Genomic DNA, 109,938 nt, shown 5'->3' with positions numbered 1-109,938 from the left:
GTTCGGATGCGCCTCGGACTTGTCCATGTCCTTGACCGTCATGAGGCCGACGCAGCGGCCCTGGTCATCCACCACCAGCAGCTTCTCGAGCCGGCGCTTGTGCAGCAGCGAGCGGGCCTGTTCGGCCGTCACGTTCTGCGGCGCGACGAGGAGGTTCTCCCGCGTCATCAGCTCGTAGACGCGCTGGTTCGGGTCGGTCGCGAAGCGCATGTCGCGGTTGGTGATGATGCCGACGAGGCGGCCCGAGCCGGGCTCGACCACCGGGAAGCCGCTGATGCGGTGCTGGGCCTTCAGCTCCTGGATCTCGGAGAGGGTCTGGTCCGGGTTCACCATGACCGGGTTGACCACCATGCCGCTCTCGAAGCGCTTCACCTGGCGGATCTGGTCGGCCTGCTCGGCCGCGGTCATGTTCTTGTGAATGACGCCGATGCCGCCGCGCTGGGCCATGGCGATGGCCATGGGCGCCTCGGTCACCGTGTCCATCGCCGCGGCGATGAGCGGAATGTGGAGCGAGATTTCCTTGGTCAGCCGCGTGCGCGTGTCGGTCTGGCCGGGCAGGACTGTGGAATAGGCGGGCAGGAGCAGAACGTCGTCGAAAGCATAGGCTTCGGCGATGCGAATGGGTTCCGCGAAATCGAGAGCTGCCATGGTGGGGACCTTTCTGGGTCGAGCGACCTTGGCGAGCGTCCATAACCTTGCGGACGCGTGGCGTCCAGCAAGACTATTCGCGTGGCGCGCATGCGCGGCGCGGAGGGCTTAGCCCTTGAAACCCGTTCCCACCACATAGAGCTCGCTGCTCTCCTTGCGGCTGGCGGGCGGCTTGGCGTGGCGGACCTGCGCGAAGTTCTTGCGGAGGCGGTCCAGCATCTCCTTCTCGCTGCCGCCCTGGAAGACCTTGGCCACGAATCCGCCGCCCGGCGACAGCACCTTCACCGCGAAGTCGAGCGCCAGCGCCGCGAGGTCCATGATCCGCAGGTGGTCCGTCGCGCCATGGCCCGTCGTGTTGGGCGCCATGTCGGAGAGCACGAGGTCCGCGGGGCCGCCCAGCGCATCGAGCACCGCCTGCTCGGTCGCGTCGTCCTGGAAGTCGCCCTGCAGGATCTTGGCGCCCGCGATGGTGTCCATGGGCAGGAGGTCGAGCGCCACGACCTCGCCGCGCTCGCCCAGCGTGCGCAGCGCCACCTGGGTCCAGCCGCCGGGGGCGGCGCCCAGGTCCACCACGCGCATGCCGGGCTTGAGCAGCTTGAAGCGGTCATCCAGCTCGATGAGCTTGAAGGCGGCGCGGCTGCGCCAGCCGGCGGCCTGCGCGGCCTTCACATAGGGGTCGTTGATCTGGCGCGCGAGCCAGCGCTGGCTCGCATTGCTGCGGCCCTTCGCCGTCTTGAGATTGGCGTGGGTGAGGCGGATGTTGCCCTTGCCGGGCTTGCTGGGCGGCTTGGCCATAAGGCGGGGCTTACCCCCGCCAGGGCGCCCGGTCACCCCGCATGAGGCGCATGAGCATGCCCTCGCGCAGGCCACGGTCGGCCACCGTCAGCTCGGCGACGGGCCAGAGCCGGCGGATGGCGGCATAGACGGCGCAGCCGGGCAGCACGAAATCCGCGCGTTCGGGCCCGATGCACGGATGCGCGGCCAGGCCGGAGCGGCCCATGGCGAAGAGGCGCTCCATCGCGTCGTCCGCCGCTTCCGCGTTGAGACGCGTGCCGTCCACGAGCTGGCGGCGGTATTTGGGAAGCGCCATGACCACGCCCGCCAGGGTGGTGACGGTGCCCGAGGTGCCGATGAGGCGCACGCCGCCCGAGCGGATCTCCTGCCCGATGCAGTGGAGGCGGTCGAAGCTCTTGATGCGGGCGTAGATCTCCTCGACCACATCGGCGAAGCCGTCGGCGCTAAAGCAATCCTCGCCCTCGCGCTCGGCGAGCGTCACGACCCCGTAGGGGATGGAGAGGTAGCCGATCAACTCCGGCCGGGGGCCGGTGCGAATCCAGGCGACCTCGGTGCTGCCGCCGCCGATGTCGAAGAGGATGGCGCGCCGGTCCTCGGGGCCGAGAAGGGGGGCGCAGCTCTCCATCGCGAGCTCGGCCTCCTCGCGCGGGGTGATGATGCGGGGGCGGAGGCCCGTTTCCTGGGCTGCGCGGGCGAGGAAGGCGGAGCCGTTGGCGGCGCGGCGGCAGGCCTCGGTCGCGACGGCGGCCAGGCGCCGCACCGGGCGGCGGTGCAGACGCTCGGCGCAGGCCGAGAGCGCGGAGATCGTGCGGTCCATGGCCGCATCGGACAGCGCGCCCGAGCCGGCTAGCCCTTCGCCGAGGCGGACAATGCGCGAGAAGCTGTCCACCACGCGGAAGCCCTCGCGCGTGGGGGCGCCGATCAGCAGCCGGCAATTGTTGGTGCCGAGGTCGAGCGCCGCGAACAGGGCGGCGGGCGGCGGGACCCCATAGGGCACGCGGGCGGGGACGGCAGGGTTCAGAGCGGTCATCGGGGGGCTGACTCGTTCCAAAAGCGAAGCTGTCATGATCGTGAAGCAAAGCTGATATCGCAAGCGGAAACCGCCCTTGGCAACCTCGATGGGCGGTGTTATCAGCCCGCCCACACCGAGCGGTGGCGCTTGGGGGATAGTTTAACGGTAGAACTTCCGACTCTGACTCGGACAGTCTTGGTTCGAATCCAGGTCCCCCAGCCACGGTCTCACGCACTTGATGTTGCTGACCTTTCCGATGCGCCAAGCATCGAAGAGGCAGCCTCGCGGCGGATCCCTTCCAGTCCTCATCAGCGCGCATCTGCGGCTGCGCCACGGTGTCCCGGCCCCGTGTGAAGAGGTCGGGTCAAGTCTCCGGACAAGGCTCGCCCTGGTAGGGGCTCAAGCCGGCTCCCAGCCCGCCGTCCGCATGCAATTCAAGATGTGCTGCACGCGTCCCTGGGCGATCGCCGCTTCCATGCGCGGCGCCCAGCCGGACATGTAGGCCTGCTGGGTGAGGGTGCGGGCGGCGCGATCGTCGGCCCAGCGATTACCTTCCAGGATGCAGCCGTCGCGCGCCTGCGCCATCTGGGCCTCGTCGCGGCGCGTGCCCGTGAAGTCGCGCCAGAGCGCGGGCTCCAGGGGCGGCGGTGCGATGACGGGTTCGGGCATCGGCGTGCAAGCTGCCAGGGCCGCAGCTGCCAATATTCCCCATGCGATCCGCATGATCCATCCTCCCGGTCCGTGACGGCGGCAGCCTGCCCCAGGCGGGCCCGCGTCGCCAGGGTCACGGAAAAAGGCAATCTTCAATACCTTTACAACGAAGGTAAACGAATCTTATGCTGGGGCCGCGCAAGGACTTAGGGAATGCGACCGCATGAGCCAGACGAAGCCCCGGATCAAGCTCGGCCTGTCCATGGCGGGTTACGGCTACCACCACAGCGCCTGGTTGCATCCCGAGGTGCCGGCCGATGGGGTGAACACCTTCGATTTCTATCTGGAGCAGGCCCGCATCGCCGAACGCGGCCTCTTCGACATGGCCTTCCTCGCCGATTTCGTGACCTTCTCCATGATCGATGTGCCCAAGGGCGCGAGCGGCCGCAGCCTGCGCGGGGGCGGGTTCGAGCCGTTGACCCTGCTCGCCGCCCTGGCGCCGCAGACGCGCAACATCGGCCTCGTCGCCACGGCCTCCACCACCTTCGGCGTTCCCTTCCACGTGGCGCGCGCCTTCGCCTCCATCGACCAGCTCAGCCATGGGCGCGCGGGCTGGAACGTCGTCACCTCCTTCCAGGACGAGGAGGCGGTGAATTTCGGCTCGCGCGCCATCCTCGACAAATCCTCGCGCTACGATCGCGCGGAGGAGTTCGTCGATGTCGTCACTGGCCTCTGGGACAGCATGGCCCCGGACACCTTCCTTTATGACCGGGAGAGCGGCCGGCTCTTCGATCCCGCCAAGGTCCGCGCGCTGAACCACGAGGGAAAGCACTTCAGCGTGCGCGGCCCGCTCGGCACGCCGCGCTCTGTGCAGGGACGGCCGATCATCGTGCAGGCCGGCGCGTCGGAGGAGGGACAGGAGCTCGCCGCCCGCACGGCCGATGTCGTCTATTCCGTGCAGACCAGCATCGCGGGCGCGGCCAGGTTCTATGAGGGGCTGAAGTCGCGCATGGCGAAGCACGGCCGCGCGCGGGACCAGATGAAGATCATGCCCGGCATCCTCCCCGTCGTCGGCGGCACGGAGGAGGAGGCGCAGCGCAAGTTCCGCGCGATGCAGGAGATGATCGACCCGCTGGTGGGGCTGCGCTACCTGAGCGCGCTCTTCGGCGACCTTTCCGACCATCCGCTCGACGGGCCCGTGCCGGATCTCCGCAAGGACAAGGAGCTCGCGACCCGCGCGCAGCTCATCCTCGATCTGGCGCGCAAGAACGACTGGTCCATCCGCCAGCTCTACCAGCGCACCGCCATCGGCAATACGCACAATGTCGTGGTCGGCACGCCCGAGCAGATTGCCGACGAGATGCAGGCCTGGATGGAGAACAAGGCCGCGGACGGCTTCAACTTCCTGCCCGCCCTCTCGCCCCTCAGCCTGCGCGAGTTCGTGGACGAGGTGATCCCGGTGCTCCAGAAGCGCGGCCTCTACCGGACGGAATACGAGGGCACCACGCTGCGCGAGAATCTCGGGCTGGAGATGCCGCCCACGGCCCACTGAGCCGGGACGGCAGTTTTCACGCTACAGCGCCGCGAGCCACTCGCGCGCCAAGTTCACGTCCATCTGCGAGAGTCCGTGCCCGAGCGGGAGCTCGCGTGCCGTGACCGCCGCGCCGGCCTCGCCCAACCCTTGCGCGAGGCGGCGGCTGTTCGCCAGCGGGATGATCGGGTCCATCGTCCCCGAGAGCATCAGCACGGGCGTGCCTGCGAGACTGCCTTCCGGCGCCTCGGGCAGCGGCACCATGGCGCGCAGCAGCGCGGCCCCGGCGAGCAGGCCGGGATGGCGGAACAGGAGCGCGGCCGCGATGTTGGCGCCGTTGGAAAAGCCGAGCGCGACCGGCGCCGCGATGCCGTGGCGCGCCTGCGCGTCGCGCACGAATTCCGCGAGCTCGTCGGCGCGGCGGCGGACGTCCTCATGGTCGAAGACGCCTTCCTCCAGCCGGCGAAAGAAGCGCGGCGCGCCATGCTCCAGCACCTGCCCGCGCGGCGAGAGCAGCGCCGAGCCCGGCGCGACCATGCGGCCGAGGGGGACCAGGTCGTTCTCGTCGCCGCCCGTGCCGTGCAGCAGGAGCAGCGGCGGGCGCCCGGCATCCCCGGGCTCGAAGCGGTGGATGAAGGCGGGGAGGGTGGTGCTCATGTGAACCTCCGGCGCCGCCCGTGGGGATGGGCGGCGCGCAACTTGGGTGACAGGAGGCCGCGAATGCGGCCCCCCGGAAGTCCGGCGAAGGCCTCAAACCAGTTCAGGCAGGTGCGCCTCGATCGCGGCGCGATGCGGCTCCAGGAACTGCGGCAGCTTCAGCGCCTCGCCCAGGGTCTGGGCGGGCTCGTCCACGTCGAAGCCCGGGATGTCGGTCGCGATCTCGAACAGCACGTGGCCCGGCTCGCGGAAGTAGACGGAGCGGAAGTAGTTCCGGTCCTTCTGCTCGGTCGTGTGCAGGCCATGGTTGGCGGCGAGCTTGCGTACCATCTCAGCCTCCGCCGCGTCATCCGCGGCGCGGAAGGCGAGGTGGTGCACCGAGCCGCGGCCCAGCCGCGCCGGCAGGAAGCCGCCGACCGCGCGCAGGTCCACGATGCCGCCGATCGCCGTGCCCTCGGCCTGGTAGCGCGTGGTGTCGCCCTCCCGAGCGACCTCGGCGAAGCCGAAGACGTCGGAGAGGATGGCGCCCGTCGCTTCCGTGCGCTCGAGCATCAGGCTCACCCCGTAGAAGCCGCGCAGGGCGTTCTCCAGCGGAATCTCGCCATTGTCCCAGGCGGCCTCGGCCTCGATGCCCGGCAGGCCCACCAGCGCGAGGCGCATGCCATCCGGGTCGCGGAAGGTCAGCACCGTCTCGCCGAAGCGGGTCGTGCGCTCGACGCCGAAGTTGATCAGCCGCTCCGTCCAGTAGCCGATAGCGGAGAGCGGGATGCGGAAGGAGGTCTCCTGCAACTCGCCCGCCCCGGCGCGGCCGGGGGCGGCATTCTCCCAGGGGAAGAAGGTGAGGATCGTGCCAGGGCTGCCGGCAGCGTCGCCGTAATACAGGTGGTAGGCGCCGGGATCGTCGAAATTGACCGTCTTCTTCACCAGGCGCAGCCCGAGGGTGCGGGTGTAGAAATCGACGTTCCGCTGCGCGCTGCCGGCGATGGCGGTGACGTGGTGGATGCCGTTCCGGGTCATGGTGGTGATCTCCTGAGGGAGCGCGTCCGGCGCTCCGATGCCGTGAGGAGATAGTGCAATCCCGGGCGGAATGTGAGAGAAATGCGATTGCATGAATGCAATCGTAGTTCGGCAGGATCGCAGCGCTTGAAGGAACCCGCCCGAACCCTCTCCTGGGAGGACATCCGCCTCGTCCACGCGGTGGCCGAGGCCCGCAACCTGCCCGCCGCCGCTGCCCTGCTGGGTGTGGACCATTCCACCGTCTTCCGGCGGCTGCGCCAGGCCGAGGCGCGGCTGGGCAGGCCGCTCTTCGAGCGCCATCGCGCGGGATATGCTTTGACGCCGGCGGGCGAGGAGGTGGCGGCGCTGGCGGCGCGCATGGATGCGGACGTCACCGCCGTCACGCGCCGGCTGGCGGGGCAGGAGCTCAAGCCCTCCGGCGAGGTGCGCGTGGCCACCAGCGACAGCCTGCTGGCGGACCTGCTCATGCCCATCTTCGCCCGCTTCCGCGCGGCCTGCCCCGAGGTGCGGCTGGATGTCGTGACGGGCAACGCGGCGCTGAACCTTTCGCGGCGCGACGCCGATGTCGCCATCCGCGCGACGGATGCGCCGCCCGAGACGCTGGTCGGGCGCCGCGCCGCTCGCATCGCCTGGGCGCTCTATGGCGCCGTGGGCGCCGCGCCCGCCGAGGATCCCGACTGGGTCGCGCTGGGCGACAACCTCGCCGCCATGAAGGTCGTGCGCCATGCGCGCGAGGCCGTGGCGCCAGGGCGCCTGGTGGCGCGCTTCGACACGGTGCTGGGCCTCGCGCATGCGGTATCGGAGGGGATCGGCATCGGGCATCTGCCGTGCTTCGTGGGCGATGCCTGGCCGAGCCTGAAGCGCCTCTCGCCGCCCGAGCCGGACTTCGCCTCCGACCTCTGGCTGCTGACCCATCCAGACCTGCGGAGCACGCCGCGAGTGCGCGCCCTGCTGGACTTCGTCGCGGCGCAACTGGCGACCCTGCGTCCCCTGGTCGAGGGCGACCGCTAGGCGACGGCCAGCCCGCCGCGCATCATGCCAAACCTGGAAAGGATTCCCGCATGACCGACCTGCCCATCCCCTATGCCGACGCGGCCGCCAAGGCCGAGATCATCGATTGGCTGGAGCGCTTCTTCGTGTGCGTGCGCGAGGTGGATTTCAAATCCGCCTACCCGTTCTGGCACGATGAGATCGTGATCTTCGGGACCTTCCAGGAGCTCGTGCGCTCGCGGCAGGCCTGGACGGACACGCAGTGGTCCAACGTCTGGCCGCGCACCAAGGACTTCACGCTGGACGCGAAGAACACCGAGGTCCTGCTCTCGGGCGACGGCTCCATGGCGGTCGCGATCCTGCCCTGGACCAGCACGGGCTGGCACGAGGACGGCACGGAGTTCGACCGGCCCGGCCGCGCGACCGTCGTGCTGCACAAGCAGCCGGATGGCCGCTGGCTCGGCGTGCACAGCCACATGTCGCTCGGCCGCGGCGTGCCGCAGGACAGCCACGGCAAGAGGCCGATCAAGGCTCGCTGATAGATCGTCGGTCCGATGGCCTGGGGGCGGTCGCGCATTCGCGCTCCTGGCCCGGGGCAGGGCCTCGGGCCGAGGGGTCATCCGGCGCTCAGGTAATCCTCGATGATGGCATCCAGACCGGTATCGGCCTGGATGCCCAGCCGTTCCGCCGTCGCCGAGCGGAAGCCGCGCGGCCAGCTGTCGACCACCGCCTGCAAGGCGGGGTCCGGCCGCCAGGAGACGTGGTCCATCGCGTGATGCGCGTCGAGCGCGGCCACCATTTCTGCCACGCTCACCGTCAGCGCGGGCTGGTTGATGGCTCGCGTGTCGGGCAAGGCCTCGCCAGGGACTTCCGCCATCAGCCGCAGCGAGCGCGCGACGCGGCCCACGGAGGCCAGCGGCAGCCGCGTTTCCGGGCGCAGCCCGCAGACGACGTCGCGGCCGTTCAGCGGCTCGCGCAGGATGGCGGCCACCTGATCCGAGACGGCCGGGCTTGGCGCGCCCGGGCGGATCACGACGATGGGCAGGCGCAGCGCCCGCGCGTCGATGACGCCCTGCCGCGCATGATCGGCCAGCAGCAATTCCGCGATGGCCTTCTGCGTCCCGTAGGAGGTGCGCGGCAGGCGCGGCGTGTCGTCGCCCACCACATCGGGCAGCACGCCGCCGAAGGCCGCGATGGAGCTCGCGAAGACCAGGCGCGCGGGCGGGTGCTGCGCGCGAAGGTGTCCCAGCAGGCGCAGCATCCCCTCGATGTTCACGGCCAGCCCATGCGCCATGTCGCGTTCCGCCTCCTGCGTCAGCGAGGCGGCGAGGTGAAAGACCACGTCGTAGCCGGGGCCGGCGAAGAGGCCTTGCAGGAAATCCGCATCGCCGATGCTGCCGGTGGCGATGGTGCAGCCTTCCGCGTCCGGCGGCGGCACGATGTCGACCAGCACGAGCTCGCCCAGCGGGCGGCCGCAAAGCCTTCCCTGGACGCGAAGCTCGCGCGTCAGGCGGCGGCCGATGAAGCCGGCGGCGCCGGTGATCAGGATGCGCAAGACTTGTCTCCTCAGCCCGGCAGGACCGCGTTCAGCACGCGCCGGAAATTGCCGCCCAGCAGCTTCTCCATCCCGTCCGGGTCGAAGCCGCAGGATTGCAGCGCCTCGGTGAGCGCGGGGAGCTGGCTGTAGCTCTCGAAGGCCGCGGGGCCGAGCAGCCCCTGCATGTCGCTGCCGATGCCCACATGGTCGATGCCGATCGCATCCACCATGCGCGCCACGCTCTCGGCGTAGAGCCGCTTGGTGGGCGACGGGCCGACCAGCGGCCAGACGCCGACGACGCCGCCGGTCTCGGCGATGACGCGGCCGTGCTCCTGGGAAATGCTGCGGCTGCGCGGCCCCGGCTGGCGCGAGAGCGAAGTGTGCGACAGCACCAGCGGATGGCGGCTCACCGCCGCCGCGCGCTGCACCATCGGCAAGGTCGCATGCGCGACATCGACCACGATGCCGAGGCGGTTGCAGGTGCGCACCACCTCCTCCCCGAAGCGCGTCAGCCCCTCATGCACGGGCGTCGCGGTCTGGATGTCGCCGAGCTCGTTCACGCGGTAGTGCGTGAGCTGGAGATGGCGCAGCCGCTGCTCGCGGAAGGCCCATTCGAGCCGGTCGAGCTGGCCTTCGAGGAAATCCGCGCCTTCGGCGGCGACAAGGATGGCGGGCACGGCGGCAGGCAGGGTCGCCTGCTGCAGCGACGACCGGTCCGTCACGATGCGCAGCCCGTCCTGCGCGACCAGCCGCCGCAGCCGCGCGAAGGCGGCCTGCGCATGCGCCCACAGCTCGCCGGGCGCCGGGTCGCGAAAGGATTCGATGCGCTGGCCGGCGATGCGCGTGACCGGCGAGTCCGGCACGATGGCGAGCGAGACGAGATGCATCCCGCCTTCGCGCATCGGCAGGGCCAGCGGTTCGAAGGGCCGGTCGGGCTGCGTGCGCCAATGGATGACGCGCCCGGCATGGCTGTGCAGGTCCATCGCGGCGATGTGGCCGAGCGGCTGCGCGCGCACCGCGCGCGGCGCGGCGCAGATCAGCGGCGCGGCCAGCACCGCGCGCCGCCGCAGCCAGGGGCCACCCAGCGCGATCGCGCGCGCGTCGCGCATCTGCCAGCGCCAGCCCGCGCGATCGGAGGCCGGCAGGCGGCGCCAGGTGCCCTCGACGCGGATGCGCCCGCGCGGCCGTGGCGCGCCGGGCCGCAGCAGCACTTCCACCGCGCTTTCAGGGTCGGGACGACAGCCGGCGCAGCAGGCAGCCTCGGGCATCAGGAGAAGCCATCCGGGCGGCGCGGCGGCAGGGGAGGGGAAGGCCGCGCCCTCCATCGCCGCCGCGCTGCCATCCTCCGGCACGCGACCGGCCAGGAGCGCGCTCCATGCGAGCGTGGCGGTCATGCGGGCCGGAATCTGCGCGGGTCGCGCGCGCCGCGCAACCTCAGGCGAGGCCGAGCTCCTGCGCCTTGATCCGCAGCGCGAGCACCTTCGAGTAGATGCGGCTCTGCGCGAGGCTGCCGGCCGTGAACCACAGCCCCTTCTGCGGCGTGGCCCGCCACATGTTCCGCAGCTCGCCATCCGCGCCGAAGCCCCAGACGGGGCCAATGCGCTCGGCGATCGCATCGCCCAGGAAGTGGCGCACCTGCTCCTGCTGGTTGAGATAGCCGGTGGCCAGCACCAGCAGCTCGACGGGCATCACCGTGCCGTCCTTGAGGCGGACGCCCTCGGCCACGAAGCGGTCGATGCGGTCGTGCTGCAGCAGGGCGATGCGGCCGTCGATGATCATGTCCGAGGCGCCGACGTTGAAGTAGTAGCCGCCGCCGCGCTCCAGGTACTTCATCTGGAAGCCGGTATCCTCCGGCCCGTAGTCGAGCTTGAAGCCACGTGCCTCCAGCGCGTCGAGCAGCGGCTTGTCGGCCTTGCGCGAATGCGCGGTGGAAAGCTGGTAGCCGTGCTTGAGCACGGGATAAGGCGCGGCCATGGCGAGCAGGTCGCCATCCTCGTAGGGAATGCCCTCGGCGTAGATGGAATAGACGCGCTGGGCCTCGCGGATGCCGACGACATAGGTGGGGCTGCGCTGCACCAGGGTCGTGACCGCGCCGCTGGCCGCGAGGTCCTGCGCGACATCGTGGCCGCTATTGCCGCTGCCCATCACCATGGCCGGGCGGCCTTTCCATTCCGCGCCCTCCGTATAGGCGCCGGAGTGCAGCACCTGGCCGCGGAAATCCTCCAGCCCCGGCAGGCGCGGCTTCACCGGAATGCTGCTGACGCCGGTGGCGAAGACGATATGGCGCGGCTTCAGCTCGCGCTCCGAACCATCCGCGCGCCCGACCTTCACGCGGTAGTGCTGCCCGGCCTCGTCCCAGTCGCCGCCGAGGAATTCGGTGCTCGTCCAGACGTTGAGCTCCATGGCCTCGGCATAGGCCTCGAACCAGTTCGCCAGCCGGTCCTTCGGGATGAAGACGGGCCACGTCGGCGGGAAGGGCATGTAGGGCAGGTGGTTGACGTGCACCTCGTTGTGCAGCGTCAGCGCGTGGTAGCGCTTGCGCCAGTTGTCGCCGACGCGCGCGTGCCGGTCCACGACCAGCGTGTCCACGCCGAGCTGCCCGAGGCGCGCGGCGATGCCGAGCCCCGACTGCCCCGCCCCGATGACGAGCACCGTGGGCTCGCGGTCCTCGTAGCGCTGCGCGCGCAGGCGCTTGTCGAGCCAGTTCTCCCCGCCGAAATCGCGCTGGTAGTCGGCCTCCGCGGCCCCGGCCAGGTTCAGCGATTCCTCATGCCCCGCGATTTGGTCGAGCGTGGTGAGCACCACCCAGGCGCGCGGCTCGCCATCCTCGCCGCTCACCAGGCGCAGCACGCCTTCGCAGGGGCCGGTCGCGGTGTCGAAGGCGAACATGGCCTCGATGCAGTCCCGCCCGGCGCGGCGCACGCGGCGCGGCGGCGTGCGGGCGGGGGCGAGGCGAAAGGCGCGCGGTGCCGTCCGGCCAAGCGTCTCGCCGAGCATGGCCGCGATGGCCTCGGCGCCGTTCGCCGTGCGGATATCCCATTGGAAGGCCAGTACGTCGCGCCAATGCCCGCCGGGCAGGAAGCAGGCGGTGGCGGCGGCGATGTCGCGGGCGGCGAGCGCGCGGGAGAATTCATCCAGCCATGAGGTGGCCGCGGCGGCGGCCGAGCGGTCGAGAAGCGACCTGGTCATGACGTTCATGGCTGATTTCCCCGTCTCTGCTTGAGTGCAAGGCGAGCGGGGAATGGCCGCCCCTGTCAACCAGGGGCGGCCATCTCGTCAACCGACCTCGAAGAGCTCGACGTCGAAGAGCAGCGTGGCGTTGGGCGGAATCACGCCACCGGCGCCGCGCGCGCCGTAGCCCTTCTCCGGCGGGATCACGAGGAGCCGCTGGCCGCCCACCCTCATGCCCTGCACGCCCTCGTCCCAGCCCTGGATCACATGGCCGGCGCCCAGCAGGAAGCGGAACAGGTCGCCGCGGTCGCGGGAGCTGTCGAACTTGCGGCCCTTGTTCTCCGGCGCCGCCTCGTCATAGAGCCAGCCGGTGTAGTGCACGGCGACGGGCTTGCCGGCTACGGCCGTGTCGCCCGTGCCGATTTTGACGTCGGTCATTGCGTTTATTCCTCAATCGCCGGCCCGGGGCGGGCCGGCAGCCCGCTCAACGTGGCGGGATTTCCGAGATACGCAACTGCGTCGGCACGCCGGCCCCGCGATTGTAGTGGCCGACCCAGATGTCGTACTGGCCCGACATCGGGTTGTTCATAACCACGCCCGGGTCCGTGCCCTTGAAGTCGTCATTGCAGATCCACCGCCCATTCGGAAGGTTGATGACCAGCGTGACATCCGCATTCGAGGTCGCGGAAATGAAGAGCGGATAGCCGCCCGCGCGATAATTCAGCCGCACATCCGGCGGATCGGCGATGGAGCCCACGCAGCCCGGGCCACCGATGCGCTCGGCCGGGATGTTGCCGCCCGCCGTGACGTTCACCGCATAGGGATCGGGCGCGAAATTCGCGCTGAGATTCACCGTGCCGAAGGTCGGCCGCCGGTTGTAGTTCTGCGCCACCACGCTGCCGGCGGTGACCGCGACGACCGCGGCCGAAAGGGCGAGAATTCGCGTGAACACTTGTTCCTCCTGGGCTGATCCGCGGAGGCTCCTATGCGAAATGTCCGGGCGCAATGGCAAATTTGCATCGTTTGTCGCGCGTTACGAGATTCAGCGCGCTTCCGATCTCCACGCCAGGATCGCCACACCCAGCAGCAACGGCAGCATCAGCCAGGCCGGCAGCAGCGGCAGGGCGGCGATACCCGTGACCGTGTGGTCGTCGCGCTTGCGCAAGCCGAGCCAGCCCGCGCCCTGCGCGTCGCGCCCCGCCGCGACGCTGCGGATCTCGGGGACGGTCTGCCCGTCGCCGAGGAAGCGCGCCGCGCCGCCCGTGGCCTGGACCAGCGGCTGCAGCCGCGCGGGGTCGGAGCGCAGGTCGGCGAATTCGGGCGGGTTGGCGGGCATGGCGGCGGCGAAGGCCTGCCGGCGCCCATCGCTCACCTGCCACAGCCCTGGCGCTTCCGCCGCGACCTGCGCGGAGGCGCGGCCGCCGCCATCGGCGCGCAGCGGCTCGCGGCGGGTGGAATTGTCGGGCGCGGTGATCGTGACCTCCGGCGGCGGGCCCGAATCCAGGCTCCGGCGGCCGATGAAGAGGCGCCCGGCCTCGATCCGCGCCGTCAGGTCCTCCTCCTCCAGCTCGGGCTCGCGCATCAGCCAGTGGGCCGTGCGGCGGAGCAGTTCCTGCTGCGGCCCGCCGCCGTCATGGCCGCGCGACCAGAGCCAGAGATGGTCCGAGAGCATGAGCGCCACGCGCCCCTGGCCCACGCGGTCCAGCACCAGCAGCGGCGAGGCGTCGGGCCCTTCCATGATGGTGGTGCCGGCGCGCGCGTCGGTGCGGATGGTGCGGTACCAGCGGCCCCAGCTCGCCTCCGTGCTCTCGGTATTGGCGCCGGGCAGCCCCTCGGTGACGGGGTGGCGCGAGCCGGCGGGCGAGATGCGCGGGCGATAGGCCTGGTCCAGGATCGCCTGCTGCGGTGAAAGCGGGCGCGCCGGCAGCACGGAGCCGAGCGGCGTCGCGGCCAGGCTCGTCCCGCCCACGAATTCCGGGCCCACCGAGGCCAGCAGCGCGCCGCCCGCCCGGACATATTCCGCGATGTTGCGCATGTAGCTCGGCGGCAGGATGCCGCGATTGGCGAAGCGGTCGAAGACGATGAGGTCGAAGTCGCGCAGCTTCACCTGGAAGAGCTCGCGCACCGGAAAGGCGATCAGCGCCAGCTCGTTCAGCGGCGTCAGGTCGTCCTTCTCGGGCGGGCGAAGGATGGTGAAGTGGACGAGGTCCACGCCCGGATCCGCCTTGAGCAGCCGCCGCCAGGTGCGCTCGCCCGCATGCGGCTCACCGGAGACGAGCAGCACGCGCAGGCGGTCGCGCACGCCGTTCAGGGCGACGACGACGCGATTGTTCACGTCCGAGACCTCGCCCGGCCGCGTCTCGGCCACGAGGTCAATGACCGAGGGGCCCGCGCGCTCGATGGGCAGCGAGATCCGATGCTCGCGCCCGATGGGCACGCTCTCGGTGATGGGGGCCTGGCCGTCGCGCCGCAGCGTGAGGCGGGCCTGACCTTCGGCGCGCGGCACGCCCAGGTCCTCCACGATCAGGCGCAGCTCCACGCTGCGGCCGACGATGCCGAAGCCCGGCGCCTCGATCAGCCGGATGCGGCGGTCCACCTCGCCGGCGCGGCCGGGCATGAGCAGGTGCAGCGGCACGCCCTCGCCGGGACTCCAGCTGCCCGACGGCGGGATGTCGTGCACCTGCCCATCCGAGAGCAGCAGCACGCCCGCGAGGCGCGCTGCGGGAATCTCGGAGAGCGCGGCCTCCAGCGCGGCGAAGGCGCGGGTGCCCTGGTTGCCGCCCTCGGGCACGTCCACGACGCGCAGCTCCACGTCGCGCAGGCGGCCGATGCGGGATTCGAGCTGGCGGCGCGCGGCTTCGATGGCGGCCGCATGGCCCTCGGCCGAGCGCGTGCTGTCGGTGCGGTCCACCAGCAGCAGCGCGATGTCGGGCCGCGTCTCGCGCGTCTGCTCGACGAGGCGTGGCTGCGAGAGCGCGCCCAGCAGCAGCGCGAAGGCCAGGCCCCGCCACCATACGCCGCGGGCGCGGCGCAGGAAGGCGGGAAGCAGCGCCAGCAGGCAGACGGCGCCCAGCGCGGCGATGAGCCAGAGCGGGAGGATGGGCGCGAAGTCGATGCCGAAGGAGGTCTGCATCAATTGCCCAGCCTTTCCAGGATGGCCGGGACGTGCACCTGGTCGCCCTTGTAGTTGCCGGTCAGCGCGTACATCACGAGGTTGGCGCCGAACCTGTAGGCCAGCGTCCGCTGCCGCGTGCCGCCGGGCACCGCGGCATGGACGTTCTGGCCGCGCGCATCCACCGCCCACGCGCCAGCCCAGTCATGGCCGCCGATCACGACCGGGCTCACGCTGTCATTGGCGCGGTCCTGCTCGCGGCTGACCCAGACATTGCCGCCCGCGAAGCGGCCCGGCATCTCGGCCAGCAGATAGAAGGCTCGGCGGAGCACATGCTCCTCCGGAACGGGCATGAGCGGCGGGATGGCGAGGCCCTGCGTGACGCGCCGCAGCGCCGCGCGGGCGCCGGGTGCGAAGCCCTCGCCCGAGCCCTCGTCGCGCGTGTCGAAGAGGATGATGCCGCCATTGCGCATGAAGGTGTTGAGCGCGGCCACGGCCTCCGGCGCCAGGGCCGGCGCGTCGGGACGCACGGTGAAGTAGAGCAGCGGATAAAGGCTGAGGTCGTCGCGCCCGGGCACCACGCCTGCCGGCTGCGCCAGCGCGGCGGCGGTGCGGCGGTTCACGAAATCCGAGAGGCCCGCGAGGCCCTGGCGCATCGTCTCGTCCACCGCCGCATCGCCGGTGACGACATAGCCGAGGCGCGTGACGAGGCCGGGCAGGTTCTCCTCCGCCTGGGCGGGCGCCGTGAGCAGGATGAGGCCGATGCCCGCCGCCCGCGCGAAGCCCAGCAGGCCGCGCAGCCGCAGCGAGACCAGCAGGTCGATGGCCAGCAGCGCCAGCGCCGCCGCGATCAGCCAGGGGCCGAGGTCGCGCTCGGGCGGGATGCCGGCGATGGTGCGCAGGTCGGTCCCCTCCGGTGGCGCGCCGTGCAGTACGGGAGCGGGCAGCGTGTCGCCGAGGTTGAGCGCGCGGCGGAAGCCGTCGCCCCCGGCCGTGCCGTACCAGCCGGGCGGCGTGCGCGCGGAAGGCACGGCCTCGCCCGAGGCCGGGATGGCTTGCGCGCCGGGCGGCGGGGGCGCGAGGCGGCCGAAGCCGTCCAGCGCTTCCAGGGGCGGCAGCGCGCCCTCGCCCTCCAGCCCCGAGACGCCGGTCGAGAGGGCGACCAGCCGCCGCAGCATGGAGACGAAGAGGCCCGAGAGCGGCAGGTCCGACCATTCCGCATTGGCCGTGACGTGGAAGAGCACGATGCGCCCGGCGCCGCGCGTCTCCGCCGTCACCAGCGGCGTGCCGTCGGCGAGGCGCGCCCAGACCTTCTCGGCCAGGCGGGCGGAGGGCTCGGCCAGCACCTGGCGTTCCACGCTGATCTCGGCGGGGACGGGCAGGCCCGCGAAGGGCGAGCCCTCGGGGAAGGGGGCCAGGTGCTGCGGCTGCTCCCAGGAGAGCGAGCCGCCCAGCTGCCGCTCGGCGCGGAGCTGCACCGGCAGCAGCGTGTCGGGCGCCTCGGCGAGGCGCGGGCCGGCAAAGCGGATCAGCATGCCGCCGCGCTCGACGAAGCGCGTCAGCGCCGCGCCCTCGGCGGAGGAGACGGTGCGGTCGGCCAGGATCAGGACCGAGATGGGCCGCGCCAGCAGCCGGTCCACATCGCCGCGCCGCAGCTCCGCATAGGGGGTGAGCGCACGCTCCAGGTAGAAGAGGTCGCCGATCAGCGGCGCGTCGGCGCCCGCTTCCTCGGCCCCGGGCAGCAGGCCCACGGGACGGCGCCGGAAGCGCTCGTCCAGCAGCACGACGCCGCCGGGGCCGGGCTCGTCGGCGATGTCGAGGCGATAGATGCGGTTGCGGATCTCGCTGGGCAGCTCCAGCACGGCCTCGCCGCCGGTGGCGCCGGCGCCGAGCGGGATGACGGCCTGGGCCAGCGCGCGGCCGTCCTGGGCGCGTGCGATGACCTGGGCCTCGCCGGCGGCGGCGACCGGAGACTGGCGCAGGCTGAGGACCATGCGGTCGCCCTCGGCGCGGGGCGGTGACAGCAGGCGCGTGGGGCGCGTGTCGGTGCGGGCCAGGGTGAGCCCGCCGCCGGCGGAAAGGCGCTGCATCAGCGCGTGCGCGGCATCGTCCTGCCCATGGGCGAGCCCGTCGGAGAGGTAGAGGGAGGAGAAGCGCTCGCCGCGGCCCCAGGCCTCCAGCGCGTCCAGCGCAGCCGCGCGGTCGGGCGGCCAGGAGCGGGGGCGGAGGGCGGCGAGGCGCGGGGCCAGGTCCTCGGCCGGCATGGGGCCGATGACGCGGGGCGGGGCCGCGGCATCGCCTGGCGCAGTGGCCAGCAGGGCGACGGGGCGCCCCTCGCGGGACGCGCGGTCAAGCTCGGCCTGCGCGATGGCGACGCGCAGCGGCCAGTCGGGGCCGGCGGCCCAGCTGTTGTCCATCACCAGCAGCAGCGTGCCCTGGCCGCCCGCCGAGGCACCGGGGCCCATCACGGGCCGGGCGAGGCCCACGATCAGCAGCGCGGCAGCCAGCATCCGCATCAGCAGCACCCACCAGGGCGTGCGCACGGGCGTCTCCTCCGCGACGGGAAGGTCGCGCAGCAGGATGGCGGCGGGGAAGTCCATCCGCCGGGGCTGCGGCGGCGTGACGCGCAGCAGCCACCAGAGCAGCGGCAGGGCCGGCAGCGCGAGGAGCAGCCATGGCGCGGCGAAGCTGATCATGACGGCGCCAGCGCCTGCCAGAGGGCCAGCAGCGCCATTTGCGGAGGCTGATCCGTCCGGTGGGTGGAGAAGCCCCAGCCCGCCGACTGGGCGATGCCCGAGAGCGCCTCGCGGTGCGCCGCGAGCCGTTCGGCATAGAGGCCGCGCACCGTCTCGACGCGCGGGACGAGCAGCGAGGCCTCGCCCTCCATGCCGTCGAAACGGATGCGGCCGGAATAGGGGAGGGTTTCCTCGGCGGGGTCCATGATCTGGAGCATATGGCCCCGCAGCGGCACGGCGGCGAAGCGGGAGACGAGGGCCTGCACCTCCTCGGGCGGCTGCAGGAAGTCGCCCAGCAGCACGATGCGGGCATGGCGGGGCAGGCCGCGCGCGGGCCCGCCCGAGGCGGATTGCTGCTCCATCGCATGGGCGAGGCCGGGCAGGGCCGAGCGTCCCATGAACGCGCGCCCGTCCCCCGGCAGCAGCCGCACGCGCTCCCCGCCCCGCAGCAGCAGCGAGGAGAGCGCCAGCAGCAGCAGATCCGCGCGATCCGCCTTCTCGGGCAGGTCGCGGCTGGAGCGCCAGCGCATGGAGGGCGAGAGGTCACGCCAGAGGATCACGGTCTGCGCCGCTTCCCACTCGGTCTCGCGCACGAAGAGGCGGTCGGCCTTGGCGCTCTGCCGCCAGTCGACGCTGGAGGCTGCGTCGCCCGGCATATAGGCGCGGAACTGCCAGAAGGCGTCGCCATGGCCCGAGCGGCGGCGGCCGTGGACGCCCTGCATCACCGTCGCGGCGACGCGTTCTGCCTCCACGACCAGTGGCGGCAGGGCGGCGGCGGCGGCCTCGGCGCGGAGATGGGCCGGCGCGGGCGCGGGTTCAGCCAAGGCTGGACTTCAGCTCGGCGATGACGTCGGCGAGCTTCACGCCGTCCGCGCGCGCCGCGAAGGAGAGGGCCATGCGGTGGCGCAGCACGGGCTCCGCCAGGGCGAGCACGTCGTCGAGGCTGGGCGAGAGCCGGCCGTCCAGCACGGCCCGCGCACGGGTGGCCAGCATCAGCGCCTGGGCGGCGCGGGGGCCGGGGCCCCAGGCGAGGTTGCTGCGCACGGCGGGCAGGCCGCTCTCGCCGGGGCGCGCGCCGCGCACGAGGCGCAGGATGGCGTCCACCACCTGCTCGCCCACCGGGATGCTGCGGATGAGGTGCTGAGCGGCGATCAACTCGCGCCCCGTCATGGCGGGGGTGGCCCGCGCCTCGTTGGCGCCGGTGGTGGCCAGCAGCATGGCGCGCTCGGCGGCTTCATCGGGGTAGTCCACCTCGATTTCCAGCAGGAACCGGTCGAGCTGGGCCTCGGGCAGGGGGTAGGTGCCCTCCTGCTCGATGGGATTCTGGGTGGCGAGCACATGGAACGGCTCGGGCAGGGGCATGATCTGCCCGCCGATCGCCACCTTCTTTTCCTGCATGGCCTGCAGCAGGGCGGATTGGGTCCGCGGCGAGGCGCGGTTGATCTCGTCGGCCATCAGCAGCTGGCAGAAGACGGGCCCCTGCAGGAAGCGGAAGGCCCGCTTGCCGTCCGCGCCCTCCTCCAGCACCTCGGAGCCCAGGATGTCGGCGGGCATGAGATCCGGCGTGAACTGCACCCGGCGGGCGTCGAGGCCCATGACGGTGCCGAGCGTGTCCACGAGCTTGGTCTTGCCGAGCCCGGGAACGCCCACCAGCAGCACATGGCCGCCGGAGAGCAGGGTGATCAGCACCTGCTCGATCACCTGCTCCTGGCCGAAGATCACGCGCCCGATGGACTGCCGCGCCTTCTGGAGCTTGCCGCCGAGAAGTTCTATTTCGGCGATCAGGGATTCTGCGTCGGCCACTTCACCCATCTGGTTCCGATTCCCATATTGACGAGGTGCGGAGGCAATGCTGCGTTGGGTTGCACTGCCGGTTCCGCACGGTGGTTTGCCAGGGAAGCCTATGCCTCCGGATCACGGGATCAAAGCGCCGTTTGGGGACAGCCCCGGATGTGGTGGCAAGGTTGGCCAATTCCTGGGCAAGGTTCTGTCCTCGGTGACCCCTTCTTGCAAGGGGGAGGGGCGCCCGAAGCACGATTGCGGCCAGATCGACATCCGCATCGCCCGCGACGGCACCTGGTACTACAAGGGCAGCCCGATCAACCGGAAGGAGCTGGTCTGCCTCTTTTCCTCCGTCCTGAAGCGCGAGGAAGACGGGGGATATCTCCTTGAAACCCCGGTCGAACGCGGCCGGATCACGGTGGACGACGCGCCCTTCGTGGCCGTCGAGATGGCTTGGCGGGACTGCGATTGCGGCGATGGCGGACCCATCCGCCAATGCCTCAGCTTCCGGACGAATTGTGACGAGGTGGTCCGATGCAACGCCGAGCATCCGATCCGGGTTCAGCACGATCCCAAGACCGGCGAGCCGCGCCCCTACATCATGGTCCGGCCGGGGCTCGAGGCCCGCATCAACCGCGCCGTCTTCTATGAGATGGTGGCGCTGGCCGTGACGGAGCGCGTGGGCGACAAGCCCATGATGGGCGTCTGGAGCGAGGGCGTGTTCTTCCCCTTGGACGAGTCGCCCGCCTTCGACGTGGCGGCGGAGTGACCGCGGAAGAGCTTTCCGCCCGGCTGTCCCGGCCTGGATTGTTCGCCGGCCTGCCGGCGATCCCCCGCGACGACCTGGCCCTGCCGCCCGGGGCGGTGATCAAGCCTGCCGCGGTGCTGGTGGCCCTCGTGCTGCGCGAGGAAGAGCCGGGCGTGCTGCTGACCCAGCGGGCTTCCCACCTCAGCAACCATGCGGGCCAGGTGAGCTTCCCCGGCGGCCGGATCGAACTGGGCGAGACCCCGGAGCAGGCGGCGGTGCGGGAGGCCCACGAGGAAGTGGCGCTGGACCCCAGCCTGCCGCGGATCCTGGGCCGCATGCCGAAGTACCTGACGGGCACGGGCTTCGAGATCACGCCGGTCATCGCCTCGCTGCGGCCCGGTTTCCACCTGGCGCCCGATCCCTCCGAGGTCGCGTCGGCCTTCGAGTTGCCGCTCTCCACCCTGCTGGATCCCCTGGCACCCCGGCGCGAGCGCGCGGAATTCCGCGGCCGCATGCGGGAGTTCTGGGTCTGGCCGCATGGCGAGCACTATATCTGGGGCGCGACGGCGGCCATCCTGGTCAACCTCGCGAATGCCTTGCGGGGCGGCTGATGGGCCTCCTGATCGAGCTGTTCTTCTTCGCCCTGCCTTTCCTCGCCTACCTCACTTGGTGGCGGCTGTCGGGGAGCAAGCCTGGGCATGAGCCGTCGCGCTGGATGATCGGTCTCGCGGCGGTGGGCGTGCTCTGCGGGCTGGCGGCGGCGATCTATTACGGTCTTTCGCGCAGCCTGGGGGAGGGCGAGGCCTATGTGCCCGCCCGCATCGAGAGTGGTGGCATCCGCCGATGAGCCTGCCCGCCTATCTGCAGGCCGAGGGGCCGCGACAGGTTTTCGCGGCGCTGCCGGATTCCAGGGCCGTGGGCGGCTGCGTTCGCGATTCCCTGGCCGGGCTGCCGGTGCATGACATCGACATGGCCGCGCCCTTTCCGCCGGAAGAGCTGGCGCGGCGGCTAAAGGGGGCCGGCTTCAAGGTCTTCGAGACCGGCCTCGCGCACGGGACGGTGACGGCGGTGCTGGGCGGCGTGCCCATCGAGGTGACGTCGCTGCGCCGGGACGTGACCACTGACGGCCGCCACGCCGAGGTCGAATGGACCACCGATTGGCATGAGGACGCCCAGCGGCGCGATTTCACCATCAATGCCATGTCGATGGGCGCGGACGGCGTGCTGCACGACGATTTCGGCGGGCAGGCGGACCTCGCGGCCCGGCGGGTGCGCTTCGTGGGCGACGCCGCCCAGCGCCTGCGCGAGGACTATCTCCGTGCCCTCCGCTTCTTCCGCTTCCACGCGCGCTATGGGGGCCCTGAGCCTGACGAGGTGGCCGTCGCTGCCATCCGCGAGGCCGTGCCCGGCCTCGCCCGGCTTTCGGCCGAGCGGGTCTGGAGCGAGCTGAAGCGGCTCCTCGAAGCCCCCGACCCCCGCGCGGCGCTCCGCCTGATGACCGAAACGGGGGTGCTGCCCGCCGTGTTGCCGGAGGCGGGCGACCCGTCTCGGCTGGATCTCGCCCAGGCGCGCGGCGAGCGGGAGCCGCTGCTCCGCCTCGCCCTGCTGCTGCCGGTGGGCGTGGACATCAACCGGCTCGCCTCCCGGCTCCGGCTCTCTGGCGAGGAGGCCAAGCGGCTGCGGGCGCTGCATGCCGTTTCCGGAGCGCCCGGCCCGGAGGAGCGTGAGGCGGCGGTGCTGCGCCGCTTCCGTGCCGCCGCCCGGCTGCGGGGCGAGGCGGCCCTGCCGGCCGAGATCCTGCTGGTGGCGGCCGCTGCGAACCCCACCGCCGATTACGGTCCGCTGCTGGACCATCTGGAGCCCGGGCCGGGCCCGGAATTCCCCCTCCAGGGCCGCGACGCCCTGGCGATGGGCGTGCCGCCGGGCCCGCAGGTGGGCGCGCTACTGACGCGGGTCAGGGACTGGTGGCTGGATGGCGGCGCCTCGGCCGACCATGCCGCCTGCCTCCAGAGGCTCCGTGAACTGGCCGAGCGGGACGCTTCCTGATACCCCCGCGCGCATGTCCGCGCCCGAGACCGCTTCCTACCCCCTGATCCGCCGCTTCTGGGACGAGCACCTGCACCTCCAGCGCGGGCGGCTGATGCTCGCCGTGCTGCTGACCCTCCTGCTCGCGGGCATCACGGCGCTCTACCCGGTCATCATCCAGCAGGCCTTCGACAGCTTCGGCCGGGGCGACGCGAATGTGGTCTGGGTGCTGCCGCCCATCATCATCGTCGTCACCGCGGCGCGCGGCGCGGCGATGTACTTCCAGCAGACGACCATGCAGGGCGCGGTGCTCGGCAGCATCGAGCATCTGCAGAATGGCCTCTTCTCCGCGCTCACGCGCGCCGACTACGCGGTGGTGAGCGCCGAGGCGCCGGCCAAGCACGTCACCCGCTTCACGCTGGACGCCACCCAGATCCGCGAGGCGCTGACCCGCAGCATCAACGGCATGGGCGACCTGCTGACCATCATCGGCCTCGTCGCCTCGATGATCTGGCTGGACTGGCAGCTCGCGCTCATGGCGGCGCTGCTCTACCCCATCGCGGCCTGGCCCATCCTCACCATCGGCAAGCGCATCCGCCGGGCCTCGCGCGGCATGCAGGACCGCGCGGGCGAGACCAGCGCGCTGCTCAACGAGAGCTTTGCGGGCGCCCGCGTCGTCCGCACCTACCGGCTGGAGGAACAGGAGGAGGCCCGCGCCCGCGCCGCCTTCGCCGATCTGCGGCAGAGCCTGCAGCGCATCGTGCGCGTGCGCGCCCGCGTCGATCCCATCCTGGAGGCGCTGGGCGGGCTCACCGTGGGCGTGGTGCTGGGCGTGGTCGGCTGGCGGGTGACGACGGGGCAGGGGACGATCGGCGAGTTCACGGGCTTCGTGGCTGCCGTGCTGATCGCGGCCCGGCCGGTGCGCGCGCTCGGCTCGCTGAACGCGGCGCTGCAGGAGGGTCTGGCCGGCCTCAACCGCGTCTTCGGCGTGATCGACATGAAGCGCGAGATCTCCGATGCGGCCGACGCGAAGCCCCTGCCGCCTGGCCATGGCGCGGTGTCCTTCGAGCGCGTGGCCTTCCGCTACCCGGGCAGCGAGGCCTCGGCGATCGAGGAGCTGAGCTTCCAGGCCGCGCCGGGCCAGACCGTGGCCCTGGTCGGCCCCTCGGGCGCCGGCAAGTCGACGGCCATCGCCCTGCTGCCCCGCCTCTACGACGCCACGGGCGGGCGGATCACGCTGGACGGCGCCGACATCCGCCACGCGACGATCGCGAGCCTGCGCGACGCCATCGCCTATGTGGGGCAGGAGGCGGTGATCTTCGACGACACCGCCTTCGCCAACATCGCCTGCGGCCGCCCCGGCGCGACGCGCGAGGAGGTGGAGGAGGCCGCGCGCGCCGCGCAGGCGCATAGCTTCCTGGCGGCGCTCCCCCAGGGCTACGAGACGCCGCTCGGTCCCGGCGGCGGGCGGCTTTCGGGCGGCCAGCGCCAGCGCGTGAGCCTCGCCCGCGCCCTGCTGCGCGACCCGCGAGTTCTGCTGCTGGACGAGGCGACGAGCGCGCTGGACGCCGAGAACGAGGCGGCCGTCCAGGCCGCGCTCGCCCGGCTGCGCTCGGGGCGGACGACGCTCGTCATCGCGCACCGCCTCGCGACCGTGAAGGATGCCGACCGCATCGTGGTGATGGAGGAAGGGCGAGCCGTCGAGCAGGGCACGCATGCCGAGCTCATGGCGCTGGGCGGGCTCTATGCCCGCCTCGTCCGGACGCAGGCCTTCGCCGAGGCCTGAAATCCCAGGAATAGTTCCTGTGTTTCCGCCGCAGGAACGACTCCCGGACGGCCCGGCGCCTATGCTATGGGCGCCAGGATGTCATCTTCGCGCCGAACCGGCAGTTCAGGGCTTTTCCGCGGGGCTGTAGCGCCATACGCTCGCCGGCGGGAAATTCGCCATCGTGAAGGCCAGGCGCCGTCCCTCCATGCGGAGCTTGCCGTATGGCAAGGGCGAGGTGGCGCAGTAGGTGTACAGGAGAAAGCCTTTGCCCGGCGCCACGGCCTCCACCGCGTCGCGAAACGCTTCCTGCCGCTCCAGCGGCAGCAGGACCAGAGGAATGCCGCAGATGGCGGTGCCGATCCGGCCATGAGAGCTGGCTGGCAGCGCAGTCCGCAGGTCGAAGGCATCGCCCTGGACGACATGCACCCCGGGCAGGCTTTCCCGCAGGAAGTCCGCCATCTCGGCCACGATCTCCACGACGATGATGCGGTTCGCGGGGATACCGGCCGCCAGCAGGGCGCGGGTGATCACGCCGGTCCCGGCGCCGAGCTCGAGTACGTATTCGTCGGGCCCGCGCGTGACCGCGGCGGCGATTCGCCGGCACAGCGCTGGCGAGGATGGAATGATCGAGCCCATCTGCAGCGGGTTACGAAACCAGCGACGCAGGAAGAGGCTTTTATTGGCAGCCCCCTCCGGTTTCTCGAGGGTCATTTCCGACACGCGAAACTCCTGTTGACGTCTGCGCCGGCCCTGAGAGGAACACTCGTCCGATGACTGCCCGCATTCTCGCGGTTGATGACATCGCAGCCAATCTGCGCCTGCTCGAAGCCAAGCTTCAGGCCGAGTATTATGAAGTTCTGCTGTCTTCCAGCGGCCCGGAGGCCTTGACGACGGCTTTCACGCAAATGCCAGACGTCATTCTCCTGGACGTCATGATGCCCGGGATGGATGGCTACGAAGTGTGCAGGACGCTCAAGGCCGACGCACGCACCCAGCACATCCCGGTGGTCATGGTGACGGCGCTTACCGACAGCACGGAGCGAGTCCGGGGGCTGGAGGCCGGGGCTGACGACTTCCTCTCGAAGCCGGTGGACGACGCCACGCTCTTCGCGCGGCTGCGCGCCATCCTTCGGGTCAAGCAGGTGCAGGATGCCTGGCGCCTGAGATCGGAAACCGCACGGGACCTCGGCATCGACGCGGCATCCGAGCCGACGATCTCGATCGCCGATTCCCGCGCGCTCGTCATGGGAACCGACCCGGACGAGGTGCAGCGGGTGCGCGAGGCGCTGGAGGCCGACGGCATCGAGATCGCGACCGCCAGCACCATCGACGAGGCCCAGCGCCTGCTGACCAGCGGCGATTTCGACCTGGCGCTCCTGGCCCTGCCGGAGGATGCCATGGAGGTGCTGCGCCTCGCCTCTCGCCTGCGCGCGCAGAACTCGACACGTGACCTGCCGCTGCTGCTTCTGGCCGATCCGGCGCAGAAGATGCAGGTGCTGCGCGGCTTCGACCTGGGTGCGAACGACCACGCCTTCCGCCCGCTCGACCCCAATGAGCTGCGGGCCCGTGCGCGGAACCAGATCCGCCGGCGCCGCTATCAGGAGCGGCTGCGCCACGATCTGGACCGGTCGCTCGAAATGGCGGTCACGGACCAGCTCACCGGCCTGCGCAACCGCCGCTATGTGCGCCGGCACCTGGATGGGCTGCTGCGCACGGAGGAGGCCGCGGTCCTGATCGTGGACATCGACAAGTTCAAGTCGATCAACGACACGCATGGCCACAATGTCGGCGACGTGGCGCTCCGCGACGTGGCCGACCGTCTGCGGGTGCAGCTTCGCGCGGCCGATGTGGTGGCGCGCTATGGGGGCGAGGAGTTCCTGGCGGTGCTGACGGGCGCCCCCAGCGGCTATGCGCTGGCCGTCGCGGACCGGCTGCGCGAGGCTATCGCGGCCGAGCCGGTGAAGGCGGGCCCGATCACCCTGCCCATCACCGTCAGCATCGGCGTGGCCGTGGGCGGCCCGGGCATCACGTCGGAGCGGCTGATCGGTTCGGCCGACGAAGCGCTGTACCGCGCCAAGCGCGACGGGCGGAACCGCGCCTATCTGGCCGATCCGGCCCTCGACAAGTCGGCGGTCTAGGCGGCCTAAGGGCGCCAAACGCAAAAACCGGCGCGGGCGAGCCCGGCCGGCTTTTCGGGGATCCTCAGCGCCCGGATGGGCGCCCGGAAGTCCTTACTTGATCTTGCCTTCGCGGTAGACGACGTGCTTGCGGGCGCGCGGGTCGTACTTCTTCAGCTCGAGCTTGCCCGTCGCAGTGCGCGTGTTCTTCTTCGTCACGTAGAAGTGGCCGGTGTCGGCCGTGCTGATCAGCTTGATGAGGATGGTGTTGGCCTTGGCCATGGTCGTCTTCGCTTTGCTCTACGCACGCGAGGCGTGCCGGTGCCGAAATCAGGAAGGCGCTTTCTAGCGCCCGAGGCTCAGAGGTCAAGCTCTGAGTCATGCAGGCAGGGCAAAGCTCTATCGTTTCTTGCGCTTCTGGCCCCGAATCCGGGCCGGGGCGCCCCCCATCATGAGCTCGAAGACCAGGCTGCCCGTCTGGGCATTGGCCTCCCGGAGGCGGGCCTCGACCTCGTCGCCCAGGCGCAGCACCTGGCGGGAATGGCGCCCGGCGACGCTGCGCTTGTCCTCGGAGACGATCCAGTGATCGTTGGGCAGGGCCTTCATGGGCACGAAGCCCGAGGCGCCCGTCTCGCTGAGCGTCACGAAGACGCCGAAGGGATGGATGCCCGAGATGCGGGCCGCGAAGGTCGCCCCCACGCGGTCCGCCAGATAGGCGGCGAGGTAGCGGTCCACCGCGTCGCGCTCGGCCATGGCGGCGCGGCGCTCGGTGGCGGTGATGTGCTCGGCCGTCTCTGGGAATCGGGCGAGCTCGGCCTCGGTGATGCCATCCGGGCCGAGGCGCAGGCCCCGGATCAGGGCGCGGTGCACCAGCAGGTCGGCATAGCGGCGGATGGGCGAGGTGAAATGGGCGTAGCGCGAGAGCGCCAGGCCAAAATGCCCGATATTGTCCGGGTCGTAGGCCGCCTGGGACTGGCTGCGCAGCACGGTCTCGTTGACCATGCGGGCCTCTGGCATCTCCCTTACCTTCTCCAGCAGGTTCGCGAAGTCGCGCGGCTGGATCTGGCCGGCCGGGTTGATGGAGAGCCCCAGCGTGCCCAGGAACTCCCTGAGCGAGAGCATTTTCTCTTCCGAGGGCGGGGCGTGCACCCGGTACATGCAGGGCTGGCCCAGCCGCTCCAGCTCCTCGGCCGCGCAGACATTGGCGGCCACCATGAACTCCTCGATGAGGCGGTGGCTGTCCAGGCGCGGGCGGGGGATGACGGCGGCGACCTTGCCGGCCTTGTCCAGCACCACCTTGCGCTCCGGCAGGTCGAGGTCGAGCGTGCCGCGCCGCTCGCGGGCCGAGAGCAGGGCGCGGAAGGCGCCGTAGAGGCGCGCCACGTGGCCCTCGGGCAGGCCGGCCGGGTCCTCCCCGGCATCGGCCGCCGACTGGACCTCCTCATAGGTGAGGCGGGCCGCGCTGCGCATGAGGCCGCGGCCGAACTTGTGGCTCTTCTTGGTGCCCGACTTGTCGAAATGCATCTCGACGAAGAGGCAGCCCCGGTCCTCGCGCGGCTTGAGGCTGCACCAGCCGTTGGAGAGCGCCTCCGGCAGCATGGGCACCACGCGATCCGGGAAGTAGACCGAGTTGCCGCGCGTCCAGGCCTCGCGGTCCAGGGCGGAATTGGGCGTGACGTAGTGGGCGACGTCGGCGATGGCGACCGTCACCTTCCAGCCGGTGCCCTCGGGCTCCGCGAAGACGGCGTCGTCGAAGTCGCGCGCATCCTCGCCATCGATGGTGACGAGGGGGATGTCGCGCAGGTCCGTCCGGTCCCCGAGCGGCGTGCCCTTGGCCTTCTCGGCCTGGCGCAGCGCCTCGGCGGGGAAGATGTCGGGGATGCCGTGGGTGTGGATGCAGATGAGCGAGACCGAGCGCGGCTCTCCCATCAGGCCCAGCCGCTCGACGATCCTGGCGGGGCGCAGGCCGAACCCGGTGGAGGGCAGGGCCTCCGCCAGGACGATCTCGCCGGGCTTGGCCCCGCCGGTCTCGCCCGGCGGCACGGCCCATTCCGCCTTCTGGCGCCGGTCGGTCGGGATGATCCGGCCGTCCTGGAAGACGCCGAGGATGCGCTTGCGCTCCTCCGCCGCGTGCAGGCGCTTGAGGGTGCGGCCCTCGTACTTGTCGCCCGTGATGTGGCGCAGCCGCGCCAGCACGCGCTCGCCGGCGGCCAGGGCTGTCTGCCCGCGCCGCTCCGGGTGCATGTAGACGATGGGCTTGCCCTCGCCCTCCCAGGTCACGGGGCGGGCGATGGCGTCGCCATCGGGGTCGGTCCCGAAGACCTCCAGAACCGCCGTCTCGGGCAGGCGGTCGGGCTTGGCGCCGCGTGTCCTGGGGCGCTCGTACTCCTCGCCTGCGGGCGTCACAGGCTGGCCGCGCCGGGGGGGCGCGCTGTGGCCGCGCGTGACCGAGACGTCGGGCGCCGGCCGGCCCTCGAAGGTGCGCTTGCCGACGGGCTTCGCGGTGCCGTCCAGCCGCATCTCGGAGAGCATCTGCCGCAGCGCGGGCCGCAACTCGGTCGCCAGGCCGAAATGGCGCGCGATCTCGCTCTTGCCCACGCGGCCCTCGGCGGTGGCGAGGAAGGCGCGCACCTCCTCGCGGCTCGGCAGGGCCTGGCCCTTGGGGGCGGTCTTGACCTTCGCGCGTGGGGCGGCACGGGGCGCGCCCTTCACCCGCTTGGGCTGGGCCGCGACCTCGCCCTCGCGCCGCTTCGCGTTGGACTTGCGGGCCTTGGCCTTGTGCCCCTTGGCCGGAGGTCCGCTGCGCGGCATCTCAGCCGGCCGCCTTGCGGGTGGCGGGCTTCGCAGGAGCTTTCTTGGCGGCAGGCTTGGCCGCCGGCTTTTTGGCGGGAGCGGCCGCCTTCTTCGCCGGCGCGGCCTTCTTCGCGGGGGCCTTCTTGGCCGGAGCCTTCTTCGCGGCGGGCTTGTCGGCCTCCGGCATGGAGGTCACGACCTTGCCGGTGCCGGTCTTCTTCGCCGGGGCCTTCTTGCCGCCCTTGCCACGGGGCGGCAGCTCCTTGCCCTTCTCGGCCAGCAGCGTCACCGCCTCGTCCAGCGTCACCGCCTCCATCTCGACACCGCGCGGCAGGTTAGCCACGCGGGTCCCGTGCATGAGGAAGGGACCGAACCGCCCGCGGCGCACCTCGACCGGCCCGCCCTTCGGGTGGTCGCCGAGGGTGATGCCGCGCGGTTTCGCGCCCGCCATCAGCGCCACGGCGCGGTTGAGGCCGATGGTCAGCGGGTCGTCGTCGCGGTCCAGCGACTTGGAAAGCGCGCCCATCTTCAGATAGGGCCCGAAACGGCCGAGGTTGGAGGTGATCTCCTCGCCCGTCTCCGGATGCAGGCCGACCACGCGCGGCATGGAGAGCAGCACCAGGGCCGTCTCCAACGTCATGACCTCGGGGTCCATGTTGCGCGTCAGGCTGGCGCGCTTGGGCTTGGTGGGCTTGCCCTTCTCGTCCGTCCCGGCCTCGCCGAGCTGGGCGTAGATGCCATAGGGGCCGCGCCGCAGCGAGACCTCCAGCCCCGAGACCGGATCGGTGCCCAGGATGCGCACGCCATCGGCCAGCGCGCCGCCGCCCTCGCCCTCGGCGCCGGGGACGGCAAGCGGGCGGGTGTAGCGGCAGTCGGGATAGTTCGAGCAGCCGATGAAGGCGCCCGTCCGCCCCAGCCGCAGGCCCAGCCGGCCTTTGTGGCAATTGGGGCAGAGGCGCGGGTCGGAGCCGTCATCCGCCTTGGGGAAGAAGTGCGGCCCCAGCTCCTCGTCGAGACGGTCGATGACGTCGGAGATCTTCAGGTCCTTGGTCGCGTCCACCGCGTCCCGGAAGTCCCGCCAGAACTGCCGCATCACCTCGCGCCAGTCGGCGCGGCCGCCGGAGATGTCATCGAGCTGCTCCTCGAGGCCGGCCGTGAAGCCCGTGTCCACATAGCGCTCGAAGAAGGACATGAGGAAGGCCGTGACCAGCCGTCCCCGGTCTTCCGGGATGAAGCGGCGCTTGTCGAGCTTCACGTATTCGCGGTCCTGCAGCACCTGCAGGATGGAGGCGTAGGTTGAGGGCCGCCCGATGCCGAGCTCCTCCATCTTCTTCACCAGCGAGGCTTCGGAATAGCGCGGGGGCGGCTGGGTGAAGTGCTGCAGCGCCTCGACCGACTGGCGCTTCACCGGATCCTTCTCGCGCATCGGCGGCAGGATGCGGCTGTCCTCGTCGGCATCGTCGGCGACGTCGTCCTGGTCCTCGCGGTAGAGCTTGAGGAAGCCGTCGAAGGCGATGACGCTGCCGGTGGCGCGCAGCTTGGTCTTGCCGCTCGGCTCCACCAGCTCGACGCTCGTCTGGTCCAGCTCGGCCGACTGCATCTGGCTCGCGACCGCGCGCTTCCAGATCAGCTCGTAGAGCTTGCGCTGCTGCTCGCTGAGGTAGCGGGCCACCTTCTCCGGCGTGCGGGAGACGTCGGTGGGGCGGATCGCCTCGTGCGCCTCCTGGGCGTTCTTGGCGCGGCTGGAATATTCGCGCGGGGCGCCGGGGATGTAGTCCTCGCCGAACTCGGACTTGATGTGGTTCCGCAGCTCCGCGACCGCCTCGCGCGCCATCTGCACGCCGTCGGTTCGCATATAGGTGATGAGGCCGACGGTTTCGCCGCCGATCGCGACACCTTCATAGAGGCTCTGGGCCGTGCGCATCGTGGCCTGCGCCCCGAAGCCGAGCTTGCGGCTGGCCTCCTGCTGCAGGGTGCTGGTCTGGAAGGGAGGCGGCGGGTTCCGCTTGACGCGCTTCTTCTCGACCGAGCCGACGCTGAAGGACGCGCCCTCGACGGCGCGCTTGGCCGCCATGGCCGTGGCCTCGTCCGGCAGGTCGAACTGCTCGAGCTTCTTGCCCAGGTGGTGCGTCAGCCGCGCCGTGAACGGCGCGCCGGCGGGTGTGGTGAAGCGGCCGGCGACGGTCCAGTACTCGCGGGCGACGAAGGCCTCGATCTCGGCCTCGCGCTCGCAGATGAGCCGCAGGGCCACCGACTGCACGCGGCCCGCGCTCTTGCTGCCCGGCAGCTTGCGCCAGAGGACCGGAGAGAGGGTGAAGCCCACCAGGTAGTCGAGCGCGCGGCGGGCCAGGTAGGCCTCGATCAGCGGCATGTCGAGCTCGCGCGGGTGATCGATGGCGTATTGCACCGCGCGCTTGGTGATCTCGTTGAAGGTGATGCGCTGGACGTCCACGCCCTTCAGCGCGCCGGAGCGCGCCAGCATGTCCTTCACGTGCCAGGAGATGGCCTCACCCTCGCGATCCGGGTCGGTGGCGAGATAGAGGTGCCGAGCGCCGCGCAGCGCCTGGGCGATGGCCTTGACCTGCTTCTGACCGCGGTCGTCGGCCTCCCAGTCCATGGCGAAGTCCTCGTCCGGGCGGACGGAGCCGTCCTTGGCCGGAAGGTCGCGGACATGGCCGAACGAGGCGAGGACCTTGTAGTCGCCGCCCAGGTACTTCTCGATGGTCTTTGCCTTGGCGGGGCTCTCGACGACGACGATATTCGTCACTGCAGGGTCCTTATGGGCCCTCTGGTATCCTCCGCCCGGTCAGTTCCGCGAAAGACAGCCCAGAGGAATTGAAATCCAAGCACGCAACACTCACCCGCGGGCGGTTTGGCCGGTCAACTCAGGCCAGGGCCACCCGGTTTCCGGGCAGGGTCTCGATGCGCCCGGACAGTTCCAGTTCGAGGAGTATTTCCGAGAGCTTCGGCGGGGATAGCTGGCAGCGCCGACCCAACTCGTCAACCGGTATCGGAACGGAACCCATCATTTCAAGCACTTGGGCGCCCTGGTCGGAGGGAGGCGGCGTCTGCCGGACCGGTTCGGCCGGCAAATCCGCCAGGAGAGGCAGGCGCAGCGCCGGCCTTTCCACGATGTCCTCGGGCAGGTTCTGGAGGATGTCCTCGACCGTCTCGGTGAGGTGCGCGCCCCGGCGGATCAGGTCGTTCGCGCCGCGTGAGCGGGGGTCGACCGGGCTGCCCGGGACGGCGAAGAGCTCCCGCCCCGCCTCGGCGGCCAGCCGGGCGGTAATGAGCGTGCCGGATTGCAGCGCCGCCTCCAGCACGACGACGCCATGGGACAGCCCGGCCACGATGCGGTTGCGGCGGGGGAAATGGCGGGCGAGGGGGGCGGTGCCCAGGGGGGCCTCGCTCAGCACCAGCCCGCCCTCGGCCGCGATGCGCTTCTGCAGGCCGGCATTCTCGCGCGGGTAGGGCTGGTCGAGCCCGCCCGCGATGGCGGCGATGGTGGTGCCGGAGCGCAGCGCGCCCTCATGCGCCGCCGTATCGATGCCGCGCGCGAGGCCGGAAATCACGCAGATCCCGCGCACGGCCAGCGCGTCGGCCAGTTCCTCGGCGAAGCGGCGGCCGGTGGCGCTGGCGTTGCGGGCGCCGACCAGGGCGACGCCGCGCGGCTCCAGCGCGTCCAGGCTGCCCTGGGCCGCCAGGACCAGGGGCGCGTCCTCGATCAGCGCGAGCAGGGCCGGGTAGCCGGAGTGGCCGTGGAACAGGAGGCGGGCGCCCATGCGCTCCAGCGCTTCCATCTCCCGCAGGGCGGCATCGCGGGCCCAGGCGCGGGGACCGAGGGCCTCCAGGGCGGCTTCTGGCCCGCCATGGCGCTGGATCAGGCGGCGATGATGGACCGGCCCGATGCCTTCGCTGCGCGCCAGGCGCAGCAAAGCCAGGGCCTGCTCCATCCGCATGAAGGAGCTACTTCCCCTGGCCGATGCGCGGCTCGGTCCCGGCCAGCAGGCGCTGGATATTGCCCTTGTGCCGCCACGCGACATAGAGCGCGACGACCAGCAGGGCCAGCGCGGCATGGTTCCCCGCGAAGGCGAGCGCCACGACGGGCGCCACCGCCACCGAGGCCAGCGAGCTCAGCGAGGAGGTGCGCGTAACGGCCGCGACCAGCAGCCAGGTCAGCCCCGCCACCACGAAGATCATCCCGTGCAGCCCGAGCATGACGCCGAGCGCCGTCGCCACGGCCTTGCCGCCCTTGAAGCCCAGCCAGGGCGGGTGGCAGTGGCCGAGCACGGCGGCGATGGCGGCCAGCGGCGCCCAGGGCCAGCCGGCCATGGCGGCCACGAGCCAGACGGCGACCGTACCCTTCAGGAAGTCCAGCAGCAGCGTCGCCGCCGCGATGCCCTTGTGGCCCGTCCGCAGCACGTTCGTCGCGCCGATATTGCCCGAGCCGATCGAGCGGATGTCGCCGAGCCCGGCGGCCCGCGTCAGCAGCAGCCCGAAGGGGATGGAACCCAGCAGGAATGCCAGCAGAAGCGCCAGCACCACCTGCGTCGCGATGAGGCCGTCCGGGCTCACGCGCGGAACACCCGGCGCCCGTCCTTGAAGGTGGCCATGACCTTGCCCTCCAGCGCCCGCCCGTCGAAGGGCGAGTTCTGCGCCTTTCCGGGAAGGGCGCCCGCCTTCACCTGCCAGCCGCGGTCCAGCTGGAACAGGCAGAGATCCGCCGGCGCACCCTCGGCGAGGCGCCCGGCCTCCAGCCGCAGCAGCTGGGCGGGGCGATGGGTCAGCAGCCCCAGCGCGTCGAGCAGGGACAGATCCCCGCCATGCACGCGGGCCAACGTGATGCCGAGGAGCGTGGCCAGCCCCACGCCGCCGGCCTCGGCCTGGTGGAAGGGCAGGCGCTTGTCGTCCGCGTCGCGCGGCTGGTGGTCGGAGGCGATCGCGTCGATCGTGCCGTCGGCCAGGGCCGCGACGACGGCGAGACGATCCTCGTCCGGACGGAGCGGCGGCGTCAGCTTGGCATAGGTCCGGTAGTCGCCGATCGCGGTCTCGTTGAGGTCGAAATAGGGGGGCGCGGTGTCGCAGGTGACGGCCAGCCCCTCCGCCTTGGCGGCGCGGATGAGGTCCAGCGCGGCGCCCGTGCTGACATGGCCGAAATGCACATGCCCGCCCGTCAGCCGGGCCAGGGCGATGTCCCGCGCGACCAGGATGGCCTCGGCAGCCTTGGGGATGCCGGGCAGGCCGAGCCGCGTGGCGAGCTCGCCCTCCGTCGCGGAGCCGCTGCCGGCGAGGCTCGGCTCCTCGGGGTGCTGCACGATCATGGCGCCGAAGGCCCGCGCGTAGGAGAGCGCGAGGCGCATGGTGCGGGCATTGCCGATGGCGCGGCTGCCGTCGCTGAAGCCGGCAGCCCCCGCTTCGCGCAGCAGGCCGAACTCCGACAGCTCCTGGCCCGCGCAGCCCTTGGTGGCGGCGCCATAGGGGTGCAGCGCGATGCTGCCCGTCGCCTCGCCGCGGCGGATGACGAACTCGACGAGCGCCGCGTCGTCCAGCGCCGGATGCGTGTCGGGCAGGACGGCGATATGGGTGATGCCGCCGGCCGAGGCCGCCTGGGCAGCGGAGGCGATGGTCTCGCGGTGCTCGCCGCCCGGCTCGCCGATGCTGGCGCGCATGTCCACGAGGCCGGGGCACAGGCAGGCGCCCTCGGCGTTCAGCACCTCGGCGCCCTCCGCGGGCGCGCCCTTGAGGCTGGCGATGCGGCCGTTCTGGATGAGGAGCGAGCCCGTGGCGTCCAGCCCCGTCGCGGGGTCCAGCAGGCGGGCGTTCTCGATGAGGATGGGCTTCACGGCAGGGGCTTCTCCATGAAGACGCGACGGAAGCCCTGGCCTTCCCCACGATGGGTCTCGGCATAGCCGAGGCGCGTGTAGAGGGCGATGTTCTCGGTCATCTTCTCGTTCGTGTAGAGCCAGACGCGGCGATGGCCGCGCCGGCGCGCCTCGTCCTCGGCGAATTGCATGAGGCGGCGGCCGATGCCCGTGCCGCGCATCTGCTCGGCCACGGCGATGTTGTCGATCAGCAGCCCGTCATCCGTGTCTTCCAGCACCAGCGCGGCGACCAGCGCGCCGTCCTGTTCCTCGACCCAGGCTTGGGAGCTGGCGATGCGTGCCGCGTAGTCGTCCGTCATGGGAAACGGCTCCCGGCCGAGGCGCGGGACGTAATGGGCATAGGCTGCGCGCACGAGGGCGCGTACGGCCTGGTCCTCACCTTGGATCGCCAGCCGCGGCATCAGGCGTTGCGCCGCAGGTCGCGCGAGAGCACGTCCAGCACGGCCATGCGGACAGCAACGCCCATCTCGACCTGCTCGCCGATCACGCTGCGCTCGGGGTCGTCGGCGATGGCGCTGTCGATCTCGACGCCACGGTTCATGGGACCGGGATGCATGACGATGGAGTCCGGCTTGGCGCGGGCCAGCTTGGCAGCGTCCAGCCCGTAGAAGCGGAAGTATTCGCGCGAGGAGGGGACGAGGCCGCCGCTCATGCGCTCCTTCTGCAGGCGCAGCATCATGACGACATCGGCGCCTTCCAGCCCCTCGCGCATGTCGTGGAAGACATCGACGCCGAGGCGGGCACACTCCGCCGGGATCAGCGTCGGCGGGCCGATGACGCGAAGGCGCGCGCCCATGGCCGAGAGCAGATGGATGTTGCTGCGGGCCACGCGGGAATGGGTGACGTCGCCGCAGATAGCGATGACGAGCCCCTCCAGCCTGCCCTTGCGGCGGCGGATGGTCAGCGCGTCGAGCAGCGCCTGGGTCGGGTGCTCATGCGTGCCATCGCCGGCGTTGATGACCGCCGCGTCCACCTTCTGGGCGAGCAGGGCCGGGGCGCCGGACTGCGCGTGGCGGATCACCAGCAGGTCCGTGTGCATGGCGTTCAGCGTGGCGGCGGTGTCGAGCAGCGTCTCGCCCTTATTCACGCTGCTGGTGGAGACGGACATGTTCACGATGTCCGCGCCCAGCCGCTTGCCCGCCAGCTCGAAGCTGGTGCGGGTGCGGGTGCTGTCCTCGAAGAAGAGGTTGATGAGCGTCCGGCCCTTCAGCAGGTCCCGCTGGGTCTTTCCTTGGCGATTCAGGAGGGCATAGCTCTCGGCGAGGTCCAGCAGGGCCGAGATATGGGGCGGCTCCAGCCCCTCGATGGCCAGGAGATGGCCGCTGGGGAGGATGGGGTAGGAGAAGCCGCTCATGTCTGCGGGACCATCGCGCCGGTGCCTTCGTTGCCGTTGCGGTGAATAGCGCGATCATCCCTGCCGCGCCAATCCGGGTGTCACCGGGCCGTCGCATCCAGCGCCGATTGCAGCGTATAGGCCGCCGCCGCCGAATCCACTGCCGCGGCACGCTTTTTCCGGGTCAGGTCCGCCTCCTGGATCATGGCCCGGTTGACCGCGGCGCTGGAGAGGCGCTCATCCCACATGGCGCAGGGCAGCCCAGCGGCCTCTGACAGTGCGAGCGCCCAGTCGGTGGCCGCCTGGGCCGCCGGGCCGCGCGAGCCGTCCATGGACAGGGGCAGGCCGACCACCAGCCCTCCCGCGCCTTCCTTGGCGCAGATCGCTGCCACCTCGGCCGCGTTTACCTTCAGTTTCCCCCGTTTCAGGCTGCCATAGGGACTCGCCAGCATCAGGGTCACGTCGCTCAGCGCGACGCCGATGATCTTCGAACCGGGGTCCAGCCCGAGCAGCCGTGCGTGGCGGGGGAGGGCGGCCCGCAGCTCCGCCATGTTGAAGAGAGGCATGGGGGGGCTTATGGTCCGCCCCCTTCAAGAACGGAAGTGGATCGTAATGTCGCTCGATGCCGCGACGGTGCGTCGCGTCGCCAATCTGGCCCGCCTGCGCCTGGATGAGACCGAGGTGGAGAAGCTCCAGTCGGAGCTCAATGGAATCCTGGGCTGGATCGAGCAATTGCAGGCCGTCGACACCGAAGGCGTCGAGCCCATGGCCGGCGGCTCGCCGGTGCCCGTGGCGCTGCCCTGGCGCCAGGATGCCGTGACCGACGGCGGCCAGGCCGATGCCGTCCTCCGCAACGCGCCCGATCGCGAGGGCGAATATTTCGGCGTGCCGAAGGTGGTCGAGTGATGCGTCCGACTGATTTCACCATCGCGGAGGGCCTGCGCGCCCTCGACAAGCGCGAGATCAGCTCCGTCGAGCTGACAGAGGCCTATGTGAAGGCGATCGAGGCGCTGAACCCGCGCCTCAACGCCTATATCACCGTCACCGCCGAGCAGGCGCTGGCCGAGGCCCGCGCCTCCGACGCGCGGCGCGCGGAAGGCAAGGCGGGCGCGCTGGAGGGCATTCCCCTCGGCATCAAGGACCTCTTCTGCACGTCCGGGACCCGGACCACGGCGGCGAGCAGGATCCTCGGCGAGTTCGTGCCGCCCTATGAGAGCACCGTCAGCGGCAACCTGAAGCGCGACGGCGCCGTCTTCCTGGGCAAGCTGAACCTGGACGAGTTCGCCATGGGCTCCTCCAACACCACCAGCGCCTTCGGGCCGGTGGAGAATCCCTGGTCGCGCGCCAACGATCCTTCCAAGCGGCTGGTCCCGGGCGGCTCCTCGGGCGGCTCGGCGGCGGCGGTGGCGGCGCGGATGGCCATGGGCGCCACCGCGACCGATACGGGCGGGTCCATCCGCCAGCCGGCGGCCTTCTGCGGCATCGCCGGCATCAAGCCGACCTACGGGCGCTGCTCGCGCTGGGGCATCGTGGCCTTCGCGAGCTCGCTCGATCAGGCGGGCCCCGTGGCGCGGAATGTCGAGGATTGCGCGATCCTGCTGAAGAGCATGGCAGGCTACGACCCGAAGGACAGCACCAGTGCCAACCTGCCGGTGCCCGACTTCGCGGCGGCCTGCGCGCGCGGCGTGAAGGGCCTGCGCATCGGCGTGCCGGCCGAATACACCATGCCGGGCCTGGCGCCCGAGATCGAGGCGCTGTGGCAGCAGGGGCTCGCCTGGCTGAAGGATGCGGGCGCCGAGATCGTGCCCATCAGCCTGCCCCACACGAAGTACGCGCTGCCGACCTACTATGTGGTGGCGCCGGCAGAGGCTTCCTCCAACCTCGCGCGCTATGACGGCGTGCGCTTCGGCGCGCGCACGGCTGAGCGCGACTCCGACCTGCGCGACCTCTACGAGCGCACGCGCGCGGCGGGCTTCGGCGGCGAGGTGCGGCGGCGCATCATGATCGGCACCTATGTGCTGAGCGCCGGCTACTACGACGCCTACTACCTCAAGGCGCAGAAAGTCCGGGCCCTGATCGCGCGCGACTTCGAGCAGGCCTGGGCGAAGGTGGACGCCATCGTGACGCCCGCCACGCCCTCCGCGGCCTTCCCGATGGACGAGCGCCAGGACGACCCGGTGACGATGTACCTCAACGACGTCTTCACCGTGACGGCCAACCTCGCGGGGCTCCCGGGCCTCGCGGTGCCGGCCGGGCTGGACGCGCAGGGGCTGCCGCTGGCGCTGCAGGTCATCGGCAAGCCCTTCGACGAGGAGACGGTCTTCGCCGTCGGCGGCGCGCTGGAGCGTGCCGCGAATTTCACCGCCAAGCCGCAGGTGATGGCATGAGCTACACCATCGATGGGGACACCGGTCCCTGGGAAGTCGTCGTGGGCCTCGAGGTCCACGCGCAGGTGCTGTCGCAGTCCAAGCTTTTCTCGGGCGCGGCCACGGCCTTCGGCGCGGAGCCGAACAGCCAGGTCAGCTTCGTGGATGCGGGTTTCCCCGGCATGCTGCCCGTCATCAACGGTGAGTGCGTGGCGCAGGCCGTGCGCACCGGCCTTGGACTGAACGCGAAGATCAACCTCTGGTCCCGCTTCGACCGGAAAAACTACTTCTACGCGGATCTCCCGCAGGGCTATCAGATCAGCCAGTACAAGGATCCCATCGTCGGCGAGGGCGTGATCGAGATCACGCTGGCCGATGGCACGACCAAGAACATCGGCATCACGCGCCTGCATCTGGAGCAGGATGCCGGCAAGTCGCTGCACGACCAGCATGCGAGCAAGTCCTTCATCGACCTGAACCGCAGCGGCGTGGCGCTCATGGAGATCGTGAGCGAGCCGGACATGCGCAGCCCGGAGGAGGCCGGCGCCTATCTCGCCAAGCTGCGGCAGATCGTGCGCTACCTCGGCACCTGTGACGGCAACATGGACGAGGGCTCCATGCGCGCCGACGTGAACGTTTCCGTCCGCAAGCCCGGCGAGGATTTCCGCACGCGCTGCGAGATCAAGAACGTGAACTCGGTGCGCTTCGTCATGCAGGCGGTCGAGGCCGAGGCGCGGCGCCAGATCGAGGTCTGGGAATCCGGCGGCACGGTGGACCAGGAGACGCGGCTCTTCGACACCGCGCGCGGCACCACGCGCTCGATGCGGTCGAAGGAGGATGCGCACGACTACCGCTACTTCCCCGATCCCGACCTGCCCCCGCTGGTGCTGGAGCAGGCTTGGGTGGACGAGCTCAAGGCCAGCCTGCCGGAGCTGCCGGACGCGCGGCGCGCGCGCTATGTGGCGCTGGGCCTCTCGCCCTATGACGCCCATGTGCTGACCATCGAGAAGGAGACCGCTTCCTTCTTCGAGATCGTGGCCAAGGGGCGCGACGCGAAGGTCGCGGCGAACTGGGTGACGGGCGACTACTTCGCCGCGCTCAACCGCCTGAAGCGCGACGTGACCGACAGCCCGGTCAGCGCCGAGAACCTGGGCGCGCTGCTGGACCTCATCGCGGACGGCACCCTCTCAGGCAAGCTCGCGAAGGAGGTCTTCGAGGCGATGCTGGAGGCCGACGAGGCCCCGGCGGCCATCGTCGAGAAGCGCGGCCTGCGCCAGGTGACCGATACGGGCGCCATCGAGGCCGCGGTGGACGGCGTTCTGGCGGCCAATGCCGACAAGATCGCGCAGTACAAGGGCGGCAAGACGGGCCTCTTCGGCTTCTTTGTCGGCCAGACCATGAAGGCGATGGGCGGGAAGGGGAATCCCGCCATCGTGAACGACCTGCTGAAGCAGAAGCTGGACGGCTGAAACGGAGAGGGGGCGGCCAAGGCGGCCTCCCCCCCACCGAAAGCGTCAGGCCTGGGCGGGCTCGTCCTCGTCTTCCTCTTCGTTCAGCTCCTCGTCATCCTCATCGTCGATATCGAGGATGTCGGCATCGCGAACCACGGCGAGGCAGGCGGCATAGGTTTCCAGGAACCAGCCCCGGTCGCCATCCTCGTTCTTGCCCTCCGCGCTGGCGATCATGCGCAGCAGCGCGAGCGCCACGGCGGCGTCGCTGTCGCCTTCGATCTCGATCTTCACGTCCGACATGGCATCGCCTCTTCACGGGGTGGAGAGGCGATGAAAGCGCGGTCCGCGCGGCGTCAGCCACCGCGGATCGGTGACAATTTCAGCGGGCGATGCGGTCGATCAGGCGGTGGTTGTAGTCCTCCGCCATGCCGGGGATGAGCAGCGCGTCCAGCAGCCACCAGAGCGTGATGAAGCCGAGCCCGACATAGCCGATCAGCACGATGGTCAGCGCCAGCGACAGGCCGAAGATCGCGAGCATGACGAAGCCCGAGACCCAGCGGCCGAGATACATGCGATGCAGCCCGCCATATCCCAGGAAGAACCAGATGACGTAGGCCGCGACCGTCGAGCGGCTGGCGGCGTCGTAGCGCATGCGCGCGACCATGTCGTCGGAAGGGCGGGCGGGCGTGGACATCGTGGCTCCTGTCAGGCCCGGTTCCGCCGGGCGCGATCCGGCCATAAGGTGGTGTGGCATTCCGTCCAAGAAAAGGCACATGCATGGCGATCGAGCTGCACACCTGGAACACGCCCAATGGCCGCAAGATCAGCGTGGCGCTGGAGGAAATGGGGCTGCCCTACACGGTTACGACCGTGAACATCGGCAAGGACGAACAGTTCAAGCCGAGCTTCCTGGAATTCTCGCCCAACAACCGCATCCCGGCGATCCGCGACCCGGAGGGGCCGGACGGCAAGATGATCACCGTCTTCGAGAGCGGCGCGATCCTCTACTACCTCGCCGAGAAGACCGGGAAGTTCATGCCGAAGGACCTGCGAGGCCGGGTCGAGGTGATGGAGTGGGTGATGTGGCAGATGGGCGGCTTCGGCCCCATGCCCGGCCAGGTACATCATTTCCTGATGCAGCCCGAGGGGCCGGCGCGCGACTACGGCTTCAACCGCTACCACAAGGAGACGAAGAGGCTCTACGGGGTGCTGGACCGCCGCCTGAAGGGCCGCGACTTCGTGGCGACCGCGGCCGAGCCGAGCATCGCCGACTTTGCCATCCTGGGGTGGGCCTGGCGGCATGAGCGGCACCAGGTCTCCTTCGACGAGTTTCCGGAAGTGGGCGCGTGGTACGCCCGGATGATGGCGCGGCCGGCGACGGCGAGGGGCTTTGAGGTGGCGCTGAGCTAAGACTCGGCACGCCCGGTTTGACGGCGGGGCGGACCGCCTGTATCAACCGCCCCGCATACGCCGTGTGACTTTCCACTCCTGCGGAGGGGTGGCCGAGTGGCCGAAGGCGGCGGTTTGCTAAACCGTTATAGGGGGATAACCCCTATCGTGGGTTCGAATCCCATCCCCTCCGCCATTCATTTATCGTTTGTTTCAGTGCCTTATGCCCGCAGGCGGAGAGAGCTGCGCCTCGCGCGCGCTCGGGCAGCTCTCTCCCAAGATCAGCGACCGATCGGGCGGTCCGGCGTCTCCACGTACCCGGTCCAGCCCGAGGCACGATAATCCGCCTCCCGCGCGGCCAGATCGACATAGCTGTAGCGATCCAGGATGGTTCGCGCCTCCAGCTCGCGCGAATCATCGATCTTGACCGTCACGAGGCTGCCGCCGCGGCGGATGCCCTCGGCATAGACGTGGGCCTCGCTCTCGCTGATGCCGAGCCCGGTCAGGCTCCCGATGATGCCGCCGGCCGCGGCGCCGGCGCCGGCGCCGGTCAGCGTCGCCGCCAGGACACCCGCGGCCACGATGGGGCCGAAGCCAGGGATGGCGAGGGCGCCCAGCGCGGCAGCGAGCCCCGCGCCGCCACCCACGAGGGTGCCGACCGTGGCGCCGACCCCGGCTCCCGACTTGGCTTCCTCCTTGTCGGCGACGGACGTGTAGCGGTTGTCCTCATTCGCGGCGGCGATGCCGATGTCGGCGGCGGAGAAGCCCGCGGCTTCCAGGTCGCGCACGGCGGCCAGAGCGTCGTCGTGATTGTCGAAGAGGCGGCTGATGGTCTTGGTGGCCATTGTTCTCGTTCCTTTCGAAGGGTTCAACGCGCTCAGCGATTCACGGCCGGGGCGGTGCCCTCGGTCACGTTGCCCTGGAAATCCAGGGCGACCGCGGTGGGCGTTCCGTTGCGCATCGCGCGGCCGCGCCAGACGCCGTTGTCGTCCTTCCGCAGATCCGTGACGTTGGTGAAGCCGGCCGCCTCGATGCGGCTGCGGGCCTGGCCCTCGGTGAAGCTGTTGGCGCCGGCGGCGGGGGCGCCCGCCGTGGGCTGCGAGGGAGTGGTGGTCTGGGTCTGCGCCAGCGCCAGGGGCGAAGCCATCAGGGCAGCGACCAGAGCGATCGCCGAAATGGTGGGCCGCATGGGGAATACCTCCTGAGATTGTTGGAGCACGGGCTGCGCTCTCTCCGTCTAAACGACGGTCGCGTCGTCCCGGTTGGGCCCGGTGCCAGCGGCCACGCAAAATGTCGGGGTGGTGAGAGTGCATGCCGCCGACTGGGCTGATGGCGCGTTTGGCCGGATGTGCCCCCCTCCCGCGGAGATCCCCGATGAAGATCGCTCAGATTGCACCGCTTGCCGAAGCTTGTCCTCCGAAGCTCTATGGCGGAACTGAGCGGATCGTTTCGTATCTCACCGAAGAGCTGGTCCGGCAGGGCCATGATGTGTCGCTCTTCGCCAGCGGGGATTCCGTGACCGCTGCAACCCTCATCCCGTGCTCGGACGTGGCGCTGCGCCTGAACCCGGCCGTCAAGGATTTCGTGCCGCATCATGTCCTGATGCTGGAAGAGGTGAGGCGGCGCTTCGATGACTTCGACGTCCTGCACTTTCACACGGACATCTTTCACTACCCGATGATCCGCGACTTCGCCGACCGCACCGTCACGACTCTCCACGGCCGGCTGGACCTTCCCGACCTGCAGCCGTTCTACCGGACGTTCTCCGAGGTGCCGCTGGTGTCAATCTCCGACGCGCAGCGCCTGCCCATGCCGCCGGTGAACTGGGCGGGCACCGTCCATCATGGCTTGCCGGCCGATTTGCTGCCCTACAGCAGCCATCCCGGGGAGGGTTACCTGGCGTTTCTCGGGCGCATTTCGCCCGAGAAACGGCCCGATCGCGCCATCGAAATCGCAGCTCGCACGGGTGCTGAACTTCGGATCGCGGCCAAGGTCGACCGAGTGGACCAGGCCTACTGGGAAGAGAAGATCGCGCCTGTCGTCGCGGCTCACGACAACATCCGCTACATCGGCGAGATCAATGAGGGCCAGAAGGCCGAGTTTCTCGGCAACGCCAAGGCGTTGCTCTTCCCGATCGACTGGCCCGAGCCCTTCGGGCTGGTGATGATCGAGGCGATGTCGTGCGGCACGCCCATCATTGCCTTCAACTGCGGCTCGGTTCCGGAAGTCATTGCCCCGGGCATTTCCGGCTTCATCGTGAATTCTGTCGACGAAGCGGTCCAGGCCGTTGGTCGCCTCGACAGTTTGAAGCGTTCACAGGTGCGGGCCGCCTTCGAGGAGCGGTTCACGGCCGAGCGTATGGCAAAGGACTACGTGGCGATTTATCATGAGCTTTCCGGCGCCCGGCGCGACGCCGCCCGGCTGCGGCGCCAGCGTGGCGATGATATCGGATTGCAGGTGGTGGCCTGACCGGGAGGCCGACCCATGGATGATTCCAAGAGCGCCGAGGAAGTCGCCCAGACGACGGTTCCCGCCAACTCCACGCCGCTTGCCCAGTTCTTCATCCCAGCGGCGGCGTCGTTGCAGGAACGACGCCCCAGGACGTTGAAGCACGGCGATACCTTCGCTCTCTTCGACCATAACGGCGATGCCCATTCGGGTCCGGGCAGTCCGGAAGGTGTCTTTCACCGCGATACGCGGCATCTGTCCCAGCTCTACCTGACGGTGGACGGCACCCGGCCGATGCTGCTGAGCTCAACCCTGCGCGAAGACAATGCGATCCTCACCTGCGATCTGACGAACCCCGATCTCTATGATGGCGACGGCCAGATGATCCTCGGGCACGACCTGATGCATCTCCGTCGTTCGCGCTTCCTGTACAACGCCACCAGTTTCGAGCGCCTGGTGCTGCGGAATTTCGACGACCGTCCCCGCAAGGTCTCGGTGGAGCTCGCCTTTCGCGCCGATTTCGCCGATCTCTTCGAGGTCAGGGGCTCGGTCCGCTCGCGCCGCGGCGTGCTTCATGCGCCGGAGGTCGGCGACCGTACCGTCACCTTGAGCTATACCGGGCTCGATGAGGTCAGGCGCACGACGACCCTGGCGTTCGATCCGCCTCCCTCCCGCCTCTCCGGCGACCTGGCCGTGTTCGAGCTGGAGCTGGCGCCACGTGCGACGCATTCCCTTTTCCTTGAGGTCAATTGCGGCAACGAGGGGCTGAAGAATCATCCCCCGCGAAGGGCCTTCTTCACGGCGCTTCGGGATTCGCGGCGCGCGCTGCGGAGCGCGGCGTCGCGCGCGGCTTCCATCGCCACGTCGAACGAGATCTTCAACGAAGCGGCCAGGCGTTCCGTCGCCGATCTCTACATGCTGATCACGGATACCGACGAAGGTCCGTATCCTTACGCGGGCATCCCCTGGTTCAGCACCGTCTTCGGCCGCGATGCCCTGATCACGGCTCTCGAAACCCTCTGGATGGACCCCTCCATCGCGCGGGGCGTCCTGGCGCATCTGGCGGCCAACCAGGCCACCGAGGTCGACGCCGCGGCCGATGCGGAACCGGGCAAGATCCTGCACGAGGTCCGGCACGGCGAGATGGCCGAGCTGGGAGAGGTACCCTTCCGGCGGTACTACGGCAGTGTGGATTCCACTCCGCTCTTCGTCATGCTGGCGGGCGCCTATCTTCGTCGGACCGCGGATCTTGTCACCGTCCGGCGTCTTTGGCCGAACATCCAGGCGGCCTTGAAGTGGATGGACGAATACGGCGATCGCGACCGCGACGGCTTTCTCGAGTATGGGCGCCAGACGGCGGACGGGCTGATCAATCAGGGCTGGAAGGACAGCCACGATTCCATCTTTCACCGGGATGGCGCGCTGGCTAAGGGGCCCATCGCTCTCGCGGAGGTGCAGGCATACGCGTTCGGCGCCTGGCAAGCAGCGGCCGAGATCGCCCGCATGCTGGATCTGGCGCCCTTGGCCGAGGACTACAGGAAGCGGGCCGAGACCCTGCGCGCCGTGTTCGACGAACGGTTCTTCGACGAGGAGCTGGGCACCTACGTGCTGGCGCTCGACGGGGAGAAGAAGCCGTGCCGGGTGAAGAGCTCCAACGCGGGACACGTTCTTTTTACTGGGATTGCGTTAAGCGAACGCGCGGGCTCGGTGGCACGGACGCTGATGTCCCCTTCCTCCTTCTGCGGCTGGGGCGTTCGGACCATCGCGGCCTCGGAGGCGCGCTATAATCCGATGAGCTATCACAACGGCTCCATCTGGCCGCACGACAATGCGCTGATCGCCGCGGGGCTCGCCCGATACGGCTTCAAGAAGGAGGCTGCGCAGATCTTCCAGGGTCTTTTCGCCGCATCCACCTATATCGATCTGCGGCGGCTGCCCGAGCTGTTCTGCGGCTTCGGGCGTCAACGGAACCAGGGGCCGACCTTCTATCCCGTGGCTTGCGCGCCGCAGGCCTGGGCAGCGGCGGCGCCGCTGTTCCTGCTGCCGGTGTGCCTGGGGCTGGGATTCGACCCGGTGCAGTCGCGCATCATCTTCGACGAGCCCGTCCTGCCCGACTTCCTGCATGAGGTGACCCTGCGGAACCTCGCCATGGAGGGCCGTTCCGCAGATGTGACCCTCCGCCGTTCGGGGGCACAGGTCGTGGTCGACGTGCTGGAGAGGCGCGGTGGGGTGCGGGTCACCGCCACCAATTGACGTGCATGCTGCGGCGCGCCGCGGTCAGAACTCGCGCAGGTTGTCGCGGAACTGCTCGTAGCCATAGGCCTTGCGGGCGAGGCCGCGCGCCTGCAGGGCCGGGACCAGCCCGTCCGCGACCTCGGCCACCGCGCGGCGGCTGACATCGTTGGTGGAGATGAGGAAGCCATCGCCGCCGACTTCCTCCATCACCTCGCCCATGCGCGCCGCCACGCTGTCCGGCGTGCCCACCAGCGGGACGGAGCCCGAGGTGCCGCGATAGCTCAGCATCGCCTGCCGCAGCGACTTGCTGCCGACCGACTTCTTGAAATCGTCCAGCGTCGCCTGGTGGCCGTTTGTCTTGAGGTCCAGCGTGTCCACCGGCGCGTCGAGGTCGTAATTCGCGAAGTCGATGTTGGTGATCTTGCCGAAGAAGGCGAGCAGGATGGGCAGCTGAGCCTCGGCGCGCGCGGCCTTCTGCTTCTGGCGCAGCTCCGCCTCCTCCTGCGAGTCGCCGAGGATGGGCGTCACCAGGAACAGCACCTTGATCTCGTCCGGATTGCGGCCCATCGCGGCGGCCCGTGCGCGCACGTCGTCGCGATAGGCCTTCATCGCCGCCGTGCCCTTGATGCTGGCCACGATGGTGTCTGCGTATTGCGAGGCGAATTGCCGGCCGCGCGGGCTGCCGCCGGCCTGGGCGATCACGGGCCTCCCCTGCGGGCAGGGGCCGGAGTTGAGCGGGCCGCGGCAGCTGTACCACTTGCCCTGGAAGTCCACGGTATGGACCTTGGTGTGATCCACCAGCACGCCGGTCTCGGTGTTCGCGACCAGTGCGCCGGGCTCCCAGCTGTCCCACAGGCCGTTCACCACCTGCATGTACTCGTCGGCCATGTCGTAGCGCAGGTCGTGTTCCGGCAGGCCGTCCATGAAGCCGTAGTTCTTCGCCGCGTAGTCGCTGCTGCCCGTCACCATGTTCCAGCCGATGCGGCCGGAGGAGGCCTGGTCCATCGACGCGATCATGCGCGCCAGCAGGTAGGGCGGGTGGGTGAAGGTCGCGAAGGTGGGGACGATGCCGATGCGCTTGGTCGCGGCGGCCATCAGCGTCGCCGTCACGGCCGGGTCCTGGCGCGGCACCGCCAGGCCATGGGTCAGGTAGACCTCGCGCGAGCCGCCATAGCTTTCGCCGACATAGGAGCTGTCCTCAATCAGCACGTAGTCGAAGCAGGCACGCTCCAGTGCGCGGGCCATATCGGTGAAGAGTTCCGGCACCATCCAGTCGCGGCCGATGGCACCGGTCCAGGGCTCGCCCCAGGCCTGAACGGAAGAACCCTGGAGAAACCAACCCAGGTGGAACGGACGTGTCATTCGATGCAGGCCTTTCGGGCGGTCAAGGATTGGCGAGGTTTTCCCGGAGCGTGGCTCCGGCGTATTCGCGGCGGAACAGGCCGCGGCGCTGGAGCTCCGGCACCACATAGGTGCTGAAATCCTCCAGCATGCTCGGGAAGATGGTCGGCCAGACGATGAAGCCGTCGCAGGCGCGGGAGGTGAAGAAGTCCTCCAGGTGGTCGGCGATGCTCCGCGCCGTGCCCACCAGCAGGTCGCGCGGCTTGGCCACGGCGTCCTGGAAGGCGATCTTCTCCTGATCCATGAGCTGCATCACGCGGTCGATCGAGCCGCTGATGCCCTGATTGCCCTTGGCGGCGGCGAAGGATTCCACGTTGCGGTGCTTCGAGAGATCCGCGCCCATCAGCGAGGAGTTCAGCATCCGCTGCGCCTCGGGATCGATGAGCGACTGGAGATAGGCGTACTTCTCCTGCGCGATCTCTTCCGTCTCGCCCACCACGACGGCGAAGCTCGGCAGGACCTTGCAGTCCTCGGGGCGGCGGCCGTAGCGGTCCATCCGTGACTTCACGTCGTCGTAGAAGGCGATGGTGTCGGCCTTGCTGTGCGGCGTGCAGAAGATCATCTCGGCCCAGCGCGCCGCGAACTCGCGCCCGCGATCCGACGCGCCGGCCTGCAGGAAGACGGGCCGGCCCTGAGGCGTGCGCGGGATGGTGAGGGGGCCGTAGTTCCTGAACCACTTCCCCTCATGCACCGGGTAACGGACCTTCGCCGGGTCGATGAAGACACCCGACTCGCGGTCCATCACGAAGGCGTCGGGCTGCCAGCAGTCCCAGAGGTCGTTGCAGGCCTCCAGCACCTCGTCGGCCCGGTCGTAGCGCTGGTCCTTGGAGGGGATCTGCTCCATCCCGAAGTTGCGCGCCTCGAGGTTCGTCGCCGAGGTCACGACGTTCCAGGCCGCACGCCCGCCGGTCAGCATGTCGAGCGAGGCCAGCGTGCGCGCCAGGTGGTAGGGCGGCATCAGCGTGGTCGAGAGCGTCGCGCCGAGGCCGAGATGCTTCGTGACCCGCGCCATGACCGGCAGGATCATCAGCGGGTCGAGATAGGTGATCTGCCCCCCATAGCGGAGATACGCGTCGAAGTTCCCGCCATGGATGTCCGGGAGGCCGAAGGTGTCGGCATAGAAGCAGGCATCGAAGCAGGCGGTCTCGAGCACGCGGGCGATGTGCTCGTATCGCTCGGGCGCGAAAATGTCGCCGAGCGTGGCTTCGGGATGGCGCCAGGCGCCGGGGTGGTTCGCGGTCGGGCCCGTCTTGAGATAGGCGACCAGATGCATCCGGCGCTGGGTCACCGCGCGGCGACCCGGCAACATGCGGGCGGACAGGGACGTGCCATGCAGCCTCCAGGAGGGATGCGGGGACGACCGTGCTGTTTTCGACTGGCGCTTTCCGAAACTATGCGGGAGGGGAGGGCCGCGCGCAATCTGGGGGGGATCGTGGTGGCCCGGATTGCAGGATGCGCGGCGCTATGGTCATGTCGGCGACGGGAAGATCTCACGCCAGCCCTGCGGCGACCACAAAGGTCGCGGCCTGGACGCATGATGCCGCGCGGCAAGGACCGCGGGCGCATCCTCCGGGCTCGTCGAGGAGAGACGATATGCAGAGCTTCCAGCAGGATTGCGTCGAACTGGCGCACGAAAAGTTCCGCCGTGGCGAAATCGACCGGCGCGCGCTGCTGGCCGGGCTGGCTGCCCTCGGCGCCGCGCCCATGATGGCGGGCGAGGCGGGCGCCCAGGCGCCGCGCCAGATGGTGATGGTGAACTGGGGCGGCCTCGCCAACCAGGGCTTCAACGCCAATTACGGCGAGCCCTTCATGGCCGCCAATCCGGGCTGGCGCGTGGTGCAGGACGGTTCCGGCCCTGCCACCGGCCGCATCCGCTCCATGGTGGAGAGCGGCCGCGTCACCTGGGACCTCTGCGACAGTTCCGCCACTGCGGCGGTGCTGCTGGGCGGGCTGAACATGCTGAACCGCATGGACTACAACATCATCAAGCGCGAGGACGTGATCGGTCCGACCTTCGCGATGGAATACGGCGCGGCGCCCTACTCCTTCAGCAGCGTGCTGGTCTACGACAGCAGCAAGTTCCCCAATGGCGGCCCGACCAGCTGGGCGGATTTCTGGGACCTGCAGAAATTCCCCGGCACGCGCCTGCTGCGCCGCGACGCCTCCTGCGTGCTGGAGGCCGCGCTGATGGCCCTCGGCAAGGCGCCGGCGAGCCTCTATCCGCTCGACGTGCGTGCCGCCCTGGCGAAGGTGCGCGAGATCCGGCGCAACCTGGTCTTCTGGAATGGCGGCGCGGAGTCGGAGCAGTTCATCCGCACAGGCGAGGCGGTGATGGGCCAGATCTGGCACACCCGCGCGAGCGTGCTGGAGAAGGAGAGCAACGGCCGCTTCAAGTTCATCTGGAACCAGGGAATCCTGCAGCCTGGCATCATGGTCAGCCCGCGCGGCAATCCCGGCGGCGAGATGGTGCAGCGCCTGCTGGCCTCCATGCTCGCCGGCGCGGAAAGGCAGGTCGACCTGCTGAAGCTGCTGGGCAACGGCCCGACCAATCCGCGCGCCGCCGCCCTGGTCCCGGAGGAATTCAAGCGCTTCAACCCGACCGAGCCCGGGAATGCGAGCCAGCAGGTGCCGATGGATGGCGTGTGGTGGGGCGCCAACTACCAGCGCGTCAATGCCGACTTCATCGACATGGTGACGGGCTGAGGGGATGGTCCTCGTCGTGCAATCCGGCGGCGCCAAGGCGGTGCCGGAATGGCGGAGCTGCTTCGCCGAGCTCGTTCCCGATCTCGAGGTCATCGGTTGGGACGACCCGGCCCTTCGGCCCGAGGCGGTGGACTATGCCCTGGTCTGGGACCCCGATCCCACGCGGCTGGCCTCGCTGACCTCGCTGCAGGCGGTGTTCTGCTCGGGCGCTGGGGTCGAGCATCTCGTCGCCAATCCCGGCCTCAAGCCCGGTATCCCCGTCGTGCGCTGCGTTCCGCCCGAGGCGGGGCAGCGCATGGGCGAATACGTATGCTGGGCGGTGCTGGCGCTCGCCAAGGAGACGCGCCGCGCCGCGCTTCTCCAGGCTGAGCGCCGCTGGGAATATTACGAGCCCTATCTCTCGGCGGCGGACCGGCGCGTCGGCATCATGGGCATGGGCCATATGGGCCAGCGCACGGCCGAGATGCTGCGCGGCCTCGGTATTCAGGTCCACGGCTGGTCGCGCTCGCGCAAGTCCATTCCGGGCGTCCAGAGCTTTGCCGGCGCGGCGGAGTTCGACGCCTTCCTGGCGCAGACGGATGTGCTGGTCTGCCTGCTGCCCTCCACCCCCGAGACGGATGGGCTGATCGCGGCGCCGCTGCTGTCGAAGCTGCCGAAGGGCGCCGGCCTGGTGCAGGCCGGGCGGGGCGCGCAGCAGGTGGTGCCCGACATCCTGGCGGCGCTGGATTCCGGCCAGCTCTCCGGCGCGGTCATCGACGTCTTCGCGCCCGAGCCGGTGCCGCCGGAGGATCCGGTCTGGACCCATCCCGGCGTCATCGTGACGCCGCATCTCGCAAGCATCCCGAACCGTCCGGAACGCGCCCGCTACATCGCCGCCGCCATCCACGCGCTCCGGCGCGGCGAGGCGCCGGCCCATCTCTACGATCATTCGCGAGGCTACTGATGAACGTCATCCTTCCCCCGCCGCCGGTGAAGCCCGATCCGGCCCGCCAGCAGACCGAGCAGGAGATCCGCGAGGATCTGGCCGCCGCCTATCGCCTCATCGCGCATTTCGGCATGACGGACCTGGTCTTCACCCACCTCTCGGCCCGCTTGCCGGGGGAGGGGCATCGCTTCCTGGTGAACCCCTACGGGCTGCTCTTCGAGGAGATCACCGCCTCCAGCCTCGTCGTCGTGGATGCGGATGGCGAGCCGAAGCAGGCGACCAGCTGGCCGGTGAACCCGGCGGGCTTCGTCATCCACTCGGCCGTGCACCGCGCGCGGCACGACGCGATGTGCGTCATGCACACACACACGCTGGCGGGCATGGCGGTGGCGGCGCAGAAGGGCAGCATCCTGCCGCTCAACCAGATGAGCATGGAGATTGTCGGCAATGTCGCCATCCATGGCTATGAGGGCGTGGCGGCGGACGACAACCTCTCGGAGCGCGAGCGGCTCGTGCTCGACCTCGGCGAGAAGCCCTGCATGGTGCTGCGCCATCACGGCCTGCTGACGGTGGGGCAGACGGTCGCCGAGGCCTTCTACTGGATGTACTATCTGGAGCAGGCGTGCCGCATCCAGCTCGCCGCGCAATCCTCTGGCGCCGAACTGGAGATGCCCTCCGACAAAACCGTCGCGCGTACGCGCGCCCAATTCTCTGTCGGGCCGACCAAGGGCTGGCTGCCCTGGCAGGCGCTGCGGCGGAAGCTGGACCGCGAGCAGCCGGATTATCGCCATTGAGCAAGGCCGGGCACGCCCTGGCCATCCAGGGGCTGACCAAGCGCTACGGCAGTTTCACCGCGGTCGACGAGGTCTCGCTGGACGTCGCGCAAGGGCAGTTCCTGACGCTGCTCGGCCCCAGTGGCTCCGGCAAGACGACCATCCTCATGGCGGTGGCGGGCTTCGTGGAGCCGACCTCCGGCGTTCTGCTGCTGGATGGGCGCGACATCACGCCCCTGCCGCCGGAGAAGCGCGAGTTCGGCATGGTCTTCCAAGGCTATGCGCTGTTCCCGCACATGAGCGTGGCCGACAATGTCGGCTTTCCGCTGCGCGTCCGCGGGCAGTCGCGCGCCGACCGCGACGCCAAGGTGCGCGCGGCGCTCGACCTCGTCCAGCTCGGCAAGTTCGCGGACCGGTTGCCGCGCCAGCTTTCCGGTGGGCAGCAGCAGCGCGTGGCGCTGGCCCGCGCGCTGGTCTTCGACCCCATGCTGCTGCTGCTGGACGAGCCGCTTTCCGCGCTCGACAAGAAGCTGCGGGCGGAGCTCCAGGAGGAGCTGAAGGCGCTGCATCGGCGCATCGGCCGCACCTTCATCAACGTGACGCATGACCAGGAGGAGGCGCTCTCTCTCTCCGACCGGATCGCGATCCTGAACCATGGCAAGCTGGTGCAGGTGGGCGATCCGAACACGCTCTACGAGCGGCCGCGCACGCGCTTCGTGGCGGATTTCCTGGGCAAGTCCAACTTCATTGGCGGCATCGCGCGCGGCCCCGACGCGCAGGGCATGCTGCTGGAGGCCGGGCCTCTGGGCGTGCATGTGCGTTTCGCCGGGCCTGTCCCGATCCCGGCAAGGGATGCGCGCGCGCTGCTGTCGCTGCGGCCGGAGAAGATCGCGGTCCTGAGCGAGGGCGAGGGGGCGGAGAACGTGGTGGAGGGCACCATCCGCACCTGGTCCTACCTGGGCGCCGGCTTCTCCCTGGTCGTGGCGACGGAGCATCTCGGCGAGATCCGCGCGATTCTGCCGGCCTGGAAATCCGCCATTGCCCCCGCCGAGGGTTTGCGCATCCGCCTCGGCTGGGCGGCCGATGCCGCCGTTCCCGTCGAGGAGGATATGCCATGACGCGCACCAGTGCCGGCTGGTGGTGGCTGATCCTGCCTGCGGTGCTGCTGCTTCTGGTTTTCTACATCGCCCCCATCGCGCAGGTGCTGGCGATCAGCTTCACCGAGCCCGATCCGGGCCTCGGCAATTACGAGCGCCTCTTCACGTCGGAGAGCATCCAGCGCGTGATCATGACGACGCTGCGCATCTGCCTCATCACCACGGCGATGGCGCTGCTGCTGGGCTATGCCGTCGCCTATGCCATCACCCTGGCAAGCCCGCGCGCGCGGGGCTGGTGGATGCTGGCCGTGCTCGTGCCGCTCTGGATCTCCGTCCTCGTCCGCGCCTTCGCCTGGGTGACGCTGCTGCGGCGCCAGGGGCTGGTGAACGACACGCTGATGGGCTGGGGCCTGATCTCCGAGCCGCTGCCGCTCGTGTGGAACGAGTTCGGCATCCTCGTCGGCATGGTGCACTACATGGTGCCCTTCGCCGTGCTGCCCATGCTCTCCGCGATGCGCGAGATCGACCCGCGCCTGCTGGCCGCCGCGCGCGGCCTTGGTGCAACGCGGGGACAAGTCTTCCGACAAGTATTCCTGCCGCTCTCCATGCCGGGGGTCATCGCGTCCGGCGTGCTGGTCTTCATCTTCTCGCTGGGCTTCTACATCACGCCGGCCATCCTGGGCGGCGGCAAGACGCTGATGGTCGCGGAGTGGATCAGCCTGCAGATCCTCGACCTCATCCGCTGGGGGCTCGGCACCATGATGGCCACGATGCTGATCGTCGCGATCCTCGTGACGCTCGGCGTCTTCTCGCGCGTGGTGGATCTGCGGCGCATGTTCGGGGCGGGCGGCTGATGCACGGAACCTATACAGCCGGCCCGGCCGGCCGAAGCCTGGCCTGGGCGACGGCGATGTATCTGGTGCTGCCGATCCTGATCGTGATCCCGGTGGCGCTGACCGACCAGCGATTCCTGTCGCTTCCGCAGGAGGGGATCAGCTTCCGGCATTTCGCGACGGTGCTGACCTCGGAGGAATGGCTGGGCTCCATCTGGCAGTCCTTCACCATCGCATTGGCCGCGACGGCGCTGGCGGTGACGGCGGGCACGCTCTGCGCCATCGGCTGCTGGCGCATCTCCCGCCGCTCAACCGACCTGATCCGCGTGGTGATGCTGCTGCCGCTGATCATCCCCTCGATCGTCTATGCCATCGGGCTCTACCGGTATTTCGGGCCGCTCGGCCTGCTGGACCGCTTTCTGGGCGTGGTGCTGGCGCACGGCGTCACGGGGATTCCCTATGTGGTCATCACCGTCTCGACGGCGCTGGCCGGCTTCGACCCCCGGCTGGAGCAGGCCGCACGTGGCATGGGCGCCTCGCTCTCGCAGACGCTGCGCTGGGTGATCCTGCCGCGCATCATGCCGGGCATCGTCTCGGGCGCGATCTTCGCCTTCATCCACTCCTGGGACGAGCTGGTGATGGTGCTCTTCATCGCGAGCCGCGAGGTCTTCACCCTGCCACGGCGCATCTGGGACGGCATCAACGAGAACCTGGATCCGGCCATGGCCGCCGTGGCGGTGCTGCTGATCCTCTTCACGCTGCTGCTGCTGCTGGGCGACCGCGCGCTGCGCCGGCGCTCCGAGGCGGGGTGAAGGCGGCCTACTGGCGCCGGAGCCGCATCACCTGCGCGGCGATGGAGCGCGGCGTCAGCCCCAGCGGCGCCAGATTGTCATGGAGGCGCCTGAGCACCCGGAAGGTGGGTGAGGAGATGTGAGCCTGGAGCTCCACATTCGCACGCGTCAGCTCGGCGAGCTGACCGGCGTTCCAGAGCAGGGCCTCATTGCTCTGGCGGAGAGCCTCGGTAGCCAGGCGGAGCTCCTCGGCCAGGACGGTATTCTGCTGCACCAGCTCGGCGCAGACGGCGCTTTGCCGCACGAGTTCCACGTGCCGATCGGCGCTCTCACGCCGCACTTCGGCGAGATGGTCCTGGAGTTGCTGCTGCGTCTGCCTGAGGCCGTCCAACTCGCTCTCCATGTGCGCCAGCTGCCCGGCAAGCCGCGCCTTGTCGCCCTGGAGGCTGGAATTTTCATCGGCCAGACTCGTGCGCGCGGCATGGAGCTGCGCCCGGTCCACGGCCATCGCGCCGGCGATGTGAAGAATGTCCTGGAGCGCTGAGGACCGCTTCATCCCGAGGCGATCGGGCCCGCCGCGATGCCGCAACGGCGCGAAGACCGTCTCCTGCGGAATAGCGTCGCCTTCCCGTGCCGAATAGGCGCGGGAGTGCTTCGGCATCAGCTTCTCGAGCTGATCGATCCCCTCGGAATTCAGGGCCCCATAGGGAGCGATGTAGTGGAAGCCGTACTCGCGGTTCCAACCCGGCATCGCCTCGTACTTCAGATATCCGCGCGCGACCTTCGCGGCATACTGCTCGACGCTGCGGATGGGAAAGTGGCACAGGTGGATGTCCGGGCTCGGGACAGCTTCGATCCATTGGCCGTCCCGCATCACCCCATGATTGCCCGGAGCGATGACGAGGCCGGCATCGACGATCGCGGCGGGGATGAGGACCTTGTTGAAATCGCTCCGCGGCGGCATGCGCGAGGTGAAGCGCCGCACGAGAATGGGCTGGTCTTCGGCCGAAAGCTGTGGCGGCCAGGTGAAATTCTCCCAGGCGAGGGCGAGGGGGACGGGTCCCGCGTCCCGCAGGATGTCCCGCAGGTCCATCGCTTCGGAAGGCTCGATGAATTCATCCGCGTCGAGCGGTGCGACCCAGTCGGCGCCAAACTCATCCACCGCCATGTGGAGAAGCTGCGTCATATAGCGGCTCTGCTCGTAGCCGACGGTCGGCTCACGCAGAACCACCAGGGGAAGCCCCTCGTCGCGCAGCGCGCATAGGGCCTCAAAAGTCCCGTCCGTGCTGCCATCATCGAGTATAATGACAGTATCGAAATAGAATGCGTGATGACGCACGAAGGATTCGATGATGTCGGCTTCGTTATAGACCCGACCAATAGCGATCAGCTTCACGAAAACCTCGCATCCGATGCATTTCGACCGGCGTTCTTCCTAAAGCATGCGAAAGAATGAACATAATGTCAAGGATTGGTTGCTGCCGGGCGGATGAGGCCGCCCGGCGCCGCCGGCGTCCTCAGGCCATCGCGGCCTTGCGGACCTCCTCGCGGATCTCACCCATGAGCTGCGCCTTCAGCGCCGCGAATTCCGGCGTGGTCTTCACCGTCCAGTCGCGCGGATAGACCATCGGTACCGGGACGTCGGCCTTGATCCGGCCCGGCCGCGCGGACATCACGATGACGCGGTTGGCCAGGAAGATCGCCTCGTCGATATCGTGGGTGACGAAGAGCACCGTCTTGCGGTCCGCCTCCCAGATCTCAAGCAGCAACTCCTGCATCAACTCGCGCGTCTGATGGTCGAGCGCGCCGAAGGGTTCGTCGAGCAGCAGGATCTCGGGATCGTTGGACAAGGCGCGGGCGAGGGCGCAGCGCTGCTGCATGCCGCCCGAGAGCTGGCGCGGCCAATGGTTTTCGAAGCCTTTGAGCCCGGTGCGCGCGATGAATCGCTCGGCGATGGCTTGTTGCTCGGCGGGGGGCAGGCCGCGCTCCTGCAGGCCGAAGCGGATGTTCTCGGCCACCGTCAGCCACGGGAAGAGCGTGTAGGACTGGAACACCATGCCGCGATCCGCGCCTGGCCCGGTGACCGGCGCGCCATCCAGCGTGACGCTCCCCGCAGTCGGCCGGTCGAGCCCGGCCACGATCCGCAGCAGCGTCGACTTGCCGCAGCCCGACGGGCCGAGAATGGCCACGAACTCGCCCGGCGCCACGGTAAGGTCGGTCGGCTGCAGGGCCAGCGTGGGCCCCGCCTTGCCGCGCCCGGGGAAGGAGCGCGTGACGCCCGAGATGCGAAGGGTCTTGTCGCTCATCTCAGATCGCCGCCCAGGGGAAGAGCCGGCGGTTCAGCGCCTTGAACAGGAAGTCGGTGACGAGGCCGATCAGACCGATGACCACGATGCCGAAGATCATCTGCCCGGTATCGAGCAGCCTTTGGCTGTCCATGATCATGTGGCCGATGCCGCTGGTCGCGCCGATGAGCTCGGCCACGATGACGTAGGTCCAGGCCCAGCCGAGCACGAGGCGCAGCGTCTCCATCACCTGCGGCGCGGCGGAGGGGATGATCACGCGCTTCACGATCCCGCGCGAGCGCGCGCCGAGCGTGTAGGCGGCCTCCACCAGGCCCATCCGCGTGGCGCCGGCGATGACGGCGACCATGATGACCACCTGGAAGAAGGAGCCGATGAAGATGACCGAGAGCTTCTGCGCCTCACCCACCCCCGCCCAGAGGATCAGCAGGGGGATGAAGGCGGAGGCCGGCAGGTAGCGGGCGAAGGAGACGAAGGGCTCGAAGAAGGCCTCGACGCCCTTGAAGGCGCCCATCATGAGGCCGAGCGGCACGCCGATCACGGCCGCGATCAGGAAGCCGCCGACGACGCGGAAGATGGTGATGGCGATGTCGCCGGCGAAGCCGAATTCCGTCAGCAGCGACCAGCCGGCGAGCAGCGTCTTGCCGGGGCTTGCGAGGAAGAGGGGCGGCACCCAGCCGGAATAGGTCGCGGCCGCCCAACCCGCGATGAACAGCGCGAAGAAACCGGCGCCCAGCAGGATGCGGGCGGCGGCGGAAACGGGAACGAGGGGCTTCATCAGGCGGAGCGTTCCGGCACGGTCATTCCATGTCCTTAACCCGCCGCCATGCCGGATCAAAGCATGATGGTGCGGTGCATCAGGTCAGCGGCGGCTGCGGCTGTAGCCCTGGAGGGGATGCCCCTCCCGCATGTGGGGCTCTGCACCCAGACCGGGCCGCCCTCCGCGTCGATCATGTCGTGGGCGCCATCGCGATGCTGCGCGCCGCCACGGGGATAGTCGTCAATGTGCGTGCGCCTCGTCACGCGGGACCAGTCCACGGGCCAATTCGCGTTGGATGGGCTGTCTTGCCATCGCCTTTCGGGAAGCAAGGTCGGCCGGCCGGCCGTCCCGGCGGCAGGGGTGGCCGGACTGAGCTCTCGACGCACCAGCCCAGGGACAGCATGCAGAACAGTCAGCCGAGAAGCGGGGACACCCAACGCCGCATGAGTTGCCCGACCCCGCTTCCGTCCGGACAGGACGCCAGATGACGGGAAGCGGCTTAAGAAAGCCCTTCCCGCCGCCCGGCGCCGATGTCCTCAGAGGAAGGAGGTGTTCAGCAGCGCGCCGAGGTTCACGTCTTGCCGGACCACGCCCGTCTCGCGCTGCACGGTGTGCGCTTTCTGCATGAACTGCGGCAGGCCCGCGGCCACGTATTCCTTGTTCTTGGCCTGGTCGAGCCACTCGATGAACTGGGCGCTGTTCTTGAACTGCTCGCCCGTCTGGTTCACGCGGCGGCCCATGATCTCGAAGGAGCGGTCGGGCTCGCTCGCGATCATCGCCAGCGCGTCGAACCAGGACTTCACGACGCGGCGCACCGCCTCGGGGTTGGCCTGGATGAAGGCGGGCTGGAAGGCCAGCGTGTCTACCACGCAGGGGTGGTCGAGCGTCGTCGCCAGGATCTTGCCCTTGTCCGCGCCCATGCCGCGCACCTGGGAGAGATAGGGCTCATAGGTCGAGCAGCCGTCGAACTGGCCGGCCACGAAGGCCTGGGCAGCGGGCTGCGGCGCGAGCGTCGCGGTGGTGACGTCGCGGATCGAGAGCCCGTTCTCGCGCATCATGTAGGCCAGCACGAAATAGGGCGTGGTGCCCGCGCCATCGACGGCGATGGTCTTGCCCTTGATGTCGGCCCAGGAGCCGATGGAAGGCCGCACCGCCACACCGTCGCCGCCGCGCGAGCGGTCGAGCACCAGCACCTGCTGCAGCGGCGCCGCGCTGGCCCAGAGGATCATGGTGTCCACGGTCGTCACGACGCAGTTCAGCGCGCCGCCGACCAGCGCCAGGTTGCGCTCGCGCTGCGGGACGAACTTGGTCTCGACCTCGATGCCGTTCGCGCGGAACAGCCCGGCCTGCTCGGCGAGGGTGAGGGGGGCGAAGCCGGTCCAGCCGGACATGCCGATGGTGATCTTGGGCAGCGTCTGGGCGCGCAGCACGGCGGGCGCCGCGAGCGCGCCGGTGGTGGCGGCGGTGAGGAAGAGGCGGCGATCCATCTGTGTCGCTCCGGTGTCGGGGATTTCAGACTATCCGAGCGCATGGCCCGGGCAAGCATCGGGACCGGGCGCACCGGGATCCGGGCGCGGGGAATGCCGCGCCCCTTGGCAGAAGCGGCGCGCCTTGCGCGCGCCGCAAGCACCGGATCAGAGCGCGCTGCTCCAATCCGCCGGCACGAAGCGGTAGCCCTGGCCGTCCTTGGTGAAGTAGCCGTTGGCCGGGAAGGGAAAGTGATAGCCCGTCACCCGGATGCGGTCCGTCGCCGCGCGGTCGAGCACGCGGCGGCGCGTGGCGGCAGCCATGTCGCCATCGAAGTCGAAGACGATCTGCCACTCCGGCCGCGGCGCCATCAGTTCCGGCCGGTTGGTGATGTCGGCCAGGTACATCATCTCCTGCCCGCCATCGGCGATGTGGAAGAGCGTATGGCCCGGCGTGTGGCCATAGGCCGCGACGGCGCGGATGCCCGGCACCGCCTCGGCGCCATCGGCGATCTGCCGGATTCGGCCCTGGTAGGGGGCGAAGCGGGTGCGCGTATTGGCGAAGTTGCCGCGCTGACCCTCGGGGCTGCGGGTCACGTTGCCCTCATCCGTCCACCAGGCCCATTCGGTCGCGGGCACCACGATCTCGGCATTGGGGAAGAGGCGCTGCCCATCGGCCGAGGAGAGGCCGGAAATGTGGTCGCCATGGAAATGGCTGACGATGACCGCGACGACCCGCGCGGGGTCGATGCCGGCGGCCCGCATGTTGGCGGCAGCCTGGCCGTTGGTGGCCGTGCCGGTCTGCGTCGCATTGCCCGCGTCGAAGACCACGATGCCCTGCGGCGTGGTGACGAAGGTCAGGGTGAAGGGGACTGTGAGCGTATCCGCCGGCATGAAGCTCTGGGCCAGGACGGCCTGGACCTCCTCCAGCGGCGCGTTGCGCACGAAGCCCTGGACCGGGCGCCGCGCGAAGCCGTCATGCACGGTGGTGACGGTCAGCCCGCCCACCTTGAAGCGGTAGAAGCCGGGCGCCTGGGCGGCGGAGGAGGGGGGCGCGGCAGGCGCGGCGGCCTGCTGCGCCGCGGCGGGCAGTGCCATGGCGCTGGCGATCGCGGCGGAGCCGGCGAAGAAGTGGCGGCGGTTCGTGGACATGGTGCTTGTCTCCCGTGACCGCCGGAGGGGGACGGTCAGCGCGCGAAGACAACCACAGATTCGAGGTGCGGGGACCAGAGAAATTGGTCCACCGGCGTTGCCGAAACGATTTTGAAGCCGGCGCCCCGAAGCACCCCCGCGTCACGCCCCAGCGCCGCAGGCCCGCAGGAGACATAAACGAGCCGTTCCAGCTTGCTGCGGGCGATTTGCGCCACCTGCTCGGCCGCTCCCGCAAAGGGGGGGTCGAGCACGACGGCGGCGTATTTGTTGAGCTCGGCGGGCATCAGCGGCTGGCGCGCGAGGTCCCGCCGGGTTGCCTGCACGCGGGCCTGGGCGGCATTCGATGCCGCCTTCAGCGCCTCGGCCGCCGCCGGGTCACCCTCGAAGGCCTCGACGAGGGCGTGCTGCGCGAGCGGGAAGGAAAGCGTCCCGATGCCGGCGTAGAGATCCGCGATGCGCGCCCGCGGCGACATCTTGCGCGGCAGCCCGGCCAGCACGGCTTCGATGATCGCCGCCTCGCCTGGCGCGCTGGCCTGGAGGAAGGCGCCCGGCGGCGGCGACACCGCGACACCGGAGAGCATGTGGCGCACGGGCTTGAGCTGCGCCGCGACCTCGGCGCCGCCCTTCTGCTCCCAGGCGATGCGCGGGATGCCGGCCTCGGCGGCGAAGCCCGCCAGCAGCTTGCGATCCGCCATGGTGAGCGGGGCGTCGGTGCGCAGCAGCAGGTCCGGCCCGCTGTCCAGCATGTTGATGACGGCCGAGCCCAGGCGCCGCAGCGCGTTCAGCCCGCGCAGCGCATCGGCGAGGCGAGGCAGCATCTCCACCAGCGCAGGCAGCAGCACATGGCATTCGCGCATGGGCACAAGGCGATGCGCGCCGCGCTCGTGGAAGCCGATCTCGACATGACCGTCCGGCAGCCGCTCCAGGCCGAAATCGGCGCGCTGGCGCACGCTGCGCGGCGTGGCGACCATCGGCGCCACCTGCGCATCGGTGTAGCCGGCGCGGGACAGCGCCTCCGCCAGCCGGCCGCGCTTCCATTCGGCATAGGGCGCCGCGTCCCAGTGCTGAAGCGCGCAGCCGCCGCAGATGGTGAAGTGGCGGCAGGGCGCCTCCACGCGCTCGGCGCTCGCCTCCAGCAGCTCGAGCACCCGCGCCTGGCCCTTGCTCAGGGCCTCCGCCCGGACGCGCTCGCCGGGAAGGGTGAAGGGAATATGCAGAGGGCCGGGAGTGACCCCGTCGCCCCCGGCCCCCATGCGTTCGATGGTGAGTTCCACGTCAGCCGAAGGCGTTCAGCCCGGTGATGGCGCGGCCCAGGATCAGCGCGTGCACGTCATGCGTGCCCTCGTAGGTGTTCACCGTCTCGAGGTTCATGACGTGGCGGATCACGTGGTACTCGTCGACGATGCCGTTGCCGCCGTGCATGTCGCGGCTCATGCGGGCGATGTCGAGCGACTTGCCGCAATTGTTGCGCTTCACGAGGCTGATCATCTCCGGGGCCGCCTTGCCCTCGTCGAAGAGCCGGCCGACGCGCAGCACCGCCTGCAGGCCGAGGGTGATCTCGGTCTCCATGTCGGCGAGCTTCTTCTGGATGAGCTGCGTCTGCGCCAGCGGGCGGCCGAACATCTTGCGGTTCAGCGTGTAATCGCGGGCGGCGTGCATGCAGAACTCCGCCGCGCCCAGCGCGCCCCAGGCGATGCCATAGCGCGCGCGGTTTAGGCAGGAGAAGGGGCCGGCCAGCGAGCGCACGCCCGGCAGGCGGTTCTCATCGGGGACGAAGACCTCGTCCATCATGATCATGCCGGTGATGGAGGCGCGCAGCGAGAACTTGCCCTCGATCTTCGGCGTGGTGAGGCCCTTCATGCCGCGCTCGAGCAGGAACCCGCCCAGCGTGCCCTCGTCGTCCTTCGCCCAGACCAGGCAGACGTCCGAGATCGGCGAGTTGGTGATCCAGGTCTTGGAGCCGGAGACCAGCCAGCCGCCATCCACCTTCTTCGCGCGCGTGCGCATGGAATTGGGGTCGGAGCCTGCGTCGGGCTCGGTCAGGCCGAAGCAGCCCACCCACTCGCCGGTCCGCAGCTTCGGCAGGAATTTCTGCTTCTGCGCCTCGGAGCCATAGGCGTGGATCGGGAACATCACGAGCGAGGACTGTACGGAGAAGGCGGAGCGGTAGCCGCTGTCCACGCGCTCGACCTCGCGGGCCATCAGCCCGTAGGCGACGTAGGAGACGCCGGCGCAGCCGTAGCCCTCGAGGGTCGCGCCCAGGAAGCCCTGTTCGCCGAAGGCGTTCATGATGGATCGGTCGAAGGTCTCGTTCCGGTTCGCCATCAGGACGCCCGGCATCAGCTTGTCCTGGCAGAATTCCCGCGCGGCATCGCGGATCATCCGCTCGTCCTCGGTCAGCTGCTCGTCGAGCAGGAAGGCGTCATCCCACTGGAAGGGCGGGGTCTTGGTCTTGGTGACGGCGTTCATCTTCACGATCCTTCGGGACGGCAAGGCTCCGCCGTCCTATCGGACGCAGGGGCGCGAAGTGCAAGCCCGCCCTGCGCGCGGCCGTCATTCCAGGGGCGGGAGGGAGCGCAGATAGGCCCAGATGTCGGCGATGTCGCGGTCCGTCAGGGCCGCCCAGGCGCGGCCCCGGCCCATGGGCGGCATCAGCGGGCGGCCGTCGCCGCCGATCTCCTCGCGCAGGGCGCGGGCGAACATCGCCTCGTCCCATCGCCCGAGGCCGAGTTCCGGATGCGGCGTCAGGTTGCGCGCCACCACCACGCCCCAGGGCCCCGTGAAGCTGCGCCCCTGGCCGCCCGGCTTCGCCGGGTCGATGCGGCCGTCGGCGGTATGGCTCGAATGGCAGTCCAGGCAATGCCCCAGCGGTCCGACCAGATAGGCGCCGCGGGATACCGGGTCGTCCGCGGGCGGGGGCACGGCGCCGGGCGGGGGCAAGGCTTGCAGCGGGAAGGGATAGCTGGATCGTTCAGCGATCGCGTTCGAGACCGGCGGCACGCTCCGCAGATAGGCGATGATGGCGGCCATGTCGGGGTCCGAAATGCCCCGGTAGAGGGCGATGGGCATGGGTGGCCCGATGAGCGTGCCATCCGGCCGCACCCCCTGCCGCATGGCGCGCTCGATGTCCGCGTCGGTCCAGGCGCCGATCCCGGTTTCGCGGTCTGGCGTGATGTTGGGGATGACGGCGCGCATCGTCCCCTCGACCAGGACCCGCCCTCCGGCCAGCCCGCGTCCGGGAAGGGGGCGGCCATCCGGCCCGCGGCTCGCGTGGCAATTGCCGCAATGGCCGATCACTTCGACGATGTAACGTCCGCGCTCGACGAGGGCGGCATCCTGGGCCGAAGCAGGCATGCTCAGGAAGGCGGCGACGAGCGCCCCCGCTGCGATCCGTCGCCACATCCAGGAGTTCCCCCGCGCCTCTCATTGGGCTGGCGAAAGAATAGGCGGGGCGCGATGCTCGCCACAAGTTGCGACGTGAAGCGCTGTTCCGTGTTGAAGCGGGGTTCTCATGACAAAGGGCAGGAAGATGACGGTGACGACTTCCAGGCGTCTGGCGCTTTCGGCGCCTCTTCTCGGGCTCGCCGCGGGCCGCGCGCTGGCCCAGGGCGTCCCGGTGAACCCGGTGGAGGAGGGGATGGCCCGCTTCGCCGCGCTCTCTGGCAGCACCGGGGCGGAGGTCGTGGTCGATGATCCCGCCGGTGCCTGGCGCGTGGGACAAGACGCCGACAAGCCGCTCTTCGTGGGGAGCGTGATCAAGACCTTTATCCTCGCGGCCTATCTGCTGGAGGTCGAGGCCGGTCGCCTGGAAATGACCGAGCAGCTGCCGGTGAACGACGGCATCCGTTCGATGGTCAGCCCCGTCCTAGGCGAGGTGACCGGCACCATGCCCGCCAAGATGGTGCTGGAGGCGATGATCGCCCACAGCGACAACACCGCGACCGATATCGCGCTGAAGCGCGTGGGCGTGGAGAAGGTGCGCGCCGTGGTCGCGGCGGCGCCGCTGCGGGATGTGGCGGTCGTGACTTCGACGCGGCGCCTGTTCTCCTGGCTCGCAGGCGCGGCACCGGGACAGGATCTCGATTGGGCGGGCATGCAAGGGGTCATGGCGGACCGGCTGCCGGGCACGCCGCGCGCCATCGCCGTGACGGGCGACACCATGGCGGCGCCTGCCTCCTCCATGACGGGCTGGTACCGCCATGTGCTGTCCGGACGCGTGTTCCAGCGCCCGACGGCGCTCTCGGAGTTCAAGCGCATCTCGGCCATGGCGGATGCGCTCTCCTTCATCGTGCCGGCGGATATCGCGGCCTATGGCAAGGGCGGCAGCATCGTCTGGCGCGGCGAGAACGCGCTTTCCGTCGCCGGGCAAATGGTGGTGCGCGGCATTCCGGCCAGCTTCAGCTTCACGCGCAACTGGCCCGGCGAACCGGAGAAGGTGCCGGCCGAGACGCTGGCCACGATCGAGGTGGTGCGCGCGATCCTGGCGGCGGTGGCGCGGCGGATCGGCTGAAACGAAAACGGCCCGGGGCGGAGCCCCGGGCCAGCATGATCTCCGGAAGGCAGGCCGGTATCAGGCTGCGTCTTCGATCGCCTCTTCCGCCACGGCCGCCGCAGGGGCCTCGCGGCGCGGGCGGGGGATGGGGATCAGCATGAAGGCGGGAACGCTGTCGCCGAAGCCGACCACGGAGGGACCGAGATCGTCGCGATCGCGGCTACGGTCGCGCCCACCACGATCTTGACGGTCGTCGCGGCGATAATCGTCGCGGCGCGGTTCGTCGCGGCGGGGGCGGTCGTCACGGTCGCGGCTGCGCGGCTCCTCGGCGCGGCGCGAACGGTCGTCGCGGCCCCGATCGTCCCGGCTGCGCTCCTCGCGGCGGGGACGGTCCTCGCGGGCTTCGGGGGGACGGGCCTCCTCGTCGCGGCGGCCACGGCCGCCACGCTCGCCACGGCCGCCATCGCGGCCACGCCCAGAGGCAGGCAGGGCCCGGCCGTTGCGGCCGCGCTTGCGGGTCGCGGCCTCGGCGATCTCCTCGTCGGTGACGGGGTCGAGGCCCTCGATCTCGATGCGCGGGATGACGGCGCCCGTCAGCTTCTCGATGGCCTGGACCAGCTTGCCGTCATCGGCGGTGGCGATGGAGTAGGCATTCCCCTCGCGCCCCGCGCGGCCCGTGCGGCCGATGCGGTGGACATAGTCCTCGGAGTGGAAGGGGACGTCGAAGTTGAAGACATGGCTGAGGCCGCCGATGTCGAGGCCGCGCGCCGCCACATCCGAGCAGACGAGAATCTGGATCTCGTTGTTCTTGAAGGCGGAGAGCGTCGCGAAGCGGGCGGACTGGTCCATGTCGCCATGCAGCGCGCCGACCGAGAAGCCGTGCTTGCGGAGCGACTTGTAGAGGATGTCCACATCCACCTTGCGGTTACAGAAGATCAGCGCGTTCTGGATCTGCTGCTGGCGGATCAGGCGCCGCAGCGCCTCGCGCTTGTCGCGCTCCTGCACATAAACGATGCCGGTGGTGATCGTCGTGGCGACCGTCGCGGGACGGCTGACCGTGATCTCCTTCGGGTTCTGCAGGAAGGCATCGGCCAGGCGGCGGATTTCCGGCGCCATGGTGGCCGAGAAGAACAGGGTCTGCCGCAGCGCGGGAATGATGCTGCCGATGCGCTCGACATCGGGGATGAAGCCCATGTCCAGCATGCGGTCGGCTTCGTCGATGACCAGCAGCTTGCAGTCGGCCATCAGGATGCGGCCACGGTCGAACAGGTCCAGCAGGCGGCCCGGGGTGGCGATCAGCACGTCCACGCCCTTCTCGAGCACGGCCTTCTGCTCATCCATGCTCTCGCCGCCGATGAGCAGCGCATGGTTGAGGTTGAGGTACTTGCCGTACTTCACGAACTGCTCGGCGACCTGGAGCGCGAGCTCGCGCGTGGGCTCCAGGATCAGGCTGCGCGGCATGCGCGCCTTGGCCCGCGTGCCGGCGAGGATGTCCATCATCGGCAGGGTGAAGCTGGCGGTCTTGCCCGTGCCGGTCTGCGCGCAGCCCAGCACGTCGCGGCCCATCAGCACGATGGGGATCGCCTGCTCCTGGATCGGCGTCGGGTGGACATAGCCGGACTCGGTCACGGCGCGGACCAGCTCGTCCGAGAGGCCGAGGTCCTCGAACGTCGCGCGCGGCGGCTCGGGCTCGGCGGGGGCTTCGTCCTCGGCTTCGTCTTCGGCGACGGCGTCCTCGGCCGCAACTTCCTCGGCCGCTTCCAGCGCGGGGGCCTCGGCGCCGGCCTCTTCGGCGACGGCCGCTTCGGCCTCGGCGGGTTCCGCTTCGGTCGCGGCGATGGTCACGGTGGTTTCGATTTCAGCCGGATTGGTTCCGGCAAGCGCGGTATCCGCGGTGGTCTCGTTCAAGTTTGGCATCCTGGCCTGAGGGCCGGCGCAAGGCGCACGGCCGGTCGGGCGGGTCATGCCGCCCTCTGCGTCAACGAGGGGCATATGCGCCCTGCGAGGGGGAATCGCAACCGGATTTGCACGCATTGCACGCTGATCAGGGGCGATTTATCCACAATGCATGCCTATTCCTCTGCTTCTTCTCCCCGGCCTGCTCTGCGACGGGCGGCTCTGGCGCGATTGCCTTCCGGCCTTGGGAGGGCTGGTCGATCCACGGATCGCGGACCTTTCGCAGGACGATAGCGTGGCCGGGATGGCCAGCCGCGCGCTGGAACTGGTCGCGGGCGAGGCGAGCTTCGCCGTCGCCGGGCTTTCGATGGGCGGCTACGTGGCGCAGGAGGTTTGGCGCCAGGCGCGCGGCCGGATCGAGCGCCTCGCGCTGCTCGACACCTCCGCGCGGCCCGACACGCCGGAGCAGACCAAGCAGCGCAAGGCGCTGATCGAGCTCTCGCATATGGGGCAGTTCAAGGGCGTCACGCCCCGGCTGATGCCGAGCCTCGTCCACGCCTCGCGGCTGGAGACGCCACTGGCGCAGGAAGTCATGGACATGGCGGCGCGCATCGGTCAGGCCGGTTTCATCCGGCAGCAGCAGGCCATCATGACGCGGCCCGACTCCCGTCCGGACCTGCCGGGCATCAACGTCCCGACGCTGATCGCCTGCGGTGCCCAGGACGTGCTGACCCCGCCCGGCCTGCACGAGGAAATGGCGGGGCTGATCCCCGCCGCCCGGCTGGTGCGCTTCGAGGGTGCGGGTCACCTGCCGCCGATGGAGGTCCCCGATGCGACGGCGGCGGCGCTGAAGGACTGGCTCACCCTGCCACGCAGCGCGTGACGCCAGGCTGCGCGATGGCGCTGCTCGCTGTCGTGCCGGGGGGGCAGGGGGCCTGCCCATGCGTGGCGGGGGCGATGCCGCGATCCCAGTTCCGGACCTCCGGGTCCTCCCCCATCAGCCCGATTCCGCTGCCCCGAGGCGCGCATCGGCCCCGGCCCTGAGGCGTGCCGCCATTGGGGCAGAGGTAGCGCCGCGCTGCGGCCAGGGCCGCGCTGCTGGCGTAGGGCGCGCGCACCGAAGCGGCACGCCCCGGGCGGGGCGGCGCTTGGGCGAAGACCGGCTGGGCGGTGAGCACCAGGACGGCCAGGAGGCAGAATGCGCGCATGGGCCAGCAGCAAGGATTGGCGCAACTACCGCCGGATGAACAGCGGCAGATCCGGAAACGTCTAAATAGTGAGTTAATTCCAGACTTGTAGCGTCCTGCGGGCGATGGTAACCGTACTGCAGGTTGGGGTTGCAACGGGACCAGGATGGACCGCCTCTTCGGGCTGCTCACCGCCATGCTCTTCGTCGGGCTGCTCGCGATCCCGGTTGGGACGCGCGCACCCTCTGGCTGCGGCAATGCCTGCGCGGCCGGCGCGCGCAACCTCTCCTCGTCCATTTCCGCCTTGGAGCCGGCGGCCGCAATGCAGCCGCCCCGCTATGGGGCCTTCTACCTCGCGCGCATGCCGAGCATGCGCTACGGCGTTTCAGTGGGCCAGCGGGACCCGCGCGCCGCGCAGGACGCCGCCGAGGCGCAGTGCCGCTCGGCCCCTCGCGGCTGCGCGCCGGTGGCCGAGTTCACCGATGCTTGCATCGCGGTTGCCGAGGGCATCAAGCGCATCGCACTCGTCGTCACCAGCGATCCGCGGACCTATGAGCTGCGGGCCATCGCGCATGGCACCGCGTCCAACCCCGCCGATGCCCAGGCCGCTGCGTTGCGCGAATGCGCAGCGCGGGAGGGCGGCCGGCTGACCTGCCGCATCGCGCACCAGGTCTGCGGGCCGAGGTAGCCGGGCTACCCCGCCAGGATCACATCCGCGATCTTCTCCGCGCTCATGAGCGTGGGGAAGTTCGTGTTCGCGCAGGGCACGACAGGGAAGATGGAGGCGTCCACCACGCGCAGTCCCTCGACGCCGCGCACGCGGCCCTGGTTGTCCACCACCGCGCGCGGATCGTCGTCGGCGCCCATCCGCAGCGAGCAGGAGGCGTGCCAGATGCCGATATTGGCCTTGCGGATGAAGGCCTCCAGCGCCGCGTCGTCGCGCATCACCTCGTCGAAGGTGAAGCCTTCGATCACGAATTTCTCGATGAAGCGGCGGCGGATGAATTCCGGCCCGTCCATGATCTTGCTGATCACCGAGGTCAGGAACCGGTTCTTGTTGTTCACCACGCCCAGCTTGCGTACGCGGTCGCTGTAGCTCGCCGGGAAGTGGTTGGAGGTGAGCGCGCCGAGCTCGCCGCTCATCTGGATGGCGGCCATCATGCGGAAGCCGCTCATCAGCCGGTCCAGGTCGCGCCGGTCGGAGAGGAGGTTGAACTCCACCACCGGCTCCGCCCGCCAATCGGCCGAGGCGAGGCGCACCTGGCCCGTCTCGGAATAGGTCTTGTTCACCCAGATCAGGAAGGAGGCGACCTGCTGCCCCACAGCATGCCAGGCCGACTTGCTGACGGCGGCCGCGAACATGTCGCCGGCTGGGATTCCCTCGAGGCCGGAGGAGTAGCGCAGCCCCACCTGGATGTGCCGGCGCGTCTGGATGTTGTCCATGCGGGCACTGCGCTTGAGGTGCGAGGAGAGCGAGATGGCGGGATGGTCCATCAGCCCCTGGCCGACGCCCGGAAGGTTGTGTCGGACCTCGATGCCCATCTCCCGTAGATGCGCGACCGGCCCGATGCCGGCGCGCAGCAGATGCGCCGGCGAATGGATGGCCCCGGAGGAAAGGATGATCTCGTTCGCGCGGAACTCCTGCTCCTGCCCGCGCACCAGCGCCTTCACGCCGACGCAGCGCAGCCCCTCGAAGAGCAGTCCCGTGACCTGTGTTTCCGTGGAGATGGTGAGGTTCGGGCGCTTGCGGGTCTCGCGGTCGAGATAGCCCATGGCGGCCGAAGCACGCTGTTCGTTCTCGTTGGAAATGGTGATCGAGAAGTAGCCGTCCTCGAACACGCCGTTCTGGTCGGGCAGGTACTTGAAGCCCGCGGCGGCAAAGGCCTTGCAGGCCGCCTTGGCATGGGGCCCAAGCTGGCTCTCCTTCAGGCGCCGGACCGGGATGCGGCCCTCCTTGCCATGCAGCGGGCCGTCGAAGTCGAGGTCGCGCTCCACCTTCTTGAAGTAGGGCAGGACGTCATCCCAGCCCCAGCCCTCGGCGCCGCGTTCCACCCATTCGTCGAAATCGGTGGGCGCGCCGCGATTGGCCATCTGGCCGTTGATCGAAGAGCCGCCGCCCAGGACGCGCGCCTGCTCGTACTTGCGCAGCGGCGGCCGCTCTTCCGGCCGGTTGTGCGGGACGACCTGGGTGTGGACCTTCAGCTCGGTCCAGTGAAAGCGCGGGTCGAAATAGGCGGTGCCGGGGTAGCTGTCCTTGATCTCCGCGGGCTCGTCGCCGGGCGGGGTGTCGGGCCCGGCCTCGCAGACCAGCACCTGGTTGGTACCGCGCGCCGAGAGCCGGTGCGCGAGGACCGAGCCGGCGGAGCCGCCGCCGACGATGATGTAGTCGTAGGTCATGCGGGTTCCTTATCGCGGGTCGCCATCATCTCGCGGAAGGCGGGGCGGGACTGGCAGGCGGCAAGCCACGCCTTCACGCGGGGCGCGGCGTCGAAGAGCTCGGCGGCAGGCTGGGCGTAGCGGAAGACCTCGGCGAGGTTGATGTCCGCCACGGTGAATCGCGCGCCCACCACGAAGCCGTCGCGGGCGAGATGGGCGTCGAGCACGGCGAAGGGGGCCTTCAGCGCCGCGATCGAGCGCGCGAGCAGGGCCGGGTCCCGCTCCGCGGGCGGCTTGCCGACGGTGTTGTAGAGGACCTCGATGGAATGGGGCTCGACCTCGATGGCGGCCCAGAGGCTCCAGCTGGTCATCTCGCCATCCTCGCCGATGTCGCGCGGCCCGAGATTCTTCCCGTACTTCTTCGCGAGGTAGAGGTTGATGCCGAGGGATTCGTTCAGAACCAGCCCCCCATCCTCCACGGCCGGGATATGGCCGTTCGGGTTGATCTTCAGGAAGGCCGGGCTGCGCGTGTGCATGGGCGCGTCCGCCGCACCGGGATCGGGCAGCCGGTAGGCCTGGATCACCGGCTCCAGGCGGAAGGGGATTCCTGCCTCCATCGCGAGCCAGATGTTGCGCGAGGCACGCGAGCGGTAGCAGCCATGGATCGTCAGCATCGGCGGATCCTCAGAACAGTTCCATGAGACGCGAATGCTCGGAGAAGGCCGAGGGCGGGCCCTCCTCGATGATCGCGCCGGACTTCATGACGATCACGCGATCGGAGATGGCGAAGGCCTCGCGCACATTCTGCTCGACCAGCAGGATGGCTATGCCGCGGCTTTCGCGCAGGGCCGCGATGGGCGCCAGCATGTCCTGGAACAGCTTGGGCGCGAGGCCGATGGAGGGCTCGTCCAGCAGCAGCGCGCGGGGCCGCGTCAACAGGGCGCGGGCGATGGACACCATCTGCTGCTGCCCGCCGGACAACGTTCCCGCGCGGCGCGTGCGGAAGTCGCGGATGCGGGGCAGGATGGCCAGAACCTCATCGATGCGCTCGGGCCGCTCGGGCTTGGGCACGCCGGCGGACCAGAGGGCGAGGCCGAAGATCTCGTCCACGGTGAGGTCGGGGAAGACGCCGCGTCCCTCGGGCACCAGCGCCAGGCCGGCGGCGCCGAGGGCGGCGGGGCTGTAGCTCGCGGGCGTCTGCCCGAAGATGCTGATCCTGCCCGCGTCCGGCTTGTGCAGGCCGAACAGCACCCGCATCAGCGTCGACTTGCCGGCGCCGTTATGGCCGACGAGGGTGACGATCTCCCCCTCTCCGAGCTTCAGGGACACGTCCTCGATCACCGCGCGGCCGCCATAGCCGGCGCGGAGGCCGGTGGCCTCGATGGCGAGGGCGCTCACGCTGCTTCTCCCCGGTCGCCGAAATAGATCGCGGCCAGCTTCGGGTCGCGCAGGATGGATTGCGGGTCGCCGTCGGCGAGAACCTTCCCCTGGTCGAGGAAGGCGATGCGGTCGGCGAGCTCCATCACCACGTCGAGGTTGTGCTCGATGAGGCAGATCGCGACACCTTGCCGCCGCGCCTCCTTCAGCAACTCGCCGAAGCGGCGGCGGGAGGCGAGGTCGAGGCCCGAGGCGGGCTCGTCCAGCAGCCAGATGCTGGCGCGTGCCGCCAGGATGCGCGCCATGGAGAGAAACTTCCGTTCCGCATAGGCGAGGTCGATGGCCCGGGAATCCGCCAGCGACGTGAGCTCCGTGCGGGCCAGCGCCTCCTCCGCCGCCGCCAGCCGGTCACGCTTCGCAGCCGCACCGCCGGGCTGCCAGAACCAGGCGGAGGTCTCGGTGGCGGCGAGAACATTGTCGCGCACCGACATGTGGGTGAACAGGCGCAGGTCCTGGAAGCTCCGAGCGACGCCCATCTGCGCGACGCGATGCGGCTTGAGGCCGATGATGGATTGCCCGCGCAGGGAGGCACTTCCCTCATCCGCGCGGAGGTTGCCCGTGATGAGGTTGAAGACCGTCGTCTTGCCTGCCCCGTTGGGCCCGACCAGCGCCGTGACCTGCCCCGGATAGAGCGATAGCGAGACCCCCTGCACCGCCTTGAGCCCGCCGAAGGAGCGCGCGAGGCCCTGGCAGGAGAGGATGGGTTCCACGGCCGCGCTCATGCCGAGCTCTTCCCGCGGCTGAGATCCCCCACCAGCCCGGCGGGCCGGAAGATCATGAGGAGCGTCATGGCGAGGCCGTAGATCATCTGCTGTACTGCGCCGACCTCGGTGGCCGGGATGAAGGGCAGGAAGGCGAGGCCGGCCGGCAGCGAGAGCAGGATCACCGCCCCGACCAGTGGCCCGAGCAGCGTACCCGTGCCGCCGATGATGACCATGGCCATGATCAGCACCGACTGGTCGAGCGTGAAGGATTCCACGTTCACGAACTGCATGTGCAGGGCGAAGAGCGCGCCGGCGACACCCGCGCCGGCGCAGGCGAACGCGACGGCCAAGGCCTTGGCGGCCGCGACGTTCTTGCCCAGCGCCTGGGCCGCGCTCTCGGCATCGCGGATGGCCTGGAGTGTGCGGCCGAAGGCGCCGCGCATCAGCGCCGCGGTCGCGAGCAGGATGACGACGAGCGCCCCCAGCGCCAGAGGCAGCGTGCCGACTTCCACGCCGAAGACGTGCGGCCGCGGAATGCCGGTCAGACCGCCGATGCCGCCCGTGACGCTCTTCCACTCGCTGAAGAGCGTCACCGCCATCATCTGCAGGCCGAGCGAGGCGGCGACGAAATACTCGCCCCGCACGCGAAGCGCCGGCAGCGCCAGGCAGAGGGAGAGGCCACCGGAAATGACAGCCGCCACCAGCATGGCGAGCAGCGCGTCCGGCACCAGCAGCAGGGCGACCTGTGCGCCCGAATAGGCGCCGATCCCGAAGAAGACAGCATGGGCGACGGAGAAGATGCCGGCATAGCCGACGGCGACATTCAGCGTCGCGGCCAGGATGCCGAAGATCGCGGCCAGCGAGGCGAGGTTCGTGAGATAAGCGATCATCGCGCTTGGGCAATCCCGAAGATGCCGCTAGGGCGGAAGAGGATGAAGGCGAAGAGCACGAGGAAGGACACGGCCTCGGCCCATTGCGTGTCCACGAAGCTCAGCGCCACCGCCTCGGCCACGCCGAGCATCAGCCCGGCCAGTGCCGCGCCGCGGAGCGAGCCCACGCCGCCCACGATGGTGGCGGCCATGGAGATGAGCATGACGTGATGGCCGATCGCCTCGTTCAGCCCGGATGTCATGGCCGTCAGGATCGCGGCCGGCGCCGCCAGGGCCGAGCCCAGCGCGAAGGCCAGCAACGAGAGTTTCGTCGAGGAGAGGCCATAGGCCCGCAGCAGGTCCGGGTTCTGGTGCAGCGCGCGCAGGGCCACGCCCGCATTGTGCCGCGTCAGGAAGAGGCTCAGCGCGGCGAAGAGCAGGACCGAGATGCCGATGGCCACCCAGAAGACGTCGGCGAGGAAGACATCCGGCAGAACCTCGACCGCGCGGGAGAGCGGCGTGTCCACGCTGGCGAAGCCCCGTCCCGCCGTCATGCCGATGAGGTTCTGCACGACGATGCCGACGCCGAAGGCCGCGACGAAGACGGTGAAGAAGGAACCCTCGTGCCGCTGGATGGGGCGATAGACGAACCAGTAGATGCCGAGCCCGAACAGCGTGGCGACCACCACGCCCGCGAGCCCGCCCAGCCACCAGGGCCAGCCCGCCTGCGTTGCGAAGAGGAAGGTGTAACCCGCCAGCGTGAAGGCCGAGCCATGGGCGAAGTGGAAGATGCGCGTCGCGCCGAAAATGAGCGCAAAGCCGGCCGCGGTCAGCGCGTAGAGCGCGCCGACCTGCAGCCCCTGCAACAGAAGCTGGAGAAACAGCACAGCGTCAGGCGATCTTCTGCAGCCGCCCGCCGCGGATCTCCATGACCTGGAGCGCCGCGCTCATATTCCCCTGGTCGTCGAAGCGGCCCTTGCCGCCCACCAGGTCGAACTCGCGCTGCGCCAGCAGGGCTCGGCGCAGGTTCTCGCCGTTCACCTCGGCGTTCTCGCGCTCCAGCGACTGGGCCAGAAGGCCGAAGAGGCGGACGGCGTTGTAGTAGTTCACCTGGTAGGTGCCGGGGTCGATGTTGTGCCGGGCCTTGAAGTCGGTTGCGAAGCGGCGGGTCAGCGCATCGCCGTTCTCGAAGTCGGTGGACTGGGTGGTGAAGATCAGCCCCTCTGCCTCCGGCGTATTGCGAACGCTGTCGATGTTCATCGCCGAATAGGAGACGAGCGGCTGGGACACGCCATTGTCGCGCAGCTGCTTGATGATCTGGCTCTGCTGCGCGCCGAAGGAGGCGATGTAGACCGCGTCCGGCCGCGTCTGCCGGATGCGCGCCGCGACGGGGGCGAATTGCTGAGCCGTGCGCGGCACGCTGAATTGGCCCACGAGCTGGCCGCCGGTCCGGGGCAGGGAGTCGCGCAGGATCCCCAGGATCGCATCCCCCAGCGGGTCGTCCACATAGACCAGCGCGATGCGCTTGAGGTTCCGGCGCATGAGGAAGGGCAGCAGCTCCTGCGTCTCCAGATGCGCGAGCGGGATGACGTTCCAGAAGTACGGCGAGAGCCCCGCGAGGTCCGGCCCCACGGCGCCGCCATTGACCATGATGCTCTTGGCGCGGTCACCCACCGGCGCCACGGCCTTGGAGACGGCGGTGAAGCCCACCAGCGTGTAGTGCGCGCGGTCCACGTTGATCAGCTTCGTCATGCCGACCACGGCCTGCTGCGGCAGGGCCTGGGTGTCCTCGGCCTGGATGCGGATCGGCCGCTTCAGCAGGTTGTCGGCCGCGATGTGCTGGACGGCGAGCTGCGCGCCCGCCGAGAACACGGTGCCGTATTCCGCGTTCGGCCCACTCATCGGGAAGAGAGTGCCGATCACGTAGGGGTCGCCGCCCTGGGCCGAGGCGCGGCCGATGAAAGGCGTGGCGGCAAGCCCGCCAAGGACAGCGCGGCGCGAGGCCTGAAGCGCATTCATGGCCATTTCTCCCGGGAGATTCTTGTGGCGGCCATGTTCGTGCGCGGCCCTCGGGCATGTCAACGGGGGCCAGGTTGCAACGCAACGCGAAGAGGCCGGAAGCGTTTTGCCCTTCGACGAGGCCGCCGCTGGGGTGGCCCGCATCCAGGGAAAGACACGATGGACAAGGATCGGATCGCCGGCTCGGCCAAGCAGGTGAAGGGTGCCGTCAAGGAAGCCGCGGGCAAGCTGACGGGCGATGCCAAGCTGCGTGCCGAAGGCGCGGCCGACAAGGCCGAGGGCAAGGTGCAGAACGCGGTGGGCAGCGCGAAGGACGCGGTCCGCAAGGCTTCCCACTAAGCCTGGCGGCAAAGGGAACTCCCGCGGGCGATCGCACGCCCGCGGGAGTTCTCGTATCAGGCCGCGCGCAGCTGGCCGAGGAAGGAACCCATCTGGCTCCGGAGTGCTTCGGCCCGGCCCGCCAGCTCGCCGGCCGCGGTACGAACCTGGCTCGCCGCCGAGCCAGTCTGCGTGGCGACTTCGGTCAGGCCGCCCGCATTGTTGCTGACGTCACGCGTGCCGGCAGCGGCCTCGGCCACCGCGCGGCCGATTTCCTGGGTGGCGGCAGCCTGCTGTTCGGCTGCTGATGCGACCCCGGCAGAAATTCCGTTCAGCATCTCGATCGTCCGGCTGATCCCCTTGATGGCTTCGACTGCGCGGCCGGTTTCGGACTGCATCTGCGCGATCTGCTGGCTGATCTCGTCGGTGGCCTTGGCCGTCTGTCCGGCCAGGGCCTTCACCTCGCTTGCCACCACGGCGAAGCCCTTGCCGTGCTCCCCAGCGCGTGCGGCCTCGATGGTGGCGTTGAGCGCCAGGAGGTTGGTCTGGTTGGCGATATCGCCGATCAGGCGCACCACATCGCCGATCCGGCCCGCGGCTTCCGCCAGGGCGCCCACGGCCTTGTCGGTCTCGCGCGCATCCTCGGCCGCGCGGCGGGCCGCCGTCGCGCTTTCGGCAACGCGCCGCGCGACTTCGGAAATCGAGGCCGCCAGCTCCTCGGCCGAGGCCGCCACCGTCTGGACATTGGCGCTCGCCTGCTCCGAGCCGGCAGCGAGCGAGCTGGCGCGCTCGACGCCGCTTTGCGCCGTACCGGCCATCTCGCCCGCGATGGCGTCGAGCTCGGTGGAAGCGGAGGCGACGATGCGGAGGGCGTCGGCGGCCTCGGCCTCGAACTCGCGCACCAGCTGATCGACGCGGGCGGTGCGCGCAGCCTTGGCCTGTGCCTCGGTGGTGGCCGCTTGGTCCGCCGCGCGCTTCGCGATCAGCACGGCCCGGAAGGAACGCAGGGTGACGGCGATGTGGCCGAGCTCGGTGCTTTCGGGAAGCTGCGGCACGTTCCGGTCGAGGTCCCCGCCTTCCATCGCCTGCATCGAGCCCACCAGCGAGGAGATGTTGCGGCCGATATCCCGGATCATGGTCCAGGCCACGATCGTGCCCAGGAGGATGGTGGCAACCAAGAAGGTGATCACGAGGACGACGGACATACGGTAGGTTTCCGCACCCGCATCGCCGGCGGCGGTGCTGCCTGCCACGTTCAGTTCGGTGATCGCGGTGAGCGTGCTGCGCGCTTCCTGGAAGGCCGGGTTCACCTTCTCGTCCAGGAGCTGGCGCGCCTGTGGCTCCGCATTGCGGCGGACAAGGGAGAGCGCCGCCTCCGCCTCGCGATAGTAGCCGGCGAGCTGCTGGTCGAAGCGCTGCGCGAGGCGGCGCTCTTCGGGCGAGCTGATCAGTAGCTCGTAATCCGCACGCAGGGCCGTCACGCGGGCTGCGGCCCGCTGCAGTCCGTCCTGTGCGAGGCGTAGATTCGCCTCGCCAGTATTCAGGACGCTGACCGCGACATAGAACCGATGGTCGGCGACGGCGAGGCTGAGCCTGCCGATCACTCTCACGCTCGGCAGCCAGTTGGTCTGGATGTCGACGGCGATGGCCCGGACCGCGCCCACGCGATTCAAGGCGAAGGCGCCCAGGCCCCCAGCCAGCAGGATCAGCGCGGCGAAGGCCGAGATCAGCTTGGTGCGGATCGAGAGGCGGGCGAGGAAGCCATGTTCGCCGGCAGCCGGCGTGGGGGGCGAGGATGTCATAATGGGACCCTGTCCTGGGAAAGCCGGTCCGTTCTCGTACCGACGCCCTGAAAGCTTCGTAAAAGTGCCTGTTGAATTCTCAGGAGGCGGAACGCTGTCCGAATCCGTGCATTCCGGCATGACGCGGCGGTGCACGGTGTGGCGCGGGAATCCGCCATGCAGTAGGTTAAGAACGAAGGCGCGAGCCGACAGAAGGTCCGGCGAGAATCCAAATCTTGGAGCCCGTATTTGAGTCGCCGAGGAGATTGAGAGAGGTTATGGGCGAAATCTTTGAGAAAGTTGCACCCGTCCGTTCCTTGGCCTGGACCGGTGAGCGCCTGACCTCGGAGACCGGTGGGCAGGTCGAGATCGAGCATCTGCATCGCTACTTCTTCGCCCGGTCGCTGTGCCGTGGATTGGATGTTCTGGACATCGCCTCCGGCGAGGGCTACGGGGCCGCCCTCCTGGCGCAGGTGGCGCGCCAGGTTGTCGGCGTGGAGATATCCGCGGAGGCCGTCGCTCACGCCCAGGCCGCTTATCACCGGCCCAATCTTCGTTACCAGCAGGGCGACGCGCGCCGTATTCCGCTTCCCGACGCCTCTGTCGATGTCGTCGTCTCCTTCGAGACGATCGAACATTTCGACGAGCACGAAATCTTCATGAAGGAAGTGGGCCGCGTCCTTCGTCCCGACGGCTATCTCATCATCTCATCGCCGGAGCGCGATAATTATTCCCCCGCCGGAGCCGCGCCCAATCCCCATCACGTTCGGGAACTGACGAGGAACGAGTTCGACGACATCCTTCGGCGCAGCTTCAAGCACGTCACCCTCTATGCGCAGCGGGCGCTGCTGGGCGCCGCGCTCATCCCCGAGACGGGCACGGCGGAAGCGACGCCGTTCCTGACGTTCGAGCGCCGCAGCGAGGTTCTGTTCGAGGGCTCGTCCGGCCTTCCGCGCGCGCCTTATCTGGTCGCCGTGGCCTCCCATGTCGCGCGCCCGGCCTGTCAGGGCAGCCTCTACGTCGAAACGTCGGGAGTGGAGGGGATCTTCTCCAGCGCCCTCGCCGCCAGGCAGCAGATGGCCGCGTTGAGCGGACGCGTCGCGGAGGGCGAGGAACACGCGCGGCAGATTCAGTCCGCGCTGGATCAGGCCGGCGCGGAGATCGCGCAGCTCCAGTCCCAGCTGCAGCTCGCCCGCTCCCAGGCCGCCGGATACGAGCGCGAGCTGGGCGCTTGCTTTCAGCTCCTTCAGGCCGAGAAAGAGGCCCATTCCCTCGGGATACGGAAGGTTCAGGACGAAGGCGCCCGGCGCGTGCGGCAGCTCGCGGAGGCGATCAGCCGGACCGATGCCGAGATCGCCCAGCTCGCCCGCGTGCTCGATGAGGAGCGGGAGGCTCACGAGCGCACCAGGGCCGCTCTCGCTGAGTCCGATGCGCGGGTCCAGGCGATCTGGGGTTCTGCCAGCTGGCGGATCACGGCGCCGATGCGGTTCGTCCTGCGGCGCGTGCCGGGGCTCCACCGGGCGTTGACCCTGCCGCGCCGTGCCGCGCGGCGCCTGCTGCGCCCGCAGCCTCCGGAAGCGGGGAGGGCTCATCCGTCTGCGGCGGGTGCGGCTGCAAATCCCGCTGCGCCGGCAGGCGACTGGGGCCGGGACAGCGGGGGGCGGCCTGTCGCCTTCCGGCTGGAATACCTTCCCGGTACCCGGGATGTCGCGGACGCGCTGCCGCGGCAGCCGGGGAAGGAGAAGATGATCTGCTTCACGCATGTCGTTCCGTTTCCGCGAACCGCGGGCAACGAATACCGAATTCACAACATGCTGAAGTATCTGGCGGATAGCGGAAGGGATATCCTGCTGGTGCTCTGCCCCCTCGCGGGGGAAGCCATCGATCAGGAAAGCGCGCGCCTCCTGGCCTCCGTATATCCCGGGATGATCATCTGCGGCCGCGACGGCCTGCTTCGCCATAATCTGGAAGACGGCGAGGTGGTCCTGGGTCAGCTCGCCGGGCGGATCGTGAGGGACGCCGAAGCGCTTCTGAGAGGCGCGTCGCAGAGCACGCCGCTGCCGGCGAAGCTGGCCGACCTTCAGCGCAGCTTCTGCCCCGACGTCCTGGTCGAGCTGCTTCTGCACCTCGACGGGGCCATCCGGCCTTCCGTTGTTCTCGCCGAATACATCTTCATGAACCGCGCCCTTCCGCTGCTAGGAACGGATGCCGTGAAGATCGTCGACACCCTCGACGCCTTCTCGAGCAAGTCCGAGCTTGTCGAGCGGTTCGGCGTCTCGGACGGGCTTTCCCTGACCGACGAGGAGGAGGCCTCGCTGCTCAGCCAGGCCGACATCGCCATCGCGATCCAGGAGCGGGAAGCCGACATCTTCCGCAAGATCGGTGCCCGGTGCGACATCGTCACCGTGGGCGTCGACTTCGCTGTGCGTGATACGGTTCCTGCCGTCACCGAGCCCTCGCTGCTGCTGGTCGGGTCGGGTAACGCCATGAACGTTCAGGGCCTGCGGGACTTCCTGCAACTCTGCTGGCCGCTCGTTCGCGACGCCCTGCCGGAAGCCCAGCTTCGGATCGTCGGCTCTGTCGGCGCCCAGGTGGGCTATGCGCCGCCGGGGGTGCAGGTGCTGGGCCGGGTCGATGATCTCGGCGCGGAGTATGACCGGGCGCGCGTGATCATTAATCCCATAGTGGCCGGCACGGGCCTCAAGATCAAAACCGTGGAGGCGCTCAGCCACCTCCGGCCGGTCGTATGTTGGCCGGCTGGCGCCGACGGGCTGGGGGGCGTGGCACTGGAGCAATGCCATGTGGTTGGCGATTGGTCGGCCTTCGCCCGCCAGGTCGTGCAGATTCTGCAGGATGACGGGCTCGCCTCCGCCCCATTGAACGCGCAGGCGGAGCTGAGGGCCTATTTCGACGCGAAGGTGGTCTACGCGCCGCTCCTTGAGGCTCTGGAGCGCCAATCGTGATGGAAGGCGTTCCTCTACACGTCTTCCTCGATCTCTCTCACGTTTCTTCCGTCGAAGCCGCCAGGGCCATCGACGATACGCTCCGGGACGGCGGCTGGGAGCATGTCGCCGCCCGGATCGATGTGGCGCTCTCCGCCCCGCCAGAGGGAAACGTGAGGGCAGGGCTTCACCTGCATGTGGGAGAGCCCCTGCATCAAGGGCTCGTCCGGGCGGTGGAGGCCGCTTCCTCCGAACGGGCGCCCTTGCTGATCCTGCTGTGCGGCGGCGGCGGGGCCAGCAGCGCGATCCTGCCGGAATTGCGGGCGGCCCTGGAGGCGGACCCGCTGATCGCCAGCGCGCAGCCGATGTTCGCTTCTCCGGAAACCGACAGCCTCTGGGCGCCCTGGGATGACGAGTGCGATGCCGTCATCGGCCGTGGCGCGCTGCTCGGGCTTCCGCGCCGCATCAGGACGATGGAGTGTGTCTCGGCCTGCATCCTGGTGCGCCCGGGATTGCTGACGGATGTCGTTCACGCGGACGACATGGCGCGCTGGAGCAGCCTTCCGGGCGCCGTGTGGTTCCTGTTGTCACGCGCCCGGCGGCGGGGCCTGCGGAACGCGTGCTGCACGCGGGCGATCGTCGTGACCCAAGCTTCCAGGCTGGAGCTTTATCCGCAGCCCACAGGCCAGGATATCCAGGCCGTCCTGTCGATCGAGCCGCTGCACGAGCGGTTCAGGAAGGAAGACAGGAACATGCCCTGGGCACGGCTGGCGCCGCTGCTGGGAATGATTCCGGCCGGCGCTGGCGGCAAGCCGTCGCTCCTGCTCGATTGCCGTGGCCTCGCAGCGATGCACAACGGCACCTCCCGCAATATCATGGGGCAGCTCCAGGGCTTCGCCGAACGGGGAGGCGCGTGGGACATCGAGGTCCTCTCCACGGAGGAGGCGTCCGACTTCCACAGGCTGGCCGAGCGCTTCCCCATGTTGAGCCGGATTTCGGAGCTGCCGCAGCGCGGATATACGGGCGCCTTCCTCTTGAGCCAGCCTTGGGATTGGCAGGTCTTCACGGACCTGCATCGCCGCGCCCTGGTGATCGGGTTCAACATGCTGGACACGATCGCCTGGGACATCGGCTACGCCGCGCCTCCGGAGCTCACCGATATCTGGCGTGTGGCCGCCCGCCACGCCGATGTCCTCACCTACATCTCGCACTTCAGCCGGGAGCGGTTTCAGGAGCGGTTCTTCCGACCTGCCCATTTGCCGGATGCGGTGGTGCACCTCAGCCTGGACGGAGCCGAATACATCGAGCCGGAATGGCGGGCCCAGGAGACCGGGGACCACGTCCTGCTCTTTGGCAACCACTACGACCACAAGGGGATCGCGCCTGTTCTCGGATTGCTGAGCCGTGCCTTTCCCAATCAGTCCATCGTGGTGATCGGCGGGGCGCGCATCAGGTCGCGGAACGTCCGCTCCATCCCCAGCGGCAGCCTGACCGATTGCGACATCCATGCGCTCCTCTCCTCGGCCCGCGTGGTGATCTACCCCTCCTTCTACGAAGGTTTCGGACTGCCGGCCGTCGAGGGCCTCAGCTATGGGCGCCCGGTGCTGGTGCGCGAATCGCCGTTGTGGGAGGAGATCGCGGCCCATTCGCGCCTGCCGGGCGACCTGGTGTCGTTTCGCGACGACCGGGAGCTGATCGACAAGCTCGGGCGTCTTCTCGTGGGATTGCATGTGACGCCATTGGCAAAGGCAGGTGCCCTGGCCGGGGGGCCTGCACCGAACTGGGCATCCGGCGCGGAACGGACGCTGGCGGTGTTCGAGCGAGCCATGGACGGAGCGGCCGAGCGCTGGCTTGACCGGGATATTGTCCTGTCGGGACGAAAGTGAGCCATTTCTCGATGCGTGTTCTCGCCATCATCGCCCGATACGGCACCGACAAATACGCCGATGCGCCGGAGCAGCTTCGCGAGTTGTTCGCGCGCCAGATGCCCGGCGTATCCTGCGAGATCATGGTGGCCGACAACGCACAGCCGCCGGAATGGACCGAAACCGGGCCGGACGGCACCATCCTGATCGGCGGCGACAACACCTCCTGGGAGTTTTCGGCGTGGGATCGCGCCCTCCAGCATCTCGGCCGGTCGGTGCGAAACTGGGATCTGATCTGTCTGGTGACATCGGCCTTCCGGCAGGAGCACTCCAATTACCTGGATCGCGTGAGTGAACCGCTTCTCCATTGCATCGCCGGCCGCGCGCGGGCCCTGGGCCACATCGACTATGGCAATGCGCCGGTGACGCTGCGGGGCGTCAGTTCGCAGTGCTGGATTCGGAGCTCCTTCCTCCTGACCCCGCCTCGGGAGCTCGAACTCCTCGGACGCATCGCCGACATCACGGACGGCGCGGAGTTCTTCAGCGGCGATCCGCTTTCGCCCTTCCGGGACGACGCGCCGATCTCCGACCAGTACAAGCGGAACATCGTCTCCTGGCTCTGCGGCCAGGGGCTGGGCCAGGGGACGACGTGGCATTCCCGCTTCGACCTGACCGCCGAAACGATGCCCTTCTTCCAGAACAAGGCGCGCGCCATTCTCAACGAGCAGCGGCTGTCTTCGCGCCTCATGGCTCAGGGTACGCAACTGGTCGATGTGACCTGGCTCTGGAGCCGGCTGGCGGCCGGCGGCGCGCCGGCCTGCATTCCGCCATGGCGCTCGCAGGTGACGGCGCGGAGCGTCGACGCCGCGCCCGTCTCCATCCTCCAGTACTGACGAAGGCCGCGGCGGGGCGCCCCGCTGGGGTTACAGGCCGATGCGCCAGAGAAGGGCCGGTCCCCCGCCATAGACCGCCGGGCGCTCGAAGGTCCCGACCAGGGTGCCGCCATTTGCCTGGATCACGCGGGCGGAGGCCAAGTTCGCGACCTCGCAGGTCAGATCGGCATGGGGAAGGCCGCGGCTCCTCGCTTCGTGCAGCATGAGGGCGAGTGCGCGCTTGCCGATCCCCTCGCCACGCCGCCAGGGAACGACGGCATAGCCAATATGGCCGAGCACGTGGGACGGCAGTTCCGCCGTGCCCTTCTGCCAGCGCAGCCCAATGGAGCCGCAGACCTCGCGGCCATCCCAGATCCACCGGCGGATGGAGGGGATGCGCGGACGCGATGTTCCGTCGGGCATGCCGAGCGGCGGGCCCCGGCCCTCGGGATCGTCGAAGCCGGCCAGGAAAGCGGCCTCGTCGGCGGCCAGGGCCGTGAGCTCGGCGAGCGCGGCTTCGGGCCGCAAATTGTCGGGCGACCAACCCCGCCGGAGCGCCGCCTGGTAGGAGGCGACGTGCTCCGGCGCAGGCCTGACGAGTTCTGTCAGCGGCACATCAGGACGGGCACGTCGCTGTTCTCCAGCACGTGGCGCGTGACGCCGCCGAGGATGAGCTGCCGCAGCCGCGAATGGCTGTAGGCGCCCATGCAGAGCAGGTCCGCCCCGAAGTCCCGGACCGAGCCGAGCAGACCGGCGCCGACATCCTTTGTCATCGGGCGGAACTGCATCGCCTCGGCGCTGATCTCGTGCCAGTGCAGATAGGCGAGGATGCCCTCCACCTTCGGGCCGCGCCGCTGGTACTCGTCGGCATAGAGGATGCGCCGGGCCTCGGCACGGTGCAGCCAGGGCAGCGCGGCGGCGATCGCCGCCGCGCTTTCGGCCGAGCCGTTCCAGGCGCAGCAGACGCGCGTGCCGATCGTGGCCGGGGCGGTGCGGGGCGCGATGAGCACGGGGCGGCCGCTGTCGAACAGCACGGCATGCAGCGCATCCGAGCTCGAGACGTCTTCGTCCGCCTCGGGATGCGGGACCACGGCCATGTCGTAGAGGCGCGACTGCTGCGCGACGATGTCCTCCTCGCGCCCTGCGATGGATTCGAAGGAGAGGGTGGGGCCCTCCGCCTTCATCGCCGTCTCGGCGGAATCGGCGATGACGATGTCGCCGGCGGTTGCCGCGAAGCGCTCGAAGAGCGCGCGGACACGGCCCGCGCGGTCGCCGCTCTCGCGCTCGGTCGCGGCCATCATTTCCTCGATCATGGCGCCGGAGAGGCCCTCGCCGGCCAGCGGCGCGACATCGCGGGCGTCCACGCGCACATGCAGGCAATGCACATGCGCGCCCCATATGCGCGCAACGAGCAGCGCGGTGGCGAGAGCCGCTTCTCCGGCGGCGGTCCCCGTCATGGGCAGGAGCAGGCGTCGGTAGGCCATGTGGGTATCCCCCAAAACCGGATTTGTTCCGTGGAGGTTATGGCGAAGAGGAAGCCAGCAAGTCCAGCATCTTGCGCGCCACTACCTCTGGAGGCGATGTGGCGTCGAGCTGATGCCACGCCAAGGGGCCGGGATCGCGGGCCGCGGCGGCTTCGAGCACTGCGGCATCCGCGTCCGAGGCGTCGCCGCGGCGCGCGGCCACGCGCGCGCGCAGAACCGCGAGCGGCGCCTGCAGCCAGATCCCCGTGAAGCGGGGCCAGAGCTCCTCCAGCGCCTGACGCTCGCCCGCGCGCTGGAACACGGCATCGGCGATCACGTCCTGGCCTCCTTGGAGCGCCGCGAGGGCCAAGCGGTTGAGCTCGGCGAAGACGGCCGCGCTGGCTTCCGGCGCATAGGCCTCGGCCGGCAGCCGCGTCTCGGGCGAGGTCCCGGCGCGGCGTTTGCGGATCTCGTCGCTGCGGAGGATCAGGGCGCCTGGCGCCGCGCCCAGTCCGGGCGCGATGGCGCGGGCGAGGACAGACTTCCCCGTGCCCTGAAGGCCCCCGATGGCGATGAGGCGGGGCGGCCCGGCGGGCTCCAGATAGGACAGGGCCGCCTGCAGCAGCTCCACATGGGGCTTCTTCTGCTTGCCCGCGACATGCGCGCGGATGAAGGCGCGCAGCGAGAGCCAGAGCGGCAGCCCGCGCGCCAGCGCCGCATCCCCCGTAAGGGCGACGTAGCGGTTGAGCACCCGGTTCGCCGCCGCCCGCCCCGCCCGGCGCTCCAGGTCCATGAGCAGGAAGGCAAGGTCGTAGCCGGTGTCGATCGTGGCCATGGCCTCGTCGAACTCCAGCGCGTCGAAGGGCGTGGGCCTGCCGTCGAGCAGGCAGAGATTGCCGAGGTGCAGGTCACCATGGCAGCGGCGCAGAAATCCGTCGCGCGCGCGTCCGGCGAACCAGGGGGCCAGGGTGCCGTGCAGCGCCAGAATGCGCTCCTTCCAGAGCGCCACGTCTGCCTCGGGCAGTTCCGCCGCACGGCCGGCCTCGGCATTCTCGGTGATGATGCGCAGGAGGCTCCCGTCTCCCTCGCGTCGGGGCGCCGACGCATGCAGCGCGGCGACCGCATCGGCCATGGGGTCGAGCCAGGCGGGATCGATCTCCGCGTGGTCCAGGAAGGAGGAGGGGGGCAGGCGCCGCAGGCGCAGCACCCATTCCAGCGCCTCGCCCTCGCCGCCGAGGCGCAGGGCCCCGCCGGCTCCGCGGGTGATCTTCTCGCAGCCCAGGTATAGGGCCGGGGCCATGGGGTGGTTCAGGTCCTGTTCGAAGCGGACCAGCCTTTCGCGCTCGGAGAGGCGGGTGAAGTCCAGGAAGGTGAGCTTCACCGCCTTCTTGAGCTTCAGTGCCTCCTCGGCGCCCAGGAAGACCGCGGAGATGTGCGTCTCGATGATGCCCTGGCCGGTCAGGCGCGTGAGGAAATCGGCGACCTCACGCTGCTCGGCCGGGATGGTCATCAGGGGAAGAGCGCCTCTTCCCGCCAGGCACCATCGCCGTCCGGGTGGAAGACCCGGCGCTCATGCAGGCGGAAGGGCATGTCGCGCCAGAACTCGATGCGGTCCGGCAGGAGGCGGAAGCCGGACCAATGCGGCGGGCGGGGGATCTCGCCGATTCCGAACTTCAGCGTGTATTCGGCGACCGCTTTCTCCAGCGCCCACCGCCCCTCGAGCGGGCGGGATTGCTGGGAGGCCCAGGCCCCGATGCGCGAGCCGCGGGCCCGGGTCGCGAAATAGGCGTCGGCCTCGGCGGGCGTCACGGGCTCCACCTGTCCTTCGACGCGGATGCTGCGGCGGAGCGACTTCCAGTGGAAGCAAAGGGCGGCAAAGGGATTGGCCGCAAGCTGCTGCCCCTTCCGCGATTCGAGGTTCGTGTAGAACACGAAGCCCCGCGCATCCTGGCCTTTCAGCAGCACCATGCGCGCGGAAGGGCGGCCTTCCGGCGTGCAGGTCGCGAGGCACATCGCGTCGGGGTCGTTCGGTTCGCTCTTCGTCGCCTCGGCCAGCCATTCGGCAAAGAGCGCATAGGGATCAGTCGCTTCGGCCATGGGGTTCCTTTGGGCCTTGCCCGGTAGTAGGGCATGTGCCACCACAACTATCGGCTCGCAACCTCATGCGGGCGCCCCTCACTCCAAGACACGGATCGCCATGAAGGAAGACGCTGCGCCCGCCCTGCCCACCGGCACGCTGATGCAGGGCCGCAGGGGGCTCATCATGGGCGTCGCGAATGACCGCTCCATCGCCTGGGCCATCGCCCGTGCCTGCGCGGCCCAGGGGGCCGAGATCGCCTTCACCTACCAGGGTGAGGCTCTGGAGAAGCGGGTCCGCCCCCTGGCCGAGAGCATCGGCAGTGACATCGTCGTTCCCTGCGACGTCGGCAGCGACGAGGACATGGATGCCGCCTTCGGTGCCATCGAGAAGCGCTGGGGCAAGCTGGATTTCTTCGTCCATGCCATCGGCTTTGCCGACAAGCAGTATCTCCGGGGCCGCTTCATCGATACTCCGCGCGAGGCGTTCCTGCAGGCGCTCGACATTTCCTGCTACTCCTTCGCGGCCACCGGACGGCGCGCCGCGGCGCTGATGAGCGAAGGCGGCTCCCTGCTGACATTGAGCTATCTCGGCGCCGAGAAGTGGGTGCCGCACTACAACGTCATGGGCATCGCCAAGGCCGCGCTGGAGGCCAGCGTGCGATACATGGCGGCCGATCTCGGGCCCCAGGGCATCCGGGTGAACGCGATCAGCGCGGGTCCGATCAAGACGCTGGCGGCCAGCGGCATCGGCGATTTCCGCTACATCCTGAAATGGAACCAGTACAACTCGCCCATGCAGCGCAATGTCGGGCTGGACGAGGTCGGCGGCTCGGGCCTCTACCTGCTGTCGCCCTTGTCGACCGGTGTCTCGGGTGAGGTCCATCACGTGGACTGCGGTTACAACATCGTCGGCATGAAGAACCCGGAAGCGCCGGATCTCACCATCGATAAGGGCTGACAGGGCGGCAACCTCGCCGCCTGGCCAGGCGTTGGGCCTCCATTCCCAAGGAGGCTTCCATGACGCTCGGCACCATCCTGATCATTATCCTGATCCTCGCCCTGCTGGGCGGATTCAGTGGCCGTTTCGGCGGTTACGGCTATGGTTTCGGCCATGGCGGCGTGGGCGTCCTCGGTGTAGTGCTGATCGTCGTCATCGTGCTGATGCTGATGGGTCGTATCTGACCCCGCCCTTCCGGCGGCGGGGTGATGGGCGGGTGGTTTGCGGCACCAGGAACGTCACTTCGTCGATCGGATCGGCTGGCTGCGTGCGGCCGTCCTCGGCGCCAACGATGGCATCGTCTCCACCGCGAGCCTGATCGTGGGCGTGGCGGCGGCGGGCACGCCGCGCGCGGGCATTCTCGTCGCCGGCTTTGCCGGGCTCGTCGCGGGCGCGACCTCCATGGCAGCGGGCGAGTACGTCTCCGTCAGCTCCCAGTCGGACTCCGAGCGCGCCGAGACCGAGCGCGAGCGCGCCGAACTCGCGGCCGATCCCGGTTTCGAGCGGGAGGAACTGTCCCGCATCTATCAGGAGCGCGGGCTGGAGCCGGGACTCGCCGGGCAGGTGGCCGATGCGCTGATGCGCAAGGACGCGCTGGCCGCGCATATGCGCGACGAGCTCGGCATCTCCGAGGTCACGCAGGCACGGCCGATCCAGGCCGCCCTGGCCTCGGCGGCCAGCTTCTCGATCGGCGCGGCTCTTCCGCTCGGAACCGCGATGGCCGTGCCGCTGGCTTGGGTCGGGCCTTCCGTCTCGGCTGCCTCGCTTGCCTTCCTTGCCCTGCTCGGGGCCATTGGCGCCTGGACGGGTGGGGCCAGCGCGCCGCGCGCGGCCTGGCGCGTCGCCTTCTGGGGCGCGCTGGCGCTGGGCTTGACCGCGCTCATCGGCCGGTTGGTCGGGCAGGCGGTGTGAGCCTGCCCGCGACCGAGGTTGCCGGCGGCGTTCGTCTGGCCGTGAGGCTCACGCCCCGGGCGGGCCGCGAGGGGCTGGACGGGGTGGGCGAGGGCGCCGATGGCCGGCCTGTCCTGCACATCCGGCTCGCCGCGCCGCCGGTGGATGGCGCGGCCAATGCGGCGCTGATCGCCTTCGTGGCAAAAGGGCTTGGCCTCAGAAAATCGGAAGTGGCTATCGCGTCCGGCGAGAAGTCGCGGCAGAAGCTGCTGATGCTGTTGGGGGAGCCGGCGCGGCTGCTGGCGCGCATCGGCGCGTGGATCAGGGAGAACAAGGCTTGAGCGACATCATCATCGACATCGGGGGCGAGATCTTCGAGGCCGCCTTCGAAACCGAAGCGGCCCCCGCCACGGTGACCCGCTTCCGCGAGCTCATGCCCTATCGCGACCGCATCATCCATGTCCGCTGGAGCGGCGAGGCCTGCTGGATCCCGATGGGCGAGCGCGACCTTTCCATCGGCTACGAGAACGCCACCAGCTACCCCGCGCCGGGGCAGATCATCGTCCATCCTGGCCATGTCCATGGCGTGAGCGAGACGGAGATCCTGGTCGCCTATGGCCCTTGCTGCTTCGCCAGCAAGGCGGGGCAGCTCGCGGGCAACCACTTCCTCACCATCCGCAAGGATCTCGACCGGCTGGCGAAGGTGGGCCGATCGGTGCTGTGGGACGGCGCCAAGGCCATCGAGTTCCGCGCCAAATAGCGCCTGATCCGGGCAGGCGGCACGCCGCAGCGGTAAATCAGGGCTCGGCGGCCTACCACTCGCCGTAGAACACGCCCGCCGCCTTGTGGCGGTCGGTGCGGAACTCGGCCTCTGCCCAGGTGAGGGTGGTGCGGCACCTCAGGTTGGCCGCCCATTCCCAGAGCCGCTCGCGCATCCCGGCGCGCACCTCCTCCTGCGCCGGATCGGCGCCGAGGTCGAAGAACTCCTCCGAGTCGGCCGCGAGGTCGTAAAGCTGGGGGCGCAGGCCGCTCGTCCAATGGATGTATTTCCACCGGGCCGTCCGCACCATGAAGCCGCGATGCTGGCCCGTGGGCAGGCCCAGGCGGCGGCGCGCGGCGCGGAAGGTGAAGTCCAGCTCGCTGAACGCCGCCTCGCGCCATTCCACGGCCTCGCCGCGCGCCAGCGGCAGCAGCGAACGGCCCTCCAGCACATGCGGCTGCGCCTCCAGCCCCAGCGCGTCGAGGATGGTGGGCACGACGTCGATCGCCTCCACGAAGCGGCCCTCCACCGTGCCGCGCGTGGCGTCGGCGGCGGGCAAGGGGTCATGAAGGATGAAGGGGACGCGCTGGACGCAATCGTGGAACAGCTCCTTCTCGCCCAGCCAATGGTCGCCGAGATAGTCGCCGTGGTCGGAGGTGAAGATGACCAGCGTGTCCTTCCACCGCCCGGTCCGTTCCAGCAGGTCCCAGACCCGGCCGAGATGTGCATCCACCTGCGAGATGAGGCCCTGGTAGGTCGGGCGGACGGCGGCGATGCACTCGTCGCGCTGAAAGCTCTGCGCGACCTCCTCCTGCTGGAACTCGCGCAGCAGGGGATGCGCGCCGGGGCCGCGCTCGGCCTCGTGGCGGCGGACGGGCAGGCATTGCTCCAGCGAATACATGGCGTGGTAGGGCGCGGGGGCGACGTAGGGCCAGTGCGGCTTCACGTAGGAGAGGTGCAGCACCCAGGGGCTCTCGCCCTGGCCCTCGATGAAGCGCAGCGCCTGGTCGGTGGTGTAGGCGGTCTCGCTGTGCTCCTCGCGAACCCGGGCGGGCAGGCGGGCATTCCGCATCTTCCAGCCGTTGAGCACTTCTCCCTTCTCGTTCTCGACGGCGATGACGTGGTCCGTCCAAGGGTCCTGGCTGTCGTATCCCTGGGCGCGGAGCCAATGGGCATAGGCGCTGTCGGTCTCGGCGTGGTGGCCGTCATGGCGGTCCACCAGGCTGAACCAGCCCTCGCGCAGCAGAACGGCGAGCTCGTCCTGCCCGTCCAGCAGCAGGCGCTTCATGCCGCGCGCATCGGGCAGCATGTGGGTCTTGCCGGCGAGCGCGAGCGTGCGCCCGGCCTCGCGCAGGTGCCAGCCCAGCGTGACCTCGCCCACCGAGAGCGGCACGCGGTTGTGGGTCGCGCCATGCGAGGCGACGTAGCGGCCGGTGTAGAAGCTCATGCGCGAGGGGCCGCAGATGCCCGACTGCACATAGGCCTGGGAGAAGCGCACGCCGCGCGCGGCCAAGGCATCGATGTTCGGCGTGCGGATGAAGGGATGGCCGGCGCAGCCCAGATGATCCCAGCGCAGCTGGTCGCACATGATGAAGAGAACGTTCCTGGCGGCCATTGGCGATTCCCCTGACGGGCGGCATCGTAGCCCCAGAAACCGAACAGGAAACGCCATGCCCCGCTTCACCGCGCTCACCGAAGCCACCATGACCCCCCGCCAGCGCGAGGTCGCGGCCAGCATCTCCTCCGGCGCGCGCTCCGGCCTCCGCGGCCCGTTCCCCGCCTGGCTGCACAGCCCCGAGATGGCCGAGGCGATGCAGCGCGTCGGCCGCTTCATGCGCTGGGAGAGCGGCTTCCCGGCGCGCCTTTCCGAACTCGCGATCCTGGTGACGGCGGCCGCCTATCGCGCCCGGTTCGAATGGTTCGCGCACCATCCGCTGGCCATCGAGGGCGGGCTGAAGCCAGAGATCGCGGAGGCCGTGCGCCTCGGCCAGGAGCCCAAGGGCATGGCGGAGGACGAGGAGGCCGTGTGGCGCTTCGCCTATGAGCTGCATCGCGACAAGGACGTCAGCGACGCGGCCTTCGAGAAGGTGAAGGCCCTGTTCGGCGAGAAGGGCGTGGCCGAGATCCTGGGGATCTGCGGCTATTACGTGGCGGTGGGACTGACGCTCAACGTGGCCCGCGTGCCGCTGCCCGAGGGCACGCCGGATCCGTTCCCGGCATAGCCAGGCTGCCTTCGGCCCGAGGCTTGCCTCGGGCCGAAGGGCCAAGCGCGACCGCGCCAGACCATCGGCGCAGCCGCCGCCCGCGGCCTGCGGGCGGAAAACTACCTTCTGAAGCTCATCACATCGTTATTGGCCATTCCGGCGGCGCTGGAGACCTGGCGCAGCCGGGGCAGGCTGCCGAGGCGCCGCAGCACCTCCTCCGGCGGGACCAGGAAATTGGGACCGGACAGGGCGGCCAGCGCACGGGCCTGGCTGCCGGCCCGGAGCGCCCGGCCGGCGTCGCGGAGCGACAGCTCCACCGCCTGGTTCGGCGCGGTGGGCGAGATGCCGAGCGCCCCGCGCATCTCCAGCACCGCGTTCTGCAGTTCCTGCGTGGTCGCGGTCTGGACGCGGAAGGACCACACCGGGTCGTCCCGGAAGGTCCGGGCCAGGAACTCCAGCTGGGCGGCGGCGATCGCCGCGCCGGCCGGATCCCCGTCCCAGCGGGAGGTGTCGCCCAGGTTCCGCGTGGCATAGAGCGCCGCGCCCCGGACCGGGTCGCCGATGCCCCAGGCGTAATTCGTCACCGGATCATCCGTGCAGGCGGCCAGGACGAGCGGCAGGGCCATGGCTGTGCGGCGTTTCATGCGGAACAATCTTGCACGCGGGACCTTGCCCGTCAGCCCCGGCGCTGCCACACAGCGCCACGGGATGAATGATGCCTCCAACCCCGTCACCGCCGGGCTGCTGCCTGCCGGTCTCATGGATGTCCTGCCGCCGGATGCGGAGCGGGAAGCCATGCTCGTCGAAGCCCTCATGGAGGCCTTCTGCCGCTACGGCTATGAGCGGGTAAAGCCGCCTTTGCTGGAGTTCGAGGAAGGGCTCCTGGCCGGTTCCGGGGCTGCCGTGGCCGAACAGACCTTCCGCCTGATGGACCCGGTCAGCCAGCGCATGATGGGCCTGCGGGCCGATACGACGCCGCAGGTGGCCCGGATCGCCGCGACCCGCCTGGGCCTCCAGGCCCGGCCGCTGCGGCTTTGCTATGCCGGCCAGGTGCTGCGGGTTCGCGGATCGGAACTCGCGCCGTCCCGCCAGCTGCCCCAGGCGGGCATCGAGCTGATCGGCGGCGCGGCCCCGGAAGCCGACGCGGAAGTCGCGCTCGTCGCCGCCGAGGCGCTGGACCGGGTGGGCATCCAGGGCATCACCCTGGATGTGACGCTGCCCCGCATGGCCCATGCCCTTTTGGACGCTGCCGGCATCGGCGCCACCCTGACCGAGCGCCTGATCCGCGCGCTGGACCGCAAGGACGCCGCCGCCGTGGCCGCCTTGGCCGAGGGCGCTGGGCCCGTCGCGGGGCTCCTGCCGCGCCTGCTCAATGCCGCCGGCCCCGCCGCCGGCGCGCTGGCCGTTCTGCGCGAGGCCAAGCTGCCCGAGGCCGCCCAGGCCATCGCCGAGAACGCCGCCAGCATCATCGAGGCCGTCGCTGCCCGCGCGCCGGGCCTCAGGATCACCCTGGATCCGGTGGAGTTCCGGGGCTTCCAGTATCATGTCGGCGTGGCCTTCACGATCTTCGGCCCAGGCATGACGGGCGAGCTCGCGCGCGGGGGACGCTACCTCTCCGCCAATGACGAGCCCGCCACGGGCATCACCCTCTACCCCGACGCGGTGATGCGCGCGGCCCCGGCGGCTCCGCCCCGGCCGCGCTGCTTCCTGCCTCTCGGCACGCCCGCCGAGGCCGGGGCCGCGCTGCGCGAGCAGGGCTTCGCGACCGTCGCCGCGCTTTCCGCGGCCGACCAGGCGGGCCGGCTCCGCTGCACCCATGTGTGGGATGGCCGCTCGGCCACGCCCCTCAAAAAGGAAAGTTCCGTCTGATGGCCAATGTCGCCGTGATCGGCGCCCAGTGGGGCGACGAGGGCAAGGGCAAGGTGGTGGACTGGCTCGCGAGCCGGGCCGACATCGTGGTGCGCTTCCAGGGCGGGCATAACGCCGGCCATACGCTGGTGGTGGGCGACACCACCTACAAGCTGTCGCTGCTGCCCTCGGGCGTGGTGCGCGGCAAGCTCGGCATCATCGGCAATGGCGTCGTGCTCGACCCCGACGCGCTGCTGGCCGAGATCGAGAAGGTGAAGGCGCAGGGCCTCGACGTCGGCCCGCACAACCTTCGTATCGCCGAGAACACGCCGCTCATCCTGCCGCTGCACCCGGCGCTGGACCGGGCGCGCGAGGCTGCCCGCGGCGAGGACAAGATCGGCACCACCGGCCGCGGCATCGGCCCGGCCTATGAGGACAAGGTGGGCCGCCGCGCCATCCGCCTCTGCGACTTGGCCGAGCCCGAGACGCTGAGCGCCAAGCTCGACGAGCTGCTGCTGCACCACAACTCTTTGCTGCGCGGCCTCGGCTCGCCCGAGTTCGAGAAGCAGGCCCTGCTGGACGGCCTGCTGGCGCTGGCGCCGAAGCTGCTGCCCTTCTCCGAGCCCGCCTGGGAGCGACTGGACGAGGCCCGCCACCAGGGCAAGCGCGTGCTGTTCGAGGGCGCGCAGGCCGTCATGCTCGACGTGGACCACGGCACCTACCCCTACGTCACCAGCAGCAACACCGTGGCCGGCAATGCGGCGGCGGGCGCGGGCATCGGCCCCGATGCCATCGGCCTCGTGCTCGGCATTGCCAAGGCCTATGCCACCCGCGTGGGTTCCGGCCCCTTTCCGAGCGAGCTGTTCGACGAGACGGGCAAGCAGCTGGGCGAGCGCGGGCGAGAGTTCGGCACCGTCACGGGCCGTCCGCGCCGGTGCGGCTGGTTCGACGCCGCCATGGTGCGCCAGGCGGTGAAGATCGGCGGCGTGAACGGGCTCGTGCTCACCAAGCTCGACGTGCTGGACGGGCTGAAGGAGCTCAAGATCTGCGTGGGATACCGCGTGGACGGCAAGGTGATGAAGCACCTGCCGGCCGCCATGAGGGCCCAGGCCAAGGCCGAGCCGGTCTTCGAGGTGATGGATGGCTGGTCCGGCTCCACCTTCGGCGCGCGCTCCTATGCCGAGCTGCCGGCCCAGGCGGTGAAGTACATCCGCCGGATCGAGGAGCTGGTGGAGGCGCCGGTCATGATGCTCAGCACCTCGCCGGACCGCGACGACACCATCGCGCTGCGGGACCCCTTCGCGGGGTGAGGGTGCCCGGCCTCCGATCAGGCTGGCCGGAACTTCCCATATCGGTATGCTCCCCGGGATCGTGACGATCCCGGGAGGGAACGGTGCCTTATACGACCATCTATGCCGGCTACATGTCGGTGGACGGCACGACTTTCACTACCACGTCGCCGGGCTTCAACATCAGCCTGAGTTTCAGCGACGGCAACGACAGCATCTACAATGTGGGCGAGACCATCACGGGCTCCAATGGCGTCCAGCCGCCCTTCACCTTCACCTATGTCGGCAATACCGGCGACGGGATCATCCTGTACGACCCGGTCGGACCCGATGGCGCCAAGTACCTTTGGGCATCCAACAGCCCGTTCGCGGCCAGCACCGAGCTGGTCGAGGGCGTCGATTACCAGACCACCCCCTTCGCGGCCTGCTTCCTGGCCGGCACGCGGATCGCCACCCCCACGGGCGACCGGCCGGTCGAGGAGCTCTCGCCCGGCGACGAGGTGCTGACGGCGGCGGGCGAGGCGCGGCGGGTCCTGTGGATCGGCCGCCAGAGCGTCGCCACCTTCTTCGCGGATCCGCTCCGCAGCTATCCCGTCCGCATCGCGGCCGGTGCGCTCGACGACGGCGTGCCCAGGCGCGACCTCTTCGTCTCGCCCGACCATGCGATGCTGGTGGGCGGCATGCTGGTCCAGGCCGGCGCGCTGGTGAACGGCACGACCATCGCCCGGGTCACCGATCCGGGTGAGCGCTTCACCTATTTCCATATCGAGCTCGAGGACCACGCGCTGGTCCTGGCCGAAGGGGCCCCGGCCGAGACCTTCGTCGACAACGGCGTTCGCCGGCGCTTCGACAATTTCGCCGAATACGACGCGCTCTACGGCGATACCCGCGATGGCGTGCCGGAGCTGGACCTGCCGCGCGCGAAATCGGCGCGGCAGTTGCCGGCGGCGGTGCGACGGCACCTGGCCGGGCTGCGGGCTGCCTAGGAGGCTTCGGCCAGCAGGGCGCGGACGTCGAGCCGGCGCGTGAACATGGTCATGCGGCCCTGGCCGTCCACCGGCCATTCCTCGCGCGGGCGGTCGCGGTAGAGCTCCACGCCGTTGCCGTCCGGGTCGCGCAGGTAGAGCGCCTCGCTCACGCCGTGGTCCGAGGCGCCTTCCAGCTCGATCCCCGCGTCCAGCACGCGCTTCAGCATGACGGCGAGGCTCGCGCGGTCCGGGTAGAGCACGGCCACGTGGTAGAGGCCGGTATGCCCCTCCGGCGGCGGCGAGGCGCCGAGGCTTTCCCAGGTGTTGAGCGCGATATGGTGATGGTAGCCGCCCGCCGAGAGGAAGGCGACCGAAGGCCCCTGGATCATGACCTCGAAGCCCAGCACGTCTCGCCAGAAGGCGAGCGCACGCGGAATATCGGCCACCTTGAGATGGACGTGGCCTATGCGGGTCTCGGCCGGGGCGACGAAGGGGGTGGGTGCGTTGTCCATGCCCGGTAGATGGCCCAGGCGCCCCCGCACTTCCAATCATCTCCGCGAATGACGGCCATCACGCCGTGTCACGAGGAAAAGGCCCCCCAGCACCAGCAGGGCGGCGGGCAAGGCCAGCAGCCCCATGCGCTCGCCGAAGAGAATCGCGCCCCAGGCCACGCCGGTGAGCGTGACGATGTAGCCCGACTGGCTGGTGACGACGCTGCCCCGGCTCACCAGCAGCCGGAAGTAGAGCATGTAGGCCAGGGCCGTCAGCGCGCCCTGCAGCGGCAGTAGCGCCTCGATCTGCCAGGCGAGGCTGCCCGGGATATGGAACTGGCCGAAGGCGAGGCCCATCGCGGCCATGAGGACCGAGGCGGTCAGCAGCGTGCCGCAGGCGGCGGCGAGCGGCGGGGTCCCCCGCGGCGCCCAGCGGACGCCCACCAGGTTCGAGATCGCGTAGCAGAGCGGACAGAGCGCGGCGAAGAGCGCCCAGCCGAGCATGGAGGCATCGGGCAGGGCGGCGCCCGGCGCCATGGCGAGCCCCACGCCGGTCAGGCCCAGGAGCGTGCCGCCGAGGCTGCGTGCGCTGATCCGCTCCTCGCCCAGCAGGGCGGCGCCGAGCACGGTGAAGATGGGCACCAGCGGCATGAGAAGCGCGAAGAAGCCGGCCGGGATGTGGGGCAGGGCGGTGTAGGCGATGAGGTTGGCCATGGCGAAGCCGGCCAGGCCGGCCGCGAAGTAGTAGCGCAGGTGCGCCCGGTCCCACGAAATGGCGATGCCGCGCGCCGCGCATATCAGGGCCAGAAGCCCGCCCGAGCCCAGCGCGGCCCAGAAGCCGTAGCCGAGCGGCGGCATGCCGCCCGCGAGCGCGAGCTTCGCCAAGGCGGGCGTCAGACCCCAGATCGAACCGAGAACCATGAGGCTCGGCAGCGCGTGAACTGGCATTTGCGCCGACGGTGCCTGGGGTGACGGTCAAGTCAACCGTTGAACCGGCGCGCGGCCTTCCGACATGTTGCGCTGCCATGGAACTTCCCGACTCGGAGACGATTCCCCTCCGCCGCGATCCGCTGTTGCCGCCCGAGCCTTGCCCGGTGCACTGGCGGCGCTCGGCCAGGGCGCGGCGCGTCTCGCTGCGGATCGACCCGGTCGAGGGCGCCGTCATCGTCACGCTGCCGAACCGCACCGCCAAGCGCCACGGCCTGGCCCTGCTGAACGAGCATGCGGGCTGGGTGATGCAGCGCCTGGGCGCCCTGGCGCCCGAGCGCCGCTTCGAGCCGGGCACCTCGGTCCCGATCGGCGGCGTGGAGCATCGCATCCGCCATGATCCCGGCCGCCGCGGCAGCGCCTTCCTGGAGGACGGTGCCCTCGTCGTCACGGGCGATGCGGATTTCGTACCCCGCCGCGTGCGCGACTTCCTGCGGGCCGAGGCGCTGCGCCGGATCGGCGTGGCCGCCCGCCCGCATGCCGAGGCGCTGGGCGTCACGCCGCGCGCCATCCGGCTGAAGGACACCAAGACCCGCTGGGGCAGCTGCGCGCCCGATCGCACGCTCGCCTTCTCCTGGCGGCTCATCCTCGCGCCCGACTGGGTGCTGGACTACGTGGTGGCGCATGAGGTCGCGCATCTGCGCGAGATGAACCATTCCGACCGCTTCTGGTCCCTGGTCGAAGCCCGCACGCCGCACCGGCACAAGGCGACGGAATGGCTGCGGCGCCATGGCGCGGCGCTGCAGCGCATGGGCTGAAACGCGACGCGCCGCCCGGAAGGTCCGGGCGGCGCGCCTTACTATCTTACCATCTTACTATCTTACCGCATTCACGCGGCGCCGAGGCGGCGCTCCGCGATCTGCTGCTTCATGCTCTTCTGCAGCTTCTCGAAGGCGCGGACCTCGATCTGTCGCACGCGCTCGCGGCTGATGTTGTACTGCTGCGAGAGCTCCTCCAGCGTCGTCGGCTCGTCCTTCAGGCGGCGCTCGATGAGGATGTGGCGCTCGCGCTCGTTCAGGCTGCGCAGGGCACCGTTGAGCATGTCCTTGCGGTTGGACATGTCCTCCCGCTCGGCCAGCTCCTCCTCCTGGGTCTCGCTCTCGTCCACCAGCCAGTCCTGCCACTCGCCCTCGCTATCGGCGCGGACAGGGGCGTTCAGGCTGTTGTCCGGCGCCGAGAGGCGGCGGTTCATGCTCACCACGTCCTGCTCGGGCACGGCGAGGGTGGTGGCGATCTTGGTCACGACCTCGGGCTGCAGGTCGCCATCCTCCAGCGCCCCGATCTGGCCCTTGAGCCGGCGGAGGTTGAAGAACAGCTTCTTCTGCGCCGCGGTGGTGCCCATCTTCACGAGCGACCAGCTGTGCAGGATGTATTCCTGGATGGCCGCGCGGATCCACCACATCGCGTAGGTCGCGAGGCGGAAGCCACGGTCCGGATCGAACCGCTTCACGGCCTGCATCATGCCCACATTGCCCTCGCTGATGAGTTCGCCGACGGGCAGGCCATAGCCGCGATAGCCCATCGCGATCTTCGCCACGAGGCGGAGGTGCGAGGTGACGAGCTGATGCGCGGCCTTCTCGTCGCCGGCGTCGCGCCAGCGGCGGGCCAGATCCAGCTCCTGCTCGGGAGCCAGCATCGGGAACTTCCGGATTTCCTGAAGGTACCGGGAGAGGTTGCCCTCAGGGGCCATGGGGATGCTCAGAGACGCCATATATCAGGAGCCTTCTCTACTGCGCCGAACCCACCCCGTGACGGCGATGGGTATTCGGTCTGTGTAGGCTGAACGCGACCAGGGCCCTCCCGGCTGCATCCGCCCCGGTCACGGAGGGGGCGGGTTTCGCAGCGCGGGTCCTTGAGCGGCACCCCGGCGCGTCTCCTTGTGGGAACCTTATTACGGGACGTTCCTCCAAAAGGCAAGGAAATCCGACTAAACTGGTCCGTATTGGTCCGGATAACTCGTTCAGATCAACCGGCTTCGTCCAGCGTCCGGATCAGCGCCTGCATGTCATTCGGTGGATCGGACTGAAAGGTTAGCATCGCTCCGGTGACGGGGTGCCGGAAGCCGAGACTGGCCGCGTGCAAGGCTTGGCGTGGGAAATCGAGCAATGCATGGCGGGCCGTTTCCGGCAGTTCCTTCGAGACCGCCGGGACACGCCGGAGGTAGACCGGATCCCCCACCAGGGGATGGCCGATATGCGCCAGATGCACGCGAATCTGGTGGGTCCGGCCCGTCATGAGCTTGCAGCGGATGAGCGCCGCCGCCCCATGCCATGTGCGTTCGGTGCGGTAGCGGGTCAAGGCGTGCTTGCCGTCCTTGGCACCGGCGGCGCCGCCACGCGAGCGGGGCTCGACCACCGCCATGCGCTTGCGATCGGCGGCGTGGCGGCCGATCGCGGCCTCAACCTCGCCCTGGGCCGGGTTGGGCACGCCCCAGGTCAGCGCCATGTACTCGCGGTCCAGGTCGCGGGTGGCGAAGGCCTCGGACAGCGCCTGGTGGGCCCGCTGGGTCTTGGCCACGACCATGATGCCCGATGTGTCCTTGTCCAGCCGGTGGACGATGCCGGGCCGCTGCTCGCCCCCGATTCCCTCGAGCTCGTCGCCCGCATGGGCCAGCAGCGCGTTGACCAGCGTGCCGTCCTGGTTGCCCGGCGCCGGGTGGACCACCAGCCCGGCCGGCTTGTCGAGCACAATGAGGTCCCGGTCCTCGAAGAGGATGTCGAGCGCCATGGCCTGGGCCTCCGGCCGGGCAGGGGCGGGGGGCGGGGGGTCGATGCGGTAGAGGCTGCCGGGGCGCACCGGGTGCGCGGGCTCGCGCACCTCCTCGCCGTCGCGGGTGACGTGTCCGCCCTCGATCAGCGCCTTGACGCGGGAGCGCGAGAGGCCGCCTATCCGCTCCGCGAAGAAGCGGTCGAGGCGGATGCCCTGGTCGTCCCCGGTCGCGGTGAATTCATGGGTTTGCAAATGCGGTTTCTCAGAATCCTGGTTGTGGCGATGGGCGTGCTGATCGTGGCCGGCACCGTGACGCTCGTCGTCCTGCTCGTCCAGCGCGCGGGCAGCGGGCGTGGCGCAGGCGTCAGCTTGTCGCCGATGAACCTCAACCTGCCGACCGGCAGCCGCATCGAGGGAATCGCGGGCGCGGAGGGCAACTTCCTGATCCATGTGCAGCGGCCGGACGGCGAGCGCCTGCTGCTGCTGGATGGCAAGACGGGCCGGCTGATCGGCGAAATTCTGCCGGGCGGATCCGTCCCGGTGCAATGACGTCCGCGTGGGGCGCGTAGCGCCATGCGGAAAAACGCGCGGGGGGTGCTTGATCCTTTCGGGCGGCACGGCTAGTTACCCGCCACGGCCAATGTCCCTTTCGTCTAGAGGCCTAGGACACCGCCCTCTCACGGCGGCAACAGGGGTTCGAATCCCCTAAGGGACGCCATCCGCCTTCAAGGCGTTGATGGCTTCAGCGCAGCCGATCCAGAAACCCCCTTGGACGGACCCGCAGCCTCAGGCCGGGCAACGCAGCGTCACGCCAGCGGACACGCCGCCCGGCGCGTTGACGGTGCTGGGCCGGTAGGTGCCCGCGATGTTCCGGAGAACGCTGTTCGCGGTCACGCAGAACAAGCTCCCCTCGGAATTGGGGAGGACTCCCCCGACCGCGGCATTCAACGCGACGAAACGGGCATGGGCCATGGCCCCGCCCAGAAGCACCCCGCCGGCGACAAACCCGGCGGCGAAGAAAGCATAGGGGGACTTGGCCATGGGCAGGGTCCTTTGCGGAAGCCGGTCAACAACCCGATCCTGCCCGCAGACCCGGCCGCCATCCATGCGAACTTGCCGATGGCCGGAGACGGCGGCGCCGATGGCGTGCGGTGCCCCGCGACCGGATCGAGGCGGCCTCTCCCAATCTCAGCGCGGCGGCGAGCGAGCTCTCGTCGGATTGAGGCGGGCCACACCGGCGCAAGCGGCCAGAGCGGGGCGTCCAATAGGCTGAAGCCGCTATCGTTTGGAACGTGTTGTGGAACAGTTCCAAGATCCCAGCTGGCTGACCGGGATATCTTATTCAATTTGAAGGGGGAAATGGTGCCGACTCGGGGAATTGAACCCCGGACCTACTGATTACGAATCAGTTGCTCTACCCCTGAGCTAAGTCGGCTCCGGCGCGCTTCGCAGCGCGGTGCGGGCGGCTCATAGCGCCCCGCGGCGACGCTGGCAACCGCGGCTCTTCGCAGGGCGCCCTCGCCATCCTATCTCCCCTGCGAATGGATATGGATCGCGATTGCGGATGGCGCTGGAAACCGACCTTCTGATCGACCGCCGGCGCCTCAAGCGCCAGGCCGGATTTTGGCGGGCGGCCTTCGTTCTGGGGGCCTTGCTGGTGGCGGGGCTGGCCTGGGGCGGCCATCTGTCGAAAGACCTGCTGGGGGGCGATTACGTTGCCCGCCTTCCGCTCAAGGGCACCATCACGGATGACGAGCGCCTGCTGCGCCGCCTGCACGAAGCGCGGGAGGATGACCGGATTCGCGCCGTGCTCGTCGTCATCGACAGCCCGGGCGGAACCGTGGCGGGCGGCGAAGGGCTTCACCGCGCCATTTCCGCGCTCAGGGCCGCCGGCAAGCCGGTGGTCGCCGTGATGGGCGCCACCGCCGCTTCGGCGGGCTACATGGTGGCGCTCCCTGCCGAGCGCATTTTCGCGCGGGAGGCGACGCTGACCGGCTCCATCGGCGTCATCCTGCAATCCTTTGAGGTCTCGGACCTCATGGGCCGGCTGGGCCTGCGCGCCGAGAGCCTGACCTCCGGCCCGCTCAAGGACCAGCCCAGCCCCTTCCGGCCCCTGACCGAGGAGGGGCGGGCGGCCCTCTCGGCCGTGGTGCGCGACATGTACGACCAGTTCGTGGCCATGGTGGTGGCGGGCCGCCGGATGCCGGAGGCCGAGGTAAGGCGCCTCGCGGACGGGCGGGTCATGACGGGCCGCCAGGCCGTCGCCGCCGGCCTCGTGGACGCCATCGGCGGCGAGACCGAGGCCCGGCGCTGGCTTGCCGAAACCCATGCCGTTCCCGAAGCGCTCGATACGCGGGACATCGATCCGCGCAGCACGGCCGAGCGCGCCTTCTCCCTGGCTTCGTCGCGCTTCTGGCAGGCGGGCATGTCGGCCCTCCGGGCGGAGGGCTGGTGGCCCGGCACGATGCTCCCCCGGTGATTCAATGCTTGCAAAATAGGGGCTTTCGGACTGCTATGGGGACGAAGGTGCAGGGACTTTCATGACGAGAAGCGAGCTGATCGCGCATCTGGCGGCGCAGCACCCGCATCTGCGGCAGCCGGATATCGAGCTGGTGGTGGGAACGATCTTCGACGAGGTGAGCGAGGCCTTGGCCCGGGGTGACCGGGTCGAGCTTCGGGGCTTCGGCGCTTTCACGACCCGCCAGCGCGAGCCCCGCCAGGGCCGAAATCCCCGCACCGGCGAGGCCGTGGCGGTGGCCGGAAAGGGCATGCCGCATTTCCGGCCCGGCAAGGAATTGCGCGCGCGCGTCAATGGCGGCCGGGATCCCGGCGAGACCGGTTGATGGGCCTTCTGCTGCCCGCGATCCTGGCTCTCCTCCTCGGAATTTTCGCCGTCGCCAATCGCCACATGGTCTCCGTCGCCCTCTGGCCGGGCGGATGGCTGGCCGAGTTGCCGCTGTGGCAGATCATCCTGATTCCCTGCGCGCTGTCCTTCCTGGCCGGCGCCCTGGTTGTCTGGCTCGCGCATCTGCCGCAGAAGTGGAATATCCGGCGGTTGCGCAAGACCGCGGCGAAGCTCGATGCCGAGCTGGCCGCCCGCGAGCCCGAGCCCGCCAAGCTTCGCTAAGGCGCCTTCGCATGCTGTCCCGTCCCACTGGCCCCGAGGGCCGGCTGATCGTCGCCATCGACACCCCCACGCTCGCCCGTGCCGAGGCGCTGGCGGCGCAGGTCGGGCCTTTCGCGGGCCTGCTAAAGCTCGGCCTCGAGCTGTTCTGCGCCGAGGGGCCGCCCGCGCTGGGGGTGCTGAAGGCGCGCGCGCCGGTCTTCCTGGACGTGAAGCTGCACGACATTCCCAACACGGTGGCCGGCGCGGTGGGATCGCTGCTCGCGCGGCGGCCCGACATGCTGACGATCCATGCGGGCGGCGGGCCCGCCATGGTCGCCGCCGCCCGCAAGGCCGCCGAGGCCGCCGGCCCGGCCCGGCCGATGATCCTCGCCGTTACCGTGCTCACCAGCATGGACGAGGCCGCGCTGCGCGCCACCGGCGTGCCGGACGCGGCCGAGAAGCAGGTGCTGCGCCTAGCCCGCATGGCCATGGAATCAGGCGCCGACGGGCTCGTCTGCTCGCCGCGCGAGGTCGCCGCCATCCGGGCCGGGCTGGGCGATGCGCCAGGCCTCGTGGTGCCCGGCATCCGCCCGGCCGGAAGCGCGGCGGACGACCAGTCCCGCACCGCGACGCCCGCCGAGGCCGTGGCGGCGGGCGCCGACTGGATCGTGGTCGGCCGCCCCATCACCGGCGCGGCCGATCCGGCCGGGGCCGCACGCGCCATCGTCGCGAGCCTGGCCCGGTGACAGAGGTCAAGATCTGCGGCATCCGCTCGGCCGAGGGGCTGGAGGCGGCCGCCAGGGCCGGCGCGGATTTCGTGGGCTTCGTGTTCTTTCCGCCCTCGCCGCGCGCCGTGACGCCGGCCGAGGCCGGCGCGCTCTCCGCCGGCCTGACGGGCGGGCCGCGCCGCGCGGGCCTCTTCGTCGATCCGACCGACGACCTGCTGGCCGAGACCCTGGCCGGCGTGAAGCTGGACATTCTGCAGCTCCATGGCGCCGAGACGCCCGAACGCGTGGCCGCCATCCGCGCCCGCTTCGGCCTTCCGGTGATGAAGGCCATCGGCATCGGGACCGAGGCCGACCTCGCCGCCATCCCGGCCTTCGCCAAGGTCGCCGACCGGCTCCTGCTGGACGCCAAGCCGCCGGTGGATGCGGAGCTTCCGGGGGGCAACGCGGCGCCCTTCGAGTGGCGGCTGGCCCGGCTGGCCCCGATCCCCGTGCCCTGGCTGCTGGCCGGGGGGCTGACGCCCGCCAATGTGGCCGAGGCCATCGCGACCAGCGGGGCGCCGGGCGTCGATGTGTCCTCGGGGGTGGAGCGCAGCCGGGGCGTGAAGGACCCCGCGCTGATCGCGGATTTCATCCGGGCCGCGCGCGGCGCCTGACGGGCAGACCTGCCGTGCCAGGGCGGGGGTTGGGGAATGGCCGGGGCTTCGCTATCAAGGCTGCCCTACGCCAGAGCCCGGGAAATCCTGTGAACAAGCCCCTTCCCAATACCTTCAAGGGCGGCCCCGACGCCGCCGGCAGGTTCGGCGAGTTCGGCGGCCGCTATGTCGCCGAGACGCTGATGCCGCTGATCCTCGAGGTCGAGGCCGCCTTCGCCGCGGCCAAGGCCGATCCGGGTTTCGAGAAGGAATGGCGACGGCTGCTGAAGGATTATGTGGGCCGTCCCAGCCCGCTCTGGCTCGCCGAGCGGCTCACGGCCCATTGCGGTGGCGCGAAGATCTACTTCAAGCGCGAGGACCTGAACCACACCGGCGCCCACAAGATCAACGCCGTGCTCGGTCAGATCCTGCTGGCCCGGCGCATGGGCAAGAAGCGCGTCATCGCCGAGACGGGCGCGGGCCAGCATGGCGTCGCGACGGCCACGGCCTGCGCCCTGTTCGGCCTGCCCTGCACCGTCTTCATGGGCGCGACCGACGTCGCCCGGCAGATGCCCAACGTCTTCCGCATGAAGCTGCTGGGCGCCGAGGTGGTGGCCGTGGAAAGCGGCGCCGCCACGCTCAAGGACGCGATGAACGAGGCGCTGCGCCACTGGGTCGCGCATGTGGATGACACCTACTACTGCATCGGCACCGTCGCGGGTCCGCACCCCTATCCGATGATGGTGCGCGACTTCCAGTCGGTGATCGGCGACGAGGTGCGCTGGCAGCTCGCGGAGCTCGAGGGCGAGGGGCGCCTGCCGGATGTGCTCTCGGCCGCCATCGGCGGCGGCTCCAACGCGCTCGGCCTGTTCTATCCGTTCCTCGACGATCCTTCCGTCGAAATCTACGGCGTGGAGGCCGGCGGCCATGGCGTGGACACGCCCGAGCACGCCGCGAGCCTCACCGGCGGCCGGCCGGGCGTGCTGCACGGCAACCGCACCTACCTGCTGCAGGACGAGCACGGCCAGATCCTCGAGGGCCACTCCATCAGCGCCGGTCTCGACTATCCCGGCATCGGGCCGGAGCATTCCTGGCTGCACGAGATGGGCCGCGTGAAATACGTGAACGCGACCGACAAGGAGGCGCTGGAGGCCTTCCAGCTCTGCACGAAGCTGGAGGGCATCATCCCCGCGCTGGAGCCTGCCCACGCCCTGGCGCATGTGCTGCGCCTCGCGCCCACGCTGCCGGCAGACAAGATCATCGTGCTGTGCATGTCCGGCCGTGGCGACAAGGACATCTTCACCGTCGCCGACCATCTGGGAGTGAAGATCTGATGTCCCGGATCGCTGCACGCTTCGCGGAGCTGAAGAAGCAGGGGCGCGGGGCGCTCATCCCGTTCCTCGAAGCCTATGACCCCGACCCCGCCACCAGCATGGCCATCCTGCGGGGCATGCCCGGCGCGGGCGCGGACCTCATCGAGATCGGCGTTCCGTTCACGGACCCGATGGCCGATGGCCCGATCATCCAGCTCGCCAGCCAGCGCGCCCTGAAGGCCGGCGCGACCATGGCGGGCGTGTTGGCCATGGTGCGCGACTTCCGCGCCGAGGACACCACGACGCCCGTGATCCTGATGGGCTACCTCAATCCGATCCTCTCCTACGGCGCCGAGCGGTTCGTCACGGACGCGCAGGCGAGCGGCGTGGACGGGCTGATCGTCGTGGACATGCCGCCGGAGGAAGCCGGCGTGCTCGCGCCCCAGGCGCAGGCGGCGGGGCTGGACATCATTCGCCTCGTGGCGCCCACGACGGATGATGCGCGGCTGCCGGTGGTGCTGAAGGCGTCCTCGGGCTTCGTCTACTACGTCGCCATCACCGGCATCACGGGCACGCGCAGCGCGGACCCGGAGGCGCTGAAAAAGGCCATCCCGCGCGTGCGCCAGCACACGGACCTGCCCATCGCCATCGGCTTCGGCGTTCGCACGCCCGAGCAGGCGGGCGAGGCATCGCGCATCGCCGACGGCGCCGTGGTGGCAAGCGCGCTGATCGACACGCTGCACAAGTCGCTCGACGAGCAGGGGCGCGCGCGCCCGGACAGCGTCCGCAAGGTGCTGGATCAGGTTCGCGGGCTGGCCGAGGCTGTGCGCGGCGGCTGACGCCGCCCGCCGGGAATCGTCTGGACTTCGGCTTCCCTCGCGGCTCAAGCTTCGCGCATCGCGCGGCTGGGGCCGGAGGAATGCCTTGCTGGAATTGCTGGTCGAAATCGCCGCGTGGAGCTCGTTCGCCTTCGCCGCCGTGATCTTCGTCATCCAGGTGCTGGCGCGCGAGGCGGGCTACTGGATCGGCCGGCGCTCCATCCGCTTCTACGGCAAGAGCCATGAGGGCGTGGGCTCGATCGTCGCCGCCGTCATGGGCCTTTTGGCCTTCGTTCTGGCCCTCACCCTGTCCTTCGCGAATAGCCGCTTCACGGAGCGGCGCGACGGCACGCTGGCCGAGGCCAATGCCATCGGCACGGCCTGGCTGCGGGCCGAAGCCATCGGCCATCCCCGGGGTCAGGCCGTCGCGCGATTGCTGGAAGACTATACCCGGCTCAGGATCGAGTTCCTCCGGGCCCCGAACGACCCGGCGGTGCTCCAGCAGCTCAACCAGCGCACGTCCAACCTGCAGAACGACATCTGGGGCCACGTGACCGCCATCGTTCGCGAGCGCGCGGACCCCATCTCCAACTCGCTGATGACCTCGCTGAACGAGACCTTCGACGCCACGACGGCGGAGCGCTTCGCGGATTCCTTCCGCATTCCGCCGCAGCTCTCCTGGCTGCTGCTCGGCATGAGCATGACCGCCATGGCGGCCTTCGGCTTCCAGCTCGGCCTGAAGGAGGCGCCGCTGAGAATCCCGGCGCTCATCCTCACCGGGCTCTGGACCGTCGTGATCTTCGACATCCTGGATATCGCGTCGCCACGGCTCGGTACCATGCGGACGAGCACGTTGGCCTATGAGTGGACGCTGCAGGGCTTCTCGGGCGGGATCAGGATCCCGCCCGCACCGTGATCAGTGCCGGTCTGGGCGCGGCTGCGCTTTCCGCTCCCGGCCCAAGGCGCAGCCTGCGGCCGAAAGTGGGTCAGGTCGCGGCCAGCAACTCGCGCACCATCGGCACGACCTTCGTGCCGTAGAGCTCGATCCCGCGCATGAGCTTCTCATGCGACAGGCCGCCCGCGCTGTACTTCAGCTGGAAGCGTTGCACACCCAGCGCTTTCACGCTCGCCGCGATCTTGCGCGCCACCGTCTCCGGCGAGCCGACGTAGAGCGAGCCGCGATCGGCCTCCTGGTCGAATTCCGCGCGCGTCATGGGCGGCCAGCCGCGCTCGGCGCCGATGCGGTCGCGCATCACCTTGTAGTCCGGCCACAACTCCTCGCGCGCCCGCTCGTCCGTCTCGGCGACATAGCCGGGCGAGTGCATGCCGATCTCGCGAAGCTGCTGCCCGAGCTTGGTGCAGGCCTCGCGGTAGAGGTCCGCATAGGGCGCGAAGCGGCGCGGATCGCCGCCGATGATGGCGAGCATGAGCGGCAGGCCATAGCGCGCCGCGCGCACGACGGATTCCGGGCTGCCGCCCACGCCGATCCAGGTGCGCAGCGGCGGCTTCTCGACGGTGGGGAACACGCGCTGATCCTTCAGGGCGGCGCGCGTCATGCCGTTCCACGTCACCGGCTGCTGCGGGAGCAGCTTGGTGAAGAGATCCAGCTTCTCCTCGAAAAGCTGCTGATACTGGTCGAGCTCGAAGCCGAAGAGCGGGAAGGATTCCGTGAAGGAGCCGCGTCCCAGGATGACCTCGGCGCGGCCGTTGGATGTCGCATCGAGCGTCGCGAAGCGCTGGAAGACGCGCACCGGCTCGTCGGAACTCAGCACCGTCACGGCCGAGCCGAGGCGGATGCGCTGCGTGCGCCCGGCGATGGTGGCCAGCACCATCTCTGGCGAGGAGACGGCGAAATCCTCGCGGTGGTGCTCGCCGACGCCGAAGAAGTCGATGCCGATGCTGTCGGCCAGCACAGCTTCCTCGACGATGTTGCGGATGACCTGCGCGTAGGAGAGGGGCTTCCCATCCGCGCCGTGGGTGACGTCGCCGAAGGTATCGAGGCCGAATTCGATGGTGACGCTCATCGGAGCGCCCTGGTGCCGTGCCGCATGGGGATTCCATTGCTGGGAGGGATGTCCTCCCTAGCTGGTGTGCGGCTCACGGCCTCGCAAGCCGGTATCAGTCGATCTCGATCTTCGCCTCGCGCACGATGCGCAGCCATTTCGCGCTCTCCTCCTGCATGAGGGCGGTCAGCTCCTCGGGCGAATTGGCGTGTAGGTCCACGCCCTGGCCCTCCATGCGCTGGCGGAAACCCGCATCGCGGACGGCGTTGCGGAGCGCCGCGTTCAGGCGGTCCACCGCTGGGCGCGGGGTCGCTGCGGCGACATAGAGCCCGTACCAGGTCGTGTATTCGAAGCCCGGCAGCACGCTGCCGATGACCGGCACATCCTTCACGCTCGCCGCGCCGCTGGGCGCCGAGAGGCCGAGCGCGCGCAGCTGGCCGCTGGCCACGAGCGGAAGCAGGGACGGAATGCTGCTGAAGGCGGCTTCCACCCGGCCCGCCATGAGGTCGCCCGTGAGCGCGGCCGTGCCGCGATAGGGGACGTCCGTCCCCTCGATGCCCGCGGCGTTGCGGAACAGCACGGCGCCCAGATGCGCCACGCCGCCCGTGCCGGCATTGGCGAAATTCACCTCGCCTGGCTTGGACTTCGCATAGGCGATGAACTCCTGCAGGTTCCGCACCGGCAGTTGCCCGGAGACGACCAGCAGATGCGGGCTGGTGCAGACCAGGCCCACGGGCGCCAGGCTGTCCACCGCGATGGGCGCGCGGCTCACCAGCGGCTGCAGCACCACATTGCCCGAGGCCGCGAGAAGCAGCGTCGTTCCGTCCGGCGTCGCCCGCGCGGTGGTGTTGATCGCGACGACGCCCGTGCCGCCCGGCTGGTTCTCGACCACCACGGGCTGGCTTTCGAGAGAGGGCTCCATCTGGCGCGCGAGGTCGCGGGCCACGAGATCCGCGGGGCCGCCGGCCGCGAAGCCGACGATCATGCGGACGGGGCGCGCCGGTGCTTGCGCCTGCGCGCCGGAAGCGGCGGCGGTGGCCGCGAGGGTGGCGGCGGCGAGCTGGCGGCGGGAGAGGTCGGCCATGTCCGGGGTCCTCGGCAGTGTCAGACGATGAGGGTGGGCATCACCAGCGGGAAGACCGACTGGTAGGCCTCGCCATGGGTGATGGGGCGGACGCTGCGGCGCCCGGCCTGGGCGCCGCGCTGGCGTGCGACGCGCTCGTAATAGTCCCACAGGTTGCTCTGCGAGGGCATGCAGCGCATGGCCTCCTGCTTCTTCGCCCAGACCTCCGTGATGTCGAGCAGGATATTGGGCGTGAAGCGGCAGAGCTCGGGCTGGTGCGGCTCGAAGCTCAGCACCTGGAAGGGCGTGATGAAGTCGCGGCCACGGCCCGGCGCCTGTGAGATCATGCGCGCCTCCAGCACCATCTCGAAGGTGCGGTCATGGTCGAGGTTGGAGGGGTCGCGCTCGGGATGGGTGAGGACCAGCGAAGGCTT

Annotated in this window: 111 protein-coding genes and 4 tRNA genes (2 of these 115 running past the window's edge); 50 read left to right on the top strand and 65 right to left on the bottom strand. The window is 69.8% G+C overall.

Features of this window, described 5'->3' with window-relative positions; all coding sequences use genetic code 11:
• From guaB to WJM96_RS13075, 3 genes are all read right to left on the bottom strand, one after another.
• Positions 1–648: the 5' end (the start) of an IMP dehydrogenase gene (gene guaB, locus WJM96_RS13085; RefSeq protein WP_424812932.1), read on the bottom strand. 840 nt of this gene lie to the left of the window's left edge; only the first 648 of its 1,488 coding nucleotides appear in the window; the start codon lies at positions 646–648; its stop codon lies beyond the left edge, outside the window.
• Between the two features lie 108 nt (positions 649–756).
• Positions 757–1,443: an RlmE family RNA methyltransferase gene (locus WJM96_RS13080; protein WP_424812931.1), complete on the bottom strand. Its 687-nt coding sequence runs from the start codon at positions 1,441–1,443 to the stop codon at positions 757–759.
• A gap of 10 nt (positions 1,444–1,453) precedes the next feature.
• Positions 1,454–2,473, bottom strand: coding sequence for a Ppx/GppA phosphatase family protein (locus tag WJM96_RS13075; protein WP_424812930.1), 1,020 nt, complete (start codon positions 2,471–2,473; stop codon positions 1,454–1,456).
• Positions 2,474–2,603: 130 nt separating this feature from the next.
• Between WJM96_RS13075 and WJM96_RS13070 the strand changes: the two genes are divergently transcribed.
• A tRNA-Gln gene (locus tag WJM96_RS13070) sits at positions 2,604–2,677 on the top strand.
• A 177-nt stretch (positions 2,678–2,854) separates the two neighbouring features.
• Here the strand turns inward: WJM96_RS13070 and WJM96_RS13065 are convergent.
• On the bottom strand, positions 2,855–3,124 hold the full coding sequence (locus WJM96_RS13065) for a hypothetical protein (RefSeq protein WP_424812929.1): 270 nt from the start codon (positions 3,122–3,124) through the stop codon (positions 2,855–2,857).
• A gap of 205 nt (positions 3,125–3,329) precedes the next feature.
• On the opposite strand from WJM96_RS13065, the gene WJM96_RS13060 reads away from it, so the two are divergent.
• Positions 3,330–4,658, top strand: coding sequence for an LLM class flavin-dependent oxidoreductase (locus WJM96_RS13060; protein WP_424812928.1), 1,329 nt, complete (start codon positions 3,330–3,332; stop codon positions 4,656–4,658).
• 21 nt (positions 4,659–4,679) lie between these two features.
• Here the strand turns inward: WJM96_RS13060 and WJM96_RS13055 are convergent, their stop codons facing one another.
• Both WJM96_RS13055 and WJM96_RS13050 read right to left on the bottom strand, forming a co-directional pair.
• Positions 4,680–5,294 (bottom strand): alpha/beta hydrolase, encoded by a 615-nt coding sequence (locus WJM96_RS13055; protein WP_424812927.1) that lies wholly within the window; start codon positions 5,292–5,294, stop codon positions 4,680–4,682.
• A 93-nt stretch (positions 5,295–5,387) separates the two neighbouring features.
• The gene (locus WJM96_RS13050; RefSeq protein WP_424812926.1) at positions 5,388–6,311 is read right to left on the bottom strand and encodes a ring-cleaving dioxygenase; all 924 of its coding nucleotides are present in this window, start codon (positions 6,309–6,311) and stop codon (positions 5,388–5,390) included.
• Positions 6,312–6,437: 126 nt separating this feature from the next.
• Here WJM96_RS13050 and WJM96_RS13045 point away from each other — a divergent pair, with 126 nt between their 5' ends.
• Positions 6,438–7,322 (top strand): LysR family transcriptional regulator, encoded by an 885-nt coding sequence (locus WJM96_RS13045; RefSeq protein ID WP_424812925.1) that lies wholly within the window; start codon positions 6,438–6,440, stop codon positions 7,320–7,322.
• A 50-nt stretch (positions 7,323–7,372) separates the two neighbouring features.
• Entirely contained in the window at positions 7,373–7,840 is a 468-nt protein-coding gene (locus WJM96_RS13040; RefSeq protein ID WP_424812924.1) for a YybH family protein, read from the top strand.
• Positions 7,841–7,917: 77 nt separating this feature from the next.
• Here the strand turns inward: WJM96_RS13040 and WJM96_RS13035 are convergent, their stop codons facing one another.
• From WJM96_RS13035 to WJM96_RS12995, 9 genes are all read right to left on the bottom strand, one after another.
• A complete protein-coding gene (locus WJM96_RS13035; RefSeq protein ID WP_424812923.1) occupies positions 7,918–8,856 on the bottom strand; it encodes an NAD-dependent epimerase/dehydratase family protein in 939 nt (312 codons plus the stop codon).
• 11 nt (positions 8,857–8,867) lie between these two features.
• Entirely contained in the window at positions 8,868–10,232 is a 1,365-nt protein-coding gene (locus tag WJM96_RS13030) for a dipeptidase (protein ID WP_424812922.1), read from the bottom strand.
• 40 nt (positions 10,233–10,272) lie between these two features.
• A complete protein-coding gene (locus WJM96_RS13025; RefSeq protein ID WP_424812921.1) occupies positions 10,273–12,036 on the bottom strand; it encodes a flavin-containing monooxygenase in 1,764 nt (587 codons plus the stop codon).
• A 78-nt stretch (positions 12,037–12,114) separates the two neighbouring features.
• The gene (locus tag WJM96_RS13020; protein WP_424812920.1) at positions 12,115–12,447 is read right to left on the bottom strand and encodes an FKBP-type peptidyl-prolyl cis-trans isomerase; all 333 of its coding nucleotides are present in this window, start codon (positions 12,445–12,447) and stop codon (positions 12,115–12,117) included.
• Positions 12,448–12,493: 46 nt separating this feature from the next.
• The gene (locus tag WJM96_RS13015) at positions 12,494–12,961 is read right to left on the bottom strand and encodes a hypothetical protein (RefSeq protein WP_424812919.1); all 468 of its coding nucleotides are present in this window, start codon (positions 12,959–12,961) and stop codon (positions 12,494–12,496) included.
• Positions 12,962–13,051: 90 nt separating this feature from the next.
• On the bottom strand, positions 13,052–15,142 hold the full coding sequence (locus tag WJM96_RS13010; protein WP_424812918.1) for a hypothetical protein: 2,091 nt from the start codon (positions 15,140–15,142) through the stop codon (positions 13,052–13,054).
• Entirely contained in the window at positions 15,142–17,817 is a 2,676-nt protein-coding gene (locus WJM96_RS13005) for a DUF4159 domain-containing protein (RefSeq protein ID WP_424812917.1), read from the bottom strand. The genes WJM96_RS13010 and WJM96_RS13005 overlap by 1 nt, the downstream gene beginning before the upstream one ends.
• Positions 17,814–18,680 carry a DUF58 domain-containing protein gene (locus WJM96_RS13000; protein ID WP_424812916.1) on the bottom strand — a complete coding sequence of 289 codons (867 nt, stop codon included), beginning with the start codon at positions 18,678–18,680 and terminating at the stop codon, positions 17,814–17,816. The genes WJM96_RS13005 and WJM96_RS13000 overlap by 4 nt, the downstream gene beginning before the upstream one ends.
• Positions 18,673–19,668, bottom strand: a complete 996-nt coding sequence (locus WJM96_RS12995) for an AAA family ATPase (RefSeq protein ID WP_424812915.1) — start codon at positions 19,666–19,668, stop codon at positions 18,673–18,675. The genes WJM96_RS13000 and WJM96_RS12995 overlap by 8 nt, the downstream gene beginning before the upstream one ends.
• Before the next feature lie 184 nt (positions 19,669–19,852).
• On the opposite strand from WJM96_RS12995, the gene WJM96_RS12990 reads away from it, so the two are divergent.
• From WJM96_RS12990 to WJM96_RS12970, 5 genes are read left to right on the top strand one after another with little or no spacing between them, the layout of a single operon-like run.
• Complete coding sequence (locus tag WJM96_RS12990) at positions 19,853–20,407, top strand: DUF1285 domain-containing protein (protein WP_424812914.1); 555 nt, start codon at positions 19,853–19,855, stop codon at positions 20,405–20,407.
• The gene (locus WJM96_RS12985; RefSeq protein WP_424812913.1) at positions 20,404–20,997 is read left to right on the top strand and encodes an NUDIX hydrolase; all 594 of its coding nucleotides are present in this window, start codon (positions 20,404–20,406) and stop codon (positions 20,995–20,997) included. Before WJM96_RS12990 ends, WJM96_RS12985 begins: the two co-directional genes overlap by 4 nt.
• Positions 20,997–21,233: a hypothetical protein gene (locus WJM96_RS12980; protein ID WP_424812912.1), complete on the top strand. Its 237-nt coding sequence runs from the start codon at positions 20,997–20,999 to the stop codon at positions 21,231–21,233. Before WJM96_RS12985 ends, WJM96_RS12980 begins: the two co-directional genes overlap by 1 nt.
• Positions 21,230–22,432 carry a CCA tRNA nucleotidyltransferase gene (locus WJM96_RS12975; protein ID WP_424812911.1) on the top strand — a complete coding sequence of 401 codons (1,203 nt, stop codon included), beginning with the start codon at positions 21,230–21,232 and terminating at the stop codon, positions 22,430–22,432. The genes WJM96_RS12980 and WJM96_RS12975 overlap by 4 nt, the downstream gene beginning before the upstream one ends.
• A 13-nt stretch (positions 22,433–22,445) precedes the next feature.
• Entirely contained in the window at positions 22,446–24,197 is a 1,752-nt protein-coding gene (locus WJM96_RS12970) for an ABC transporter ATP-binding protein (RefSeq protein WP_424812910.1), read from the top strand.
• Positions 24,198–24,302: 105 nt separating this feature from the next.
• Here WJM96_RS12970 and WJM96_RS12965 read toward each other — a convergent pair whose 3' ends face one another.
• Positions 24,303–24,890, bottom strand: coding sequence for a class I SAM-dependent methyltransferase (locus tag WJM96_RS12965; RefSeq protein ID WP_424813101.1), 588 nt, complete (start codon positions 24,888–24,890; stop codon positions 24,303–24,305).
• Positions 24,891–24,949: 59 nt separating this feature from the next.
• Between WJM96_RS12965 and WJM96_RS12960 the strand changes: the two genes are divergently transcribed.
• A complete protein-coding gene (locus tag WJM96_RS12960) occupies positions 24,950–26,317 on the top strand; it encodes a PleD family two-component system response regulator (RefSeq protein ID WP_424812909.1) in 1,368 nt (455 codons plus the stop codon).
• A 93-nt stretch (positions 26,318–26,410) separates the two neighbouring features.
• On the opposite strand, the gene rpmG is transcribed toward WJM96_RS12960, so the two are convergent.
• The 9 genes from rpmG to ruvX form a co-directional block, all read right to left on the bottom strand.
• Positions 26,411–26,578: a 50S ribosomal protein L33 gene (gene rpmG / locus WJM96_RS12955; protein WP_424812908.1), complete on the bottom strand. Its 168-nt coding sequence runs from the start codon at positions 26,576–26,578 to the stop codon at positions 26,411–26,413.
• Positions 26,579–26,695: 117 nt separating this feature from the next.
• Positions 26,696–29,107 (bottom strand): ribonuclease R, encoded by a 2,412-nt coding sequence (rnr, locus tag WJM96_RS12950; protein WP_424812907.1) that lies wholly within the window; start codon positions 29,105–29,107, stop codon positions 26,696–26,698.
• A gap of 1 nt (position 29,108) precedes the next feature.
• A complete protein-coding gene (gene topA / locus WJM96_RS12945; RefSeq protein ID WP_424812906.1) occupies positions 29,109–31,856 on the bottom strand; it encodes a type I DNA topoisomerase in 2,748 nt (915 codons plus the stop codon).
• 118 nt (positions 31,857–31,974) lie between these two features.
• Entirely contained in the window at positions 31,975–33,048 is a 1,074-nt protein-coding gene (gene dprA / locus WJM96_RS12940) for a DNA-processing protein DprA (RefSeq protein ID WP_424812905.1), read from the bottom strand.
• 7 nt (positions 33,049–33,055) lie between these two features.
• Positions 33,056–33,664: a glycerol-3-phosphate 1-O-acyltransferase PlsY gene (plsY, locus tag WJM96_RS12935; protein WP_424812904.1), complete on the bottom strand. Its 609-nt coding sequence runs from the start codon at positions 33,662–33,664 to the stop codon at positions 33,056–33,058.
• Positions 33,661–34,932 carry a dihydroorotase gene (gene pyrC / locus WJM96_RS12930; protein WP_424812903.1) on the bottom strand — a complete coding sequence of 424 codons (1,272 nt, stop codon included), beginning with the start codon at positions 34,930–34,932 and terminating at the stop codon, positions 33,661–33,663. The genes plsY and pyrC overlap by 4 nt, the downstream gene beginning before the upstream one ends.
• Positions 34,929–35,372 (bottom strand): GNAT family N-acetyltransferase, encoded by a 444-nt coding sequence (locus tag WJM96_RS12925; RefSeq protein ID WP_424812902.1) that lies wholly within the window; start codon positions 35,370–35,372, stop codon positions 34,929–34,931. The genes pyrC and WJM96_RS12925 overlap by 4 nt, the downstream gene beginning before the upstream one ends.
• Positions 35,372–36,325, bottom strand: coding sequence for an aspartate carbamoyltransferase catalytic subunit (locus tag WJM96_RS12920; RefSeq protein WP_424812901.1), 954 nt, complete (start codon positions 36,323–36,325; stop codon positions 35,372–35,374). Before WJM96_RS12920 ends, WJM96_RS12925 begins: the two co-directional genes overlap by 1 nt.
• Positions 36,326–36,405: 80 nt before the next feature.
• A complete protein-coding gene (gene ruvX / locus WJM96_RS12915) occupies positions 36,406–36,870 on the bottom strand; it encodes a Holliday junction resolvase RuvX (RefSeq protein WP_424812900.1) in 465 nt (154 codons plus the stop codon).
• Positions 36,871–36,916: 46 nt separating this feature from the next.
• Between ruvX and gatC the strand changes: the two genes are divergently transcribed.
• Genes gatC through gatB form a run of 3 tightly spaced genes read left to right on the top strand, consistent with a single transcriptional unit; the run spans position 36,917 to position 40,139 of the window.
• Positions 36,917–37,210 (top strand): Asp-tRNA(Asn)/Glu-tRNA(Gln) amidotransferase subunit GatC, encoded by a 294-nt coding sequence (gatC, locus tag WJM96_RS12910; protein WP_424812899.1) that lies wholly within the window; start codon positions 36,917–36,919, stop codon positions 37,208–37,210.
• The gene (gene gatA, locus WJM96_RS12905; protein WP_424812898.1) at positions 37,210–38,691 is read left to right on the top strand and encodes an Asp-tRNA(Asn)/Glu-tRNA(Gln) amidotransferase subunit GatA; all 1,482 of its coding nucleotides are present in this window, start codon (positions 37,210–37,212) and stop codon (positions 38,689–38,691) included. The genes gatC and gatA overlap by 1 nt, the downstream gene beginning before the upstream one ends.
• The gene (gatB, locus tag WJM96_RS12900; protein ID WP_424812897.1) at positions 38,688–40,139 is read left to right on the top strand and encodes an Asp-tRNA(Asn)/Glu-tRNA(Gln) amidotransferase subunit GatB; all 1,452 of its coding nucleotides are present in this window, start codon (positions 38,688–38,690) and stop codon (positions 40,137–40,139) included. Before gatA ends, gatB begins: the two co-directional genes overlap by 4 nt.
• 45 nt (positions 40,140–40,184) lie before the next feature.
• On the opposite strand, the gene WJM96_RS12895 is transcribed toward gatB, so the two are convergent.
• Entirely contained in the window at positions 40,185–40,421 is a 237-nt protein-coding gene (locus WJM96_RS12895) for a hypothetical protein (RefSeq protein WP_424812896.1), read from the bottom strand.
• Positions 40,422–40,500: 79 nt separating this feature from the next.
• Positions 40,501–40,815, bottom strand: coding sequence for a TM2 domain-containing protein (locus WJM96_RS12890; RefSeq protein WP_424812895.1), 315 nt, complete (start codon positions 40,813–40,815; stop codon positions 40,501–40,503).
• An 83-nt stretch (positions 40,816–40,898) separates the two neighbouring features.
• Between WJM96_RS12890 and WJM96_RS12885 the strand changes: the two genes are divergently transcribed.
• Both WJM96_RS12885 and WJM96_RS12880 read left to right on the top strand, forming a co-directional pair.
• A complete protein-coding gene (locus tag WJM96_RS12885) occupies positions 40,899–41,531 on the top strand; it encodes a glutathione S-transferase family protein (protein ID WP_424812894.1) in 633 nt (210 codons plus the stop codon).
• A gap of 82 nt (positions 41,532–41,613) precedes the next feature.
• Positions 41,614–41,706: transfer RNA gene (locus WJM96_RS12880), tRNA-Ser, on the top strand.
• A gap of 85 nt (positions 41,707–41,791) precedes the next feature.
• Here WJM96_RS12880 and WJM96_RS12875 read toward each other — a convergent pair.
• Positions 41,792–42,355, bottom strand: coding sequence for a hypothetical protein (locus WJM96_RS12875; protein ID WP_424812893.1), 564 nt, complete (start codon positions 42,353–42,355; stop codon positions 41,792–41,794).
• 32 nt (positions 42,356–42,387) lie between these two features.
• Positions 42,388–42,699, bottom strand: a complete 312-nt coding sequence (locus WJM96_RS12870; protein ID WP_424812892.1) for a hypothetical protein — start codon at positions 42,697–42,699, stop codon at positions 42,388–42,390.
• 185 nt (positions 42,700–42,884) lie between these two features.
• On the opposite strand from WJM96_RS12870, the gene WJM96_RS12865 reads away from it, so the two are divergent.
• Positions 42,885–43,979 carry a glycosyltransferase family 4 protein gene (locus WJM96_RS12865; protein WP_424812891.1) on the top strand — a complete coding sequence of 365 codons (1,095 nt, stop codon included), beginning with the start codon at positions 42,885–42,887 and terminating at the stop codon, positions 43,977–43,979.
• 15 nt (positions 43,980–43,994) lie between these two features.
• The gene (locus WJM96_RS12860) at positions 43,995–46,211 is read left to right on the top strand and encodes a glycogen debranching N-terminal domain-containing protein (RefSeq protein ID WP_424812890.1); all 2,217 of its coding nucleotides are present in this window, start codon (positions 43,995–43,997) and stop codon (positions 46,209–46,211) included.
• A 24-nt stretch (positions 46,212–46,235) separates the two neighbouring features.
• Here the strand turns inward: WJM96_RS12860 and WJM96_RS12855 are convergent, their stop codons facing one another.
• Both WJM96_RS12855 and WJM96_RS12850 read right to left on the bottom strand, forming a co-directional pair.
• A complete protein-coding gene (locus WJM96_RS12855; protein ID WP_424812889.1) occupies positions 46,236–47,555 on the bottom strand; it encodes an NtaA/DmoA family FMN-dependent monooxygenase in 1,320 nt (439 codons plus the stop codon).
• A gap of 22 nt (positions 47,556–47,577) precedes the next feature.
• Positions 47,578–48,882, bottom strand: a complete 1,305-nt coding sequence (locus tag WJM96_RS12850; protein ID WP_424812888.1) for an LLM class flavin-dependent oxidoreductase — start codon at positions 48,880–48,882, stop codon at positions 47,578–47,580.
• Between the two features lie 305 nt (positions 48,883–49,187).
• Between WJM96_RS12850 and WJM96_RS12845 the strand changes: the two genes are divergently transcribed.
• Genes WJM96_RS12845 through WJM96_RS12820 form a run of 6 tightly spaced genes read left to right on the top strand, consistent with a single transcriptional unit; the run spans position 49,188 to position 54,737 of the window.
• A complete protein-coding gene (locus WJM96_RS12845) occupies positions 49,188–50,297 on the top strand; it encodes an extracellular solute-binding protein (RefSeq protein ID WP_424812887.1) in 1,110 nt (369 codons plus the stop codon).
• A gap of 4 nt (positions 50,298–50,301) precedes the next feature.
• Positions 50,302–51,240 carry a 2-hydroxyacid dehydrogenase gene (locus tag WJM96_RS12840; RefSeq protein WP_424812886.1) on the top strand — a complete coding sequence of 313 codons (939 nt, stop codon included), beginning with the start codon at positions 50,302–50,304 and terminating at the stop codon, positions 51,238–51,240.
• Positions 51,240–52,016 carry a class II aldolase/adducin family protein gene (locus WJM96_RS12835; protein WP_424812885.1) on the top strand — a complete coding sequence of 259 codons (777 nt, stop codon included), beginning with the start codon at positions 51,240–51,242 and terminating at the stop codon, positions 52,014–52,016. Before WJM96_RS12840 ends, WJM96_RS12835 begins: the two co-directional genes overlap by 1 nt.
• Positions 52,013–53,113: an ABC transporter ATP-binding protein gene (locus WJM96_RS12830; RefSeq protein WP_424812884.1), complete on the top strand. Its 1,101-nt coding sequence runs from the start codon at positions 52,013–52,015 to the stop codon at positions 53,111–53,113. The genes WJM96_RS12835 and WJM96_RS12830 overlap by 4 nt, the downstream gene beginning before the upstream one ends.
• Entirely contained in the window at positions 53,110–53,946 is an 837-nt protein-coding gene (locus WJM96_RS12825; RefSeq protein ID WP_424812883.1) for an ABC transporter permease, read from the top strand. The genes WJM96_RS12830 and WJM96_RS12825 overlap by 4 nt, the downstream gene beginning before the upstream one ends.
• A complete protein-coding gene (locus tag WJM96_RS12820; protein ID WP_424812882.1) occupies positions 53,946–54,737 on the top strand; it encodes an ABC transporter permease in 792 nt (263 codons plus the stop codon). Before WJM96_RS12825 ends, WJM96_RS12820 begins: the two co-directional genes overlap by 1 nt.
• 7 nt (positions 54,738–54,744) lie before the next feature.
• On the opposite strand, the gene WJM96_RS12815 is transcribed toward WJM96_RS12820, so the two are convergent.
• The 8 genes from WJM96_RS12815 to WJM96_RS12780 form a co-directional block, all read right to left on the bottom strand.
• Positions 54,745–56,112 (bottom strand): glycosyltransferase family 2 protein, encoded by a 1,368-nt coding sequence (locus WJM96_RS12815; protein WP_424812881.1) that lies wholly within the window; start codon positions 56,110–56,112, stop codon positions 54,745–54,747.
• Positions 56,113–56,233: 121 nt separating this feature from the next.
• Positions 56,234–57,022 (bottom strand): ABC transporter ATP-binding protein, encoded by a 789-nt coding sequence (locus tag WJM96_RS12810; protein ID WP_424812880.1) that lies wholly within the window; start codon positions 57,020–57,022, stop codon positions 56,234–56,236.
• A gap of 1 nt (position 57,023) precedes the next feature.
• On the bottom strand, positions 57,024–57,797 hold the full coding sequence (locus WJM96_RS12805; protein WP_424812879.1) for an ABC transporter permease: 774 nt from the start codon (positions 57,795–57,797) through the stop codon (positions 57,024–57,026).
• 518 nt (positions 57,798–58,315) lie between these two features.
• A complete protein-coding gene (locus WJM96_RS12800; protein ID WP_424812878.1) occupies positions 58,316–59,266 on the bottom strand; it encodes an ABC transporter substrate-binding protein in 951 nt (316 codons plus the stop codon).
• Positions 59,267–59,413: 147 nt separating this feature from the next.
• The gene (locus WJM96_RS12795; RefSeq protein WP_424812877.1) at positions 59,414–60,397 is read right to left on the bottom strand and encodes an MBL fold metallo-hydrolase; all 984 of its coding nucleotides are present in this window, start codon (positions 60,395–60,397) and stop codon (positions 59,414–59,416) included.
• Between the two features lie 35 nt (positions 60,398–60,432).
• The gene (locus WJM96_RS12790; protein WP_424812876.1) at positions 60,433–61,671 is read right to left on the bottom strand and encodes a class I SAM-dependent RNA methyltransferase; all 1,239 of its coding nucleotides are present in this window, start codon (positions 61,669–61,671) and stop codon (positions 60,433–60,435) included.
• A 1-nt stretch (position 61,672) separates the two neighbouring features.
• Positions 61,673–62,866, bottom strand: coding sequence for an acyl-CoA dehydrogenase (locus WJM96_RS12785; RefSeq protein WP_424812875.1), 1,194 nt, complete (start codon positions 62,864–62,866; stop codon positions 61,673–61,675).
• Positions 62,867–62,950: 84 nt separating this feature from the next.
• Positions 62,951–63,799 (bottom strand): c-type cytochrome, encoded by an 849-nt coding sequence (locus WJM96_RS12780; protein ID WP_424812874.1) that lies wholly within the window; start codon positions 63,797–63,799, stop codon positions 62,951–62,953.
• A gap of 127 nt (positions 63,800–63,926) precedes the next feature.
• On the opposite strand from WJM96_RS12780, the gene WJM96_RS12775 reads away from it, so the two are divergent.
• Positions 63,927–64,907, top strand: a complete 981-nt coding sequence (locus WJM96_RS12775) for a serine hydrolase (protein WP_424812873.1) — start codon at positions 63,927–63,929, stop codon at positions 64,905–64,907.
• A 60-nt stretch (positions 64,908–64,967) separates the two neighbouring features.
• On the opposite strand, the gene WJM96_RS12770 is transcribed toward WJM96_RS12775, so the two are convergent.
• On the bottom strand, positions 64,968–66,806 hold the full coding sequence (locus tag WJM96_RS12770) for a DEAD/DEAH box helicase (RefSeq protein WP_424812872.1): 1,839 nt from the start codon (positions 66,804–66,806) through the stop codon (positions 64,968–64,970).
• A 151-nt stretch (positions 66,807–66,957) separates the two neighbouring features.
• Between WJM96_RS12770 and WJM96_RS12765 the strand changes: the two genes are divergently transcribed.
• Positions 66,958–67,668 carry an alpha/beta fold hydrolase gene (locus WJM96_RS12765; RefSeq protein WP_424812871.1) on the top strand — a complete coding sequence of 237 codons (711 nt, stop codon included), beginning with the start codon at positions 66,958–66,960 and terminating at the stop codon, positions 67,666–67,668.
• Here WJM96_RS12765 and WJM96_RS12760 read toward each other — a convergent pair.
• The gene (locus WJM96_RS12760) at positions 67,646–67,993 is read right to left on the bottom strand and encodes a hypothetical protein (RefSeq protein ID WP_424812870.1); all 348 of its coding nucleotides are present in this window, start codon (positions 67,991–67,993) and stop codon (positions 67,646–67,648) included. The two genes, WJM96_RS12765 and WJM96_RS12760, sit on opposite strands and share 23 nt — an antisense overlap.
• Positions 67,994–68,138: 145 nt before the next feature.
• Here WJM96_RS12760 and WJM96_RS12755 point away from each other — a divergent pair, with 145 nt between their 5' ends.
• A complete protein-coding gene (locus tag WJM96_RS12755; RefSeq protein ID WP_424812869.1) occupies positions 68,139–68,660 on the top strand; it encodes a DUF4189 domain-containing protein in 522 nt (173 codons plus the stop codon).
• A gap of 5 nt (positions 68,661–68,665) precedes the next feature.
• On the opposite strand, the gene WJM96_RS12750 is transcribed toward WJM96_RS12755, so the two are convergent.
• The 7 genes from WJM96_RS12750 to WJM96_RS12720 are packed head-to-tail and all read right to left on the bottom strand — an operon-like array spanning position 68,666 to position 75,377.
• Positions 68,666–70,369, bottom strand: a complete 1,704-nt coding sequence (locus WJM96_RS12750) for a GMC family oxidoreductase (protein ID WP_424812868.1) — start codon at positions 70,367–70,369, stop codon at positions 68,666–68,668.
• Entirely contained in the window at positions 70,366–71,022 is a 657-nt protein-coding gene (locus tag WJM96_RS12745; RefSeq protein WP_424812867.1) for a glutathione S-transferase family protein, read from the bottom strand. Before WJM96_RS12745 ends, WJM96_RS12750 begins: the two co-directional genes overlap by 4 nt.
• A gap of 10 nt (positions 71,023–71,032) precedes the next feature.
• A complete protein-coding gene (locus WJM96_RS12740) occupies positions 71,033–71,746 on the bottom strand; it encodes an ABC transporter ATP-binding protein (protein WP_424812866.1) in 714 nt (237 codons plus the stop codon).
• Positions 71,743–72,507 (bottom strand): ABC transporter ATP-binding protein, encoded by a 765-nt coding sequence (locus WJM96_RS12735; protein ID WP_424812865.1) that lies wholly within the window; start codon positions 72,505–72,507, stop codon positions 71,743–71,745. The genes WJM96_RS12740 and WJM96_RS12735 overlap by 4 nt, the downstream gene beginning before the upstream one ends.
• Positions 72,504–73,379 carry a branched-chain amino acid ABC transporter permease gene (locus tag WJM96_RS12730; RefSeq protein ID WP_424812864.1) on the bottom strand — a complete coding sequence of 292 codons (876 nt, stop codon included), beginning with the start codon at positions 73,377–73,379 and terminating at the stop codon, positions 72,504–72,506. Before WJM96_RS12730 ends, WJM96_RS12735 begins: the two co-directional genes overlap by 4 nt.
• Positions 73,376–74,245 carry a branched-chain amino acid ABC transporter permease gene (locus WJM96_RS12725; protein WP_424812863.1) on the bottom strand — a complete coding sequence of 290 codons (870 nt, stop codon included), beginning with the start codon at positions 74,243–74,245 and terminating at the stop codon, positions 73,376–73,378. Before WJM96_RS12725 ends, WJM96_RS12730 begins: the two co-directional genes overlap by 4 nt.
• A gap of 4 nt (positions 74,246–74,249) precedes the next feature.
• Entirely contained in the window at positions 74,250–75,377 is a 1,128-nt protein-coding gene (locus tag WJM96_RS12720) for an ABC transporter substrate-binding protein (protein ID WP_424812862.1), read from the bottom strand.
• 159 nt (positions 75,378–75,536) lie between these two features.
• Between WJM96_RS12720 and WJM96_RS12715 the strand changes: the two genes are divergently transcribed.
• Complete coding sequence (locus WJM96_RS12715; protein ID WP_424812861.1) at positions 75,537–75,716, top strand: CsbD family protein; 180 nt, start codon at positions 75,537–75,539, stop codon at positions 75,714–75,716.
• A gap of 56 nt (positions 75,717–75,772) precedes the next feature.
• On the opposite strand, the gene WJM96_RS12710 is transcribed toward WJM96_RS12715, so the two are convergent.
• A complete protein-coding gene (locus tag WJM96_RS12710) occupies positions 75,773–77,497 on the bottom strand; it encodes a methyl-accepting chemotaxis protein (protein WP_424812860.1) in 1,725 nt (574 codons plus the stop codon).
• Between the two features lie 215 nt (positions 77,498–77,712).
• Between WJM96_RS12710 and WJM96_RS12705 the strand changes: the two genes are divergently transcribed.
• Positions 77,713–80,439, top strand: a complete 2,727-nt coding sequence (locus WJM96_RS12705) for a methyltransferase domain-containing protein (protein ID WP_424812859.1) — start codon at positions 77,713–77,715, stop codon at positions 80,437–80,439.
• A 14-nt stretch (positions 80,440–80,453) separates the two neighbouring features.
• On the opposite strand, the gene WJM96_RS12700 is transcribed toward WJM96_RS12705, so the two are convergent.
• Positions 80,454–80,633: a hypothetical protein gene (locus tag WJM96_RS12700; RefSeq protein ID WP_424812858.1), complete on the bottom strand. Its 180-nt coding sequence runs from the start codon at positions 80,631–80,633 to the stop codon at positions 80,454–80,456.
• Positions 80,634–80,681: 48 nt separating this feature from the next.
• On the opposite strand from WJM96_RS12700, the gene WJM96_RS12695 reads away from it, so the two are divergent.
• Together WJM96_RS12695 and WJM96_RS12690 are read left to right on the top strand one after the other, a co-directional pair.
• Positions 80,682–82,304, top strand: a complete 1,623-nt coding sequence (locus WJM96_RS12695; RefSeq protein WP_424812857.1) for a glycosyltransferase — start codon at positions 80,682–80,684, stop codon at positions 82,302–82,304.
• An 11-nt stretch (positions 82,305–82,315) separates the two neighbouring features.
• Positions 82,316–83,176, top strand: a complete 861-nt coding sequence (locus WJM96_RS12690; RefSeq protein ID WP_424812856.1) for a hypothetical protein — start codon at positions 82,316–82,318, stop codon at positions 83,174–83,176.
• 30 nt (positions 83,177–83,206) lie between these two features.
• Here the strand turns inward: WJM96_RS12690 and WJM96_RS12685 are convergent, their stop codons facing one another.
• Genes WJM96_RS12685 through pdxH form a run of 4 tightly spaced genes read right to left on the bottom strand, consistent with a single transcriptional unit; the run spans position 83,207 to position 86,715 of the window.
• Positions 83,207–83,770: a GNAT family N-acetyltransferase gene (locus tag WJM96_RS12685; RefSeq protein ID WP_424812855.1), complete on the bottom strand. Its 564-nt coding sequence runs from the start codon at positions 83,768–83,770 to the stop codon at positions 83,207–83,209.
• Complete coding sequence (locus WJM96_RS12680) at positions 83,761–84,639, bottom strand: universal stress protein (RefSeq protein ID WP_424812854.1); 879 nt, start codon at positions 84,637–84,639, stop codon at positions 83,761–83,763. The genes WJM96_RS12685 and WJM96_RS12680 overlap by 10 nt, the downstream gene beginning before the upstream one ends.
• Positions 84,640–84,676: 37 nt before the next feature.
• Positions 84,677–86,128 (bottom strand): AAA family ATPase, encoded by a 1,452-nt coding sequence (locus WJM96_RS12675; RefSeq protein ID WP_424812853.1) that lies wholly within the window; start codon positions 86,126–86,128, stop codon positions 84,677–84,679.
• A complete protein-coding gene (gene pdxH / locus WJM96_RS12670) occupies positions 86,128–86,715 on the bottom strand; it encodes a pyridoxamine 5'-phosphate oxidase (protein ID WP_424812852.1) in 588 nt (195 codons plus the stop codon). The genes WJM96_RS12675 and pdxH overlap by 1 nt, the downstream gene beginning before the upstream one ends.
• A 100-nt stretch (positions 86,716–86,815) precedes the next feature.
• Between pdxH and fabI the strand changes: the two genes are divergently transcribed.
• Genes fabI through WJM96_RS12645 form a run of 5 tightly spaced genes read left to right on the top strand, consistent with a single transcriptional unit; the run spans position 86,816 to position 89,345 of the window.
• Positions 86,816–87,655, top strand: a complete 840-nt coding sequence (gene fabI, locus WJM96_RS12665; protein ID WP_424812851.1) for an enoyl-ACP reductase FabI — start codon at positions 86,816–86,818, stop codon at positions 87,653–87,655.
• Between the two features lie 59 nt (positions 87,656–87,714).
• Complete coding sequence (locus WJM96_RS12660) at positions 87,715–87,879, top strand: DUF3309 family protein (RefSeq protein ID WP_424812850.1); 165 nt, start codon at positions 87,715–87,717, stop codon at positions 87,877–87,879.
• Between the two features lie 37 nt (positions 87,880–87,916).
• Positions 87,917–88,606, top strand: coding sequence for a VIT1/CCC1 transporter family protein (locus WJM96_RS12655; protein WP_424812849.1), 690 nt, complete (start codon positions 87,917–87,919; stop codon positions 88,604–88,606).
• Positions 88,603–88,926 (top strand): DUF167 domain-containing protein, encoded by a 324-nt coding sequence (locus WJM96_RS12650; protein WP_424812848.1) that lies wholly within the window; start codon positions 88,603–88,605, stop codon positions 88,924–88,926. The genes WJM96_RS12655 and WJM96_RS12650 overlap by 4 nt, the downstream gene beginning before the upstream one ends.
• Positions 88,923–89,345: a DUF3830 family protein gene (locus WJM96_RS12645; RefSeq protein WP_424812847.1), complete on the top strand. Its 423-nt coding sequence runs from the start codon at positions 88,923–88,925 to the stop codon at positions 89,343–89,345. Before WJM96_RS12650 ends, WJM96_RS12645 begins: the two co-directional genes overlap by 4 nt.
• Before the next feature lie 52 nt (positions 89,346–89,397).
• On the opposite strand, the gene WJM96_RS12640 is transcribed toward WJM96_RS12645, so the two are convergent.
• Positions 89,398–90,960 (bottom strand): sulfatase-like hydrolase/transferase, encoded by a 1,563-nt coding sequence (locus WJM96_RS12640; RefSeq protein ID WP_424812846.1) that lies wholly within the window; start codon positions 90,958–90,960, stop codon positions 89,398–89,400.
• Between the two features lie 55 nt (positions 90,961–91,015).
• Here WJM96_RS12640 and WJM96_RS12635 point away from each other — a divergent pair, with 55 nt between their 5' ends.
• Entirely contained in the window at positions 91,016–91,567 is a 552-nt protein-coding gene (locus WJM96_RS12635) for a carboxymuconolactone decarboxylase family protein (RefSeq protein ID WP_424812845.1), read from the top strand.
• A 101-nt stretch (positions 91,568–91,668) separates the two neighbouring features.
• Here the strand turns inward: WJM96_RS12635 and WJM96_RS12630 are convergent, their stop codons facing one another.
• Complete coding sequence (locus WJM96_RS12630) at positions 91,669–92,193, bottom strand: hypothetical protein (RefSeq protein ID WP_424812844.1); 525 nt, start codon at positions 92,191–92,193, stop codon at positions 91,669–91,671.
• A gap of 64 nt (positions 92,194–92,257) precedes the next feature.
• On the opposite strand from WJM96_RS12630, the gene WJM96_RS12625 reads away from it, so the two are divergent.
• The 3 genes from WJM96_RS12625 (at position 92,258) to WJM96_RS12615 (ending at position 95,672) form a co-directional block, all read left to right on the top strand.
• Complete coding sequence (locus WJM96_RS12625) at positions 92,258–93,418, top strand: ATP phosphoribosyltransferase regulatory subunit (protein WP_424813100.1); 1,161 nt, start codon at positions 92,258–92,260, stop codon at positions 93,416–93,418.
• Positions 93,418–94,707 (top strand): adenylosuccinate synthase, encoded by a 1,290-nt coding sequence (locus WJM96_RS12620; RefSeq protein ID WP_424812843.1) that lies wholly within the window; start codon positions 93,418–93,420, stop codon positions 94,705–94,707. Before WJM96_RS12625 ends, WJM96_RS12620 begins: the two co-directional genes overlap by 1 nt.
• A gap of 83 nt (positions 94,708–94,790) precedes the next feature.
• A complete protein-coding gene (locus tag WJM96_RS12615) occupies positions 94,791–95,672 on the top strand; it encodes a Hint domain-containing protein (RefSeq protein ID WP_424812842.1) in 882 nt (293 codons plus the stop codon).
• On the opposite strand, the gene WJM96_RS12610 is transcribed toward WJM96_RS12615, so the two are convergent.
• A complete protein-coding gene (locus WJM96_RS12610) occupies positions 95,669–96,166 on the bottom strand; it encodes a VOC family protein (RefSeq protein WP_424812841.1) in 498 nt (165 codons plus the stop codon). The two genes, WJM96_RS12615 and WJM96_RS12610, sit on opposite strands and share 4 nt — an antisense overlap.
• A gap of 36 nt (positions 96,167–96,202) precedes the next feature.
• Positions 96,203–97,093 (bottom strand): DMT family transporter, encoded by an 891-nt coding sequence (locus tag WJM96_RS12605; RefSeq protein WP_424812840.1) that lies wholly within the window; start codon positions 97,091–97,093, stop codon positions 96,203–96,205.
• A 77-nt stretch (positions 97,094–97,170) separates the two neighbouring features.
• On the opposite strand from WJM96_RS12605, the gene WJM96_RS12600 reads away from it, so the two are divergent.
• Positions 97,171–97,890 (top strand): M48 family metallopeptidase, encoded by a 720-nt coding sequence (locus WJM96_RS12600; RefSeq protein WP_424812839.1) that lies wholly within the window; start codon positions 97,171–97,173, stop codon positions 97,888–97,890.
• A 71-nt stretch (positions 97,891–97,961) separates the two neighbouring features.
• Here WJM96_RS12600 and rpoH read toward each other — a convergent pair whose 3' ends face one another.
• On the bottom strand, positions 97,962–98,822 hold the full coding sequence (gene rpoH / locus WJM96_RS12595) for an RNA polymerase sigma factor RpoH (RefSeq protein WP_424813099.1): 861 nt from the start codon (positions 98,820–98,822) through the stop codon (positions 97,962–97,964).
• Between the two features lie 275 nt (positions 98,823–99,097).
• Positions 99,098–100,093: an RluA family pseudouridine synthase gene (locus WJM96_RS12590; RefSeq protein WP_424812838.1), complete on the bottom strand. Its 996-nt coding sequence runs from the start codon at positions 100,091–100,093 to the stop codon at positions 99,098–99,100.
• A gap of 30 nt (positions 100,094–100,123) precedes the next feature.
• On the opposite strand from WJM96_RS12590, the gene WJM96_RS12585 reads away from it, so the two are divergent.
• Both WJM96_RS12585 and WJM96_RS12580 read left to right on the top strand, forming a co-directional pair.
• Positions 100,124–100,390, top strand: coding sequence for a DUF6476 family protein (locus WJM96_RS12585; protein ID WP_424812837.1), 267 nt, complete (start codon positions 100,124–100,126; stop codon positions 100,388–100,390).
• Between the two features lie 93 nt (positions 100,391–100,483).
• Positions 100,484–100,559 (top strand) — tRNA-Glu (locus WJM96_RS12580).
• 68 nt (positions 100,560–100,627) lie between these two features.
• Here the strand turns inward: WJM96_RS12580 and WJM96_RS12575 are convergent.
• Together WJM96_RS12575 and WJM96_RS12570 are read right to left on the bottom strand one after the other, a co-directional pair.
• Entirely contained in the window at positions 100,628–100,882 is a 255-nt protein-coding gene (locus tag WJM96_RS12575) for a hypothetical protein (RefSeq protein WP_424812836.1), read from the bottom strand.
• 319 nt (positions 100,883–101,201) lie between these two features.
• A tRNA-Thr gene (locus WJM96_RS12570) sits at positions 101,202–101,276 on the bottom strand.
• A gap of 129 nt (positions 101,277–101,405) precedes the next feature.
• Here WJM96_RS12570 and sppA point away from each other — a divergent pair.
• The 8 genes from sppA to WJM96_RS12530 all read left to right on the top strand — a co-directional run bounded on the left by sppA (position 101,406) and on the right by WJM96_RS12530 (position 107,354).
• Positions 101,406–102,320 carry a signal peptide peptidase SppA gene (gene sppA, locus WJM96_RS12565; RefSeq protein ID WP_424812835.1) on the top strand — a complete coding sequence of 305 codons (915 nt, stop codon included), beginning with the start codon at positions 101,406–101,408 and terminating at the stop codon, positions 102,318–102,320.
• Between the two features lie 61 nt (positions 102,321–102,381).
• Positions 102,382–102,684 carry an integration host factor subunit beta gene (locus WJM96_RS12560; protein WP_424812834.1) on the top strand — a complete coding sequence of 101 codons (303 nt, stop codon included), beginning with the start codon at positions 102,382–102,384 and terminating at the stop codon, positions 102,682–102,684.
• The gene (locus tag WJM96_RS12555; RefSeq protein ID WP_424812833.1) at positions 102,684–102,968 is read left to right on the top strand and encodes a lipopolysaccharide assembly protein LapA domain-containing protein; all 285 of its coding nucleotides are present in this window, start codon (positions 102,684–102,686) and stop codon (positions 102,966–102,968) included. Before WJM96_RS12560 ends, WJM96_RS12555 begins: the two co-directional genes overlap by 1 nt.
• An 11-nt stretch (positions 102,969–102,979) precedes the next feature.
• The gene (gene pyrF / locus WJM96_RS12550; protein WP_424812832.1) at positions 102,980–103,693 is read left to right on the top strand and encodes an orotidine-5'-phosphate decarboxylase; all 714 of its coding nucleotides are present in this window, start codon (positions 102,980–102,982) and stop codon (positions 103,691–103,693) included.
• Positions 103,690–104,328 carry a phosphoribosylanthranilate isomerase gene (locus WJM96_RS12545; protein WP_424812831.1) on the top strand — a complete coding sequence of 213 codons (639 nt, stop codon included), beginning with the start codon at positions 103,690–103,692 and terminating at the stop codon, positions 104,326–104,328. Before pyrF ends, WJM96_RS12545 begins: the two co-directional genes overlap by 4 nt.
• Positions 104,329–104,417: 89 nt before the next feature.
• Positions 104,418–105,641, top strand: a complete 1,224-nt coding sequence (gene trpB / locus WJM96_RS12540) for a tryptophan synthase subunit beta (protein WP_424812830.1) — start codon at positions 104,418–104,420, stop codon at positions 105,639–105,641.
• On the top strand, positions 105,641–106,459 hold the full coding sequence (gene trpA, locus WJM96_RS12535; protein WP_424812829.1) for a tryptophan synthase subunit alpha: 819 nt from the start codon (positions 105,641–105,643) through the stop codon (positions 106,457–106,459). Before trpB ends, trpA begins: the two co-directional genes overlap by 1 nt.
• A gap of 85 nt (positions 106,460–106,544) precedes the next feature.
• Positions 106,545–107,354, top strand: a complete 810-nt coding sequence (locus tag WJM96_RS12530) for a hypothetical protein (RefSeq protein WP_424812828.1) — start codon at positions 106,545–106,547, stop codon at positions 107,352–107,354.
• 70 nt (positions 107,355–107,424) lie between these two features.
• On the opposite strand, the gene WJM96_RS12525 is transcribed toward WJM96_RS12530, so the two are convergent.
• From WJM96_RS12525 to WJM96_RS12515, 3 genes are all read right to left on the bottom strand, one after another.
• Positions 107,425–108,462, bottom strand: coding sequence for an LLM class flavin-dependent oxidoreductase (locus WJM96_RS12525; RefSeq protein WP_424812827.1), 1,038 nt, complete (start codon positions 108,460–108,462; stop codon positions 107,425–107,427).
• 94 nt (positions 108,463–108,556) lie between these two features.
• Complete coding sequence (locus WJM96_RS12520; RefSeq protein WP_424812826.1) at positions 108,557–109,525, bottom strand: Bug family tripartite tricarboxylate transporter substrate binding protein; 969 nt, start codon at positions 109,523–109,525, stop codon at positions 108,557–108,559.
• A 20-nt stretch (positions 109,526–109,545) separates the two neighbouring features.
• Positions 109,546–109,938 carry the 3' portion of a PIG-L deacetylase family protein gene (locus WJM96_RS12515; RefSeq protein ID WP_424812825.1) on the bottom strand. It continues 318 nt past the right edge of the window, so 393 of the gene's 711 nt are visible here — the last part of the coding sequence; the start codon falls outside the window, past its right edge — the gene reads right to left on this strand; its stop codon occupies positions 109,546–109,548.

The organism is Roseococcus sp. YIM B11640 (assembly GCF_049727625.1).
In the GTDB taxonomy this organism is placed as follows: domain Bacteria; phylum Pseudomonadota; class Alphaproteobacteria; order Acetobacterales; family Acetobacteraceae; genus Roseococcus.
The sequence above is the reverse complement of the archived record's forward strand: the minus strand, read 5'-3'. Positions and strand labels throughout refer to the sequence as shown.

Excerpts from the sequence above, each read along its gene's own strand:
- WJM96_RS13005 (WP_424812917.1), bottom strand. The coding sequence starts at position 17,817 with ATGATCAGCTTCGCCGCGCCATGGCTGCTCCTCGCGCTGCCGGCCCTG.
- WJM96_RS12640 (WP_424812846.1), bottom strand. The coding sequence starts at position 90,960 with ATGGCCGCCAGGAACGTTCTCTTCATCATGTGCGACCAGCTGCGCTGG.
- WJM96_RS12785 (WP_424812875.1), bottom strand. The coding sequence starts at position 62,866 with ATGAACGCCGTCACCAAGACCAAGACCCCGCCCTTCCAGTGGGATGAC.
- WJM96_RS12855 (WP_424812889.1), bottom strand. The coding sequence starts at position 47,555 with ATGACACGTCCGTTCCACCTGGGTTGGTTTCTCCAGGGTTCTTCCGTT.
- WJM96_RS13020 (WP_424812920.1), bottom strand. The coding sequence starts at position 12,447 with ATGACCGACGTCAAAATCGGCACGGGCGACACGGCCGTAGCCGGCAAG.
- WJM96_RS12890 (WP_424812895.1), bottom strand. The coding sequence starts at position 40,815 with ATGTCCACGCCCGCCCGCCCTTCCGACGACATGGTCGCGCGCATGCGC.
- WJM96_RS12810 (WP_424812880.1), bottom strand. The coding sequence starts at position 57,022 with ATGAGCGACAAGACCCTTCGCATCTCGGGCGTCACGCGCTCCTTCCCC.
- WJM96_RS13010 (WP_424812918.1), bottom strand. The coding sequence starts at position 15,142 with ATGCAGACCTCCTTCGGCATCGACTTCGCGCCCATCCTCCCGCTCTGG.
- WJM96_RS12820 (WP_424812882.1), top strand. The coding sequence starts at position 53,946 with ATGCACGGAACCTATACAGCCGGCCCGGCCGGCCGAAGCCTGGCCTGG.
- WJM96_RS12560 (WP_424812834.1), top strand. The coding sequence starts at position 102,382 with ATGACGAGAAGCGAGCTGATCGCGCATCTGGCGGCGCAGCACCCGCAT.
- WJM96_RS12865 (WP_424812891.1), top strand. The coding sequence starts at position 42,885 with ATGAAGATCGCTCAGATTGCACCGCTTGCCGAAGCTTGTCCTCCGAAG.
- WJM96_RS12750 (WP_424812868.1), bottom strand. The coding sequence starts at position 70,369 with ATGACCTACGACTACATCATCGTCGGCGGCGGCTCCGCCGGCTCGGTC.
- WJM96_RS12605 (WP_424812840.1), bottom strand. The coding sequence starts at position 97,093 with ATGCCAGTTCACGCGCTGCCGAGCCTCATGGTTCTCGGTTCGATCTGG.
- WJM96_RS12860 (WP_424812890.1), top strand. The coding sequence starts at position 43,995 with ATGGATGATTCCAAGAGCGCCGAGGAAGTCGCCCAGACGACGGTTCCC.
- WJM96_RS12870 (WP_424812892.1), bottom strand. The coding sequence starts at position 42,699 with ATGCGGCCCACCATTTCGGCGATCGCTCTGGTCGCTGCCCTGATGGCT.
- WJM96_RS12800 (WP_424812878.1), bottom strand. The coding sequence starts at position 59,266 with ATGGATCGCCGCCTCTTCCTCACCGCCGCCACCACCGGCGCGCTCGCG.
- WJM96_RS13025 (WP_424812921.1), bottom strand. The coding sequence starts at position 12,036 with ATGAACGTCATGACCAGGTCGCTTCTCGACCGCTCGGCCGCCGCCGCG.
- WJM96_RS12875 (WP_424812893.1), bottom strand. The coding sequence starts at position 42,355 with ATGGCCACCAAGACCATCAGCCGCCTCTTCGACAATCACGACGACGCT.
- WJM96_RS12745 (WP_424812867.1), bottom strand. The coding sequence starts at position 71,022 with ATGCTGACGATCCATGGCTGCTACCGCTCGCGTGCCTCGCGCAACATC.
- WJM96_RS12840 (WP_424812886.1), top strand. The coding sequence starts at position 50,302 with ATGGTCCTCGTCGTGCAATCCGGCGGCGCCAAGGCGGTGCCGGAATGG.
- WJM96_RS12730 (WP_424812864.1), bottom strand. The coding sequence starts at position 73,379 with ATGATCGCTTATCTCACGAACCTCGCCTCGCTGGCCGCGATCTTCGGC.
- WJM96_RS12980 (WP_424812912.1), top strand. The coding sequence starts at position 20,997 with ATGGGCCTCCTGATCGAGCTGTTCTTCTTCGCCCTGCCTTTCCTCGCC.
- WJM96_RS12525 (WP_424812827.1), bottom strand. The coding sequence starts at position 108,462 with ATGAGCGTCACCATCGAATTCGGCCTCGATACCTTCGGCGACGTCACC.
- WJM96_RS13060 (WP_424812928.1), top strand. The coding sequence starts at position 3,330 with ATGAGCCAGACGAAGCCCCGGATCAAGCTCGGCCTGTCCATGGCGGGT.
- WJM96_RS12765 (WP_424812871.1), top strand. The coding sequence starts at position 66,958 with ATGCCTATTCCTCTGCTTCTTCTCCCCGGCCTGCTCTGCGACGGGCGG.
- WJM96_RS12710 (WP_424812860.1), bottom strand. The coding sequence starts at position 77,497 with ATGACATCCTCGCCCCCCACGCCGGCTGCCGGCGAACATGGCTTCCTC.
- WJM96_RS12825 (WP_424812883.1), top strand. The coding sequence starts at position 53,110 with ATGACGCGCACCAGTGCCGGCTGGTGGTGGCTGATCCTGCCTGCGGTG.
- WJM96_RS12795 (WP_424812877.1), bottom strand. The coding sequence starts at position 60,397 with ATGTCCACGAACCGCCGCCACTTCTTCGCCGGCTCCGCCGCGATCGCC.
- WJM96_RS12885 (WP_424812894.1), top strand. The coding sequence starts at position 40,899 with ATGGCGATCGAGCTGCACACCTGGAACACGCCCAATGGCCGCAAGATC.
- gatC (WP_424812899.1), top strand. The coding sequence starts at position 36,917 with ATGTCGCTCGATGCCGCGACGGTGCGTCGCGTCGCCAATCTGGCCCGC.
- WJM96_RS12975 (WP_424812911.1), top strand. The coding sequence starts at position 21,230 with ATGAGCCTGCCCGCCTATCTGCAGGCCGAGGGGCCGCGACAGGTTTTC.
- sppA (WP_424812835.1), top strand. The coding sequence starts at position 101,406 with ATGGCGCTGGAAACCGACCTTCTGATCGACCGCCGGCGCCTCAAGCGC.
- WJM96_RS12575 (WP_424812836.1), bottom strand. The coding sequence starts at position 100,882 with ATGGCCAAGTCCCCCTATGCTTTCTTCGCCGCCGGGTTTGTCGCCGGC.
- WJM96_RS13030 (WP_424812922.1), bottom strand. The coding sequence starts at position 10,232 with ATGACCGCCACGCTCGCATGGAGCGCGCTCCTGGCCGGTCGCGTGCCG.
- WJM96_RS12680 (WP_424812854.1), bottom strand. The coding sequence starts at position 84,639 with ATGGCCTACCGACGCCTGCTCCTGCCCATGACGGGGACCGCCGCCGGA.
- WJM96_RS12620 (WP_424812843.1), top strand. The coding sequence starts at position 93,418 with ATGGCCAATGTCGCCGTGATCGGCGCCCAGTGGGGCGACGAGGGCAAG.
- ruvX (WP_424812900.1), bottom strand. The coding sequence starts at position 36,870 with ATGCCTCTCTTCAACATGGCGGAGCTGCGGGCCGCCCTCCCCCGCCAC.
- WJM96_RS12960 (WP_424812909.1), top strand. The coding sequence starts at position 24,950 with ATGACTGCCCGCATTCTCGCGGTTGATGACATCGCAGCCAATCTGCGC.
- gatA (WP_424812898.1), top strand. The coding sequence starts at position 37,210 with ATGCGTCCGACTGATTTCACCATCGCGGAGGGCCTGCGCGCCCTCGAC.
- WJM96_RS12600 (WP_424812839.1), top strand. The coding sequence starts at position 97,171 with ATGGAACTTCCCGACTCGGAGACGATTCCCCTCCGCCGCGATCCGCTG.
- WJM96_RS12770 (WP_424812872.1), bottom strand. The coding sequence starts at position 66,806 with ATGCCAAACTTGAACGAGACCACCGCGGATACCGCGCTTGCCGGAACC.
- trpA (WP_424812829.1), top strand. The coding sequence starts at position 105,641 with ATGTCCCGGATCGCTGCACGCTTCGCGGAGCTGAAGAAGCAGGGGCGC.
- WJM96_RS13080 (WP_424812931.1), bottom strand. The coding sequence starts at position 1,443 with ATGGCCAAGCCGCCCAGCAAGCCCGGCAAGGGCAACATCCGCCTCACC.
- WJM96_RS12925 (WP_424812902.1), bottom strand. The coding sequence starts at position 35,372 with ATGCCGCGGCTGGCGATCCAAGGTGAGGACCAGGCCGTACGCGCCCTC.
- WJM96_RS12835 (WP_424812885.1), top strand. The coding sequence starts at position 51,240 with ATGAACGTCATCCTTCCCCCGCCGCCGGTGAAGCCCGATCCGGCCCGC.
- fabI (WP_424812851.1), top strand. The coding sequence starts at position 86,816 with ATGAAGGAAGACGCTGCGCCCGCCCTGCCCACCGGCACGCTGATGCAG.
- pyrF (WP_424812832.1), top strand. The coding sequence starts at position 102,980 with ATGCTGTCCCGTCCCACTGGCCCCGAGGGCCGGCTGATCGTCGCCATC.
- WJM96_RS12675 (WP_424812853.1), bottom strand. The coding sequence starts at position 86,128 with ATGACCATCCCGGCCGAGCAGCGTGAGGTCGCCGATTTCCTCACGCGC.
- WJM96_RS12630 (WP_424812844.1), bottom strand. The coding sequence starts at position 92,193 with ATGAAACGCCGCACAGCCATGGCCCTGCCGCTCGTCCTGGCCGCCTGC.
- WJM96_RS12720 (WP_424812862.1), bottom strand. The coding sequence starts at position 75,377 with ATGAATGCGCTTCAGGCCTCGCGCCGCGCTGTCCTTGGCGGGCTTGCC.
- WJM96_RS12965 (WP_424813101.1), bottom strand. The coding sequence starts at position 24,890 with ATGACCCTCGAGAAACCGGAGGGGGCTGCCAATAAAAGCCTCTTCCTG.
- gatB (WP_424812897.1), top strand. The coding sequence starts at position 38,688 with ATGAGCTACACCATCGATGGGGACACCGGTCCCTGGGAAGTCGTCGTG.
- dprA (WP_424812905.1), bottom strand. The coding sequence starts at position 33,048 with ATGCGGATGGAGCAGGCCCTGGCTTTGCTGCGCCTGGCGCGCAGCGAA.
- WJM96_RS12520 (WP_424812826.1), bottom strand. The coding sequence starts at position 109,525 with ATGGCCGACCTCTCCCGCCGCCAGCTCGCCGCCGCCACCCTCGCGGCC.
- WJM96_RS13040 (WP_424812924.1), top strand. The coding sequence starts at position 7,373 with ATGACCGACCTGCCCATCCCCTATGCCGACGCGGCCGCCAAGGCCGAG.
- WJM96_RS12625 (WP_424813100.1), top strand. The coding sequence starts at position 92,258 with ATGAATGATGCCTCCAACCCCGTCACCGCCGGGCTGCTGCCTGCCGGT.
- WJM96_RS13055 (WP_424812927.1), bottom strand. The coding sequence starts at position 5,294 with ATGAGCACCACCCTCCCCGCCTTCATCCACCGCTTCGAGCCCGGGGAT.
- WJM96_RS12700 (WP_424812858.1), bottom strand. The coding sequence starts at position 80,633 with ATGCAGGGGCTCTCCCACATGCAGGTGAAGCCCTGCCCTCACGTTTCC.
- WJM96_RS13050 (WP_424812926.1), bottom strand. The coding sequence starts at position 6,311 with ATGACCCGGAACGGCATCCACCACGTCACCGCCATCGCCGGCAGCGCG.
- WJM96_RS13065 (WP_424812929.1), bottom strand. The coding sequence starts at position 3,124 with ATGCCCGAACCCGTCATCGCACCGCCGCCCCTGGAGCCCGCGCTCTGG.
- WJM96_RS12635 (WP_424812845.1), top strand. The coding sequence starts at position 91,016 with ATGCCCCGCTTCACCGCGCTCACCGAAGCCACCATGACCCCCCGCCAG.
- WJM96_RS13075 (WP_424812930.1), bottom strand. The coding sequence starts at position 2,473 with ATGACCGCTCTGAACCCTGCCGTCCCCGCCCGCGTGCCCTATGGGGTC.
- WJM96_RS12895 (WP_424812896.1), bottom strand. The coding sequence starts at position 40,421 with ATGTCGGACGTGAAGATCGAGATCGAAGGCGACAGCGACGCCGCCGTG.
- WJM96_RS12760 (WP_424812870.1), bottom strand. The coding sequence starts at position 67,993 with ATGCGCGCATTCTGCCTCCTGGCCGTCCTGGTGCTCACCGCCCAGCCG.
- pdxH (WP_424812852.1), bottom strand. The coding sequence starts at position 86,715 with ATGGCCGAAGCGACTGATCCCTATGCGCTCTTTGCCGAATGGCTGGCC.
- WJM96_RS12610 (WP_424812841.1), bottom strand. The coding sequence starts at position 96,166 with ATGGACAACGCACCCACCCCCTTCGTCGCCCCGGCCGAGACCCGCATA.
- WJM96_RS12780 (WP_424812874.1), bottom strand. The coding sequence starts at position 63,799 with ATGTGGCGACGGATCGCAGCGGGGGCGCTCGTCGCCGCCTTCCTGAGC.
- WJM96_RS12995 (WP_424812915.1), bottom strand. The coding sequence starts at position 19,668 with ATGGGTGAAGTGGCCGACGCAGAATCCCTGATCGCCGAAATAGAACTT.
- WJM96_RS12660 (WP_424812850.1), top strand. The coding sequence starts at position 87,715 with ATGACGCTCGGCACCATCCTGATCATTATCCTGATCCTCGCCCTGCTG.
- WJM96_RS12585 (WP_424812837.1), top strand. The coding sequence starts at position 100,124 with ATGGGCGTGCTGATCGTGGCCGGCACCGTGACGCTCGTCGTCCTGCTC.
- WJM96_RS12755 (WP_424812869.1), top strand. The coding sequence starts at position 68,139 with ATGGACCGCCTCTTCGGGCTGCTCACCGCCATGCTCTTCGTCGGGCTG.
- WJM96_RS12715 (WP_424812861.1), top strand. The coding sequence starts at position 75,537 with ATGGACAAGGATCGGATCGCCGGCTCGGCCAAGCAGGTGAAGGGTGCC.
- WJM96_RS12690 (WP_424812856.1), top strand. The coding sequence starts at position 82,316 with ATGCGTGTTCTCGCCATCATCGCCCGATACGGCACCGACAAATACGCC.
- rnr (WP_424812907.1), bottom strand. The coding sequence starts at position 29,107 with ATGCCGCGCAGCGGACCTCCGGCCAAGGGGCACAAGGCCAAGGCCCGC.
- WJM96_RS12920 (WP_424812901.1), bottom strand. The coding sequence starts at position 36,325 with ATGAGCGGCTTCTCCTACCCCATCCTCCCCAGCGGCCATCTCCTGGCC.
- WJM96_RS12805 (WP_424812879.1), bottom strand. The coding sequence starts at position 57,797 with ATGAAGCCCCTCGTTCCCGTTTCCGCCGCCGCCCGCATCCTGCTGGGC.
- WJM96_RS12845 (WP_424812887.1), top strand. The coding sequence starts at position 49,188 with ATGCAGAGCTTCCAGCAGGATTGCGTCGAACTGGCGCACGAAAAGTTC.
- WJM96_RS12970 (WP_424812910.1), top strand. The coding sequence starts at position 22,446 with ATGTCCGCGCCCGAGACCGCTTCCTACCCCCTGATCCGCCGCTTCTGG.
- WJM96_RS12555 (WP_424812833.1), top strand. The coding sequence starts at position 102,684 with ATGGGCCTTCTGCTGCCCGCGATCCTGGCTCTCCTCCTCGGAATTTTC.
- WJM96_RS12775 (WP_424812873.1), top strand. The coding sequence starts at position 63,927 with ATGACGGTGACGACTTCCAGGCGTCTGGCGCTTTCGGCGCCTCTTCTC.
- rpoH (WP_424813099.1), bottom strand. The coding sequence starts at position 98,822 with ATGGCCCCTGAGGGCAACCTCTCCCGGTACCTTCAGGAAATCCGGAAG.
- rpmG (WP_424812908.1), bottom strand. The coding sequence starts at position 26,578 with ATGGCCAAGGCCAACACCATCCTCATCAAGCTGATCAGCACGGCCGAC.
- WJM96_RS12735 (WP_424812865.1), bottom strand. The coding sequence starts at position 72,507 with ATGAGCGCGGCCGTGGAACCCATCCTCTCCTGCCAGGGCCTCGCGCGC.